Source organism: Synechococcus sp. R65.1 (assembly GCF_047461755.1).
Classification (GTDB): Bacteria; Cyanobacteriota; Cyanobacteriia; order Thermostichales; family Thermostichaceae; genus Thermostichus.
Genome location: NZ_JANSHU010000001.1, coordinates 197,575 through 282,441 on the forward strand (window position 1 = coordinate 197,575; position 84,867 = coordinate 282,441).

An 84,867-nucleotide genomic window follows, 5' to 3' on the forward strand; every position below is an offset into this window, starting at 1 on the left:
GGCAATTGGGGGCCGATCCCACCTGGGCGACCGTGCCCGGAAGCAGGGTGCGCAGCTGCAGGGGGCTGTGGCCAAGGCCGGCTACAGGTAGGATCCGCGCTGGATTCTCGTGTGGGGCTGCCAGCAGATGCTGCCACAGATGGGTCAGGGCACGGGGGGAGAGATGCAGTTCCTGTACCAAGCGCCGCCGCAGGTACTCCACCAGGGCTCTGGGGCCTCCCAGTTCCGCCAGCAGGGCTGCTGCCATGGCCCGGTCGATGTTGCTGTTGAGCATTTGCAGCAGGGATCCCAAGGGCGGCGAGGTATAGCTAACCAGGCAATGGAGCTCAGCAGGCAGTTCCTCTAGCGTTGATCCAGAGCCGCCGAGGGCTACAGGGTAGGGCTGTTGGGGATCCCGAAGGAGTTCGGTAAGCCGGCGGGCGCTAGCTAGAGCGTCGGGCTGGCCCAGCAAGCGGAAGGGGGGCACCACCTTTACCTCGCCGTCAATCTGGCGAATGCCAAGGCCGTGCAGGTGGCGCGCCAGCTCGACGACATTGGTCTCCCGGAAATAGGGATCCCCGCCCCCCACCACAACCAAGTCTCCCTTCAGGCGCTGGCCGGAGCGATAGCCGGTGGTGTAAAGCGATGCTCGTAGCCCCAGGTCTCTAGCGCCATCAGGCTGAGGGCCAACTGATCCAAGGCTCCTACCGGCAAGGGTTGATCCAAGAGGTGCTCGGCCAGCAGCTTGCCTTTGGCTGTCTAGAGGAGGATCCCTTGCTGCGAGAGAGCCCCTCCTTAGGCAGCCAACCCCTGCAAAAAGCCCGACAAGACCACAGTGTAGGGAGAACCTTGCTCCTGGGGCGACTGCTCACGGGGCCACCAGGGCGGAAGGCCAGGCGTGCCGCTAGGAGAAGGCAGGGGTGGTGGCGGAGTAGGGATGGGAGGGAAAAGATCCTGGGTGGAAGAGGGAGCCGCAGCCCTCCAGCAGATCCCCAAGGCCAAAGAGCAAGCTAGGGGGATCCCTGCCCAGAAGCAACGGGAGCGCAGCCCTGGCGGGATGGACAACATGCTGACCTCACAGGCAAGACTTGAGGCTACTCTACTGCCATGCCGGGGGTCCTGGCAAATTGCTTTGCCTTGCTGCTAGGCAGTTGGCCGTAAAGCCAGGAGAGTGGACTCCTGCCTACAAGAGAGGCCAAGATCGAGAGCACAGCAGTACTGCCCTTGGAGGAAGACATCCGGCCTGCCCTGCAGGTTGACCCTCAGCTTCTGCAAGTGCTCCCTTCATGCCCAGAGATCTGCGCCGCTTCATTGCCCTCCTAGAATCCCGTGGCCAGCTCCGCCGCGTGACCGCCGAGGTGGATCCCGAGCTGGAAATTGCCGAAATTGCCGATCGCCTCTTGGCCTGCGGTGGCCCGGCGCTGCTGTTTGAGCGGGTCAAGGGATCCTCCATGCCCCTGCTCATCAACGCCCTGGGCACAGTGGAGCGCATCTGCTGGGCGCTGGGGATGGAGCGGCCGCAAGAGTTGGAGGAGCTGGGAAAGAAGCTGGCCTTGCTCTACCAGCCGCGCCCGCCAAAAGACCTTGCCCAGGCGGTGGAGCTGGGACAGGCGCTGTTCCGCGTCTTCAAAGCTCGACCCAGCCGGGAGCTGCTCCCTCCTTGCCAGCAAGTGGTGCTGCGCGATGAGGCGGTGGATCTCACGCAACTGCCCCTGTTGCGGGTCTATCCCGGCGACGCTGGGCGGGTGCTGACCCTGGGTCTGATGGTTACCAAAGATCCGGAAAATGGCATTCCCAATGTGGGGGTGTACCGCCTGCAACTGCAAAGCCGCAATACCATGACGGTGCAGTGGCTGTCGGTGCGGGGGGCAACTCGGCATCTGCGCAAGGCGGCGGCCCTGGGCCGGAAGCTGGAAGTGGCAGTGGCCATCGGGGTAGATCCCGCCGTGATCCTGGCGGCGGCCACGCCCTTGCCGGTGGATCTCTCCGAGTGGCTGTTTGCCGGCCTCTACGCCGGAGAGGGATTGCCCCTAGCCCGCTGCAAAACGGTGGATCTGGAAGTGCCGGCCCACGCCGAGATTGTCTTGGAAGGCACCATAACCCCAGGGGAGGTGGCCCCCGACGGTCCCGCCGGGGATCACATCGGCTACTACGGCCCTCGCAACGAGCAGGCTCCTTTAATTCGCTTCCACTGCCTCACCCACCGTCGCGATCCGATTTACCTCACTACCTTTAGCGGCAAGCCCCCCAAGGAAAACGACGTGATGGCCCTGGCCCTAAACCGCATCTACACCCCCATCCTTAGGCAGCAGGTGCCGGAGATCGTGGACTTCTTTTTGCCGATGGAGGGCCTGGGCTACAAGGTGGCCATTTTGTCCATTGACAAGGCCTACCCCGGCCAAGCGCGGCGGGCGGCCCTAGCTTTTTGGAGCGCCTTGCCTCAATTTAGCTACACCAAGTTTGTGATCGTGGTGGACAAGGACATCAACGTGCGGGATCCGCGGCAGGTGCTTTGGTGTCTGTGCTCGCGGGTGGATCCGCAGCGGGATGTGTTCATCTTGCCGGACAATCCCTTCGACGCCTTGGACTTTGCCACCGAAAAGCGGGGCCTGGGGGGCAAAATGGGAATCGACGCCACGACCAAGATCCCGCCGGAAACAGACACCCCCTGGCGGCAACCCCTTGCCCCGGATCCGGAAGTGGCCCGCCTGGTGGATCGCCGCTGGGCGGAATACGGCCTGGCCGATCTCAACTTGCAGCCGGCGGATCCGCGCCTATTTGGCTACGAGTTCTAGAGGTGGCTAAGAGGCTGGCGGGTGCAACAAGCGCTGTTCTGGGTTGCTTACCCTTGCCTTCAGTGGGCTGTGGCGAGGGTGGGCCTAAGCCTACTGGGCACCAAGGGCGGCTAACAGCTCGTCTGCCAGCATCACCGCCGTATAGACTAGGGCCTGGCGCTGCTCAGGAGACAAGTTGCCAACGGGGGTCTGGGAGTTGCTCAGGATACCTTGCAGTAGCCTGCTAGCCACGTATTCTCGTTTGGAGACGCCAGGGCTAGAGATAGTGGGGTTATCCAGGGAAAACTTTTGGTGGTGCTCGAAGGGAAAGGCGTATTCAGAAGCTATCGGCATGGCTTCACTCCCAACCCAAACTTGAAGCTGCGCTCAGCCCATTTTCCTGGACTGGGAATCTTAGAAAGCAAGGTCTCAAAAAAGACACTACGGGCTATCGTATCAAGGAGATCCCTGCGTGGGGGAACAATCTTGATCTGCTCTCCCTGGGAAAGATTGCCATGCACTTAAGCGAGTCTTTTCGACGCACCAAGATTGTGGCTACCCTTGGCCCCGCCAGCTCTGATCCAGCCATTCTCAGGGAAATGATCCTGCAAGGGGCAACTACCCTTCGCCTGAACTTCTCCCATGGAGATCACGATCTCCACCGCCGCAGCATTCGCCTGATCCGCCAAACGGCGATGGATCTGGGGATCCAGGTTGCCATTTTGCAAGACCTGCAGGGGCCCAAGATCCGCCTGGGCAAGTTTGCCGAAGGCCCGATTACCCTTAAGAGCGGGGATCCGTTTGTCCTCACCAGCAAACCCATTTTGGGAACGCAGGAGCGCAGTTGGGTTACCTACGACAGGCTGGCCCAAGAGGTGCCGGAAGGAGCAACCATCCTTCTGGATGACGGTCGAGTGGAGATGCGCGTGGAGGCGGTGGATCCGGCAGCGGGCGAGCTCTTCTGCCGCACCATTGTCGGCGGCACCCTCTCCGACAACAAGGGAGTGAACTTCCCCGGCGTGCGCCTCAGCATCCGCGCCGTTACCGAAAAAGACAAAGAAGACCTCTACTTCGGCCTCAACCAAGGGGTCGACTGGGTGGCCCTCAGCTTTGTGCGGGATCCCTCGGATGTCCTGGAGCTGCGGGAACTGATGGCTGCCGCTGGCAAGCGAGTTCCCATCATCGTCAAGATTGAAAAACACGAGGCTATCCAGCAACTGCCCCAGATCCTGGCTCTTAGCGACGGGGTGATGGTGGCGCGGGGAGATCTGGGCGTGGAGCTGCCGGCAGAAGAGGTGCCGATCTTGCAGAAGCGGATCATCGCCATGGCCAACTGCCTGGGGATCCCGGTCATCACCGCTACCCAGATGCTGGACAGCATGGCCCATAGCCCTCGCCCCACCCGCGCTGAGATCTCGGATGTAGCCAATGCCATTTTGGACGGCACCGATGCCGTTATGCTCTCCAATGAGACGGCGGTGGGCAAGTATCCTGTCGAGGCGGTGGCCACCATGGCCCGCATTGCCCTGCGCATCGAACAGGACTACTTTAATCCCCTCTACGCGGATCGCCGCCACCACCTGCGCGCTCTTGCCCGGCAAGAGTTGAGCCAGACTAGGGGTAGCTGTGCCGAGGATAATTCGCTGCGTCCCAAAGCCCTGATAGCCGATTCCATTAGCCGCGCCGTGGGGGAAATTGCCGAGGAGCTGGACGCGGTAGCCGTGATGACCCTAACCAAAACCGGAGCCACAGCCCGCAATGTCTCGCGGTTTCGCCCGCGCACTCCCATCCTGGCCGTAACACCCCATGTGGAGGTGGCGCGGCAGCTGCAGTTGGTGTGGGGGGTACGCCCGCTGTTGGTTCTGGATTTGCCTACCAGCCGCCAGACCCTTCAAGCCGCCATTAACGTAGCCCAGGAAGAAGGCCTGCTCAAGGACGGGGATTTGGTGGTGCTCACTGCCGGCACCCTGCCGGGCATTTCCGGCTCCACTGACCTTATCAAGGTAGAAGTGGTGAAGGCGGTGGTAGCTAGAGGCAGAGGGTTTGGCAAAGGCACCGTCAGCGGCCCTGCCCGTATTCTCCGCTCCGGCCTTGAGGCCAGCAAGATTACCCCTGGCGATATCCTGGTTGCCCGCGCCACTGATGCTAGCTATGTAGAGGCGATCAAGCAGGCGGCTGGAGTCATTACTGAAGAGGACGGCGTCTCCTCCCACGCAGCCGTAATTGCTCTGCGACTGGGAGTACCTGTGGTGGTGGGGGTTAAAGATGCCACGCGCCTCATCCGCGACGGGGCTATTGTTACTTTGGACGCGGAGAGAGGCCTGGTTACTGCCGGCAGCGACGGTTTAGGTTTCTAGCGCCGTCGTCGGGAGCAGCGGCGCAACAGCCACCTGGCGGCGGCCCGATCGCCTTCATCCCAAGCTAACCGCTCCACGGCCACCATCACCATCGAGGTAATTGCTGCCTCACTGAGACGCCATTGGGAACGCAGCTGCTGGACAGCCAGTGTAGCGGCCTCGAGGTCGCGTTTGCGAATGGCGCGGAGCAGCTCTTCAGACATCGACGAAGGCCAACCCCTCTGATCCTTTTTGCTATCTTTCTACCGCAAGAGCCAGAAGCTTCCCTTCTCCTAATGCAAAGATTTGTCTTGTTTGTCCAGAATGCCTTAAAAAAACTTCTTGGACGCTCGCTTGGGTTAGCCCGCAGGGATGGCCACAGGAGAGGGCAGTAGCCGCTCCATTGCTGCCTGCAGATCCTGGGTCAGAGCTTGGATAGCTTGCCGGCGGTTGGCCTGGTAGGTGGGCCAGCGCTCTGAGACGGAGAGGGGATCCCCGATGCGGAAATGGGCTAGCCGCGGCCCCAACTGAGGAGGAGCAACCAAGGGATTCTGGCCTTTGATCCAAGCCAGGAGGTTCCACAGCCGCAGGGCGGTTTCGGCCAGTTCCTCCGGGCTGGGCTGCTCAGGCAGAGGGCGGACGGCAAATACCATTAGGGTCTCCACCAAGCGCATGTGCCAGAGGTGGAAAGTGGCTTCAGCGGCAAGGCGATTGGCTAGGCTTTTTTCTACTGCAGAGAGGGCAGCAACATCGGGAATATCTTCCCGGTAGATCCAAGACCAGCCTGCCTGCTCAAGGCGATGTCGCCGCTCGATGAGGTCTCCCTGAGGTTGCAAGCCAAAGCGCTGCTCAGCCACGCGCAAAGCCAGATCCAATAAGCTTTGCAGACGTGTCCGCAGATCCCCTCCTTCTCCCCGCTTGGCCCAAGTTGCCGCAGGCAAAGTGGGGGCATAGAAGCGCTCGTAGAAGTTCTCCAGGGTCTGAATGAGGTGTTCAGCCAAGCGGAGCAAGCGGGCCATGAGAGATTCTTTGCCGACATGGGCTGAGCGCCCGGTTGGCAGGTGGCAGTTGGCCTCCATGCGGCGGAGCAACCTGTCGAGGGCTGCCCGGGGATCCCTCAAGTACTGGTAGCAGAGGCCCACCGGTAGGATCAGCACTTCCTCTGGCCGCCCCGCCTTGAGCAGATCTTCCACTGCCCAAAAGCTCAACTGGGCCACTCCCGGTTCCAGGGGGTTGAGCAGCCCACTCATGCCGTTGATGGTTCCCTCGGGTGCCACGGCCAATGGATAGGGGCCCGAGACTAGCTGCTCGCGGGAACTCTTCAGCCCTGCCCGATCCAGACGGCCCCGCAGAATGGGGATCCCGCCCAGCCGGGGCAAGCCCCAACTGGCAATGGCCCCCAGCCACAGTGGCAGGCCGCGGTCGTAGACAAACAGGACGTGGGGCCGCTGCCGCAGCCGGATCCCCTGTTGCCGGGCCACCTGAGGCAAAAGGTGAGCAAACAGGTACAGCAGACAGGGAGGGTCATCGAGGGTGGGGTGGCGAAAGGCTACCAACAAGCGAATCTTGCCTGCTTCAAATTGCTGATAAAGCTGAGCCAAGCGCTCCCCTCCCTCCACCTCAACGCGCGGGATCCCTTTGGTCCAGCGCAACCAAAAAGGCAAGCCGGTTTGGACAAAACGAACCACCCAAGGCGTCAATCGTGGCGGCAGAAACTGGAGGGGAGGTTGAACCGTCTGCGGCATAGGGATCCTCAAATCTAGGGTTGGCACGCTTGGTGAACCTAGGCTTTGGATCCCCTCTTAAAGAGGGCGAAGAGGCAAAAAAGCCCCGCTGCAACAGTTGCTCAACTGGAGTCCCTCTCCTCAGAAGGTTTTCAACCTCCTGCTGCTTTTTTCCGGCGGCCCCGTGTCTTTTTGGGGGCAGCTTCTCCTGCGGCTGAGTCTTCCATGACCTGGCCGTTTAACACCTGCTTGAGGTGAATGTGCTTGTAGCCTAGGTGGATCTCAAACTCATCGCCAGGCTTGAGATTCATCTGCTTGGTGTAGGCAGACCCGATGATGATCTGCCCATTTTTGTGAACGCTGACGCGAAAAGAGGGCTCGCGACCGCGCTTTTCACGGCTACTTGGGCCGAGGCTGAGACCTTTTGCCGCTAGCACCGCATCGTAAAAAGCGTTTAAGTTGACGCGGAGCTTGTTGTTCTTGGTCACGGTTACGTAGCCACAGCGCTTTGCCGTTTCCCGGCGCGGAAGGTGCCCCAAAGCTTCTATCTTCTGCAAGAGAGCCTTGCCAGTTAGGGGTTGTGGTGGTATATCCAACATTTTCTAATACCCTACAGCCCTCTCTAGGATCATAACCTCCTGAAGTACTTCTGCAACCAAAAGCTTGCAGCTCCGCTCCAGGTCGTGTTTACTCTAGGGGAGAAAGGCTCTTCTCAATTGGGCGTTCAATGGGTGTTCTGGCTCTGGATAAAGCAGCAGAGAGAGGGGATTTGTTTTGCCCAAATGGCTTGGCAAGACGGCTAGAAGAAGGCCTCAGCTAGCGGCAAGTGCTCATCTTTTCCGGAAATTAGCCGGGCGCCAACTGCTGGGCTACTAGGGAGGGAAGCTGAGCCACAGGGATCCCCTCTAGGATCTCGGCGGCAAAGGCATAGGTGAGCAGTTGGCGGGCTTGGGCCAAGGGAATGCCGCGGCTTTGCAGGTAGAAGATCTCTTCCGCCTCCAGTTGGCCCACGGTGGCTCCGTGGGTGCATTTGACGTTGTCGGCGAAGATCTCCAGTTGGGGCCGGGTATCCACTCGCGCCTTGGGGCTTAAGAGGAGGTTGCGGTTGGTTTGGGCCGCGTCGGTCAGTTGGGCTTCTCGGCTGACCAGAATGCGCCCGCTGAAGACGGCACGGGCTGTCTCGTCGACAATGCACTTGTGCAGTTGGCGGCTGCTGCCCTGGGGGGCCTGATGCCGCAGGCGGGAGTGGGTGTCGCTGTGCTGGGATCCCTTCAACAGGGTCAGCCCCTGCAGGTGGGTGTGGGCCTGGGGCTCCACCTGGGCCAGCTCCAGGTTGTGGCGGGAAAACTGGGATCCCCACTGGAGGGCCTGCAGCCGGTAGTGGCTGTAGCGGCCCTGGCGCACGGCGGTTTGGTTGATGTGAAAGGCCTGGGATCCCTGCCGCTGGAGGAGGACGTGGTGCAGGCGGGATCCTTCTTCCAGGGCAATCTCGGTAACCGCGTTGCTGAAGGGGATCCCCGAGCCCCAGGAAAGGTGGTCTTCAATTAGGGTGAGGGAGCTGTAGGCTGGCAAAGTCAGCAGGCAGCGGGGCTGGGCCAAAACCGCCTCTCCTTCAGGGGCCACGGTTATCCAGAGTAGATGCAAGGGCGGCAAGATCTCCTGCTGGGGCAAGAGCTCAATCTGGATCCCGCCGCCTAGGTGGGCGGTGTTGAGGGCGCTGAAGACATCGACCTTGGCGATGGTTTGCAACCCTCCAGAGGCAGCCTGGCTGAGGGGAGCAAGGCGCAGCGCCGACGGCAGGCCGCTCAAGTCAGAAAGGTGGGGGGCAAAGTAGCCGTTGACCAAGACGGCATAGCTGTGGCGGCTTTCCAACCACAGCCAGGGCTCCAGAGTGGCCCGGTTCAAATTCTCCTCCCCAGGGCCGGCCAGGCGAAAGGCGTGGGCCACTAGCGGCGAGAGGTCGCTGTATTTCCAGTCCTCTTCGCGCGGAGTGGGGATCCCCAGTTCCGCCAGTTGGGCACGGGCCTGCTGTCGCAGGGTGGCGTGGGAGTCCTCCACCTCCGGGATTTGGCTAAGAATGTGCTCCAGAAAGGAGCGGCCAAAACTGGCAGCGTCGCTTTCTCCAACCGACGACTTGGGCACCGCAGCGCTCATCCCACCTCCTCCCTAAGCCAGTCGTAGCCCCGCTTTTCCAGCTCCAGCGCCAAGCTCTTGTCCCCGCTGAGGACAATGCGCCCCCCTTCCATCACATGCACATAGTCAGGGGTCACATACTCCAGCAGGCGCTGGTAGTGGGTAATGAGGAGTATGGCCTTCTCGGGGCCAGCTAGCTGGTTGATGCCCTGGGCAACAATGCGCAGCGCGTCGATGTCGAGGCCAGAGTCCGTCTCGTCCAAAATGGCCAGGGTCGGCTCCAGCACGGCCATCTGTAGAATCTCGTTGCGCTTTTTCTCGCCGCCAGAAAACCCCTCGTTGACGGGGCGCTCCAAAAAAGCCGGATCCATTTTGACTAGCTCCAGCTTTTGGCGCACGAAGTCGTCAAACTCGAGGGGATCCATTTCCGGCTGATCCCGGTATTTCTGCCGGGCGTTGTAGGCAGCCCGCAGAAAATCCAAGTTGCTTACCCCTGGAATCTCGATGGGGTATTGAAAGGCCAAAAAGATCCCAGCCCAGGCCCGCTCCTCCGGTTCCATGGCCAAGAGATCCTTGCCCAGATAGAGGATCTCACCCCCGGTTACCCGGTAGTCCGGGTGGCCGGCCAGGATCTTGGAGAAGGTGCTTTTCCCAGAGCCATTTGGCCCCATGATGGCGTGGATCTCGCCAGCCCGAACTTCCAGGTTTACCCCCTTGAGGATAGGGGTGCCGTCGATCGCAGCGGTGAGATCGCGGACAGATAAAATGACAGGGCTGTTTTCCCGGATCATCTCAGCGGTTGCTCTTGAATGAACTCCAGACGAGCGTTCACCCTGGGATCGCGCAGCTAGCTAAAGTAAGCCGACAATGGCCAATTCAGCTTGCTGGGGATCTAGCCAACAGATCCCTCTAGTTTCAGGCTCAGCAAGCGATCTGCCTCGACGGCAAACTCCATGGGCAGTTGGTTAAACACCTCCCGGCAGAAGCCGCTGATGATCATAGACACAGCATCCTCTGGAGAGATGCCGCGCGACTGAAAGTAAAACAACTGCTCTTCTCCAATCTTAGAGGTTGAGGCTTCGTGCTCCACTTTGGCGGTGTTGTTTTGCACTTCAATGTAGGGGAAGGTGTTGGCGCTGCACTGATCCCCAATTAGCAGCGAATCACACTGGGAAAAGTTGCGGGCGCCCTCTGCCTTCGGCCCAATTTTCACCAAGCCGCGGTAACTGTTTCTGGAGTGCCCCGCCGAGATCCCTTTGGAGATAATTCGGCTGCGGGTGTTGCGGCCTATGTGGATCATCTTGGTGCCGGTATCGGCCTGCTGGTAGTGGTTGGTCAGGGCAACTGAGTAAAACTCGCCCACCGAGTTTTCCCCCACCAACACACAGCTTGGATACTTCCAGGTGATGGCGGAGCCAGTCTCCACCTGCGTCCAGGAGATCTTGGAGTTGACCCCCTGGCAGAGGCCGCGCTTGGTAACAAAGTTGTAGATGCCGCCCCTGCCGTTTTCGTCGCCGGCATACCAGTTCTGCACCGTCGAGTACTTGATTTCGGCGTTGTCCAGGGCAATTAGTTCCACCACCGCCGCGTGCAGTTGGTTGGTGTCGAACATGGGGGCCGTGCAGCCCTCCAGGTAGCTGACGTAGGATCCCTCGTCGGCAATGATCAAGGTGCGCTCGAACTGGCCCGACTCGCTGTTGTTGATACGGAAATAGGTCGAGAGCTCCATGGGGCAGCGCACCCCCTTGGGCACGTAGACAAAGGAGCCGTCGCTAAATACCGCCGAGTTCAGCGCCGCGTAGTAGTTGTCGGCAATAGGCACCACCGTGCCCAAGTACTTACGCACCAGCTCGGGATACTCCCGTAGCGCCTCCGACATGGAGCAGAAGATGATCCCTTCCTTGGCCAGCTTTTCCCGGAAGGTGGTGGCCACCGAGACGCTGTCGAAAATGGCGTCCACCGCTACATTGGCCAGTCGCTTCTGTTCAGACAGCGGGATCCCCAATTTTTCAAAAGTCTCCAGCAGCACCGGATCCACTTCGTCCAGGCTCTTTTTCTTCTCCCGCACCTTGGGGGCCGAGTAGTAGACGATGTTTTGGTAGTCAATGGGGGGGTAGGTCACGTTTGGCCAAGTGGGCTCGCTCATCTTCAGCCACTGGCGGTAGGCTCGCAGCCGGAACTCCAGCATGAAGTCCGGCTCCCCCTTCTTGGCCCAGATTTGGCGAATGATGTCCTCGTTTAGGCCCTTGCCGATGGATTCCGAGGGGATGTCGGTAACAAAGCCGTACTTGTAGGGCTGGTTAACCAGGGCGCGGACGCTCTTAGACATGGGTGGCTCTCAAGTAGGGATTAGAAGCGCGCAAGAACAGATGGGCAACTAAAACAACATAGTTGTTGCTTAACTAATCCTCAAGTTACTTTAGCAATGATCCCGTTGTCAAAATAGGCAGGAGGACAACGGTGAACCGAGCACGTAGGATCGCCGGCCAGGCTACCCAGCCTACTTCCAGTAAGCAGGCTATTTTGATCTACCTGCGCAAGGCAGGACAGGCTACTGCCCAAACCCTAGCAGAGCACTTGGGCATTTCTCCCCAGGCCATTCGCCGCCACCTCAAGGATCTGGAGGCGGAGGGACTGATCCGCCATGTCGCTCAACCCAGCGGCCTGGGCCGTCCCCAGCACTTCTATCAGCTTAGCCCCCAGGGGGAAGCGCAGTTCCCTGCCCGCTACGACGAGTTTGCCCTGGGCCTACTCAACACGCTGGCCGAAACCTTGGGAGCCGAACAGATGGGATCCCTGCTCCAGCAGCAGTGGCAACGCAAAGCCCAGGAGTACCAAGCCCAGATGGGATCCGGATCCCTGGCCGAGCGGCTAGAGCGCCTGGTACAGTTGCGCCAGGCAGAAGGCTACATGGCCGAGTACTACCCCTATCCCAACCACCTGGCTGCCCCCAGGCCAGCAGAAGGCTCTGAGCAGTATGTCGAGCAGTACGTCCTGGTGGAGCACCATTGCGCCATTGCCCAGATTGCCCAGCGTTTTCCCAGCGTCTGCGGCCATGAGCTGGAGATGTTTGCCGCCGCTCTGCCCGATTGTCGGGTGGAGCGCCTCAGCTGGCAAGTTAACGGGGAGCACCAGTGCGGCTACTGGATTGCCAAGCCAGGCTCCTCCGCAGGGATCCCTTCCTAGGCCCAGCCCCGAGAAGGTGACGCCTTCAGAAGACAGGCAAGAGCAGCCATAGTCTTAAGGATCCGCCACCTCAAAGGCCCACAGCCCTCGCTCTGCTGGGATCCGATGCAGCTGACCCTTGGGAAAGCGTCGCCGCAGCGCTGCCCCTTGCTGCTCCCATACCCCCTCGTTCATCAACAGGGTAAACGGCGGCTCTAGGTCTTGGCTAAGCAACGTCTCGGGGGGAAAAACCTTCACCTCTTGTTCTTGCCTGGCAAAAAATTGAATCCAACTTTGCCAGTAGGCAGGCTCTCCCCAACTGAAATAGGGGTAGGCGGCGCTAGCAGCCAAATAGAAGCGGTGGTTGGGATCCCTCTGTCGAGCGGCCACGTAGCGCCCGGTGGCTCCCACGTCGTTGCCCTGCGTCGAGCCCTTGTGGACAAAGTCGCCCCAAATGGCCAAGTTCCAGCCTCCAATGAGGAGGATGGTGCCCGCCATCGCCGCTGCTGTTACGGTGGATCCCCAACGTTCCAGGGGAGCGGCCAGCGTCTGGATCCCTTCCAGGGTTAGGTAGGCTACAAAGGGCAGGATCACGAGCAGGCGGGTATAGTTGGGGGCTTTGGTGATAGCCAGGCTAAAGAGCAGGTAAAGAAACAGGAAACTGCCAATACAGAGCCAGTCGTGCGGCTGGCTGCGCCCCCTGAGGACGCGGTAGAGCCCAGATCCCAGCCCTAGCCAAATCAAGATCCCTGTCAAGGGATCCACAAAGGCATGGCCGTAGTTGGGATAGATATAGCCCCGGTCGTGCTGGCTGGGGTCGTTGAACATGCTCAGGCCATTGCGGATGTTGCGCCACACCCCCTCTGCCGGCGTAGCCGCGTTCACCCACATTTGCTGCAGCGCCCGCCCCTCGGGGAAAAAGAGAAATTGCTGGCGGGCATACTCGGCGCTTTCTGGGGGGGCAGTGGCGGTGGCTACCAGAATGGGCGCGGCCACCAGAAAAAATCCCAGCGCTGCCGGCACTGTCAGCTTGGCTAGGGTCCAAACGGGGTTGGCCTGCAGATCCTCCCGCCCCAAGAGCCAGTACAGAACGCCAAACAGGAGTCCCAACAGGATCACCACGCGCCCTGGCAAATAGCCGTAGAGGGAGAAAGCCGCTGCCCCTCCCCCCAAATACAAAAGCAGGGGATTTTTTTCCCGCACGCCCTTCAAGATCAGGGCCAGAGCTGCACACTCCACCAGCACAATCAGGTTTTCCCGCATGGCCATGCGGCTAATGCCTAACAAGGCGTGGTTGGATCCCAGAAGGGCCGCTCCTGCCAAGGCCAGCCGGGAGTTCCAGAACGACCGAAAAAACCCGTAGGCCACCAGAATAGTAATCACCCCAAAGGCGGCATGCACCGTGCGCACATTGACCAGGGTGACTCCTCCCATCAGCCGCGTCAGGCCGCCAAAGAGGCTAAACATAAAGCGGGGGAAATAGAAGTACTCTGGCATCAACCCAAAGAGATCGGGGTAGCGCACCCCGGAAGCCCGACGAGCCATGGAGGTGATGACAATCTCGTCGGTGTTGATTTGAAAAGGGATGTTGGCCAGGTCGTAGAGGTAGAGGGGAGCAAAAACCAACGCCAACAGCCCCAGGTGCAGCAGCTCCTGGCGCCAGCGCAGCCGCGTCGGATCCCAAGGGGGCTGAGCCGGGGGAAACTGGGCCACATACAGCCCCACCAGCAAAATGCTCAGCAGCCAGATCCCAATCTGCAGTACGTGGTAGCCAAACGCCCCGTACCAGAGGGTCAGGGCTATTCCCAGGCCGAGGCCAGATCCCAATAGAGCTGGGCGCCGGGAAGTGGCCAGGGTATCCCAGACTGCCATAGGACTGGTCTCAGCCCACTGGTCGATAAGTTAGTAACCCCGCGTTCTCTCCGTCTCCCGCTCCGGTTCTGGCTCCCTGAAGTTGGAGGGATCGTAGAGGAAGCGGTTGACCTCATCTTCGAGGCGGTAGATCTCAAAGGGCTCTAATTGCTTGCCAGTTCGCAAGGCCAGCAGGTAGCCGTCCACCAGCAGCCGTAGCTCGTCAATGCGCTGATAGCCGCGATGCCAACTGTCCACCAGCGCATCGGTTAGAGCTTGATAGTGCCGGATTAGCTTTGGGTCCTGCAACATGGCGATCTTTTGCCCACCTGGTCTCATCCTAGCGTTTGATTTTCGTTTGTTAAGCAGAGATTGCAAAGCCGCACTATTCCTCAAGAACGGGCAAGATTAGCCGCGAAGGCGTGTTGCCGCCGCTGTGAAGAGTCAGGGTGAGAATGCGGCCTTCCATTTGCCGCTCCTCCCGCTGGCCTGTACCTGGGTTAACGGGGTAGGCAGGGAAACAGGCTGCGCTTAGGCTAAGGCGCAGGGCGTGGCCACGGGGAATGCGGATACAGGTGGGCTGACAGGGGATCCCAATGGGGACATTGGGCTGGGGATCCCGCAGACGGCGGTAGCCCTGGGAAAAGTTATACACCTGGCCATCCGGCCTCACCACCGAGAGCACGGCGCAGAGATCAAAGCTGGGGCTGTCCGCCTCGACGTAGAGCTCTGCCGTGATGTCCCCCGCCAGGAGGAGGTCGGTTTCTAGAGGGGGAGTGGTGTAGGTAAGAACATCGGCGCGGCAGTCGACGGCGGAGCGCTCTTGGGGTCCGGCAGGGTAAACCAGGTGACCCCCCAGGGCCGGTACCGGTCGCCAGGGATCGTGAACAAAAGTATCCGACTGCTGCCTCGGCGGGGGCTCCGGGCGGAGGGATCCCTCGAGTTCGGAAAGGGCAGCTAGGCCAGTGCTGTGCAGGTAAAGAGCTTTTGGCTCAGGGTTGGGCCAGGCCTCAAGGGTGCGCCAGCGGTTGGAGCCCATCTCGAACAGGCGCACCGGCGGCTCTTGGAGGATCCCTGTGTCCTTGCCTTTGAGGAATTGGTCAAACCAGCGCACCTGCAGCCGATCGATGGGGCTGACGGCCTCAGGGCCAAAATCCAGCGCTCCCACCCTGCGCCCCCAAGGGAGGTGGGCCCACGGCCCGACAACCAGGTATTGGGGGTTTTGGCTGCGGGCACTCATCTCCTTGTAGAGGCGTAGGCTGCCACTCAGGTAGCTGTCAAACCAGCCGGCAATGTGCAGCATTGGCAGGTCCACCGCCTCCAGCCGAGGGGAGAGCTGGCGCCAGTAGTCGTCCGGCTCGCTGTGATCCAGCCAGTCGAAGTAATAAGACTGGGGCGCATATTGCTGCAGCATGCCCGGCTTGAGGGGGATAGGGTCGTGGAGGGGCAGGTTGCGCGACGCCTTGAAGAGGGCCTGATAGGCACTGGCATCTCCCCGCCGGCGTGCTCCCTCGGCTTCCAGTTGCAGGGCCCAACTGAGGTTGTTGTAGAAGGCAAAGGCTCCCCCGGGGTAGGCGGCATCCGCGTAAAGGTCGTAGGGCAGCATTGCCGGGCAGATGGTTTTCAAAGCGCTGGGACGGGCGGAGGCGGCATACAGCTGGGTCATGCCCTGGTAAGAAAAGCCGTACATACCCACCACGCCGTTGCTCCCTGGCAAAGCAGCCGCCCAGCTGACGGCGTCGAACCCATCTTCAACTTCGTGGCGGAAGGGGTAGAAGGAGCCTTTGGAAGTGCCTCGCCCACGCACATCCTGGATGACCACAATATAGCCATGGGCTGCGTACCAGCGCGGATGGGCGTACACCACTGTCGAAGCAATGGCCCGGCCATAGGGCTGCCGCATGAGCAAAACCGGATAGCTCCCTTCCCCCTCGGGGCGATAGATATCCGCATCCAGTTGGATCCCATCGCGGGTTAACATGGAAACCGTTTCCCGGGGACGTACAGGCAGCATGGTTTGGAGGGGCGCGGTGAGGCTTTCCTACAGGTTACTCAGTCCACCAAGGAAAACATCAGCTCGCCTTCAGTAACCAATTGCCCCCCCACCTGAGCCCGGCAGAACATCTTGCCGATGCGCTTTTGCCGGATGGTGAGCAGGTCAGCTGACAGCAGCAGTTGATCTCCAGGCAGGACGGGGCGGCGAAAGCGTACCCCATCGATGCCGGCAAAAAGAGCTAGGCGCCCGGCTGCATCCGGCAGCTTGGTCAGGACGATCCCTCCCACCTGAGCCATGGCCTCAACAATGAGGACACCGGGCATAATGGGGCGGTTGGGAAAATGTCCCTGGAAAAAAGGCTCATTGAAGGTGACGTTTTTGAGGCCCACTGCCCGTTGCCCTGGGAGATACTCCACCACGCGGTCCACCAGCAAAAAGGGATAGCGGTGGGGCAGAATCTCCAGGATTTGGTCTGTAGTGAAAACGGGGGGAGCAGCTGCCAACTGAGCCGCTGCTTCAGCCGAGAGAGGGGGAGGAGGACAGACGTCGGAGGACATGGCAAACCCCAAAAAGAGCTGGAAGACCAACCTCAAAGCCTAGAGGGGAAACAGCCTAGTCCCACGATAGCGGGCAGTGCATCCTGTCAAGACTGCAGGAGAGAGGCCAGCTTGCCGTGGCAGCCAGGATCCCTTTCTGGTGTTGCCTCCGCCTGAATCTGGAGGGATCCGCTCCTTAGCAACTGTTTGGCCAGACGGTGGTGCAGAGCATGCCCCGCCTTGTAGGCCACGATGTGCCCCTGGAGGCGGCAGCCCAACAGGCTGAGATCTCCTAGTAAATCTATCAGCTTATGGCGCACCGGCTCATCGGGGTAGCGCAGGGGTCCCAGCCACGCGGTTGCAGTACAGACAATGGCGTTTTCCAGGCTGCCCCCTTGGATTAGCCCCTGTTGGCGGGCTAGCTCCGCATCTTGCTGGCGGGAAAAAGTACGCGCCGCTGCGATGGAGCAGACAAAATCCGGCCTATCTTCCCTCCAGCTTAGCCACTGTTGGCCAATGGGAGAGTCGGCAAACTCGATGCCATAGGTAAAGCGGGCCTCGGGGTGGGGCAGGGCACTGACAAAAGCCTCCCCTGCCCAGACGGTAACCGGCTCTTGAACCACGCCCACCAGGGCGGGTTGCTCCTGGGCCAAGATCCCGGCCTGGACAATGGCCTCCACAAAGGGCAGGGCCGAGCCATCGAGGATCGGCAGCTCTGGCCCTTCTACCTCAATGCGGCAGTTGTCGATGCCCAGAACGTAAAGGGCAGCTAGGAGGTGTTCCACCGTCTGCACCTGAGCAGATCCCTGCTGCAGGCGGGTGCAGAGGGCAGCAGGAGCTAGGGATCCCACCTGGGCAGGGATAGGAGGGGAGCCCGGCTGATCCACCCGCACGAAGACCCGACCGCTGCCAGCGGGGGCCGGGTGGAGACTGCAGCGGACCGGCAGGCCGGTGTGCAGGCCGACGCCTTCTAGGGAAATAGAGCTGGCCAAGGTGCGCTGTTGACTTCTCATGGGGCTCCTGCCGCAAGACGCTCTTGGCCCTGGTCGAAAACCCGGTAGTACAGCTCCCGGTAGCCCACGCGCAGGCTGCTGCTGGCGTCTGCCAATCTGGCTTTGCGACTGCGAGTGCCGTAGGCGCTGAACACCTCGCAGCTATCTCCCTCGAAGAAGAAGGAGGAGACATCGGACACCTCTTCGCCTCCCAGCAACTGCCAACGCCCTCCCTGGAATCGCAGCCGGTAGCGGGCCCTGTCAAAGCTGCCAGAGGGACGGTCGATAGTGGCGTCGATCCTGCCCTCGTACTCCGGGGGCTCGGCTCCTGCTATGGGATGTACCTCGACGGAAATATCGCGGTAGCGGCAATTGGGACGGTTGCAAAGGCGAATTGAGCGCATCGCCTCGGCAATGGTTTCCAACCGCTGTCGCGCCTCCGCTAGAGAAACCCCCTGGGCCGGCTCTAAGGTGGAGGACAGTCTTTCCGGCGCAGCCAGCCCCGCCGATCCCCAGCAAAGCCCCAGCAGCACAAAACACAGCAGGCCTAGCCAGCAGCGGTAAGCAGATCCCATAGGGCTAGTTGTGGCAGGATCTAGTTCCTCTACTCTATCCGTAACCCCAGGCGATGCAGACACCCTCCCCCAGGGTTCAGGAGCAATTGGCCCAGGTGCGGATTGTCCTGGTGCGACCAGTGGGGCCGCGCAACCTGGGCGCCATTGCCCGCGTGATGAAAAACATGGGTCTGCGACAGTGGGTCTTGGTGGATCCCCGCTGCGATCCCCTTGATCCCGAAGCAGTTACCATGGCTGTGCATGGCGCCGACTTGCTCCGCCAAGCCCGGCAAGTGCCAACTCTGGCGGAGGCCCTCCAGGGATGTGTCCAGGTCTTCGGGACTGCAGGCCGCCGCGAGCCCTACCCCCCCGAGTGGCAAGTTCAATCTCCCCGCCAAGCCTTTCCTGAGCTACTGGCCGCCGGTCCTGTGGCTTTGGTGTTTGGCCCTGAAGATCAGGGCTTGAGCAACGAAGAGCTGGCCCTCTGCCATCGCCAAATCCAGATCCCCACCGATCCGGCCTACCCTTCCCTCAACCTGGCTCAGGCGGTGGGCATCTGCTGCTACGAGCTGCGCACCCTCCTTTGCCCAGATCCGCCGCTTCCGCCTAGCCCTGGCCTCTCCAAGCCAGCTCCCTTCGAATTGCTGGAGGGCTTTTTCGGCCAGCTGGAGGCGCTGCTATTGCAAATTGGCTACCTGTATCCCCACACGGCCCGCCGCAAGATGCTCAAGCTGCGCGCCCTCTTTCACCGCGCCGGCTTGACCGTGTCCGAGGTGGCCCTGCTGCGCGGGATCTTGCGACAACTGCAATGGAGCCAAACGGCCCGGCGTCGAAACCTCCCCCAAGACGATTAATGCGGGGGTTTGGATCCCATAGGGGCGGGCAGGCAGTACACTCTGGCGGCTCCTCCCGGTTGCAAAGCCGTACGCAGCCCCAACCCCAGACCATTCGCTAGCATCCTGAACCGCCAGGGTTGCAACTTGCAAAGACTGGCTGGTGAGGGGCAGAAGCTTTTGTTATCCTGGCGCTTAGGTTCTCCCGTCGGCAGGGGGAAGGCGGCAAACTTTTCCTGACACGGGAGGCGAGCAGGGTCTCTAGCTTGCCGTGTTAGGCGGGCGTGCTTCTAGTGGCAGGATCGGAGAGAGGATGGGATCCAATGTTTACGTGGCTCTGGACAAGGCACTTTTCTCGGTTGAACCAGAGGCTGCAAAGCTTGGAGGTGGCCCGTGAGGAAAACCTTCTGTCCCCTGATCTCAGCGCCCAAACCCTGCAGGTAGCCCCCGATTTTTGGGAGCGGCAGCACCAGGCTTTTGTCTACGTAGATAAGCAGATCCGCAAGCTCAGCCGTCGCAGCAAAATCTGGGGTGGCCTGGCGCTGCTGGCGATTTTGGCCGATGCTGCCCTGGTGGTTGCCGGCCTAACCCTGTTCCAGTCTTGGCAACAGCTGCAGGCCAACCAAAACCTTGCCCGCATCGTTGAGCAGGCGTCAGCTGCCGATCCGGTGCAGCAGGCTTTTGACAACCTGTTGGCTCAACTGCCGCACCTGAACGGGGTGGAGCGGTATCGTGCCCTGGAGGCCCTGCAGGCTCTCTCGGCTATTGCCCCGGTAGATCAGGGTTCTGGATACGAGCCTAGCTTGGCGGCAACTCCTCTGGAGGCCCAAGTGCAAACGATCTACCGTCTAGGGCAGATGCGGGCGGTTGAGGCGGTGCCGGCTTTGCTGACCAAGCTTGCGGACAGGGAGCCGGCAGTGCGGGAGGCGGCAGCTCGCGCCCTTGGTCAGATTGGGGATCCGCGCGCCCTTCGGCCTTTGCACGAGCTCCTGGCCCATGAGACGGATGAGCTGGTCCAGGAGGCAGCCATTGCCTCCATTGCCCAACTGCTGCGGTAAAAAGCAGGTCAAACTGGCATTGACCCGGGCGTGGGGATGAAAAGCCGCAGGTTTAGCAGAGTCAGCAAGCTGGTAGGGATCCTGTGTTGGGTATGGGCAGCGGCTGGGCCAGTTTGGGCGCAGGATCCCTTCCGCAGTGGGGCCAATGCCCGCCCCATCAAGCCAGAGGTGGCTAGTGCCTTTGAGGAGTTCTTCTGCGCAGGCCGCTACACGCAGAGCCGGGAGAAGCTAGAGAAGGCTAGACAAGCTTCTCCCAAAGAGCCGATGGTCTACGCCCTGCTAGCGGCGCTGGCCTACCAGGAGGGGGATCTGGATGCTTTTGCCCAGTTAGCCACCCAAACCCGCCAGGTGGCCGCCGAGCTGAAGAAGACGGATCCCTTGCGCGGCAACCTGTACGAGGGCGTGGGCTATGGGTTGGAAGCGGCCAACATGGTGGTGCGGGAAGGGGTAGTGCTCGGCTTGCCTAAGGCGTTGCCCACTCTCAACCAATTGTTTGCGTCCATTCGCGCCGCCCAGGCAGTAGACAGCAGCGACCCGGAGCTCAATCTTCTCAACGGCTATATCGACTTGCTGCTAACCTTTCGGGAGAAGGCTTTGAACCAATTTCGCCTAGCAGCGCCTGAGTATTTGTCCTACCGCGGCCAAGCGCTGGCCTACCGGGATATGCAGCGCCATGACGAAGCGCTGGCGGCAGTGGAGCGGGCAATTGCTGTTTCCTGCAACAACCCTGAACTTTACTACCTCAAGGCGCAAATCCTGGTTGCCAAGGGTCAAGACCGGGAGGCGGTTCCCCTTTTCGACCAGGCTTTGCAGGCCTCTAGCCAGTTGCCGAAAGCCTTGGTGGAGCAGATCCAGATGGAGCGGGATCGCGCCGCCCAGCGCAGTGGGCTGACTGTCCAGTTGCCTACGCCGACTCCCTCTCCCTAAACCGATGGGCCTGCGCATCAGTGGCAAACGGACGCTGCAAACCCCTGCTGGCCGGGGAACTCGGCCCACCCCTGGGCGGGTGAGGCAAGCCCTGTTCAACATCTTGCGAGGGCAGGTGAAGGGCTGTCGCTGGCTGGATCTCTGCTGTGGAGCCGGCACGGTAGGGGCAGAAGCCTTGTGCCATGGGGCAGCCTTCGTGGCCGGCATTGAGATCGCTGCGCCGGCCTGTCGCCTCATCCAGGCCAACTGGGCAAAGGTAGCTCAGCCGGGACAATCTTTCCAGGTGATTCAGGGGGATGCCCGCAAGCTGCTCAGCCGCGGCCTGGGTTTGGATCCTTTCGATTACGTCTATTTTGATCCCCCCCATGACGCCGGTCTGTACGCCCCGCTTCTGCCGCTGATCCCGCCCTTGCTCAAGCCAGGTGGAACCTTGATTGTCGAGCATCGCAGCGGCCAAAAGCTGCCAGAGCAGGTGGGATCCCTGCTGCGCGTCGACCAGCGGGCTTATGGGCAAACGGCGCTGGCTTTCTACCGCAATCTGGAAGAAAAGCCCTAGGGAAAAGGAGTGCTAACAAAGCCAATTTCCAGCAGCTGCTGGTAGGCCTGGGTGCCTAGCTCCCGGGTTGGGGTTTGGCTTTTGATGACCTGGATCAACCAGCCCACGGCCTCCTCAGGGCGCCCGGCAGCCCGATAGACCACGGCCAGGTCGTAGGCGGCCTGATCCCGAGCCTGGGCGGCAACGCGGGCCAGCTCCCGCTGCTCTTCGGAGATGCGGTTTTGGATCCCGGCAAAAGCTCGGGAGAGATCCTGGTGGTAGTTGGAGCGCTGGTTGTAGGCGTTAAACACCTGCTGCAGGAGCTCGATGGCTCGGTCGTAGTTTTGGGCCTGAATGGCAGCGTCGGCCTCAGCAGCCAACTGTTCAGCTCGCAACGCGCTGAGAGCGCTGCTGGGTTGTTCTAGGGCCCGAAACTGCTGGGGATTGGGAATAAGCTGCTGGCGGGCGGGCACTTCTTGAGCCGTAGCCCAAAGACCTGAACCGACACCCAGCACTAGGCCAAGCAACAAGCCAAAGGCCAGCTGTACCCAAGAACGGGGCAGGAAGGCAAGGCCACGAGCAGCAGTTCGACCACCAGCAGGAGGCCGTCGAAACATTGGCAAGTACCCCTCAAAACCTTGCTAACCCGTTCCACTCTACCTCACTCCGCGGGGCTTTGCTGCAGCTCAGGGATCCCCTCCCCTAGCGGTTGCTGAGGAGGCAACTGTTCAGACGGCGGGGAAGCCGGTTGAGCCTGGGAGGGAATTGTTTCTGGCAGCAGGGGCAAGTTCATAATCCGCTCGTACAGGCGCAGGTACTGCAAAGCCGAGCGGTGCCAACTGAAATCGCTGGCCATGCCTCGCTTTTGCAGCGCTTGCCAAGTCTCCTTGTGCTGAAACGCCTCCCAAGCCCGCGCTAGACAAGTGTAGAAGTCCAGAGCCTCGTAGCGGTCAAAGCAGTAGCCGGTGCCGATCCCTTTGCTGGGAATATGGTGGCTGACCGTATCCACCAGTCCCCCTGTACGGCGGACAATGGGCACACAGCCGTAGCGCATGGCAATCATCTGGCTAATGCCGCAGGGCTCAAAGCGGCTGGGCATTAAGAAAACATCTGCCCCCCCATAGATTAACTGGGCCAGTTGCGGCTGATAGCCCTGCTGATAGGACATTCGGCCTGGGTGCCGCTGGGCCATTTCCCGGAGCCGCTCTTCGTAGTGGGCTTCGCCGCTGCCCAGCAAGACAAATTGCGAGTCACTGTAGGCCAGAAAGCGCTCCACGGTTTGAATGACCAAGTCAATCCCCTTCTGTTCCACCAAACGGGTCACCATGCCCATGAGAAAGACGTCGGGGTTGACGGTCAAGCCCAGGCGGGTCTGCAGCACGGCCTTGTTCACTGCTCGACCGCTGAGGTCGTCGATGCTGAAGTTGGCGGCTAGATGGGGATCCGTGCGGGGATCGAACTTCTCGGTGTCGATTCCGTTCAAGATCCCCCACAGGCGTTCTCCTTTCCAAGCCAGCAGATCCTGGAGGCCCTCTCCATAGAGACTGGTGCGGATCTCCAGGGCGTAGGTGGGCGAAACGGTGGTTACCTGGTCGGCGTAGAGGATTCCGGCGGCCATAGTGTTGTGGGCGGAAAAATACCAGGGCAGCCAGGTCATGCGTTCCAGTTGCCAGCGCCACGGTCCCTGATAGGCCAGGTTGTGAATGGTAAAGACGGTGCCGATATCGGGAGCCTGGTGCATCCAGGCCGGGATCATGCCGGTGTGCCAATCGTGGCAGTGGATGATGTTGGGCCTCCAGGGGTAATAGGTCCAGGCAAATTCGGCCACAGCATTGGCAAAAAACGTAAAGCGCCAAAACTCGTCCTCGCCGTAGTAGATGCGGTGGGGGGCAAAGCAGTAGTGGCTGACCAGGTAAAGGGGGACATCGGTGCCGGGTAAAACGCTTTCGTAGATATCGGCCACCTGGCCCATAATCTGCTTTGACCAGATGGGATCTTTGGAGCGGGGGTATTGCCCCGGCTCTGGGCCAAATTGGTCCCACAAAAATCCGTACAGGGGCATGATGATGCGCACGTCCTGCCCCAGCTGGCGCAAAACGACGGGCAGGGATCCCACCACATCCCCCATCCCCCCCACCTTTGCCAAGGGCGCTGCTTCCGCCGCTGCAAACAAAATCCTGGCTTGTACCACACTGCCCTCCCTGCTGCAATACCAGACCCTCCCCTCCTATTTTTGGAGGTTTTGCTACGGGTTGCAGGGCGGCTGCTCTCGCAGGCGGGCGCAAATGGCCTGCCAAACCTGCTGGACCAACTGGGACAGGCTGGTTTCTGAGTGGATGGGCACCCGCACATCGGCCTGGGCGTAGAAGGGTTCTCGTTCCCGCATGAGCCTCTGCAGAGCAGCTTGGGGATCGGGAGCTTGCAGGAGGGGACGTTGGCCAGGATCCCGGCTCAGCCGCTGCCAAATGAGCTCAGGGGCCACATCCAGCCAGACGGTGAGGCCGTGGTGCAGGTAGCTCCAATTTTTGGGCCGCAGCACAATGCCGCCGCCGGTGGCAATAACCAGGCGAGTGTAGCCGCTCAGTTGCGCCAACACCTGGGTCTCCAGCTCCCGGAAGTGGGCTTCTCCCTGCTCGGCAAAGATCTGGGCAATCGAACAGCCGGCTACCTGCTCCACCAGAGCATCGGTATCAAAGAAGGGGCGGCGCAACTGGGCTGCCAGCTCAGCTCCCAGGGTGGACTTGCCGCTGCCCATCATGCCAATCAAATAGACAGTGACGCCGCGCAGGCGTTCGGCTTCTTGGGGAGGGATCATGGGGGCCAGGACTCCGTCCCGCTACGCGAACGGCTGGGATTAGACGTAGCCGTGCTCGGCTAGAAACTCCAGGGAGAGGCTGCTCTCCGGCGGGGCCAGGCCCAAGAATTTTTCCACATATTTGCCCAGGAGATCTGCCTCCACGTTTACCGGATCCCCTACTTGCAGCAGGGAAAGGTTGGTCTGGCGGTAGGTGTGCGGGATCACCGCCACCTTAAACCAACACCCCCCTTGGCGGATCTCGGCAATGGTCAGGCTGACACCGTTCACCGCCACACTGCCCTTGGGCACGATGTAGCGGCCGATGGTCGCCGGCACCTCGAAGCTCAGCTCCCAGGCGTTGCCGGTGGCTGCTTGTTCGCAGAGGTGCCCCACTCCGTCGATATGGCCGCTGACGAAATGCCCCCCTAACTTGTCCCCCACCCGCAGCGCCGGTTCCAGGTTGACTGGGCGCGGGCCAGGGGATCCGCAGCCCCACGTCGAGCGGCGCAGGGTTTCCGGCGAGACATCCGCCAAAAAGCCATCGGGCAGGATCTCCACCACTGTCAGGCAGAGGCCATCCACCGCCACGCTATCCCCACAGGCTAACTGCGGCTGCAGCTCCGGACAGGTAACCCGTACCTGCGAAGAGGAGATCAACTGAGCTGTACCCAAACTGCGCACTAGACCCGTAAACATGCTTCGGCTTCCTTGGCCTGCTTGCTAAGCCTTGGCCTGGTAAAGGGATCCCAGCCATAAGCTGGGCGAGTTGGTTTGGGCTCCTCGGAGAGAGCGGGAGTTGGGATCTTGGGCCTGGGCTAGGAGCCGCTCCACCTCGGCAGTGAGCTGGCTTTCGCTAAAAGGCTTGGTCAGGTAGCCGGTTGCGCCCGACCACTTGCCGCGGATGCGATCCAGCAAGCTGTCCCGCGAGGTAACCATCAGGATAGGGAGAGACTTGAACGCTTCCAGGCTGCGCACGATGCGGCAGAGCTCTATGCCGTCGTTCGCGTTAGCGGTGCGGAGCACATTCCCGGGCATGGCGATCGCGTTAGCGGTGCGGAGCACATTGTCCATCAATAGCAGGTGAGGCCGGTGCTGGAACAGGAGGGGGAGCACCTCGGCGGGGTTGCCCGTTGTAATCACGCGTTCGCGTTAGCGGTGCGGAGCACATTACTGGGATAGGTACTGCCGCAGGATCTCCTGCATCACGACGCTGTCGTCTACGGCCAAGAGGGTTATGGGAGTGCGGCGCTGGGGTTGCCGCAATTCGGGGGGCGTTTGCAGGCTCACCAGACCTTTTTTGGCCCAAGCGGCAAAGAGGCTAGCTACCTCCAGCCGATCGCGTGAGCGGTGCGGAGCACATTCCCAGTTGACCACTGGCACCGCCAGCAGGGTGGGGATGGCCACCTTGAGTTCCGCCCAGCGTTCGCGTGAGCGGTGCGGAGCACATTCGTGGCGGCGGGCCGCTTCTTGCAGCAGGGGCTCCAGCTCAAACCCACCAATAGGGGCCTCCTGGGCAACCCGTTCCTGCACCTCGAAGTAGCAAGTGCCCCCCCGTTCGCGTGAGCGGTGCGGAGCACACTCGAACAGGTAGCGATCAAAATCGGTAAGCAGGTTCAGCCAGAGGGCGTCTTCCAGCTCGCCTGGCTTTATCAAGCCCAGCTCGGTCATCATCTCCAGCAACTCCGCCAGGGAGTTGTCTGGGAGCAGCCGCTGCTGCAGCACACGGATAACCCGCTGGGGCCAGTCCAGGTTGAGGCGGGGGATAAAGCGCGATAGCCGTCGCAGCAGGATCGGGGCATTGAGGGGCTGATCGGCGGAAAAAAGCAGCCGGCCGTGGTAGTAGGTCAGCACCCAAGGCTCTGTGCCCTCGGCGGGATCCTCGCCCCTAAGGTGAAGGTGGAGATAGCCAGTGGTAAACCGCCGACCTTGCTGCCGGAGCAGAGGCGCCAGTTCCGCCGCTGCAAAGAGAAAATGGGACATGGGAAACCCTCCGGCCTAGCCTCTTCAGGCTACCTAAGCAGCGACTACATCAGCTACTCACCTCAGTTGAAGAGAGAGCCTTAGTTTGCGGCTGCTTTATCCCATTATCTCCCCTTCATCAAACCGTTAACCTGGCCACACCCTCCCCCTGCCGGGACAGCAGTTCCCCCTTTCGGGGCCCGGGCTAGGCTTGCCTTGGCTACAAGTCTAGAGCCTCCCGCTGGGCCTGGAGCAATTTCTGGATGCCGGCCTGGGCCAGGTCTAGCATTTGCAACAGTTGCGAGCGGTCAAAGCATCCGGCTTCGGCGGTACCCTGGATTTCAATTAGGGCTCCCTGCTCGTTCATGACCACGTTCAGGTCCACTTCGGCTTGGCTGTCCTCCTCGTAGCAGAGATCCAGCAGCACCTCGCCTTGCACAATTCCCACCGAAAGGGCTGCCACTTGCTGTTGCAAAGGGGATCCCTGCGCCGGATCCAGCAGTCCCTGCTTGTAGAGCCAGGTGATGGCATCGTGCAGGGCCACGTATCCACCGGTAATTGCGGCGGTGCGGGTGCTGCCATCGGCTTGCAACACATCGGCATCGATGGTGATGGTGCGGGATCCCAGCTTCCGGAGATCCAAAGCTGCGCGCAGACTGCGCCCAATTAGCCGCTGGATCTCAGCGGTGCGGCCGGAGACCTTGAGCGTCTCCCGCGGCTGGCGCTGTTGGGTGGCGGTGGGCAGCATGCGGTACTCTGCGGTCAGCCAGCCTTGGCCGGTGTTTTGTAAAAAAGGGGGGACTTCTTCGGCCACGGTGGCGGTGCAGAGAACATGGGTATCGCCAAGCTTAACCAACACCGAGCCGTGGGCGTAGCGGGTGAAGTGGCGCTGGAAGGAAACCGGGCGCAATTGGGTAGGGGTGCGGCCATCAGGGCGTTGCCAGCTCATGGGCGATTCAAATCCCTCGCATTGTCGTTCAGGTTCACCCACGGCAGCTTCTCCAAAAGGGCTGCCAGCGCCTTGGAAGACAGGCAGCGGGAGAGCTGCTGTTGTAGGCCAATAGGCAGGTTACAGTGTAAAGAAGTTCTTAGCCAACTTTTCCTACTGTTGCAGCAAGTTCTGGAACAAAAGGTGTCCTGCAGGGCAGGACCCAGCCAGCAAGAAGACACAGACGTCATGATCCTCCTCTTCCTGCAGCGTTTACGTCAGTCGGCGCTCGACCCCCTCCAGGAGATCCGCTGGACGCCGGAACTGTTTGGGATCCTGCTGGTGTATTTTGTGCAGGGGGCAGTGGGGCTGGCACGGCTAGCCACCAGCTTTTACTTGAAGGATAACCTGGGCCTCGGCCCAACACAGGCAGCGGCGTTGATGGGCCTGGCTGTAATCCCCTGGACTGTCAAGCCTCTTTATGGACTCCTATCGGATACGCTGCCGCTAGCAGGCTACCGGCGCCGCCCTTACCTCCTGCTGGCAGGGCTGTTGGGATGTGGGGCCTGGCTGGGGATGGCTCTGGGGGCGCCGACGGCTGAGCTGGCCCTGCTTTGGATGGTTTTGGCATCCCTGGCGGTAGCCGTGGGGGATGTCATTGTCGATTCGCTGGTGGTGGAGCGGGTGCAGGGCAGTGACTGGGCGGGAACGGGCACGCTGCAGTCTCTAACGTGGGGGGCCACAGCTCTGGGATCCCTGCTCACGGCCTATGCCGGGGGGGCGCTCTTGGCTCACTATCCTCCCCAGGTGGTGTTTGGGCTAACAGCCCTGCTGCCCATGCTGATTGCCCTGGCTGCTTGGGTCATTGAGGATCAGCCCGTGGCTAGCGCCTTGGGCTGGGATCCCCTGCAGCAACAGGTAGCTCGGGTGTGGCAAGCCCTGCGGCAGCCCAGCGTTTTCCTGCCGCTGCTGTTTGTGTTTGTCTGGCAGGCAACTCCCAGTGCCGACGTAGCGCTGTTTTACTTTGTTACCAACGATCTCGGCTTTGGTCCGGAGTTTTTGGGCCAGGTGCGGCTAGTGACTAGCGTTGCCAGCTTGGTAGGGGTGGGAATCTTTCAGGTGTATCTGCGGCACATCCCCCTGCGCCCCCTCTTTGGCTGGATGACGGTCATTTCCGCAGGGCTAGGCCTGACCAGCCTGATCTTGGTCTATCACCTCAACCGCGCTTGGGGCCTCGACGACCACTGGTTTAGCCTCGGGGATAGCCTGGTGCTGACAGTAGCGGGGCAAATTGCCTTTATGCCGGTGCTGGTTCTGGCCGCCCGCCTTTGCCCGCCAGGGATCGAGGCCACCTTTTTTGCCCTGCTCATGTCGGCCTTTAATTTGGCGGGGTTTCTCTCGCAGGAGCTGGGATCCCTGCTCATGCACGCTCTAGGGGTAACCGAAAGCAATTTCAGCCACCTGGGGCTGCTTTTGGTGATCACCAACCTCTCCACCCTCTTGCCCTTGCCCTTGTTGGGTTGGCTGCCCGCCGAGAGGATAACTCCCAGCCCAGCAGAGTTGGAGGCGGAAGCTCAGGCTTCGCTGCAGTCCTTCTTGCAGGGAGCAGAAGCAGCCGCTAGGAGAGAGGCAATCCCTTTGGGAGAGACGGACATAACCTACTCCTAAGGGGCCGGCGGCCAGTAGATAGCGTTGGCTTCCTCCTGCTTGAGCGCAGGCTATCAAGTGTATTGGCTAATGTCTTCCCCAGCTTCTGCCAGGAAGGAGAGGGCGCGGCAGCGCAAGGCCACCACCTGGTCGTAGAGGGGGTTAAGCTTGCACATGGGGGGAATGTGCAGCACCTTGCGGCCAAACAACACCACATCCCGCTCAAAGGGGCAGTGGGCAGGGATCATACGGCATAAGAAGCGGGCTACCCTCACGTCGCGGACTTGGATGCTGTCCAGCCACTTGCGCAAGGGAGCCAAAAGGTCGGTATAGCTGCTTTCAGGCTGGGCTTTTGCCGGCGATGGCGAGGTGGCCCTCTTGTCGACCAGCGTAGCCTTGAGCAGATGGAGCTGGGGAAGCTCCAGCCCAAAGGCAGTGGCCAATTGGTGCAACAAGCGATCTTCCGGCTCGGAATATACCCCATCGGCAACGGCTGTCATCACCGCCGTGCGCAGGAAATCTTCCCGCAACTCCGGCTGCAACTGGGCCGCCAGCTCTTCGGGGGAGAGGGGAGCGAGATCTTTCCCCTCTTCTTCGGGCCAGTCGGAGCGGATGAGATCTTCGATGAGTCGTTGCTCTTCGGGGCTGTATTCTCCATCAGCCCAGGCAATGCCAAGCAGCCCTCGTAGCCATAGTTCCGCCTGCTGGGGTGAGCACTCCCTAGCAGAAGTAGGCGTGGAATCGCTAGACATGACAGAGCTCCACAAGAAGCCACCGCCATTTTAAAGAGCTAGGCTGGAGGTTGAAGTCTGTGCAACCTCTTTTTGTTCATGACGGATCCTCTTCCACCCCTAGCTGCCCAGGTTGAACCCAGCCCAGGGAGCGCTGAAGAGCCCAACCCGGATCTCCTAACTGCTGCCTATGACTACTTCCTACCGCCTGAGCGGATCGCGCAGAGGCCGGTGGAGCCCCGGGATCAGGCGCGAATGCTGGTGGTGTACCCAGATAGGCACGAGCACCGCCGCTTCTGCGACCTCCCCGACTACCTGCAGAGCGGGGATCTGCTGGTTCTCAACGACACCAAGGTCATCCCGGCCCGGCTGTGGGGAGCCAAGATCTTGCCGGGAAAGGACGCTTTTGGGGCGCGGGTAGAGGTTTTGCTGCTCGAGCCAGAGCAGCCTGGGATCCCAGGCAACACCTCCCCTCAGCAGCAGATCTGGCGGGTCTTGGTCAGGCCGGGCAAACGGGTCAAGGTGGGGGATCAAATCCGGTTTTGGGATCCCCAGGGCCTGCCGGCTGAGCTGACGGCCACAGTGCTGGCGGTGGACGCAGAGACCGGCGGACGGGTGGTGCAGTTTACATGGGAAGGGGCGGATGCCTTTGAGCAGATCCTGGAGCGGGTGGGGCGGATCCCGCTTCCTCCCTATCTGGAAGCTGCCCGTGCCCTTGACCCGACAAGTGCAGGAGTCCGACCTGAAGACTATCAAACCGTCTGGGCCAGACACCCGGGCTCGGTGGCTGCCCCCACCGCAGGCCTGCATTTTACCCCTCAGCTTTTGGAGCGGTTGGCCCAGAAGGGGGTCCAAACTGCCTACATCACCTTGAACATTGGGCTGGGTACCTTCCGCCCGGTAGAGGCAGAGCGAGTAACCGACCACCGCTTGCACAGCGAGTGGCTCAAGGTGCCGGCAGAAACGGTGGACACTATTCGTGAAACCCAAGCCCAGGGAAGGCGGGTGATTGCGGTGGGAACAACGGTGGTGCGGGCCCTAGAGACGGCAGCCCTCTCCGGCGCCCTGCAACCCTGGCAGGGAAAAAGCGACCTCTTCATCTACCCCGGCTACTCCTGGCGGGTGGTGCAGGGGCTGATCACCAACTTTCATCTGCCCCGCTCCAGCCTGATGATGCTGGTGGCAGCCTTGATCGGGCGACAGCGCTTGCTGGATCTCTACCAGGAGGCCATCGAGCAGGGCTATCGGTTCTATTCCTTTGGGGACGGCATGCTGATCCTGCCCTAGGGGGATTCTTACCCTTTTGCCAAGGGCTTGGCAGGAAGGTCAGCAGGACGGTCTTGGCCAGTGGCAAACCAAGTTTGGAGGCGCTCCCATTCCATGTGGGGGTAGCCATCCACTGCCCAATTGGCCCGCCGCTGCAGCATGTGCAGAGGAAAGAAAGTGGCCAAAGCCAACACCGGGATCCCTTGCGAGCGAGCCGCTTGAATGCCGGCGTAGGTGGCTTCAAAACTCAGGCACTCCTGAGGGGAGAGCCCCATCCGCTCTAGGAGCAGACGGTGCAACTGAGGATCCCCTGCCTCGCCGGTTACGCGGTAGCGGAAGTCATGAGTCAGCCGCGCCAGAGCTGGACAGGGGAAGCGCTCCAGAAAAGCCTCCACCTCGATAGCGGCGTGACCACTCAAGAGGCCCACCTTGAGCCGTAGCTGCTCCAGCTTCTCCAAGGCCTCCGCCAAGCCGGGAACCAGAAGAGATCCCTTTTGCTCCTGCAACGCCTGCCGGTAGTAAAGGGCCTTACGCTGCAAAAGTCCTTCTTGCTGCCTGGGGCTGAGCACCCGTCCCTGGGCTTGCCAAAGGGCAAGGAGACTCTCCCGATCCGGTTGGCCCAGATGGTGTAGCCGATAGAGCTCTTTTTGCGCCGGGGATCCCAGATCCCAGGGGCGCAGGTTCTCCTCCAGCAACACTTGGTTGATGGCGTAGAGGTGCAGCTCCTCGTCGTCGGCCACCACGCCGCTCCAGCTTAGGATTACCCCTTGCAGCGCCATGCGAGGTCCTATTTCAGATTCTCCGGACAATTCTGAGAAGCTGGGATCCCTGGGCGGGTAGGAGGAGCCATAAAGCTGGGGGGAAGGGGTTCGGGGACGTGCCTTTGCAGGATCTCGTCGATGGTCTGCATTGCCTCCGCCTCCAGCGACCAGCCCCAAACTCCGGCTAGGTCATCCAGCTGCTGGCGCTTGCGCGCTCCCCATAGGATTGCACTCACCCCCGGCTGATCCAAGAGCCAGCGCACCGCCAACTGGGGCAGCGTTTTGCCGTAGCGCTCCCGCGCCAGCCGGCTCAGCTCTTCTGCCGCTTGCAGGTACTGGGAGTAGCGAGGCTCTGCAAACTTGGGATCGATGCCGCCGCGCAGATCTCCAGGCGGAAACTTGGTTTGCGGAGTCAGCCTTCCCCCCAACAGCCCCCGGCAGAGGGGACTGTAGATTAGCGTGGCAATGCTGTTGGCCTGGCAGTAGGGCAGGACATCTGCTTCGATCTGGCGCTCAAACAGGTTATAGGGCGGCTGGGCCGTGTGCAGGGGAGCCACCTGGCGGAAGCGCTCCATCTGCTCTGGAGAAAAGTTGCTCACCCCAATGGCGCGGATCTTTCCTTCCTGGAGTAGGCGGCCGAAAAAGGCAGCGGTCTCCTCCAGAGGCTCCAAGGGATCCGGCCAATGCACCTGGTAGATGTCGATCACATCCGTCTGCAGGCGGCGGAGGGAGTTTTCCAGATCCTGAGCCAGCCAACTGAGGCTGCAGTTGCGCACCACCTTGCCGTTAGTCCACTGCAGGCCGGCCTTGGTGGCAATGACTACGCGATCCCGACAGCCGGCATCCCGGATAGCCCGTCCCAATAGCTCCTCCGAAAGGCCGCGGCCATAGGCCGGAGCCGTGTCAAAGAGCGTAATGCCCAGGTCAATAGCCTTGCGGAGGGTGGCATACGCTTCCTGGGGATCCGCTGGCCCCCACCAATCCCCGGTCATGCTCCAGGTGCCCAGCCCCACGCGGCTAAGTTTTAGCCCCGTCTCGGCAAGCGTAACAAACTCCATGGCAACGTCTGCAAACAGGATCCCGTTTCAGGATGCTAACAGGCGCCGGGGGAGGACAAAGCCCCTTGCGCAGACAACCCACGCGCCTAGCTGCTGGTGGAAAAAGAGGGCGGGCTTTTGCCTCTGCTTTCCCGACTAGCGGCCTAGTAGAGTGAGGATTGAAAAATTCACACCCCAAAACTTTTGAGGAATGGCTCCATGAAGTCCATTTTCCCTCTCTGTCTGGCCGGCTCCCTGAGCGGCATTTTGTTCTGGGGATCCTTGCTGCCCGTTCGGGCGCAGGGGATCACCCCGCTTTTCCCAGAAACTTTCCGAACTCCCAGCCCGGTCGAGCCACTGCCCCCTAGCCAAGATATTCCCACCTTGCCCATCGTGCCGGATCCCCGGCCTGTGCCGCCCACACCTGCCCCGCGACGACCGCTGCCCAGGGGGAGCTTTGAGGAAATTAGTCGATACTTCCGCGATCTCAACCGAGCTAAGAACCTGGCTCGCCAAGCGGCCGAGATCGCCAACGGGGGCTTGCAGCGCTACCGTGCCGAGGCTTCCATGCACGGGGCGGCCATCGACGCGCCGTTTGAAGAGTTTGAAGACGCCTGGGTCTTCACCTTCCGCGGCGGCGAGCCCGGCTTTGTCCAACCCAGCATTGAAACCCAGGTGCGGGTGGATCGGCGCACCTTTCAGACCACCATCCTCTACAATGGCCCTATCCGCTCCCGGCGCTGAGGGAGCCCTGGGATCCCTGGCATAATCCAGAAAGGGCAAGGGTCGGGGCTATGGCCAAGTTTGTCTTCATCACCGGCGGGGTCGTCTCCAGCATTGGCAAAGGCATTGTAGCGGCTAGCCTGGGCCGTCTGCTCAAGTCCCGCAACTACACCGTGTCGATTTTGAAGCTGGATCCCTACATCAACGTGGATCCCGGCACGATGAGCCCCTACCAGCATGGGGAGGTGTTTGTTACCGACGATGGCGCCGAGACCGACTTGGACTTGGGCCACTATGAGCGCTTCACCGACACCAACATGTCCAAGCTCAACAACGTCACCACTGGCGCCATCTACCAAGCGGTGATCTCCAAAGAGCGGCGGGGCGACTACCAGGGCAGCACGGTGCAGGTAATCCCCCACGTAACCCAAGAGATCAAGGAGCGGATCCGGCGGGTGGCCCGCGAGACCAACCCCGACGTGGTGCTGGTAGAAGTGGGGGGCACGGTGGGGGATATCGAGTCTTTGCCCTTCTTGGAAGCCATCCGCCAGTTCCGCAAGGACGTGGGCCGCGCCAACGTGGCCTATGTGCATGTCACCCTGGTGCCTCTAATCAAGGCCTCGGGGGAGATGAAAACTAAGCCTACCCAGCACTCGGTCAAGGAGCTGCGCTCGATTGGCATTCAGCCGGACGTGCTGGTGTGCCGCTGTGAACAGCCTCTGCCGCGCGCCATCAAGGAGAAGATCTCCGAGTTCTGCGACGTGCCGGTGGAATGTGTCATCCAGGCCCAGGATGCCCCCAGCATCTACGACGTGCCCCTGATCCTGGAGCAGGAGGGCCTGGCCCAGCGAGTTTTGGAGATTCTCAACCTGGATCCACAGCAGCCGGATCTGCGCGAGTGGGAGCTCCTGGTACAGCGGCTGCACCACCCGCAAGAGCAGGTGGAGATCGCCATTGTCGGCAAATACGTGCGCCTGACAGACGCCTACCTCTCGGTAGCGGAAGCCCTGCGCCATGCCGGGCTGGCCCTCAATGCTGGCGTTACCTTGCGCTGGATCTCTTCTGAGGAAGTCGAGGAGCGGGGACCAGAAACTCTGCTAGCGGGGGTAGATGGCGTAGTGGTGCCAGGGGGGTTTGGCAACCGCGGCATCGAGGGCAAGGTGGTCACCATCCGCCACGTGCGGGAGCGGGGCATTCCCTTTCTGGGGCTGTGTTTGGGCATGCAGTGTGCGGTGATCGACTGGGGATGCCATATTGCCGGCCTGGAGCGGGCCAACAGCTATGAGTTCGATCCCGACACTCCTCATCCCGTCATCAGCTTGCTGCCGGAGCAGAAAGATGTGGAGCACTTGGGGGGAACCCTGCGCCTGGGCCTCTACCCCTGCCGCATTCTGCCCGACACCCTGGCAGCCAAGCTCTATGGTGAGACAATTGTCTATGAGCGCCACCGCCATCGCTACGAGTTCAACAACGCCTACCGCAGCCTGTTCCTCGAGTCTGGCTACGTGATTAGCGGTGTTTCGCCCGACAACCGTCTAGTGGAGATCATCGAGCTGCCCAGCCACCCCTTTTTCATCGCCACCCAATTCCATCCCGAGTTTCGCTCCCGCCCCAACCGCCCGCACCCCCTCTTTTTGGGCCTGATTGAGGCTGCTCTGCGCCGCCGTTCCCAGCTTCAACCGCTGCAGTTGCAAAGTACAAGTTGATCCAAGGGTTGTTGTCTCCAGCACGCTGTGCCCCGCCACCGGAAAAAGTCGGATCTGCCCAGCAAAATCTGCCTCACCTGCGGCCGGCCTTTTACTTGGCGTAAGAAGTGGGCCAAGTGTTGGCCAGAGGTGAAGTATTGTTCAGAGCGGTGCCGCAACCATCGCCCTAAAGGCTCCCACTCTGCTCCCCCTGGAGACACTCGGGATGGATAATGTAGTCGTTGAGGCTGGGACATGGGTCTCAAACCCGGTGGCATCGACATGCGGTTTCTCAAGTGGCTGTTGCACAATCCTCATGAGACGGAGGAGGATCCCTTCCTTAGAGGTATTACCCGCATAGAAAGCTTGATCTCGAAGCTGCTTTCAATCCTCCTGATTGGGCTAGTTATAGTAGCAGTTGTCGATTTGGCCCGCTTCTTGGTGGCTGATCTGCTACGGGAGCCAACCGGGTTTTTCTCCACCACTTTGATTGAGATCTTCGGCCTCTTTTTGAATATCTTGATTGCCCTGGAGATTTTGGAGAACATTACTGCTTACCTGCAAAAGCAGGTTGTGCAAGTGGAGCTGGTCATTGTTACCTCTTTGATTGCGGTGGCGCGCAAGATCATCATTTTTGATTTCGAGAAGCTGGGGGGGTTGGATTTGATTGGCCTGGGGGCAGCAACTCTGGCTCTGTCGGTAAGTTACTGGCTGGTGCGACGCGCTAAGCCCCCATCCAAGTCCGGTCAAGACTAAGCTTGGATCGACGAGGGCTCTCCCAGGGTTGGTTCTCCCACATTTTTGCTTCCAGCCCAATAGTTGGGCAAAAGACCTACAACAGCCCGCGCCAGGGCTGCTTGGCCAAATCCTACACGGCTATGAGGGGAGCCACTGCCGGCACGATAGTTCTGGAGCTTTTCCTGCAAGAAGCTTCCCTTACTGTCAGCTTCGTCTTTTTGGGCCAACGCTCACTTCTACGATGGCTTCATCTTCCAGCGCGGGATTCGGGGCTTCATGGCCCAAGGCGGGGATCCCACAGGCACAAAGCGGGGTAGGAGGCTACCGCTTTCCCAATGAGCCGTTGCAACGTCCCTACCCCCGGGCGATCTTGGCGATGGCCAATGCCGGCCCTAACGCCAAGGGCAGTCAGTGACTATTCCCTACCTCCCAACTCCACCATCTTTGGCCAACTGGCCCGCAGGATTGCCCGCTAAACCTGGTGGAGATTCGGAATCCCATTAGCTTGAGCTAATCTCGTGGAACAGTTTGATTGATCCTTAGCTGGGTTTTTGCAACTTGCCTTGAGGGGGATCCCGTATGGAGTTCGCTAGCCCCCGGCGAATGTCCCCCCGCATTTTGGTTCTGGATTTTGATGGCGTGCTCTGCGATGGGCGGGCAGAGTACTTTGCCTCCTCCTGTCGTGTCTGTGCCCAGGTGTGGAGCCTGGCTCCTGCGCAATTGCAGCCGTTGCAGCCAGTCTTTGACCAGTTGCGCCCGCTAATCGAGACGGGTTGGGAGATGCCCCTGTTGCTCTGGGGGCTGCAGCAAGGGATCCCGGAAGACGCTTTGCGCCAAGACTGGCCCGGCTGGCGGCAGCGGTTGTTGCAGCAGGCGGGGGTTTCCGAGCGGGCTTTGTCCCAAGCGCTGGATGAGGTGCGAGATCACTGGCTTGCAGAGGATCGGCAGGGGTGGCTGGAGCTGCACCGCTTCTATCCGGGGGTGACAGCCTGGATGCGCCAAGTACAGGCTGCCGGCGAGCCGCGCCTAGCCATTCTCAGTACCAAAGAGGGGCGCTTTATCCAGCAGCTTTTGCTCCGCGAAGGGATCCAACTGCCGCGCCACCGCATCCTGGGCAAGGAGGTGCGCGCTCCCAAGGCCGCCACTCTCCAGCGGCTGCTAACTGCAGCTCAGGTAGCGCCCGAGGAACTCTGGTTTGTCGAGGATCGCTTGCAGACGCTGCGCCAGGTGCAGAGCGTACCGGAGCTAGAGCCGGTGCTCCTGTTTTTGGCTGGCTGGGGCTACAACCTGCCGGAGGAGCGAGAAGAGGCCGCCCGGGATCCCCGCCTGCATCTCCTTAGCTTGGAACAGCTCTCCCAGCCTTTTGAGCAGTGGTTGATCCCGCCTCCTCCTTCCTCTGGTCTTGCCATCAGCCCAGCCGGCCCGCAAGACTTGAGTCGGGTTCAAGCTAGCCCTGACCGGAAACGCCCGGAAGCTGGCCTTGCCTCCCTGGTGCTGACCTTGGTGGAGCTGCTGCGCCAGTTGATGGAAGCTCAGGTGGTGCGGCAGATGGAGGCCAATCGCCTTTCGCCGGAGCAGATCGAGCGGGCCGGCAGCAGCCTGCAAGCCCTGCGGCAGCAAATTCGGCAACTCTGCGCCCTGCTGGAGATTGACCCGGCAGATCTCAATCTGGATTTAGGGGATCTGGGCACGCTTCTGCCCCGCCAGGGAGACTACTACCCCGGCCAGCCCGACGGCGAGGGATCCCTCTTGGAACTCTTGGATCGGCTGGTCAACACCGGGATCGTCGTCGACGGCGAGCTCGACCTGGGCTTGGCGGACTTGAGTCTTATCCACGCCCGCCTGCAATTGGTGCTTACCTCCAGCGCCAAGCTTTCTTAGACCCAGGGAGTGTCGATGGAGACGATTGGGAGAAGAGATGCCAGAAGCAAGATGGGAAGGCCGGAAATCGCGGTATGCTGGCTTTGGATCCCATTAATCTCTCTTCACAGTTTTCTCCTATGGATGTTTTCGCCCCAACCGGAAACCTGCATGCCGGCGCGATTTGGCCGGAGGTGGTGGTCACCCTCACGCTGTTGCTCGTCCTGGCAGTGGATCTGGTGGGCGGGTCGGCAGCGCGCAGAAGTTTGCCAACTCTTTCCCTCTTGGGGTTGATGGGAGCCCTGGTGCCCCTGGTGCTGCAGTGGCAGCAGCCCCAGTTGGAGAGCTTCTTGGGCAGCTTTGCGGCGGATCCCGTGAGCATTCTCTTCCGTGGCCTGGTGGTGGTGACAGCAGCCCTGACGGTGATGATGGCGGAGCGCTACCTCAGCCAGGCAGGCACGCCCACGGGCGAGTTCTATGTGCTGCTCCTCACGGCCACCTTGGGGGGAATGTTCCTTGCGGGAGCGATGGATTTAATCATGGTGTTTGTCTCGCTGGAAACGCTGAGCATTGCCAGCTACCTCATGGCTGGCTACACGAAGCGAGATCCGCGCTCCTCTGAGGCTGCCCTGAAGTACCTGCTGACCGGCGCTAGCAGCACGGCCATCTTCCTCTACGGCATGTCGCTGCTCTATGGCCTGTCGGGGGGGCAAACCCAACTGTCGGCCATCGCGCCCCACCTGGCCAATGCTGGCCTAGCAGGGATCCTGGCCTTGGTGTTCTGCCTTGGGGGCATTGGCTTTAAGCTGGCGGCGGTGCCCTTCCACCAGTGGACTCCCGACGTCTACGAGGGATCCCCAACGCCGGTGGTGGCCTTTTTGTCGGTGGGATCCAAAGCAGCAGGCTTTGCCCTGGCCATTCGCTTTCTGGCTACCGTCTTCCCAGCCATGACGGAAGAGTGGCGGGCGGTGCTCTCAGTGCTGGCTATCTTGACCATGGTGCTGGGCAATGTGGTGGCCATTGCCCAAACCCGCCTCAAGCGCCTGCTGGCCTATTCCTCTATTGGGCAGGCGGGCTTTGTTTTGATTGGTTTGGTGGCAGGCACGGAAGCGGGCTACGCCAGCTTGATTTTTTACCTGATGGTTTATCTAGCCATGAACCTGGGCGCCTTTCTGTGCGTCACCCTGTTTAGCCTCAAGACCGGCACTGACGAAATCAACGAGTACAGTGGCCTTTACCAGAAGGATCCTTTCCTCACCCTTTGCCTTAGCATTTGTCTTCTCTCTCTGGGCGGGCTGCCGCCACTGGCCGGCTTTTTCGGCAAGCTCTATCTCTTCTGGGCTGGCTGGCAGGCAGGAGAATACACCCTGGTGCTGGTGGGCCTGGTTACTAGCGTCATCTCCATCTACTACTACGTGCGAGTGGTGAAAACCATGGTGGTGAAAGAGCCGCAGGAGATGTCGCTTTCGGTGCAAAACTACGCCGAGACCGACTGGCAGGCAGAGGGCATGCCGGCTCTGCGAGTGGGCATGGTGTTGACCCTCGTGGCCACCATCTTTGCTGGCATCCTCTCCAATCCCCTGTTTACCCTCTCTGTTCAGGCAGTGGAGCGTAGCCCGTTTTTGGGGTTCCCGACAGCCCAGGCTTTTGCTCCCGAGGCAGCCAGCCCTGCAGCTTTGCCTAGCTACTCGGGCCGCAATTCCTAAAAATGCCCCCACCCCTCTCCCTGTAGGAGGGGGAATTAAGCGTTTCAGCCTTGCCCCGCCACCGTCTGCAACTGAGTCGAACCTCAAATACCCTCTAGGCTGACATTAAGAAAGCGGGCAATCTCGGCGGCTTGGTTTTCAATCTCGGCCAAAGAAGGCGGCTGCCCAACGCCGGTGAGGGGGATGTCACCGCGTCCTTTCACTCGCAAGTAGATAGCTCGGCGGGGGTTGAGGCCTTCTCGCAGCTCCACCCGCAGGCTTTGCACCTCGGCAAAGTCATACTCCAGACGAACTTCGCGGTTTTTGCCCGGAAAGCCCTGCCGCACCAGCGTTATCTTTTGGGTACGGCGGTTGAACTCGTTGTAGCCGCCCCCCAAGTTCCAGTACAGGCTCAGCCATTGGTACAACCCTGCCAGGAAGCCGAGCACGCCGTAGAAGAGCATGGCAATGCCCTGGGGAATGAACACCAGGCTGGCGGGGTCGGAAAAGGGAAGCAAATTGCGGTGGAAATAGCTGGAAAGACCAGCCAGGGTAAAGCCCAGACCCCCTGCCGTCAGAACCACTGCCCAAAAGTAAACGCTGGGCCGCCGCGACCCAACGACGGTGTAGCGCAGCAGGTCTTCAGAGCGAATTTCGGGAACAGTTGCAGACACCGCCGGAATCCCTTTTTCCAAAGCTGGCTTCTCCCATTCTATTGGGCGGCTCGACCTCTTGCTGGGATCCCGCTACTTCAGGGTTGAGACTCGCGGGGCGTAACGATTTTCCCTACCCCTGGGGTAACTGCCGGAGGTTCAGCAGGGGAGGGTTCGGAAGTGGGGGAAGAGGTCGGTTCCGGCTCGGCTGGCAGGGGAGAGGATTCGACGGCAGGAGTTGGACTTGGGAGAGCCGAGAGCTGGGCTACGGCCTCTTGAGCCGTCCGCTCTCCAAAGGCAGACAGGGCAATTGCCACTTCCCCACGGCTAACTGGCTGGAGGGGGTTAAAGGTGCGGATGGGGCCGAAGGTGCGCAACACGGTGGAGGCATTCTCTAGGCTGCGATCTGCCACTAGGGGAGCAACAGCCTCGTCGGGGATCTGCGCCGCATCGGTAAAGCCCCAGCGCCCCTCCAGCTCTGCCCGAGATCCCTTGATCTGGCCGGGCGGCAAATCCAAAGGCACCTTCATGCGAATTAACTCGGCTCGCGACAGCAGGCTATTGGGGCGAAACTCGCGATTGGCATCCCCAGTAGCGATGCCGGCAGCTCCCAGGGCCTGGATGTAGCGAAAGTTGGGATCCTCCTCCGGTACATCCAAAAAAAGAGGGCGCTCCGAGGGGGATCCTATGCGGATTTGGCGGCTGGGCTCGTCAGCGTGAATGGCGTTGTTGGCTAGCACCAGCCAGCGGGCAAACTCTCCTCGACGCACGCTGCGCTGCGGCTGAAATTCGCTGCCAGCAATATCGGCAAAGATCCCCAGCCGATCCAGGTAATAGACCGACTGGGCCACCAGGGATCCGGGCTCCAGATCCGTGAAGCGGCTGCTGAGTTGAGTCGGCAGAGGTGTCAAGGCAACAGGGGGAGGGGCAGAGGGTGAGGGGGACTCTGAGAGAGCCCTTGGCGTCGCCGGCTGCTCTGCAGAGGGAGGAACAGACAGATCCACCGGTCGCACCGCCCGTTCCAGTCGTTCTCCCCACTCCGTTCCCTGACAAGCTGACAGCAACCCCAGCAGCAGGACAAAACTGCCACCCCTGAGCCAGGTGCTAGCCAGAGGCAGCAATTGCCTAGACCGCTTGGGATGGCCCTCTACTGAGCCCATTTGCGGCTAAACTCCTCCAGCACATCCAGCAGGTTCAGCAGGCTTTGCATGGGCAGCAGATCCACCAGAGGCAGCTCTTTGCGCCCGCCCCCCACCTTTACCGGGATCCCTTGCAGGATCTCCGTGACGGCATCCTCATCCACCTTGCCTGCCATCACCTGAGGGGCCAGCCGCTCCGCCAGAACGGTATGCAGGTGGGCATCCCGCAGGTAGAGGTGCCACCGGGCTACATCGATGTAAACTTCCTTGCCAATGGCAGCGGCCAATTGCTCGATCTCGGGGTTGCTCGGCACTTGGGCCATGGATCAGCTTCGCTACTGGTTGCCCTGCGTTGATCATAGCCTGGCCCCACTTTAGGGAGAGCTGGCGGCAGAGCGGCGCGGTAGAGGCAGGGCGAAGTTCTCTTGCAACTGCCGCAGCAGCAACAGGTGCTCCAGAGCCAAGCGATCCCGTTCGAGGCGCAACTGGCTGAGTTGGGCCTGGGTCTGGCGAATGTCCTCTACGTTGGCGTCCCAGGTTTGCAAAAGGCGGTAGAGGCGGTCTTGTTGGCTGGCAATCTGCTGGTTCAAGCGGGCTAGGCGGCGGCTAAACTCCCTATCCATTTCTGCCGCCAGCTCGGGATCGGGAAGGAGGGGCAGCTGAGCCCAATCGATGCCCAGCTTAGTCGAGGGTGGTGGAGGCGCTTCTACCTCTTTGAGAAGGGGGAAGTTGGGGAAAGGGGAAAGCTCTATCTCACCAGAGGGCGGCTGGTTTTTTCGAGCAGGAGCCTGAGAGCTGGCCGGCGGCGGAGTGGGCTGGGAAGCGGACTTCAAGGCGCTGGGGTTTGCCTGGGCTGGCCAGGATCCCAGACTGCCCAGCCAAAGACAAACTGCTAGCCCCCAAGCTTGGCAAACCGCTGTTCTCACCCTGTGTTCCTCACTTCAAGCTAGCTCAAGCCAATTAGCTCACTCCCAGCTCAAGTCGGTTGGGGAGTTGGGCAGCGACTCGAATAAAATTGAGTAGGCGTCCTGCTTCTGTCCTGGCTCGAATAGATAGCGTTGGGCAACCCAAGCAGAGGCGGGCACAATTGCCACCCGCACTGGCGGATCCTCCAGAGACACCAACGGCTGAGGGTGCAGCCAGCGCCAGCCCGCCCAGCCCGCTCCCGCCAGGGCTACTGCAGCCGCTGCCACTTGTCGCCAAGGAAAGCCGCTGCACCGCCGCCAGCCCAGAGCAACCTCTGGCCTTCGATCCAGCTTCTCGAACACACGGCTAATCAGCAGCTCCGTCTGAACGGGATCCAGGGTTGGCGCTTTGAGGTTAGCCAAACCGGCCTGTAAGGCCGACAGTTGGCTGTACAGCTGCTGCGCCTGGGGATCGCTGGCTAGCCAGTCCTCCACTTGTCGCGCCTCCTGGGGGGACAGTTCTCCATCCAGGTAGGCGCTTAGCTGCTCAAAGCGCTCCTCCACTGGCGGCAGCTCCGCGGGGGGAGGGGAGGCGGCATCCTCGCGGTCAGGGTTGAGGTTGGGGCAAAACATAGTCATTCGCCATTGAGGTAGGGCTTCAGGATGGACTGCAAGCGGGCGCGGGCCCGGGCAATGCGGGATTTAACAGTACCCAGAGATACCCCCGTAATCTCCGCAATTTCCTCATAGGCCATCCCCTGAATTTCTCGCAGCAGGATGGCTTGGCGAAAGGCCTCAGGCAGGTCGTGGACGGCTTGGTGCAATCGCTCGTAAAACTCGCAGGTGGCGAGGTGGTCGTGGGGGCTTGGGCTACTGCTGGGCAGCTCCCATTCCATCTCACTCTCTTGCGTGGAAATCGAGGCATCCAAAGAGAGGGGTTGCTGCTGGCGCCTGCGCTTGCGCAGCTCGTCGTAAACCAGGTTGGTGGCAATCCGCCCCAGCCAACTGCGAAACTTTGCTGGCTCCTGCAGATGTTTGAGGTTGCGGTAGGCCCGGATCCAAACTTCCTGGGCCAAGTCCTGGCGATCCGGCCAGTTGGGCGCAAGATGGTAGAGAACCTTATCTACGTAGGCCTGATAGCGGCGTATGAGCTCGGCAAAGGCCTCGCGGTGGGGCCGGGATCCCTGCTGACACAGCAGTACCAGCTCCCGATCGGCAAGCTTTTCTGGCAGCACAGGCTCCTTCCTCAGTGAGGCTGACCAGCACTGGCCGCTGATGTTGCTGAGGGCAGCATCCATAAGCATCCCCAGAAAGAGATCCCCTCCCAACCGGAACCTCTACTTGAGAGACGAATTCAGGACAACCGGGTTCCCTTCCTATCTTTGGCGAGAGTACCCTTGCAGGATAGCTCTTGGGCTGGCAACTGGGCTACAGTGAGCTTGCGGTAGAGTAGACGCCCGATCTGGCATGACTTCCGACGCCGCTGCTGTTCTTTCTGAGCTCAAGGCAGTGCCGACGCTGGCGGAACTTTCGGCCACGTCTTTGCAGTGGCTGGGATCCCAGGTAAAGCTGCGGGACATCCCAGCAGGGCAGGCGCTCTTGATGCAGGATGCCTGGGGCAGCGTTGTTTATTTGATCCTATCTGGCTGGGTCAAGGTGCGGCGAGCTCTGCGGATCCACACCGCCGAAGGAACCTGGGACAGCGCCCAAACCCTAGCTCTACTCGGGCCCGGCGCCTGGGTAGGGGAAATGGCGGTGTTGGACGAAGCGCCCCGCTCGCGGGATGTGCTGGCCTTAACCTCGGTGCGGGCTGCCGGGATCCCAGCGGCAACTTTCAAGACGCTGATGCTGCAGGAGCCGCGCCTGTGCTACCAACTGGCTCGCAGCCTCTCCCGCCGTCTGCGCCTAGCGAATTTGCAGGCCGACCTGGAGCAACAGAGCCCTCCTGTGCGGGTGGTGCATGCGCTGGTGCAACTGGCGGAAGCCTTTGGCGAGAAGACTGAGCAGGGAGTGCGCATCATCTACCCGCCCCTCCAGGATTTGGCCGACCTCAGCCAGGTTAACCAGGAAACAGTGGCGGCAGTGCTGAACCGCTTGCAGCAGCAGGGGATCATTCAGCCCCTGCCAGACCAACAGTCTCTGCTCCTAATCCAGTACCCCAAACTCGTAAAAGCAGCCCGCCTGCTCTAGTTAGCTGGGGCTGCATCCAGGAAACTTGCTCCTTGCAAGCTGTGGTTTGCGAGAGCTTGCGCTAGCGGCAAGACCCGTGGCGCATTGGCTAGCTGGCAAGACCGCAGGCCCACTCTAGCCAAGCGGCATCCTCTTTCGAGAGACTGGCCTGGTGCAGGGCGTAAACCTGGCGGTGATACTCATCCAGCCAAGCCCGCTGTGCCGCGTCTAGGAGATCCCAATCGATCAAACGCCTGTCAAAAGGGATCCACGTCAGAGAGCGAAAGCCCATCCAGCCCTCTGGCTCGGGGAGGGCAACCACCTCGTAGAGGTTCTCCAGGCGAATCCCGCCCCAGCCTGGCTGGTAGTAACCTGGCTCGATGCTGGTGATCATGCCTACCTTGAAGGGGGTGCTGGCGCGGCGGTGGATCCCATTGGGCCCCTCGTGGACGTTCAAAAAGGCGCCGACGCCGTGGCCAGTGCCGTGGCCGTAGTCTAGCCCTGCCTGCCAGAGGCTGGAGCGGGCAATGCCATCCAAAGAGAGGCCGTAGGTATCGGGGGGGAAGATCTGGCGGGCGCAGTGAATGTGGGCTTTGAGCACCTCGGTGTAGCGCCGCTTGCACAAGGGATCCGCGGGTTGCGAGCCAATCCAGAGGGTGCGGGTAGCGTCGGTAGTGCCCCCCAGGTAGTGGGATCCCGAGTCCAACAAAAACAACTCGCCTGGCTGCAGCAGCTTCTGAGGATCCGGGGTGCCGTAGTGAACGATAGAGCTATTGGCCCCGGCCCCAGCGATGGTGTTAAAGCTCAGGCCCACCCAATCCCCTTCCTCGCGGTAGTGGGCCTCCAGGGTGGCTGCCACATCGGCTTCGCTGATGGGGATCCCTGCTTGGATCTGCCGGTCGATCCAGGCGAGCGTGCGGATCTTGGCCCGGCTGGCTTTGCGGTTGGCTAGCCGCATCTGCTCCAGCTCGGTGGGGTTTTTGACCGCCTTGAGGACATCCACGGGGTGATCCAGCTCGCGACAGGGGATCCCGTGCAGCAGCTCTTGCGTGCCCTGAGTGGTCTGCTTGGGATCCAATCCCACTGGCCCGTAGCGCTCGGCCCACTGGGGCAGGTGCTCCGGGTAAGCCTCGTAGGGCCAGAGCTCTACCTCCGCTTCGGCCAGCACTTGCCGAGCCGAGGGAGTAAGGCGCTCCAGATCTGTGAAGAGGGCAACCCTCTCCAGGGCAACCAGCGCGTAGGCGCGGAACACCGGGTTGTAGGGGATGTCAGAGCCACGCAGGTTCAATAGCCAGGCTACCTGGTCCAACTTGGTTAAGGGCAACAGGCCTACCCGCTTGCGTCGCATCTCCTGGCGCACCTGAGCCAGCTTGTCGCTGGGGGTGGCCCCGCAGAGCTGGGCAGGGACAGGATAGATGGGTTGCTCCAAAAGGGCTTGGCTAGATTCCTTGGCCAGCTTGTCCAGCGGGTTTTCGCAAACCGGCACCAGCAGCACTCCCCCGGCTTGGGCGTGGGCTTGTAACTGGCGGTAGGTGGCTACGGACACCGTAAAGGGATCCACCCCCAGGCGAAACCCAGATCCCAACTCCTCTACAATCTCCATCAGGCTGGGCTGATCCGGCAGACCGCCTTTGATCACCGTAAACAGGTTGGGATCCACTTCCCGCTCCGCCTGCTCGTGGTAGCGGGGATCCACCCACAGCCAAGCCCTGTCCCGGCTAATCAAAGCATCGCCCACCGAGCCAGTAAAACCCGTGATCCACTGCCGCCGCTTGCGATACTCCAGCAGGTACTCGTTGAGGTGCTCATCGGCGGAGGGCACCCAAAACCCATCCAAATTCTGTTCCTGTAAAAGCTGGCGCAGCTGCTGCAAACGGGCGGCAATCTCCAGGCGGGGCAAGGTTTGAGGCATGGCAGAGGCAACGGAAGAGTCCACGCTATCGGCCCTAGAGACCATGTTACAGACGTCCCCTTTCTCCTTGGGAAAGCTGAGCGAGAATTTCTAGCGCTCTTCGGGAAAGCCAGCCTCTCGCCAGGCGCGGATGCCGCCGTCCATCGAGAACACGCGGCGGTAGCCCATCTTCTGCAGGTTATCAGCTGCCAGGGCTGAACGAAACCCACCACCGCAATAGAGGACAATTTCTGCTTCTTTGTCTGGGATCACCTTCTCGATGTCCCGCTCAATAATGCCTTTGCTCAAGTGAATGGCGCCAGCAATGCGACCTGCCTGCCACTCCGATTCTTCCCGCACGTCGACTAGGTAGAAGGGATCCCCTTGCCGTTGTTTCTGCCTGACTTGCTCGACGGTCAGCTCTTGGATGCGGCTTTTGGCCTCGTTGACCAAAGCCAAGAAAGCAGGGGAGTGAGGGGACGCCATGGAACCTCGCCGATGCAACCCAATCTCCAGAATAAACCGGGCTTTAGGGGTGTGGATCTGCCGCTCGGCCAAGTTGGGCCGGATCCCTACCCGGACAGGCTAAACTAAGCGCAGACCTGCCCGCCGGAGGCCCACAGTTTGAGCTCTCGATCCGCCTTTTCCCAACTGCTCTGGCCCCTTGCCTTGAGTTTGAGCTGGGGGATCCCGCTTGCAGGCAAAGTGCTGGCCCAGACTCCCCCGCTGCGCCTAGAAAGCGGGCTGCAAAGGCAGGTTTCTGCCCCTGCGCCAGCGGCTCTGGTCGAGTGGCTGAACGAGCAAATAGCCGCGGCTAACCGACGGGACTTGCCGAAGGTGATGGCCGGCTACAGCCCCGACTTCCGCCACCGCGACGGGTTGGATCGGCAGGGGGTGGAAGAGGCCATTCGCAAGCTGTGGGACGCGCATCCTGAGCTGACCTACTCCGCCCAAATTGTCTCCTGGCGGCAGATAGGCCCTGAGATTGTAGCTGAGATTGCTAGCCAAGTGCAGGGATCCCAGGCTTCGGGGCGGGGGGAGTTTCAGGTAAAGGCTTCCGTCCTGGTGCGCAACCGCTACCGCCCGGATGCCGCCAATCCAGGACAACTGCTGCTGGTAGAGCAAGAAGTGCTGCGGGAGTCGAGCACGCTCACCTCCGGCTCAGCACCCCCCACCGTTACTTTCAAGCTGCCGGAGGTGGTCAAGCCGGGATCCACCTACTCGCTGCAGGCCATTGTGGCCGAGCCCCTCACCCAATCTTTGCTGTTGGGCGCTGTGGCGGAGCGGCCCGTTGCCGGAGCAAGCTACCTGGATGTCACTTCGTTTGCCCTCGAACCTCTGCAGGCGGGCGGGATCTTCCTGCAGGCGGATGCCCCCCCAGAAGCGGGTTCTGAGTGGATCTCGGTGATGCTGGTTAACCAAAGTGGCCTGGTTGTCGAGAGCCGGCGCCTTACCGTTCAACCCTAAAGAAAGGAACCCCAAGCAAGCCAGACTCCTGGCAGAAAGCCGAGGTGGCCGTCTGGATCCCTTTCCCTCAGGCCAGGGAGAGGAAGCCTAGAACACGACTGAGAACCAGGCAACGGCGTAGGATAGAAAAACGCCCTTTAGCCTGCTCAAGTTGCCGTGGACTACAAGAGTACCCTCAACCTGCCGCAGACTCAGTTTCCCATGCGGGCGGAGGCCGCTAAGAGAGAGCCCGCCATCCAGGCTTTTTGGCAGGAAGAACAGATCTACCAGCGTCTGTCGGAAACCAATCCGGGGGATCCCTTTGTCCTGCACGATGGGCCACCCTATGCCAATGGCGACATCCACATGGGCACCACCCTCAACAAGATCCTCAAGGACATCGTCAACAAGTACCACCTCCTGCGAGGACGCAAGGTGCGCTATGTACCTGGCTGGGACTGCCACGGCCTGCCCATCGAGCTGAAAGTGCTGCAAAGCCTCTCCCCCCAGGAGCGGCAGAGTCTCACCCCCCTGCAACTGCGGCAAAAGGCCAGAGAGTACGCCCTGCACTACGTCGACGTGCAGCGGGCCAGTTTTCAGCGGCTGGGGGTATGGGGAGATTGGGATCGGCCCTACCTGACCCTATCGCCGGAGTACGAGGCGGCCCAGATCGAGGTGTTCGGCCAGATGGTTCTCAAAGGCTACATCTACCGCGGCCTCAAGCCCGTCCACTGGAGCCCCAGCTCCCAGACGGCCCTGGCAGAAGCGGAGCTGGAATATCCCGACAACCACATCTCCCCCAGCATCTACGTGGCTTTTCCCCTGCAAAGCCTCAGCCCGGCGGCGCGGCCGGTTTTAGAGCCCTTCCTGCCAGGCCTGCGGGCGGCCATCTGGACGACTACCCCCTGGACGATCCCGGCCAACCTGGCTCTCTGCTTTAACCCCAAGCTTACCTATGCGGTGGTGGAGTCTCCCCGCTTTGGCCTGCTGCTCATTGCCGCCGCTCTGCGGCAGCGGCTGGAAAAAGTCCTGGAGACTCCCTTAGAGGTCAAGGCCACCCTGCCGGGATCCGCTTTGGAATACTGCCAGGGACGCCACCCCCTCTTTGACCGCCCTAGCCTCTGTGTTTTGGGAGACTATGTGACCACCGAGTCCGGCACCGGCATTGTCCACACGGCGCCGGGGCATGGGGAAGAAGACTTCAAGACTGGCCAAAAGTACGGCCTGCCCATCCTCAGCCCCGTGGACGAGCAGGGGAAGTTTACCGCAGAAGCCGGCCCCCAGTTTGCCGGGCTAGATGTCCTCTCCAAAGAACCGGAGACCAGCGGCAACCTGGCTGTGATTAAGGCTTTGCAGGCTGCCGGCGCCCTGCTCAAGGAGGAGCCCTACAGCCACAAATACCCCTACGACTGGCGCACCAAAGAACCCACCATCTTCCGGGCCACCGAGCAGTGGTTTGCGTCCGTAGCCGGCTTCCGGGAGCTGGCCCTGCAGGCCATCAAAACCGTGAAGTGGATCCCACCGGAAGGGGAAAACCGCATCACCGCCATGGTCAAGGAGCGCTCCGACTGGTGCATCTCCCGCCAGCGGGCCTGGGGGGTGCCCATCCCTGTTTTCTATGACGAGGAGACTGGCGAGGCTCTGCTGACTGCCGAAACCATTGACCACATCAAGGCCATCTTTGCCCAAGAGGGATCTGACGCTTGGTGGAAGCGCCCAGTAGAAGAATTGCTGCCGGAGCAGTACCGCCACAATGGCCGCACCTACCGCAAGGGCACGGACACCATGGATGTTTGGTTTGACTCCGGCTCTTCCTGGGCGGCGGTGGCCCAGGCGCGCGGGTTGGGCTACCCCGTGGATCTCTACCTGGAGGGTTCGGATCAGCACCGAGGTTGGTTCCAGTCCAGCTTGCTGACCTCAGTGGCCGTCAATGGCTGTGCCCCCTACAAGGCGGTGCTCACCCACGGCTTTGTGCTGGACGAAAAGGGCCAGAAGATGAGCAAGTCCTTGGGCAACGTCATCGATCCCCTGGTGCTCATCAATGGCGGCAGCGACCCTCAGACGGATCCCGCCTACGGGGCCGATGTGCTGCGACTGTGGGTTTCCAGCGTGGACTACTCCGGCGACGTGCCCCTGGGCAAGACTATCCTGGGGCAGATGGCAGATGTGTACCGCAAGATCCGCAACACAGCCCGCTTTCTGCTAGGCAACCTCTATGACTTTAACCCGGCCCAGGATGCCGTTCCCTTTGAAGCGTTGACCGAGTTGGATCGCTACCTCCTGCACCGCCTAAAGGAGGTGGGAGAGGAGATCACCGAAGCTTTTGACAGCTATCAGTTCTACCGCTTTTTCCAAGCGGTTCAGAACTTCTGCGTGGTGGATCTCTCCAACTTCTACTTGGACATTGGCAAGGATCGCCTCTACATCAGTCACGCCCGCAGCCTGCGGCGGCGGCAATGTCAGACGGTGCTGTCCCTGGTGCTGGAGAACTTGGCCAAGGCCATCGCCCCAGTGCTTTCCCACCTCGCAGAAGAGATCTGGAGTTACCTGCCCTACCCCAAGCCCACCCGTTCGGTGTTTGAAGGGGGCTGGATGCAACTGCCGGAGCAGTGGCGGGATCCCCAGCTAGCTGCCACTTGGGAAAAGCTGCGGGCAGTGCGGCAGGAGGTGAACAAGGCGCTGGAACAAGCGCGCACCGATAAGCTCATCGGCGCTTCCACCGAAGCCAAGCTCATCCTCAAGGTGGCGGATCCCCACCTGTACGCTCTTCTGGAAGAGCGGGCCGCCGAGCTGCGCTACCTGTTTATCACTTCCCAGGTGGAGCTCATCAAGGCAGAGACTGAGGCGGCGGAGCTGCAGGTTGTCGTTCAGCGGGCAGAGGGCAAAAAGTGCGTGCGCTGCTGGAGCTACTCTCCTCGGGTGGGGGAATTTGCCGAACATCCAGAGCTGTGTGAGCGCTGCGTAGCGGCCCTAGCTGGCGAGTTTTGACTACCTAACCAAAGACTGCGGCAGCCGCGAGTCCGACTCTCGCTCCAGGTCGCGGAAGAGAGGCGTACTGAGGTAGCGCTCGCCAAAGCTGGGCTGGATCATCACAATCAGCTTGCCGGCGTTTTCCGGTCGCCGCCCCACCTGGATAGCGGCAGCCAGGGCTGCCCCAGTGGAAATGCCGGAGAGGATCCCTTCTTCTCTGGCCAGGCGGCGGCTGTAGACCATGCTTTCTTCGTCGTCTACGGCAATCACCTCATCCAGGAGATCCCGCCGCAACACCTCCGGCACAAACCCTGCCCCGATGCCCTCGATGCGGTGAAAGCCGGGCCGTCCCCCGCTTAGAACCGCGCTTGCCTTGGGCTCGACGGCCACTAGCCGAATGGAAGGTTTCTTACTCTTGAGAAACTCGCCCGCCCCGGTAATGGTGCCGCCAGTGCCCACCCCCGCTACCAGGATGTCCACCTGGCCATCGGTGTCCTCCCAGATCTCGGGGCCGGTGGTGCGGGCGTGGATTTGGGGGTTGGCCGGATTGGTGAATTGGCCCAGCATGTAGGCATTGGGGGTGCGGCGCACGATCTCTTCCGCCTTCCAAATGGCCTCTCCCATGCCACCGGCGCTGCTGGCTAGATGCACCTCTGCCCCGTAGGCCTTCAACAGCAGCCGCCGCTCTAGGCTCATGCTCTCAGGCATGACAATGATGAGCCGGTAGCCCTTGGCCGCTGCCGCCATAGCTAAGCCAATGCCCGTGTTGCCGGAGGTGGGTTCCACCAAAATGGTCTTGCCGGGGGAAATTAAACCGGCTTGCTCAGCTGCCTCGATCATGCTGACGGCAATGCGGTCTTTTACCGAGGCTGCCGGGTTGAAGCTCTCCAGTTTAACCACAATCTCCGCCAGGCATCCCTCCGCCCGCGGGATCCGGTTGAGCCGCACCAACGGCGTGCGACCGATGAGTTGGGTGATGTTGTCGGCAATCCTCATGGGCAGGCAACCTCGAAAAGCGGGGCCTTTGTCCGATGCTAACCCTGCAGCGGGAGACATCCAGCGAAGTTTTGAAAAGACTCCAGCCAAGCCCTCTGGGAAAGCCATGATCTAGAGTGAGATCACACCGGAAGGACAGATCCCCTATGCACCTGAGTGAAATCACTCATCCCAACCAGCTCCGCAACCTAACCCTCAGCCAGTTGCGCAGCTTAGCCCGCCAGATCCGCGAAAAACACTTGCAAACGGCTGCCAACTCCCCAGTCGGCTGTCACCTAGGGCCAGGGTTGGGGGTGGTGGAGCTGACCTTGGCGCTCTACAAAACCCTTGACCTGGATCGCGACAAGGTTATTTGGGATGTGGGGCACCAAGCCTATGCCCACAAAATGCTCACCGGCAGGTATCACAACTTCCACACCATTCGCCAAAAGGGGGGGATCTCCGGCTACCTGAAGCGCAGCGAAAGCCGCTTCGACCACTTTGGGGCCGGCCACGCCTCCACCAGCATCTCGGCAGCCTTGGGTATGGCCATTGCCCGCGACCGGCGGGGGGAAAACTTCAAGGTGGTGGCCATCATCGGGGACGGCGCCCTGACCGGGGGCATGGCCTATGAGGCCATCAACCACGCCGGCCATTTGCCCAAGACCAACCTGATGGTGGTTCTCAACGACAACGGCATGTCGATTTCCCCCAATGTGGGGGCGATCCCGCGCTATTTAAACCGCCTGCGCCTCAGCCCGCCAGTGCAATTTTTGGCCGACAGCCTGGAGGAGCAACTAAAGAACCTGCCTCTAGTTGGCTCCAGTCTCAGCCCCGAAATTGAGCGCATGAAGGAGACGGTGAAGCTGGTTACTGCTGTGCAGAACAACAAGGCCGGCATCATCTTCGAGGAGCTGGGCTTTACCTACGTGGGGCCGGTGGACGGGCACAACCTGGCAGAGTTGTTGGATGCTTTTGAGTTGGCCCATGGCCTCTCTGGGCCCGTGCTGGTGCATGTGGCCACCGTCAAGGGCAAAGGCTACCCACCGGCAGAGGCTGAGCAGGTAAGCTATCACGCCCAATCCCGCTTCGACCTGGCCACCGGCAAACCCTATCCCCCCACCAAACCCACTCCCCCCAGCTACAGCAAGGTCTTCGGCCATACCCTTTGCAAACTGGCGGAGCGGGATCCCCGCATCATTGGCATCACGGCAGCTATGGACACCGGCACTGGCCTAGACAAGCTCAAGGAAAAACTGCCGGATCAGTTTGTGGATGTGGGGATCGCGGAGCAGCACGCGGTCACCTTGGCTGCTGGCATGGCCTGTGAGGGGATGCGGCCAGTGGTGGCCATTTACTCCACCTTCCTGCAGCGGGCCTACGACCAGATTATCCACGATGTCTGCCTCCAAAAGCTGCCAGTCTTTTTCTGCTTGGATCGGGCAGGCGTGGTTGGACCTGACGGCGCCACCCACCAGGGCATGTACGACATCGCCTATCTGCGCTGCATCCCCGAGATGGTGCTGATGGCCCCCAAAGACGAAGCGGAACTGCAGCGCATGGTGGTAACCGGGATCCAGTACACCCAAGGACCCATTGCCATGCGCTACCCGCGCGACTCTGGCGTTGGGGTGCCCTTGGCGGAAGATGGCTGGGAGCCCATTCCCATTGGCAAGGCGGAGGTGCTGCGCAGCGGCGGCGATGTGTTAGTCCTGGCCTATGGGTCGATGGTCTATCCCAGCTTGCAGGCCGCGGAGATCCTCAAAGAGCACGGCATCTCCACGACGGTAGTCAATGCCCGCTTTGCCAAGCCCCTGGATACAGAGCTAATCCTGCCCCTAGCCGAACAAAGCCGCCTGGTGGTGACGGTGGAAGAAGGCTGCCTCATGGGCGGGTTTGGCTCGGCAGTGGGGGAAGCCCTCCTGGATGCCGATATCCGGGTGCCTCTTTTGCGCCTGGGGGTGCCAGACATTTGGGTAGAACATGCTACCCGTGAAGAGTCTCTTGCAGACCTTGGCCTCAACAGTGTCGGTATTGCCGAGCGGATCCGAGCCAAGCTTGAGAAGCTGCAAAAGCCAGTGGCCGAGGGATCCCGGGCTACTCTCCTGCAAGACCCATCTGGCGGTTGAACCGGTCCACAGCAGCCTGCTGTAGGGCCTCCACCACTGCCCGCGTTCGCAGGAGAACTTGCACATCTCGCAGCAGGTTATCCCGCCACAGGTTCTCCCGCAGCACCTCTAGCCGGGCATAGCTGGGATCCAAGTGCACGGCTTTGGCCCCCAGTTCTTCCGCCCGCTGGGTTTGGCCGCGAACGTACAGGGCTGTAGCCAGGGCCAGGTAGGGCTCGGCCACCGCGTCGTTCATCTCGATGGTGCGTTCCCAGCGCTCGATGGCCGCCTCCAGATCCCCTTGCTCGTAGTCCACCAGGCCAAGGTTGTTCATAGCAGGCCAGTAGGCGGGATCCAACTCCAAGGTTTTCTCATATTCCCGCCGGGCGGGATCCCATTGGTCGAGCATGAGGTAGGCATTGCCCAGTTGAAAGCGGGCGTTGGGGTTATCCGGCTGCAAGGCAACAGCCCGTTCCAGGGCCTCGGCGGCGGCAAAGTAGCTGCCCTGCCGCAAGTAAGCCACTCCCAGGGAGTAGAGGACATCCCCATCCTGGGGAGCCAGAGCGCGGGCCCTTTGCAGCACCTGCACGGCCTGGGCAGAGTTCCCCAGCTCCAGATAGACGTTGCCCAAAGCGTAGAGCAGCTCGGAAGAGGTGGGCACCATGGCCACGGCCAGTTGCAGGCGGCGCAACGCCTCTTCGGTCTGGCCAAACTGGGCTAGCCGCAGCGCGTTGGTGGCTAGTTGCAGCCCCTGGGCCTGCATCAAGTCGCCATTGGGCAGGGGCACATGGAGCAAGACCTGAGCCCGCGCGGGATCCCCTCCCCCTACCCCCAAGACAAGGGCAAGGCCCACCGGCAAGGCTAGGCAAAACCGGAACGACAGCGACGGCATGATACCCACGCAAAACCAGGCCATGCCCATGTTAGCCGCAATCGCTGTTTGAAATGTCTGCTCTCGCCCCCTTGGCGCTTTATCAGCCCCAGTCGCTACCTGAGCCAGGTTTTGCTGCAGGAAACTAGAGACGTCGCCACCGCCGCCCAGACTGGGCCAGCAGGTCTTCGGCAGCCTTGGGCCCCCAGGTGCCGGCCTCATAGGTGTACAGCGGCGGCGCGGTATCATAGCCAGGTGGCGTCTCCCAGGCCGACAAAACGGGCGTTACCACCCGCCAGGCAGCTTCCACCTCGTCGGCGCGGGTAAACAGGGTGGGATCCCCCAGCAGGCAGTCCAACAGCAGGCGCTCGTAGGCATCTGGCGCGCTCGACCCAAAGGCTGTCCCGTAGCGAAAATCCATTTCCACCGAGCGGGTGCGGATCTCCGGCCCGGGCATCTTGGCCTCAAAACGCAAGGAGATGCCCTCGTTGGGCTGGAGGCGCAGCACCAGGATGTTGGGGCTCACCTCCCGCGTGGCCGAAGGAAAAAGGGATAGGGGCACCTGCTTAAAGTAGATGGCCACCTCGGAAACCTTCTTGGCTAGGCGCTTGCCCGTGCGCAGGTAAAAGGGCACCCCTTTCCACCGCCAGGTGTCGCATTCCAGCTTCAGGGCGGCATAGGTGGGGGTCTGCGAGTTGGGGTTGACATTGGGCTCTTGGCGATAGCCGGGCACTGGCCTGCCGCCAATCCAGCCGGGACCATACTGGGCCCGCACCGCTGCGGCTGCCACGTTGCGAGTGTCGGCCAGACGGGTGGCCTGCAGCACTTTGGTCTTTTCATTGCGCACCCCATCGCCGCGCAGCGAGACGGGCGGCTCCATGGCCGTCAGGCAATAGATCTGCATTAGGTGGTTCTGCACCATGTCCCGCAGGGCACCAGCAGCGTCGTAGTAGCCGGCCCGATCCTCCACCCCTACCGTTTCCGCCACCGTAATCTGCACATGGTCGATGTAGTTGCGGTTCCAGAGAGGCTCAAAGATGGCGTTGGCAAAGCGGAAGACCAGCAGGTTTTGCACCGTCTCTTTGCCCAGGTAGTGGTCGATGCGGTAGACCTGCTCTTCCTGACAGATGCGCTGCACAAGGCGGTTCAGCTCCTGGGCCGAGGTGAGGTCGTGGCCGAAGGGCTTTTCAATCACCACCCGCGTCCTGGTTGGATCCGCCAGCATCCCCGCTGCCCCCAACTGCTGGAGGGCCTGGGCATAGAAGTCCGGCGCCACCGCCAGGTAAAACACGCGGTTGCCACGGGTGCCCCGCTCTTCGTCCAATTCGCTGAGGAATTGCTTGAGGCGCAGGTAGCCCTCGGCATCGCCAATATCCAAGCGACAGTAAAACAGGCGGCTGGCAAAGTCTTGCCAGAGGGCTTCTGGCCCCAGATCTTGGGGGGCAAACTCCTTCAGGGCTGCCCGCATCTTGTCCCGATAGGCCTCGTGGCTCCAGTCGCGGCGAGCCACCCCCACCAAGGTAAACTCCGGCGGCAGCCGTCGCTGGACAAAGAGCCGGTAGTAGGCCGGGATCAGCTTGCGGGCCGCCAGATCCCCGGAAGCGCCAAACTGCACCAGAATGCAAGGATCCGGAATGCGCTCTTGGTTGAGGCCAACGCGCAAGGGGTTTTCCGCCAGGGCCACCATAGAGTCGGCTCAGCTTGGGTGGATAGGGAGAGAGGAGCTAGGGCTGCAGAGAACCTTCCAGACAGCGCAGCACCTCTTCCACGTTCTTGCGGCTGCCAATGATGAGGGGCACCCGTTGGTGGAGAGAGTGGGGCACGATGTCCAGGATGGCCTCGGTGCCAGTGGTAGCCACGCCTCCTGCTTGCTCGGCCAAAAACGCCAGCGGGTTGGCCTCATACATCAGCCGCAGCTTGCCCTCGGGTTTTTGCCGGGTGCCGGGGTAGAGGTATACCCCTCCCTGCAACAGGATGCGGTGAAAGTCAGCCACCAGAGCGCCGCTGTAGCGGGAGGTATAGCTGCCTTGGCGATGGGCGTAGCGGATGAAGTTTTGGATCCCCTCGCTCCACTGGCAGAAGTAGCCCTCGTTGAGGCTGTAGACGGAGCCACGTTCGGGAATGCGGATGTCGCTTTGGGAGAGGATGAACTCGCCCAAGCTGGGATCCAGCGTAAAGCTATGTACCCCCTTGCCGACGGAATAGACCAGTTGGGTGCTGGGGCCGTAGAGGATATAGCCAGCAGCCAGTTGCCGGCGGCCCGGCTGGAGGAGATCTTGGTGGTCAGCCTCAGGGCGATCCTCGAGGGGCTGAAGGACAGAGAAAATGGAGCCAACGCTGAGGTTGGCCTCGATATTGGAGGAGCCATCTAGGGGATCGACAAGCAGCGCCAGGCGGCTGAGGGAGCAGTTTTCCGGCAGGCGGGCCGGGGTTTTCATCTCTTCTGAGACCAGCCGACAGACTAGCCCTGTCTGCTCCAAAGCGCGGATGAAGGCCCGGTTGGCGTACTCGTCCATCCGCTGCTGTTCTTCCCCTTGGACATTGACGTTGCCGGTTACGCCCAGCGCTCCCTCGATGAGTCCTGCCTGGCTGAGGCGGCGGGCAATCATCTTGCCGGCCAGGGCAATGCGGTTCATTAGAGCACTGAAGTCCTGGGCCTCGGCGGTGAAGCTGCCAAACTGCTGCAAGACATGCCGGGAGAGGGTGAGCACATCCCGCGCCATCTCGCGTTCGGCGCTGCTGGGCATGACCGAGGGAGGAGAGCTGAGAACCATACGAGGCTTCCCCAAAGAAACGCCGAAACAAGGGATCCCTCGCCTCTAGCAAGGACTCTGTCCCGCTGACCCGATGGAGGCTGGGATCCCTTCTACTAGGTAGGCTGGCCGATTCTCGGCGCAGGTGCCGGGAACTTACAGAGTTGCTTCAGATTTGGCTGGCCTTGCCGGGCTTTTGCTTCGGCTGGGCTGGCAAAAACAGGGCTCTCCTCTAGTCCTTGATTCACTAGACAATCAGCCACTTTGTGGCATAACCAACCTCCTGCCTTGACGGAGATGGGCTGAGCTAGTAGGCTTGCGAGTACATCCTTTCTGGGAGGCACTTTGCCTAGGCTAAAGTTGGCTCCGTCTTTAGCCGGTGTGCCTTATGGGGGCAAGGAGCACCTACCTGCAGCAAGGCCTACGGCCCGCTATCGCGATCGCGGGGAAGTGACGCCTGTGGAGATCCCTCTGGCGGGGTGGTAGGGGTAAACTCTGCCACTAGCTACGGGTCGTGGAAGCAGGAAGAAAGCGTCAACCTGGAGCAAAAGTCCGCTTTTGTCCAGCGTTGTATAAGTCTTTCAGAGCGGTAGGATGGGTTCTACTTGTATCCCAGCGGGGGCTTGTCGTCCCGCTCTGTTCCATGATGGCCAACCCTCCTTCTCCACTGCGCAGCCAGGTTATCACCCAAGGGGTGCAGCGCTCCCCCAACCGCGCCATGCTCAGGGCAGTGGGCTTCCGCGATGAGGATTTCGGCAAGCCCATTGTCGGCATCGCCAATACCTACAGCACCATTACCCCCTGCAACATCGGGATCCAAGCCTTGGCCGAGCGGGCTGAAGCTGCCCTGAGGGAGGCCGGCTGCATGCCTCAGGTCTTCGGCACCATCACCATTAGCGACGGCATTTCCATGGGCACTGAGGGAATGAAGTACTCCCTGGTGTCGCGGGAGGTGATTGCCGATTCCATCGAGACGGTGGTCAACGGCCAGAGCATGGATGGCCTCTTGGCCATCGGCGGCTGCGACAAGAACATGCCGGGGGCGATGATCGCCATGGCCCGCCTTAACGTGCCCTCCATCTTCGTCTATGGCGGCACCATCAAGCCCGGCCACTACAATGGCCGCGACCTCACCATTGTCAGCGCCTTTGAAGCAGTAGGGGAGTACAGTGCTGGCCGCATCTCTGAGGAAGAGCTGCTGGCGGTAGAGCGCCACGCCTGCCCCGGTGCCGGATCCTGCGGCGGCATGTACACGGCCAACACCATGTCCAGCGCCTTTGAGGCTATGGGCATGAGCCTGCCCTATTCCTCCACCATGGCGGCAGAGGACGAAGAAAAAGCCGAAAGTGCCGCTCAATCGGCCAAAGTCTTGGCCGAGGCCATCAAAGCTAATATCCGGCCGCGGGACATCATCACCCGCCAGAGCATCGAGAACGCCATTTCGGTCATCATGGCCGTAGGGGGATCCACCAACGCCGTGCTCCACTTCCTGGCCATTGCCCACGCCGCAGAGGTGCCCCTGACGCTGGATGACTTTGAGACCATCCGCGCCCGCGTGCCTGTTCTCTGTGACCTCAAGCCCTCGGGCCGGTTTGTAACCACTGATCTGCACCGGGCCGGCGGGATCCCGCAAGTGATGAAGATCCTGCTCAACCACGGCTTGCTGCACGGCGACTGCCTCACCATCTCTGGACAAACAATTGCCGAAGTCCTGCGGGACGTGCCGGACGAGCCCAGCCCGGATCAAGAGGTGATTCGCCCCTGGCACAGCCCCCTTTACCCCCAAGGGCACATAGCCATCCTCAAAGGCAACCTTGCGCCCGAAGGGGCAGTGGCCAAGATCAGCGGCGTCAAGAATCCGAAGATCACGGGGCCAGCGCGGGTCTTCAACTCGGAAGAATCCTGTCTGGAGGCTATCCTCGCCGGCCAGATTCGACCAGGGGACGTAGTGGTGATCCGCTACGAGGGCCCTAAGGGCGGCCCTGGCATGCGGGAGATGCTCTCCCCCACTTCGGCCATCATCGGCGCTGGTCTAGGAGATAGCGTGGGGTTGATTACCGATGGCCGCTTCTCTGGCGGCACCTACGGCATGGTGGTGGGCCATGTGGCTCCTGAGGCCTACGTAGGCGGCCCCATTGCCCTTGTGGAAGAAGGGGATCTGATCACTATCGATGCCCCTGCTCGCCTCCTCCACCTGCATGTCAGCGAAGAGGAGCTGGCCAGCCGCCGCGCCCGCTGGGTTCCGCCCGAGCCCCGCTACAAACGAGGTACTCTAGCCAAGTATGCCAAGCTGGTCTCCAGCAGCAGCCTGGGGGCGGTGACCGATCTGAACTTGTGGGAGTGAACGGGAGGGGAGTTTGGGCTGCTGAGCCTTCCCCTGAGTACCGCCTCCCTCAAGAGCTCTCGCGGCTCAGCCTGCTGGAGTGAAGGGCCGCCAGCGGCTCCCATTGCTGGGCTTGCTGCTTAAGCCGCTTAATCAACTGCTTGCACACCACCTCGCACAGCTCAAAACAGACGGGATCTGCAATTTGGTAGTAGACACTCACGCCCTTGGGCTCGCGGCTGACGATCCCTGCCTGCGCCAGGATCTTGAGATGTTTGGAAACGTTGGCCTGGCCCATGCCAGTGGCCTCTAGGATTTGGGTGACGTTCTTGGGCCCCGAGCGCAACTGACACAGGATCTGCAGGCGGCTGGGCTCCGCCAAAACCTTGAAGTACTCCGCCACGCTGGTCAGCACTTCTGGCGTCAGGGTCAACTGGCGCTCGTCTTTGCCGCCTTTCGCGAGCTCGTCCCCATCCATAGACCGTCTTGAGGGCTGTGCTGGCTTGATTTTAACACTAAATGGTTATATAGTGTTTCCAGAGGCCCAAATTGCGTTCAGGTCTTTGCCAACAGACAGAAGGGTAACATGCTATTTCGCCAACTGTTCGACGCCGAGACGAGCACTTACACCTACTTAGTTGCAGACCCAAACGCCCGCGAGGCGGCGCTGGTGGATCCCGTATTGGAGCAGGTGGAGCGGGACTTGAAGTTAATTCGAGAGCTGGGTCTGACGTTGAAGTACTGTCTCGAGACCCACGTTCACGCCGACCACATCACCGGCACGGGCAAGCTGCGCGAGTTGACCGGCTGCCAAGGGGTGGTGCCAGTCCAGGCCAAAGCCCAATGTGCCGACCACTTCATTGGCCATGGGGAAACGCTGCAGGTGGGATCCATCACCATCGAGGCCATCGCCACCCTGGGCCACACCGACAGCCACATGAGCTATCGCGTCCATGGGGATCGCGTTCTCACCGGAGACTCCTTGCTCATTCGCGGCTGTGGGCGCACGGATTTCCAAAGTGGAGATCCCGGCCTGATGTACGACCACGTTACGCAGCACCTGTTTACCCTGCCAGACGAGACGCTGGTCTATCCCGGCCACGACTACCGTGGGCACACCGTCTCCACCATTGGCGAAGAGAAGCGCTGGAACCCCCGCTTTGTGGATCTACAGACGGGCAAGCTGCGTTCGCGGGAGAGCTTCATCGCCCTGATGAACAGCCTCAACCTGCCTCAGCCCAAAAAGATCCAGGAAGCAGTGCCGGCCAACGAGCAGTGCGGCCAAGTGGCAGCCGCGGTTTAGTGGGGCAAACCCTCTTGGGTGGGAGAGCCTGGCTGTAAAGCCTGCGGGGCTAGCTAGACTTCTCTGAGCCGGCTGGTCAGAAATGGGAGGGTTGAGAGTGGATCCAGAAAGTCTCTATGAGAAGGATTTCTATGCTTGGACTCAGCAACAAGCTCAATTTCTGCGGGAGCGGGCTTGGGAGAAGCTAGACCTGCCCCATTTGATTGAGGAGATGGAATCGTTGGGCAGGCAACAGCGGCAAGAGCTGCGCAACCGGCTGGGGGTTTTGGTGGGGCACCTCCTGAAATGGGAGTATCAGCCGCAGGCTAGATCGGTAAGCTGGCTGCTCACCCTACAGGTGCAGCGGCAGGAAGTTCTGGATCTGCTGGAGGAAAGCCCAAGCCTGAGGCCCTATTTGCCGGAGGCCATCGCCAAGTCTTACCTGAGGGCGCTCCAGCTAGCCCTGGAAGAGACCAAGCTGCCCAGAAAGACTTTTCCCAAGACGTGTCCTTACGCTCCCGAGCAAATCCTGGATAGCCAGTTTTACCCTGGCGAGCCCAGCAGGTTGCTTGAGGAAGAAGGTTAGTTACCCGAGGAGGAAACCAATGACTGTAGCCCGACAAAATCCTACGCCTTCCGCTCAGCAGGAACGGGATCCCCGTCTCAAGGAGATCGACGCCCTGACCTTAAAGCAGTGGCTGGATCAAGGGCGGGTACAGCTCATCGACGTGCGGGAGCCGGGAGAATATGCCGATGAGCGGATCCCGGGGGCGATCAACATGCCTCTTTCTACCTTTGACCCGGCCAGGGTGCCGGCCTCGACGCCGGAAAAACCGGTAGTGTTGCAGTGTCGCATGGGCAGTCGCTCCATCCGCGCTGCCTGTCAGTTGCTAGACCACGGCTGGCCGGAGGTGCTTAGTCTAAAAGGCGGGATTGAGGCTTGGAAGGCTGCCAAGCTGCCCACCACCCGCACCCGCAACGCGCCCATTTCGCTAATGCGGCAGGTGCAAATTGCGGCGGGATCCCTGGTGCTCACCGGAACCTTGCTGGGAGCCTTTGTCCATCCGGCCTGGCTGGTGTTGAGCGGCTTTGTGGGAGCTGGGCTGGTGTTTGCCGGGATCACCAACACCTGTGGTCTGGCGCTGCTTTTGGCCCGCATGCCCTGGAACCGAGGTCAGGCCCTATGAGCGGGATCCCTTCCCCCCAGAGAATCCTGGCGCGCTACCTGCCCTTTACCAGGGATTCCTTGTGGTGGCTTCGGTATCGGCCAGAGGATCTGCCAGGGGATCTCATGGCCGGACTGGTTACAGCCCTTCTCCTAGTGCCCCAGAGCATGGCCTATGCGCTGCTGGCCGGGCTGCCTCCCCAGACAGGTCTCTACGCCGCTATCCTGCCGGTCATCGCCTACGGCTTTCTAGGATCCAGCCGGGCTTTGTCGGTGGGGCCGGTGGCCATCATCTCCTTGCTGGTGGCATCGGGCTTGGAGCCGCTGGCTGAGCCGAGCAGCCCGGAGTATGGCCGGCTGGCGCTGGGCTTGGCTCTAGAAGCGGGCCTGATCCAGGTAGGGGTAGGGCTACTGCGGCTGGGGTTTTTGGCCAATTTCTTGAGCCGCTCGGTGGTAACGGCCTTTGGCAGCGCCGCAGCCCTAATCATCGCCTTCAGCCAGCTCCGCCATCTGTTGGGGGTGAAGATCGCCAACACCGAGTCCTTCTGGCTGCTGCTGCAACGGCTTTGGCAGAGCCTGGAGGGGGTAAACTGGGTCACTCTGGGGCTGGGGCTGTTGGCCATCACCCTCTTGGTGTACGCCCAGCAGAAGCTCCCCGCTCAACTGCGCCGCTGGGGGATCCCACCCCTCTGGGGCCTACTTCTCACCAAGGGCGCGCCGCTGGGAGCCGTCTTCGTGACCACGCTGCTGGTGTGGGGGTTGAACCTCTCGGAAAGAGCAGGAGTGGCGGTGGTGGGATCCATTCCGGCGGGTTTGCCCCCCCTGACCTTCCCTTGGCTGAGCTGGCCAGAGTGGCGAGCTTTGCTGCCCACAGCCTTGGCCATTAGCTTGGTGGGCTTTACAGAAAGCTATGCGGTAGGTCAGTCGCTGGCCAGCCAGCGGCGGCAGAAAGTGGATCCCAACCAGGATCTAGTGGCCCTGGGGGTGGCCAACCTGGCCGCAGCCACAAGTGGTGGCTACCCCGTAACCGGCGGGATCAGCCGCTCAGTAGTTAACTTTCAGGCCGGGGCCAACAGCGGCCTGGCTTCGGTGGTGACGGGATCCCTGATAGCCCTGGCGGTGAGCTGGCTGATGCCTCTGTTTACCTTCCTGCCCCAGACGACCCTAGCAGCTATTGTGCTGGTGGCAGTGCTGGGACTGGTGGATTTTCACCCCTTGCTGCAGAGCTGGCGCTACGACCGCGGCGATGCCTTGGTTTGGTTGGCTACCTTTGCCGGCGTGCTGGGGATCGGGGTGGAGCCGGGGATTGGGCTGGGAGTGCTGGTGTCTATCCTCCTCTTCCTCTGGCGGGCCAGCCGTCCCCACATCGCCATTGTCGGCCAGGTGCCTGGCACCGAGCACTACCGCAACGCGCTGCGGCATGAGGTGCTTACCGATCCGCGCATCCTGGCAGTGCGGGTGGATGAAAGCCTGTTTTTTGCCAACGCCGCCTACCTGCAGGAGTATCTGCTGCAAGAGGTGGCAGCGCGGCCAGCAGTGGAACAGGTGCTGCTGGTGGCCAGCGCCATTAACTTCATCGACGGCAGCGCTTTGGAGGTGCTGACTCAGTTGGTGGAACGTCTGCGCCAAATGGGGGTGGGCTTTGCCCTGGCCGAGGTGAAGGGGCCGGTGATGGATCGCCTCAAAATGGCGGGGTTTGTGGAGAAAGTGGGCGCCGAGCGCTTCTTCTTGTCCACCCACCAGGCGATGCAGGCTCTCAAATCCCAGGTGACCTCTATGCCGGCAGCCGCTGCCGGATGAGCACAATCGGCGTTTGCTCTGCCGCATTGCCCGCCGGGTTCTTGCGCAGAGCCTGCTCCACCAGCTCCCGCTCCACACCTGGGCTGGCCGCCAAGACGTTGACTTCGCCCAGGTCGTTGGCATCCACAATGGCCACCTCGTAGCCGGTCTGGGCGTGGAGCTCGGCCACCAGCTTGGCTGGATCCCGCGGTCCCAAGACAATGAACTGGTCATAGGGGGGCAAGGTGCCGGTGACATCGTCGATGAGATCCGCCTGCTCCCCCGCTAGGGCATAGAACACCCCTGGGATCCCCAGCAGCTTAGCCAGGGATCCCGCCACAAAGGCCCCCAGTACTCGCCAGGCCCCCGAACAGTCAATGAGCGTCTGCATCCCGTAGCAGCTTGAGAGACTGGTCTTGGAGGGGAAGAAGTAGCACAGGGTGCGGGCCAGCCAGCCGGGCTGCACCTGCAGGGGATGGCGAAAGTTGCCCTGCACAATGGCTACAGCACTCTCGGAAAGGGCCACGACATCGCCGGGTTGGAAGTGGGGGCCCACGTAGCGCCGCAACACCTCAGCCAGGTCATCGCTGGGGGTGAGCAGATGGGTGGGAATGGCAGCCCAACTCACCGGCCCCTGCTGCTGCCAGCACAGCTCCGCCAAGGGATCCACTTCCTGCAGCGGCAAGATGAGGTGGCTAGTCTTGAGGGTACGCCGCTGCCGCCCGTACTGGACGTAGTCCAGCTCCAGCCAGGCCGAGCGCAAATCTGCCAGTCCTTCCCCCCCTAGTTCAATCTCGACTTCTAGGCCAGTCTGGCTTTGGGGGGTGATGATGTAAGCCTGCCAGTAGTTGTCTTGGCGAGGAGGCAAGTCGGGGTGACGGGAGCGGAGGCGAATTTGGGTATGGATCCCCTCGACGGAGCTGGTGCTGAGCAGATGCAGTCGCGGCTCCACCTGGGCCAAGGTGACCTCAAAAAGGGGGTTGAGATTGCGGGCCACGAAGTCAGCCTGGATGAGCCAGCGGTCGGGGCTGAGGCGGTTGAGGCGCCAGCTCTGCGGCTCCACCACCAAGCAGTCGGCGGGGCGGGTTCTCAGCCAGTACAGCAACGTCCCCCCGCTCAAGAGCAGGCCGGCCGCCACCTGGATCCAGGCCGAGGGATCCCACAGCCAACGCCCGATCCCCCAGAAGCTCAAGAGCACCCCACCCAGTACCCCGGCCACCACACCTCGGCTCACTATCCGGATTGTTGCCATCAGGATCCCACTCCTTCGTTAAGCCCTGCTAAAGCCTCTCCCTTCCTTCAAGTTCGCTCCCTAGACTACAGGTACCGGCCAAGCCCTAGCCCTCCTACCGGGAAACCGAAAGCAAGCTGTAGCAGAATCTCTACCCACATTTCCATCTCAAACACTTAGACTGCAAATAGGTTGCATTCTTTGGTTGCCATGGCCCAGAAACAGTGGTTCAAAAGCTTTGACGACATGATCCAGGGATCCAAAACTCCCATTCTGGTGGATTTTTACGCCACCTGGTGTGGTCCCTGTCAGGTAATGGCGCAGGTGTTGGAGCAGGTGAAGCCCCAGGTGGGGGACGCCATTGCTTTCGTGAAGGTAGATATAGACAAGTACCCCAACATTGCCGCTCGCTGGGGGATCTACGCCGTGCCGACCCTCATCTTGTTCAAGGACGGGAGGCCGGTTGACCGCATCGAGGGACTGCTGCAGCCTCGCGCCTTGGTGGAGCGGTTGCGGGCGCAGGTCAATCTGTCGGTAGGCTAGGTCCCGGCCGACGGCTACTTCCTGGATAGGCAGCGGGGGCGGCACTAGGTCTTTGCCAGGGCTTGAGGGCTATTTGGGTGTGCCAGTTCTACACGTCCACCTGCCGGGAGAGGTGCCCTACCGCAAAGCCTGGGCTTGGCAACGGACCAGACTGACCCAGATGATCCGCAATCCCCAGCTACCGGATGGGCTACTGTTGCTGACCCACCCGCCGGTGTACACCCTGGGGGCAGGGGCTGATCCCAAGTTTCTCAAAAGCCTCCCTGGACAGATAGGATCTCCGGACACTCAGCCAGAGTCCCCTGCTACTGGAGGGCCGGAAATCCTGCGGGTGGAGCGGGGCGGCGAAGTGACCTACCACGGGCCAGGGCAGTGGGTGGGGTATGCAATCCTCAACCTCAAACGCCACTGTCTGGATATCCACTGGTACCTACGCCAACTGGAGCAGGTGGTCATCGAGACTGTGGCTTACTTTGGCTTGAGGGGGGAGCGGATCCCTGGCCTAACGGGGGTTTGGGTGGAAGGGCACAAAGTGGCCGCCATTGGCATCAAGGTCTCCCGCTGGATCACCTACCACGGCTTTGCCCTCAACGTTTGTCCAGATCTGGCTGCCTTCGAGGCCATCGTGCCCTGTGGGATCCCTGACCGACCTGTGGGATCCCTGGTGCAGTTTTGTCCGGAGGTGACGATGGCTGCTGTGGCCCCAATGCTGGTGAAGTCTTTTTGTGAAGTCTTCGGGCTGCAGGCCCAGGCAGTTTCCCTAGAGGAGTGGCTGGGGGGCAAGGAAGAAAGCTGAACTTAGCCGGTTGCTTACTCCACCCCTAATTGGCGCAGCAGTTGCTGAATGATGGTTTGAACGGCAAAGTTGCCGCTTTTGGAAAAGAGAGCCAACGCCTGGCGAAAGTCGGCCATAGCGGCCTCTCGCTTCCCCATTTGCAGGTGGGCTATGCCACGGCTGAAGTAGGCTTCCGGGATCCCCGGATCCAACTGGATGGCCCGCTCGGCATCGACCAGAGCTTCTTGGGGCTGGCGCAAGGAGTTGTAAACGTAGCTGCGGTTCACGTAGGCCGGCGCATAGGTGGGATCCAACTGCACTGCTCGATCCAGATCTGCCAAAGCCGCCACCGGATCCCCCCGCAACAACTTGAGGGATCCCTGCCAGTTGAACTCAGAAGCCGTTTTTGGGCCTGAAGTGCTCTCAGCAGGAGTTGGTCAAGAGAGAGCAGGGGCAGCAGCCAAGAATGCTGTTAGGAAACTGATCAGGGCCACCCTTCCCAATCGACGCTTCATTGGCTCTGCACTGCTAAGGATCCCAAGCCACTCCAGCATAAACTGTCGGCAAGAGGGGCAACTCTTGAACCTCAATTGGACTTAAAAGGAAAGCTTCTGGAATAGATGAGAAACGGGTAGGGCAAATCCTGGAATGACTTCTTCACCCTCGAGAAGATCTACCGATTTGAGGAGACGATCGGGCTCTTCAGAGCTGCGATACACCAGGATGTAGTGCTCAATGGGGTGGACGAGCCAAACCAGGCGGCTGCCATTTTCAAAGTACTCCACCAGCTTGTCATGAATTTCTTCGATTGTATTGCCGGAAGAGAGCACTTCAACAGCCAGATCGGGGGCACCCTCTAAAAATCCTGTGGGCAGTTCGGTCATGCCCTGCAAGCGTTCTTTGGCAAAAAAAGAAATGTCAGGGGAGCGCCAATTGCCACTCTTCATCTTAAAAGCAGTGCTGGAATCTAAAACGACTCCCAGCTTCTTGGACAAAACGTAGGGGGCTAAAGCCGCTAATAGGAGACTGCAGACATAACCATGGAGTGCCCCTGCACTTCCCATATCAATTGGCTTTCCATCAACAACTTCATAGCGATGCCCCTCTTTGGACAACGCCATGAAGGCTTCCGCTGTCCAAGATCTTCCTTCCTGGGTTAGCGCAGCTCCAAGGGTCATCTGCAAACTCCCTGTTGCTTCTAGGTCAATTTCCCGCTCTTAAACAGTCTGGCGGCAGCGTAGGTCAAAGCTGCGGGGATAACTCAAGCGGGGAGGCCAAACGCTAGAATAGCTTGGCTTATCCTATCGTACTGACGGAAAAGGCACCTTGATCGAGCGCTACACTCTGCCGGAAATGGGCCAAGTCTGGTCCACCGCCCACAAGCTCCAAACCTGGCTGCAGGTAGAACTGGCCGTTTGTGAAGCCCAGGCGGAGCTGGGGCGGATCCCTCAAGAGGCCCTGCAGGAGATCAAAGCCAAAGCCGCCTTTGACCCAGCACGGGTTTTGGAAATTGAGGCGGAAGTGAAGCACGACGTCATCGCCTTCTTGACCAATCTCAACGAGCACGTGGGTGAGGCGGGACGTTACATCCACCTAGGCCTGACCAGCTCGGATGTGTTGGATACAGCCCTGGCCCTGCAGCTAGTGGCCTCTGTGGAGCTCCTGCAAGCTCGCCTAGCGGATCTCATCGCTGCGCTGCGTGAGCAAGCTCGGCAACACCGCTACACCCTCATGATTGGCCGCACCCACGGCGTCCATGCTGAGCCCATCACCTTTGGCTTCAAGCTGGCCGGCTGGCTAGCCGAGTGCCTACGCCACCAGGAGCGCCTGGCGCGCCTGCGGGAAGTGGTGGCGGTGGGCAAGATCTCTGGGGCTGTGGGCACCTACGCCAATGTGCCCCCCCAGGTGGAGCAGTTGGCCTGCGCCCGCTTGGGCCTCAAGCCGGATACGGTCTCAACCCAGGTGATTTCTCGGGATCGCCACGCTGAGTATGTGCAGACTTTGGCCTTGATTGGGTCTTCCCTGGAGCGCTTTGCCACCGAGATCCGCCACCTGCAGCGGACGGAGGTGTTGGAGGCCGAAGAGTACTTTGCCCCCGGCCAAAAAGGGTCCTCCGCCATGCCTCACAAGCGCAACCCCATCAAAGCCGAACAATTGACAGGGATCGCCCGCCTGCTAAGGGGGTACGCCCTCTCGGCCCTGGAAAACATCCCCCTCTGGCATGAGCGGGACATCTCCCACAGCTCGGTGGAGCGGGTGATCCTGCCCGATGCTTCCATTCTCTGCCACTATTTGCTGGTCAACATGGCGGATCTGGTGCGCCACTTGCAGGTTTACCCTGCCAACATGGAGCGCAACCTCACCCTCTACGGCGGTGTTGTCTTCAGCCAGCAGGTGCTTTTGGCTTTAGTGGAAAAGGGCTTGAGCCGTGAGGAAGCCTACTGTCTTGTCCAAGAGAATGCTCACCGCGCCTGGAACCAGCCTGGCGGGGATTTCCGCGCCAATTTGCTGGCAGATCCCCGGGTGATGGCTCACCTGAGCGAGGCGGAGTTGCAGGCCTGCTTCGACCCGCAGCGGCACCTTACCCACCTAGACGAGATCTTTGCCCGCCTAGGCATTTGAGGATCCCCTATGGTTTGGCAGCGGCAGCACGTTTTGGGCCTGGCGGATTTTACTCCGGAAGAATACCAGATCGTTTTGCGAACCGCCGCCAGCTTTCAGGAAGTGTTGACCCGGCGGCTGCCCAAGGTGCCCACCCTGCAGGGAAAGGTGGTAGTGACGCTGTTTTTCGAGCCTTCCACCCGCACCCGCAGCAGCTTTGAGCTGGCGGCCAAGCGCCTGTCAGCCGATGTGCTCAACTTTTCCCCCGGCACTTCTTCCCTGGCCAAGGGGGAAACCATTCTGGATACAGTTCGCACCTTCTTGGCCATGGGCTCCGACGTGCTCATCGTCCGCCACGCCCAGGCCGGGGTGCCGCTGCAGTTGGCCGCCGAGATCGACCGGCGCGGATCCCATACGGGGGTGTTGAATGCGGGAGACGGCCTGCACGAACACCCCACTCAAGGGCTGCTGGATTTGTTTACCCTCTGTAGCCATCTGGATCCCCAGCGGCCTCGCCTCGAGCTGCTCCAGGGGGTGAAAGTGGCCATTGTCGGCGACATCCTCCACTCGCGGGTGGCTCGCTCCAACATCTACGCCCTGGTGGCTGCTGGCGCAGACGTCCACCTGGCCGGCCCACCTACCCTGCTGCCGAAAGACTTTGCTCAGTTTGTGCCCGGCCATACCCTGCCAGTGCACTGGCAGTTGGAGCCAGCCCTGGAAGGAGCCCGCTTTGTCATTGCCCTGCGCTTGCAGCAAGAGCGGATGAGCGAATTCCTCCTCCCCAGCTTGCAGGAATACCACCACCTTTTCGGCCTCACCCGGCAGCGGCTGCGCCTGTGCCACCCAGAAGTAAGGGTCTTACACCCCGGTCCGGTTAACCGCGGCGTCGAACTCAGTTCTGAGGTGATGGAGGACCCCGACCTCAACCTCATCGAGCGGCAGGTTGCCCACGGCGTGGCGGTGCGCATGGCGCTGCTGTACCTGATGGGGGGCGGGCGGATCCCAGCCTAGAGCCCAGCTCTACCGCTAGTCTGGCTTGCTGGCGGCTCCTTGTTGGTAATGATGGGATCAAGACCTTACCCCTAGAGAGGATCCCTATGGCCATTGTCGCCGCTGAAAAGCTGCAGGGCTTGCTCTCGGAGCTGGCCGACATTGAAACCATTACTGATCCGTCAGAAGTGGCCAAGTTGTCCCTGGACTTTTACCACTACAGCCCTGTGCTCAGCCGGCAGTTGAGCGACAAGCGAGGGGATGTGGTGGTGCGCCCAGCAAACGAACAAGAGGTCAAGCGAGTGGCAGCAGCCTGTGCCAAGTGGCGGCTTCCTCTCACCGTACGGGGCGCGGGCACTGGCAACTACGGCCAGTGCATTCCCCTAGCTGGCGGCGTGATCCTAGAGATGAGCAAGCTCAATCAGGTGATCTGGGCCAAGCCGGGGCTAGCGCGGGTGCAGGCAGGGATCAAGCTGGCTGCAATTGACAAACACACCCGCGAGATGGGTTGGGAGATCCGCATGGCTCCTTCCACCTACCGCACAGCCACCATCGGCGGCTTCATTGCCGGGGGCAGCGGCGGCATTGGCTCCGTTACCTACGGCCAACTGCTGGATCGAGGAAACATTCTAGGACTGCGGGTGGTGACGGTGGAGGAAGAGCCGCGGATCCTGGAGCTGCGGGGAGACGACGTGTTCAAAGTCAGCCACGCCTGGGGCCTCACCGGGATCATCACCGAGGTGGAGATCCCCCTGGCGCCGGCTTACCCGTGGGCAGAGCTGATTGTAGCCTTCCCTCCTGAGGGGGGGTTTATGCCCTGCGCCCGGTTTGGCCAGGCTCTAGCCGCTGCCGATGGCATCCTAAAAAAACTCATCAGCCTGCATGCTTGGCCGATCCCCAGCTATTTCGCGCTGCTACGGAGTTATTTGCCGGAGGGATCTGCTGTAGCCCTGTTGATGGTGGCCGAATGCAGCCTGGAGCCGCTGCTAGAGCTCATCCGGGAGCATGGCGGCCAGGTGGTCTACAACAAAACGGCCCAGGAGGCCGCCAAAGGGATCTCGCTGGGGGAATTTTCCTGGAACCACACCACTCTGCACTGCCGCAGCGTGGATCCCAATTTGACCTATCTGCAGTCGATTTTCCCGCCTGACCGGGAGCTGAAGCTGGTGCAGCATCTGTACGAGCACTTTGGCGACGAAGTGCTGATGCACTTGGAAATGATTCGCCTTGGGGGACAGGCCATCCCCGTGGGTCTCCAAATTGTCCGCTTTACCACCGAAGAGCGGCTCAACGAGATCATGCGCTACCACGAGGCCCAGGGAGTGTTCATCGCCAACCCCCACACCTTCATCCTCGAAGAGGGAGGCCGCAAGGTGATGGATCCGCGCCAGGTCCGTTTCAAAGAAGAGGTGGATCCCTATGGGCTGCTCAACCCGGGCAAGACGCGCACCTGGCAAGGCCGAGCCTCTGCTTAAAAGGGGGAAGGCAGATGCTGGGGCAATAGCAGCAGCAAGGGCGGGAGAAACAGCCAAGCCGCCACCGCCACAGAAGCCAGCGCTGCCACCAACACTGCCCCAGCAGCACAGTCTTTGGCAACTTCTGCCAGCAGGTGATAGCGACTGCCCAAGGTGAGATCCACCACTGCTTCTAGGGCAGTATTCACCAGCTCGAGAGCCATCACCAGACCACTGGTCAGGCTGATCAAGGCCATCTCCACGGCGCTCAACCGCAGGGCCAGGCCCAAGCCAAAGGCCAACACCGCTGCCAGGAGGTGGATGCGAAAGTTGCGCTGGGTGCGAACGGCGTACAGCAAGCCCCTGCCCGCATAGTAAAAACTCTTGCCCAGGTTGGTGGCCACGCACCAAGAAAGGGGGCGCCGCCAGGGATCCTCCCTTGGAGACTCAACCGGGGCCATAGAATCATCTGCCCAGCGCAGGGGCGAGGGAAAGCGACTAGGGCTGTCGGCCATGAGCCACCTCCAAATCTTCTTGGATGGCAGCAAGCAGGTTTTGCTGTTGCTGTAGCATGCGCTGTAGGGAAAGTTCATCGGGGTGATCCCACCCCAGAAGATGCAGCAGCCCGTGACTGGCCAGCCAGGCCAGCTCGTGGGACAGTGAGTGTCCTTGCGCCTTGGCCTGGGCGCAGGCGGTAGGCACAGAAATCACAATATCCCCCAGTAGACGCACTCCTGTTAGCTTCTGCACCTCCACAGGAGCAGCCATTTCCTCAGCGGCAAAGGCCAGCACATCGGTGGGGGCGTCGATGTGACGAAACTCGCGGTTGAGCTGGCGAATGCGTTCGTCGGAAGTAAGGCAGAGGCTGAGTTCGCAGGGATCCGTCACCCCCAGCTTACCCAACCAAACCTCAAACCAACGTCGCCAAGTGGCCTCCTCAATGGGGCTGGGGACCTGCAGCTCCAGGTACAGATCCAGAAACCCCTCCATGCAGCTCTCGCTCACACCATGCCCCCTATTCTACTGGCTTGCTCAAGTTAAGCTCGGCTTGGGAGCTGGGGCTGCCTTCCTCTGTTCGACAAGCTGCGCCAGCGCTTGCCGTAGCCGGTTTTCCAACCTCTGTTGGCTATCGTTAAACAACTCCGCCGGGAACAGATCCCCAGCAATGCCGACGGCCCAGGCCCCTGCCCGCAAGTACTCCGCAGCATTGGCTAGGGTAACCCCGCCGGTTGGGATCAAAGGCAGGGATCCCAGCACTGGCTGGAGGTGGCGCAAGTAGCGGGGTCCTCCCAGGCTTTCTGCTGGAAACACCTTCACTGCCGCTGCCCCTGCTTGCCAAGCTCTCCAGATCTCGCTGGGGGTGAGCGCACCGGCAACAATGGGCAGCCCCACCTCCTGGCCCCAGCAGATGAGGTTCTCGTCGGTGAAGGGGCAAACACAAAACTGGGCTCCTGCCTGCCAAGCTTGCTCTGCCATCTGCCGATTGAAGACACTGCCCACTCCTATCCAACACTGCGGGTGCTCCCGTCGCAGGTGGCTAACTAGCTGCAAATACTGGGGAACTTGCGTGGTGATTTCGATGTGGCGGATCCCGGCTCGGATGGCCAGAGTGGCCCCCGCCAGGGCTTGGGCGTGGCTGGCCAAGAGGCGAATCACGGCAATCAAGGGCTGCTGCCATAAGTCAAGTAGCCAGAGGTGCTGTGACCCATTCCTGAAACTGCGTTCAGAACTCTCGAAGGCCATCTTTTGCAGTTGCCCAGCTTAGGTCTACCACCATTTTCTGCACTGGAGCCCGGTTTTGCCTTACCAGCCAGTAGCCTGACAGGTCGCAAACGAACGCCCTTGGTATCTTGCCCTTGGTATCTTTAGGGGCGGTAGCTGCTGAGAGTGGGGGGAGCGATGAGTCTCAGGAGGAAGGCAAGCAGCCTAAAGGCATGGGCAATCCTGGGGTTGCTGGCCCTCCTGCTGTGGGAAGGATGGATGAGGGTTGCTCCATCGCAGGCGCAGAGTGTCCACCAACTGCAACAGCGGCAGCAGCACATCCAACAGCAAATCCAGCGCACCCAGCGCCGTCTTGGGGAGCTGCGCCAAGCCGAAGAAGAAGCCCGCCGCCGCATGGGATCCCTGCAGCGAAACCTTCAACAGACCGAAGTTAGCCTGCGGGACAACCAATACCGGCTGGAGCAAGCCCAGAAAGGGCTAGAGCAAGCGCAGCAAGAGCTGCAGGAGCTGGAAGAGCGCCTGAGACGGCAGCAACGGGGTACGGCTGCCCGCTTACGCTACATGCAGCGGCAGGGAGCTGAACAGTGGTGGGCTTTGCTGCTCACCAGCCGTGACCTCAACGAGTTTTTTGACCGCCGCCACCAATTGCAACTGTTGATCGAGGCGGATCGGCAGTTAATCCAAAAGCTGCAGGCGATGGCCAAGGAGGTGGAGCAACAGCGCATTGCCCTGGAGGCGCAGCGCAACGAGATCTCCCTAATCCTGCAGGAGCTGGCGGCCCAGAAAAACCAACTGCAGCAGCAGGCTGCCCTCCAAGAGCAGCTCATAAGCCGCTTGGCCAAAGAGCGTGCTGCCTACGAGGCAGCCCAACGGCGTCTGGAAGCCGACTCCCAACAGCTGACCCGTCTCATCCAATACCTGATCGCCCAACAGGCTCAGCAGCGAGGGGGCAGGGATCCTGTTCAGGGAACAGGCCGGCTGATCCCACCGGTGCACGGGCCGATCACCAGCGGCTTCGGCTGGCGGGTTCACCCCATCTATGGCATCCGCCGCTTCCACACCGGGATCGATTTTGGTGTGCCCACTGGCACCCCCGTGAGAGCGTCAGACCGAGGCACCGTCATCTACGCCGGCTGGTACGGCGGCTACGGCTACACGGTCATTGTCAACCACGGCGGCGGTATCACGACCCTCTACGCCCACAACAGCCGCATCACCGCAGGGGTAGGCCAAAAGGTTCAGCGCGGGCAAGTCATGGCTGCTTCCGGCTCCACTGGCCTTTCCACCGGCCCCCACGTTCACTTTGAGGTGCGAGTCAACGGCCAGCCGGTCGATCCCCGCCGCTATCTGTAGAGCAACGCTTCTGCCGGCAGGGGCTGCAGGGATCCCGCCTGCAAAAGCCAGCGCACATCGGCAATAGCAGACAGCTCCTCTGGGTCGTGGGAAACCACCAGCACCGTCCAAGTGGATTTCAGCCGGGCCAACAGCTCGATCACCTGCTGTCGCACCGACCAATCTAGCCCCGCTGTCGGCTCATCCAGCAGCAGCAACAGGGGGCCGCGAACAAGCTGCACCGCCAAGGCCAGGCGCCGCTGTTGCCCGCCACTGAGACGGTTGGGGGAGCTCTGGAGAGGGATCCCTTCTAGTCCCACTTGTTTGAGGGCGTTCTCAACTTCCTTTGGGGTCAGCTCCGGGTGGCCAAAGCGCATCTCTTCCAGCACCGTCAGGCCACAGAAGTGCCGCTCAGGAAACTGAAACACCAGCCCTGCCAGGCTGCGCAGCTGCTGAGGAGAGAGCTCTGTTCCTCCCCAGGCAATCCGCCCGCGTGTGGGCCGCGCCAAGCCGGCCAAAATTTCCAGCAGGGTGCTTTTGCCAGCCCCACTTTTGCCCACAATCAGCCCCAACTGGTTCAAGCCCAGCTCAAAGGAGAGGTCGCGAAGAATCGGCTGGGGAAGGGCTGCCGGATGGTAGAAAAGGTGCTGCACCTGCAACATGGGCACCTGAGCTGGAAGAGTTGAAGACTAAAGCCATTCTTCTAGGCGCCCAAGTTGATCCCGGAAGCCATAGGTGAGTTCGCGGTACCACTCCCGCAGCTCAAATTGATCCACAGCCCGGCGCAAAGCTTCTTGCGACCGCTCGATTGGGCGCAGGGCGGCAGGCGGGATCCCTTCTTGGGCAGCCCATTGTTCAAACAGAGCTAGCTCCGTTTGCAGGTAGAGAATAAGATTGGCCACATCCTGAGGATGGGGGTAGTGAGTGGCATCTGGCATAGAGGACTTAACCAGCGGAACTAGCTCCATTTTGGCCAAGAATCCACTCTGCTGCCGCCCAAACCCAGCAAGATTCGGGAGGAGGTTTTCTCCGCCCCTGCCTACTTCCGCGAGATAATACAAGGGAAAACGCTCACTGCTGTCACTCATGACCCAAAAGCTTTTGTTCGTGTGTCTGGGCAACATCTGCCGTTCTCCCGCTGCTGAGGGAATCACCAACTACTTGCTGCGCAGCAGCGGCTACGAAGAAGCCATCCTTTGTGACTCGGCAGGGACAGCCGCCTATCACATTGGCAGCCCACCGGATCGGCGCATGCGCCAGGTTGCCCAGCGCTACGGGCTAGAGCTGCAGGGCCGGGCCCGCCAAATCCATCCTCTGGATCTGCGGGAGTTCGACTTGATCCTGGCCATGGATCGGCAAAATTACCGAGATATCCTGAGCCTAGATCCCCAGAGGAAATACGCCGAGAAGGTGCGCCTAATCTGCAGCTACTGTCGTTCTCACACCGATGAAGAAGTTCCAGACCCGTACTATGGGGGCGAGGCTGGATTTCACTATGTCATCGAGCTACTTTGGGATGCCTGCAGCGGTCTCCTAGAGTCGCTAATCCCTGGGATCCAATGCCCGCCGTTGCCAACCCAGCCTTCCCAGCCTTCTGCATCCCCTCCTGCTGCATAGACAGGCCTGCTAGGTAAGCCCTAGAATAGTCGGTTAATGCCTAGAAGCTTCTCTACAACAACTAGCCCCTAGCAGAAAACTCTTTCCCAGCCGGAAGTGTACTTTTTGTAAGGGTGGAGCTATGACCTTTCCCACAGCAACTTTGGGTTACCCCCGAATTGGTAAAAATCGTGAGCTGAAGAAGGCGCTGGAGTCCTTTTGGAGTCAAAAATCTGACGCAACTAGTCTCCACCAAAGCCTGCAACAGGTGATGTTGGCCAACTGGCAAACCCAGAAAGATGCAGGTATTGACCATATCGGCATTGGGGACACTTCTCTCTATGACTTAGTTCTGGACTGGATTGTATTTTTGGGACTGATCCCCAAGCGGTTTCGCCACTTGTCGGGTCTCGATCAGTACTTTGCCATGGCCCGAGGGAACGAGAATATCCCGGCCCTGGAAATGACCAAGTGGTTTGATACCAACTACCATTACCTAGTGCCAGAGATCGATGAGGATACTCAACCTAAAGCGGATTTTTCTAGTTTCCTGGAAGTAGTTAACCAAGCACAAAGCCTTCTGGGACAAAGAGCTGTTCCCATCATTCTTAGCCCCGTAACCCTACTTTGCCTGAGTCGCCTCAAGGGAAGTTTGCAAGAGCATTTGCATCGTTTACTGCCCTTGTATGCTGAGTTGCTGAGGCAGCTCGCTGCCCGTGGCATTACTGAAGTGCAGTTCCACGAGCCAATCTTAGTTACAAGCCGAGCAGAAGCCCTAAGAGAAGCAATTACAACCACGTATACCCAATTGGCCACTGCGGAGGTTCCAATTCACCTTGTAACCTATTTTGACGACTTGGGGAATACCTATCCCTGGGTTGTGGAATTGCCAGTGGCAGGCATTGGTCTAGATTTTACGCGGGGGAACAATTTAGAACTTCTGCAGACATATGGCTTTCCCCGGAGCAAGCAATTGGGCGTGGGTCTGGTTGATGCGCGCAACGTCTGGAAAATTCGTCCCCAGCGGGTGCTTTCTATCCTAGAGAGCATCCAAAAGGTTACCACCAATTTGCGAATTCAGCCTTCTGCGTCCTTGCAATTTGTGCCCTATGATGCCCGACGGGAAACCCACCTGCCCACTCCTCTGCGTCAAGTGCTGAGTTTTGCAGAACAGAAGCTAGAGGAAGTTGTCCTCCTGGCCCAGGGAGGTTCAGCAGCCCAAGAGCAACTGGCTGTCATTGAAGCCCAGTGGCAGGAATTTGCCCAGTTTAGCCCCCCAAATCCAACTGTACGGGAGCGAGTTCGCCAGATAACCCCCCAAAGCCTGGAGCGTGCTCTACCCTACGACCAACGCCGCCCTCTGCAGCCTCAACTGCCCTTTTTGCCCACCACCACCATTGGCTCGTTTCCCCAAACTGAGGAAGTACGCCAACTGCGGGTCAAGCGCAAACGTGGCGAGATCACTCAGGCGGAGTACGAAGCAGCCATTGACGCGGAAATTGCCCGTTGCATCCGGTGGCAGGAGGAGGTGGGGCTAGACGTTTTGGTGCACGGGGAATTTGAGCGCACCGATATGGTGGAGTTTTTCGGGCAACAGCTAGAAGGCTTTGCCTTTACAGAACACGGCTGGGTGCAGAGCTACGGTAGCCGCTGCGTACGTCCACCCATTATCTATGGTGACGTGGCGCGCCGCCAGCCCATGACGGTGCGGGAGTTTCGTGTGGCCCAATCCCTGACTTCGAAAATTGTAAAAGGGATGTTAACAGGGCCCGTAACCCTATTGAACTGGTCTTTTGCACGGGACGATCTCCCAAGACGGGAGCAGGCAATGCAAATTGCTTTGGCATTGCGGGATGAGGTGGCTGACCTGGAGGCTGCAGGCGCCAAGATGGTGCAAATTGATGAGCCAGCCCTGCGGGAGGGTCTACCCCTAAAGCAAGAACGTTGGGACGAATACTTATCTTGGGCGGTAGACGCTTTTCGCTTGACTGCAGGCGTTGCTAAGCCGGAAACCCAAATTCACACTCACATGTGTTACTCAGAGTTTGGTGACATCATGCCCCACATTCAGCGCTTGGATGCAGATGTACTGTCCATTGAAAATAGCCGCAGCAACAACGAAACCCTGCGACAAATTGCGGAGGCAGGCTACCAACATCAAGTGGGGAATGGAGTTTACGACGTCCACAGCCCAGTAGTACCTACTGTAGATCAGATTGTTCAACAACTGAAGACCGCTATGGAGCTTCTGCCACTGCAGCAAATCTGGGTAAATCCTGACTGTGGACTGAAAACCCGCCGCTGGGAGGAGGTCATCCCTGCTTTGAAGAACATGGTGGCAGCAGCAAAAACGCTGCGGGAAGAAATCTCTTCCTCAGCCCAGTAAAACAACTTGCCGACATAGAGAGAAGGCGGTGGTGGCAAGCTAGAAAGTTCTGCTACAGGCCACTACACCGCCTCTACTTTAGTTGGCAAGTGCTAACGGTGGGTGTTCTCCCGGCGCTAGCTTGATAGGCTACCACTTAAGCAGGTTAAATCTCTCCATATCAATGGTGGCGCGATTGCGGTAGATCCCGAGCACAATGGCCAAGCCTACAGCGGCCTCAGCAGCCGCCACGGTGATGACAAACACCGAGAACACCTGGCCGCGAATCAGAGCTGAATCGACAAAGTTGGAGAAGGCCATAAAGTTGAGGTTCACCGCATTGAGCATCAGCTCAATGGACATCAGCACCCGAATGGCATTGCGGCTAACGATCAACCCATAGATGCCAATACAAAAGAGGATCGCTGCTACTACCAAGAAAAACTGCAGTTGCAACATCGCAAGAGACTCCGATGGGTAGAGAGGGGTATGAGACCAGCTCTAACGGGTGCTCACTAGCTCTGCTTGCCGTTCTGACTCCGATTCAAGCTGGGGCCGGGCCCGCTCCAGCAAGCTAAGATCCCCTTCTCCGGCTTGGGGAACGACAAACTCTCGACGCGCCAGCACAATGGCCCCGATCAACGCCATCAGCAGCAGAACGGAGGCCAGCTCAAACGGCAACAGATAATCGCTAAAGAAATGCCCCCCGATCACCATAGCGCTGCTTAGAGGCTGGATTGGCTGCAGAGGCCAAGGAGTGTTGAAGGCCATCACCGTAAGCAGGGCAAACAGACCCAAACACACTGCCGCTGTCACTCCATTGCGCAGCCAGCCCAGCTTCAGAGGGGCAAAGGTGTAGCGCCGGTTCACCAGCATAATGGCAAACAGGATCAGTACGTTGACGGCGCCGACGTAGATCAAAACTTGGGCGGCGGCCACAAAATCGGCATTCAAGAGAAGGTACAGCCCAGCTATGCTCAGGAAAACGCCCCCCAAGAGAAAGCCGGAATAGACGATGTTAGGGGCCCAAACCACTCCCAGGGCAAAGCCAATGGCCATTGCCGAGAGCACCCCAAAGCTAACCAGTTGTACGCCTTCTGCAAGGGTCATGGGATCTTCTCTATCGCTGCTCCCTTACCACTGTACTGCCCTGGCGGATTTAAGAGAAGCCCGACTCCTTTTTCAGATCGATAGAGAAATCTCTAGAGTTGAGTCTCACCAACTGCCGCCCGCTCCGCCACCTCCGCTGCTACCGCCCCCGAAGTCTGAATCTCCACCTGAATCTCCACCGAAGTCTGAATCTGTGTCTGTGTCGCTGAGCTCGGGGATGACCACCTCTCGCTCGCTGCGGTACCCGCAGATAGGACAGCTCAGGATTTCCAGCTTCAAGCCGCTAGAGGAATAGGTGGCTTCCCTGAGAACCTGGGTGGTGAGGTCAAGGGTGAGAGCTTGACACCGGAGGCAATAGAGGTGGCGATAAAATGCATTCTCGCGAACAACCACAGCTGCCCCCTGACAGCTAGGGCAAAACCAGCCGTAGTAGCTGGCTCTGCCCCGGCTTTTGGCCAAGCGATCTCCCGGGGAGAGGCACGTATCGAGAACTTGCGCCTGGATGGGGCGCATGGGTCGACCGCAGCTTTGGCAGACCACGGGCTGAAAGGGGATCCCCCGCTTCTGGCACAGGGTGCCGTCGGTCACCACAGCCGCCAGGAGGGGCAGCGTCAGCACCAGCCAGTTGCCACTGGCCGACATCAGGAAGAGGCCAAGGCAAAGGGAGCCGGAATAGAGAAACAGTCGAATGGGATCGCTCTGGAGCGAAGAGAGAGCAGCCGCCTCTTGAGTTCGACGGGTCAGGGGGATAGCTCGTCTTGTCCCTCGCTCGGCCTTTAGGTAGACCGGCAAGCGGGAGCGCTGCCACCCCACCCCTAGGATGATGATCCCCAATAGCAGCAGGATCCCTTCCAGGGAGCTTTGGGCAACAGCCAGGGATCCCGCTCCAACCGCTTGAGGAACGGTTGCAGGGGAAAGAGAGGTGGAAGCCTGCTGCCCCTGCAGGGCTGAGGCCAACTGCCGTACTCCCGCTAGGGTGCCGCCGTCGAAGTCTCCGGCGCGAAACCTGGGCAGGATTTGCTGGTCGATAATCTGCTGAACCTGGCTGTCGGGGAGGAGGGTGGTCAAGCCTCTGCCTGTCTCAATCTCTATCCGCCGATCTCCTACCGAGACGAGGAACAACACGCCGTTGTTGCGGCCAGCCTTGCCAATGCCCCAGTAGTTGAATAGTTGCGTAGTGAACGCTTTCGGTGTGGCATATCCCTGGGTATTGGGTACCGTAACCACCGCCATCTCGGCACCGGTGCGCTGCTCAAGCTGGGTGATAAGGCGGTTCAGCTCGTTTTCGGTGCTGCTGCTGAGGATGTTGGCGGTATCGGAAACCCACCCTCCATACTGACGGCGGGGGTTGGGCACTTGTTCAAGGGTAATGGCCCAAGCGGGCTGCGGCAGTAGGAAAATGCCTAGCAAAACTGCCGCCCAAACTTTTGGCATGGCCTACCTGGCTGAGCGCTGCCTTGGTTTTAGCACAGCTATTGGGGATGGAGAGGGTAGCAGTCTCTTGCTGCTTTGCCTTTGGTGTTTGTCGACACAAAAAATAGCGCTGGGACGAGTCTTGGCTTTCCTCTTTTCGCAGGGGAAAGAGGCTAGAGCTCTAAGCAAGGGAAAATCTTCTTCGGTCTAGCTGCAAAGCCTTCCGGATTTTTCTGCACAACTCTTTTTCAGCAAGAGTCAAGCTATTTCTTGCTCCCTCGATGGTTGATTAGAAACCAGAAACTAAGCCAGCAGTGAGGGCCAGGCTTCTTCTTGCCATTCCACCTCAAAGCACTCCTGGGCCATGCGGAGAAAATGCTCAATCAACTCAGGGATCCCTGGCGCCCTTGGGCAAAGGTCGTACACGCCAATCACCTGCGAGCCGGGCAGGTACTGTTCCCAGAGCGCTAGATTGGGCCGCAACAGGAGGGATCCCTGTTGCAAGATCCCCCAAGGCTGCCACAGTTGGGCGTTGCCCATGAGCTTTTTGCCTCGCCAGCTCAAGTCAGCGCGGGTACGGGAGGCAAAGCAACTGATTTTATTGCGGTAGCCTGGATTTGGGGTTGGGCGGTTCTGACCATCCGTCCGGCTGGGAGCAGAAACAGGCGGATCCACTTCAACGCCCAGCGCGGCCAGCCCCTGAACCCAAAAGCGGCAGCAGAAGTCGTACACGCAGGCTCGCTGCAAACGGGGTAGGCGAGCTTGGAGGTAAGAGAGGGGCAGCACCAAGCTGTAGGTGAGCTCTGCCCCCTCTTCAGCCGCCTGATGCAACACCGCCCTTCCCCCCGTGGGCCGGCGCACCACTGGGATCCCTGGCGGGGGCTCCCAAACCTGATGCCTGCCTAGAGAAAGGGTGAGCCGATCCCAGCCATAAAAGCGCAAGTAGGGCTTGGGGACGTGGCGCAGCCGCTGCAAAAGCCAAAAGTCCTGTTCCATTTGCCAGTTGCCAGCGGCCACGCGATAGGGCAGCCAAGAGCCCTGGGATCCCATCTCAAGCAGGCGGAAACTCTGCTCGGAGCGGCTCGTCGTACTCGTCGGCCAGGCTGGCCACAATGGTAATGGCGCGGGAAATTTCGCCCGCTGTGATCCCTTCTAGGGTGCGGTAATGGTTTAACACCACCTGGTTGTTCCAGATGCAAAAGCGCGCTTCCAGAGTGTCGCTCCAGTTCTTCTCCAGCAGCTTCCGCATGAGCTTAGCCGGCTCCGCCACCGGCAGAGAGAGAACGGGAGACCACACCAACAGGGTATCTTCGGGGGATTCGCCGCTCAGGTGGACGAACACTTCCACGGTGCCGTAGGTGAATTTCCAGGTGTGCCCCTGCTCGTGGTTTTCGTAGGCGGCATCTTCTTTGAGGCTGGAAACCACTGCCGAGACTATTTCAACGTAGCGAGGGGGCTCTTCCACTAGTCCTGGAAAAACCTCTGAGGAACGTTCGATGAGCGGCTCGCTGTAGGCCATGGCCTTTTTCCCTACTCCCTGTCAACCACCTTAACTATACTCCCTAGGAGTCTGAGCTCCTAGCCGGATCCGGCTTGCGCCAGAATGGAGCTGCTTTGGGTTAACTGCAAGCGCGATGGCAACTGCATCTAGCCCATCCCAGAAAGCTATTGGTATTGTGGGAGCCTTGCCAGAAGAAGTGGCCATGCTCACCCAGGCCATGGAAACCCATTCCGTCCATACCTACTTGGGGCGGCAGTTCCATCAGGGATCCCTAGCTGGGCAGCCGGTGGTGGTGGTTCAAGGGGGGGTGGGCAAAGTGCGGGCGGCAACTACGGCAGCTCTGCTGGTGGCCCATTTCCCCATCGGGGGAATCATCTTTACCGGCGTGGCCGGCGCCTTGGCCGATCATCTCCAGATGGGAGATGTGGTGCTGGCCCATGCCGCCATCGAGCACGATTTTGGCACTGGCCGCCCAGAGGGCTTTGTCTTGGGGATCGACTTCATCCCCGAGTTGCGCCATCCTCTAGCCGAGGCCGATAGGGCCCTCTACGACCTGATTGTGCCTCAGCTGGAGCGGATCCCTCTCCACCCTCTGCAGGGACGGCAACCGGCCATCCACCAAGGTCTAGTAGCCACCGGCGATGTATTTGTGGCCGACGCCAACCTACGGCGCCAAATTCGCGAGCGCACCGGGGCCCTGGTGGTGGAGATGGAAGGAGCGGCAGTGGTGCGGGTGGCGCAAGAAGCTGGGATCCCTTGTCTGCTGGTGCGATCGGTCAGCGATGTAGGAAGCGATACCGATTTTCTAACTTTTTTTCAGACAGCGGCTCTCAACTCGGCAGCGGTGGTTCACAGCGTTTTGCAAAGCTTGCCTCCTCCGCTCTGAAAGACTTATACAACTCCGGAAAAAAGCGGACTTTTGCTCCAGAACGACCCGTAGCTAGCAGCAGAGCCCACCTTCACTACCCCACTAGTCCACAGGCGTCACTTCCCGTCGAGCTGACGAGAGTTGCTCCTTGCTCTTGATCGAGCACACAGGCTGAAGACGGAGCTAACTTTCGCCTAGGCAGAGTGCCTACCCGAAGAAATGGATCTGCTCGCCTACTAGCCTAGCTAATCCACGTGGAGGCAGAAGGTGCGTTGGCGAGGATGCACAGCATGCCCCAAAGTGGCCTCCGGCCCGCTACGCGAACGGATGGAGTTCAAGTCGAGGACTAGAGGAAAGTCCTCATCAATCTAGCTGTAGGGAGGAAGCGCCGCCCGCCAACAGAGGTTACTAATCCTACTCCGGTACAAGCGAGACGGAGTCCTCAACACCCCTGACCTTAGCCCTAGGGTAGCTTGCCGTAATCCTTACCCGAAAAAAACCTTAGCCCCTGCTCTTAAACAGGGGCTCCCTCTAAGCTAAGTCGGAGCGAAAGGATTTGAACCTTCGACCCCCACTACCCCAAAGTGGTGCGCTACCAAGCTGCGCTACGCCCCGACGCACCTGTACCAGAGATCCTCTCTGGAGGTGCTCTACTAAGCTAGCACTAGAAACTGGATCTTGGCAAGAGTTCCCCCCCGGCTGCCAAATCCTGCAAGGGACATGCTAGCCTGGTTAGGCTGTCAAAATCCCACACGCCTGAACCACCGGGTGCCCTTAACTGGGATCTGTTCAGGCGGAGGCTAACCCGTAGGAGATAACTGAACCATGGGCATTGTCACTTTGCCTCAACTGTTGGAGGCTGGAGTTCACTTCGGTCACAAGGCCAGCAGCTGGAACCCCAAGATGCGGCCCTACATTTTTGCTGAGCGCAACGGCATCCACATCATTGACTTGGTGCAGACAGCCCGCTACCTCAATGAAGCCTATGAATACGTGCGGGAGGGTGCCGAGAAGGGCTGGCGCTTTCTATTTGTCGGCACCAAGCGGCAAGCTGCTGGGATCATTGCCCACGAAGCCACCCGCTGTGGCAGCTACTACGTCAATCAGCGCTGGCTGGGGGGCATGCTCACCAACTGGGCCACGATGAGAACCCGTATTGATCGCCTCAAAGAAATCGAAGAGATGCAAAACAGTGGCCTGCTCGACCGCTTGCCCAAACAAGAAGCAGGCCGCCTAAGGCGTGAGTTGGCCAAGCTGGAGAAGTACCTAGGCGGCATCAAGACCATGCGCCGGCTCCCCGACGCTGTGATTATCGTCGATCAGCGGCGCGAAGCCAACGCCGTCCGAGAATGCATCAAGCTTAAGATCCCCATCATCTCCCTCCTAGATACCAACTGTGACCCTGACCTCAGCGACGTCTTCATCCCCGCTAATGACGATGCCATTCGAGCGATCAAGCTGATTGTAGGCAAGCTGGCCGATGCCATCTACGAGGGGCGGCATGGGCAGCTCGACACCGTCGAAGAGGAAGAGTACGACTACGAGGGGGCTGTGGATCTAGAAGAAGACATTCTGGAAGACCTGGGAGACGAAGGGGAGGCCGACGAGGGCGAGTAGCCCCAAAGGGATCCCAGACCCCCCCTGGCATTCCCTTGCCTCCTTTCTGCCCCATACCCTTGGGGAGCTAGGTTTAGAATTATTTCCCAGGGGAGCGGCTGCGGAGCTTC

84 protein-coding genes, 1 tRNA gene and 1 pseudogene are annotated in these 84,867 nt (G+C 60.5%); 35 read left to right on the plus strand and 51 right to left on the minus strand.

What is annotated here, in order from left to right; translation table 11 throughout:
- Nucleotides 1-571, minus strand: a pseudogene (locus NW814_RS01045) (hypothetical protein); the annotation flags it as partial.
- Between the two features lie 694 nt (nucleotides 572-1,265).
- On the opposite strand from NW814_RS01045, the gene NW814_RS01050 reads away from it, so the two are divergent.
- Nucleotides 1,266-2,774 (plus strand): UbiD family decarboxylase, encoded by a 1,509-nt coding sequence (locus tag NW814_RS01050; RefSeq protein ID WP_414404848.1) that lies wholly within the window; start codon nucleotides 1,266-1,268, stop codon nucleotides 2,772-2,774.
- Nucleotides 2,775-2,864: 90 nt separating this feature from the next.
- On the opposite strand, the gene NW814_RS01055 is transcribed toward NW814_RS01050, so the two are convergent.
- The gene (locus NW814_RS01055) at nucleotides 2,865-3,107 is read right to left on the minus strand and encodes a hypothetical protein (RefSeq protein ID WP_414394164.1); all 243 of its coding nucleotides are present in this window, start codon (nucleotides 3,105-3,107) and stop codon (nucleotides 2,865-2,867) included.
- Between the two features lie 161 nt (nucleotides 3,108-3,268).
- Between NW814_RS01055 and pyk the strand changes: the two genes are divergently transcribed.
- Nucleotides 3,269-5,110 (plus strand): pyruvate kinase, encoded by a 1,842-nt coding sequence (gene pyk / locus NW814_RS01060; RefSeq protein WP_414404849.1) that lies wholly within the window; start codon nucleotides 3,269-3,271, stop codon nucleotides 5,108-5,110.
- Here pyk and NW814_RS01065 read toward each other — a convergent pair.
- The 6 genes from NW814_RS01065 to sufB all read right to left on the minus strand — a co-directional run bounded on the left by NW814_RS01065 (nucleotide 5,107) and on the right by sufB (nucleotide 11,275).
- Nucleotides 5,107-5,313 carry a hypothetical protein gene (locus NW814_RS01065; protein ID WP_414394160.1) on the minus strand — a complete coding sequence of 69 codons (207 nt, stop codon included), beginning with the start codon at nucleotides 5,311-5,313 and terminating at the stop codon, nucleotides 5,107-5,109. The two genes, pyk and NW814_RS01065, sit on opposite strands and share 4 nt — an antisense overlap.
- 135 nt (nucleotides 5,314-5,448) lie before the next feature.
- On the minus strand, nucleotides 5,449-6,834 hold the full coding sequence (locus NW814_RS01070) for a 1-acyl-sn-glycerol-3-phosphate acyltransferase (protein WP_414404850.1): 1,386 nt from the start codon (nucleotides 6,832-6,834) through the stop codon (nucleotides 5,449-5,451).
- A gap of 131 nt (nucleotides 6,835-6,965) precedes the next feature.
- Nucleotides 6,966-7,412, minus strand: a complete 447-nt coding sequence (locus NW814_RS01075) for an AbrB family transcriptional regulator (RefSeq protein WP_414404851.1) — start codon at nucleotides 7,410-7,412, stop codon at nucleotides 6,966-6,968.
- 247 nt (nucleotides 7,413-7,659) lie between these two features.
- Entirely contained in the window at nucleotides 7,660-8,967 is a 1,308-nt protein-coding gene (sufD, locus tag NW814_RS01080) for a Fe-S cluster assembly protein SufD (protein WP_414404852.1), read from the minus strand.
- Nucleotides 8,964-9,737 (minus strand): Fe-S cluster assembly ATPase SufC, encoded by a 774-nt coding sequence (gene sufC, locus NW814_RS01085; RefSeq protein WP_414404853.1) that lies wholly within the window; start codon nucleotides 9,735-9,737, stop codon nucleotides 8,964-8,966. The genes sufD and sufC overlap by 4 nt, the downstream gene beginning before the upstream one ends.
- A 101-nt stretch (nucleotides 9,738-9,838) precedes the next feature.
- On the minus strand, nucleotides 9,839-11,275 hold the full coding sequence (sufB, locus tag NW814_RS01090) for a Fe-S cluster assembly protein SufB (RefSeq protein ID WP_414404854.1): 1,437 nt from the start codon (nucleotides 11,273-11,275) through the stop codon (nucleotides 9,839-9,841).
- A 131-nt stretch (nucleotides 11,276-11,406) separates the two neighbouring features.
- Between sufB and sufR the strand changes: the two genes are divergently transcribed.
- The gene (sufR, locus tag NW814_RS01095) at nucleotides 11,407-12,132 is read left to right on the plus strand and encodes an iron-sulfur cluster biosynthesis transcriptional regulator SufR (RefSeq protein WP_414394150.1); all 726 of its coding nucleotides are present in this window, start codon (nucleotides 11,407-11,409) and stop codon (nucleotides 12,130-12,132) included.
- Nucleotides 12,133-12,186: 54 nt separating this feature from the next.
- On the opposite strand, the gene NW814_RS01100 is transcribed toward sufR, so the two are convergent.
- From NW814_RS01100 to NW814_RS01125, 6 genes are all read right to left on the minus strand, one after another.
- The gene (locus tag NW814_RS01100; protein WP_414404855.1) at nucleotides 12,187-13,983 is read right to left on the minus strand and encodes a hypothetical protein; all 1,797 of its coding nucleotides are present in this window, start codon (nucleotides 13,981-13,983) and stop codon (nucleotides 12,187-12,189) included.
- A 30-nt stretch (nucleotides 13,984-14,013) separates the two neighbouring features.
- The gene (locus tag NW814_RS01105) at nucleotides 14,014-14,274 is read right to left on the minus strand and encodes a DUF6761 family protein (RefSeq protein WP_414404856.1); all 261 of its coding nucleotides are present in this window, start codon (nucleotides 14,272-14,274) and stop codon (nucleotides 14,014-14,016) included.
- Between the two features lie 73 nt (nucleotides 14,275-14,347).
- Complete coding sequence (locus NW814_RS01110) at nucleotides 14,348-15,943, minus strand: CocE/NonD family hydrolase (RefSeq protein WP_414404857.1); 1,596 nt, start codon at nucleotides 15,941-15,943, stop codon at nucleotides 14,348-14,350.
- Nucleotides 15,944-16,014: 71 nt separating this feature from the next.
- The gene (gene fabZ, locus NW814_RS01115) at nucleotides 16,015-16,515 is read right to left on the minus strand and encodes a 3-hydroxyacyl-ACP dehydratase FabZ (RefSeq protein WP_414394140.1); all 501 of its coding nucleotides are present in this window, start codon (nucleotides 16,513-16,515) and stop codon (nucleotides 16,015-16,017) included.
- 86 nt (nucleotides 16,516-16,601) lie between these two features.
- Nucleotides 16,602-17,507, minus strand: a complete 906-nt coding sequence (lpxC, locus tag NW814_RS01120) for a UDP-3-O-acyl-N-acetylglucosamine deacetylase (protein ID WP_414394139.1) — start codon at nucleotides 17,505-17,507, stop codon at nucleotides 16,602-16,604.
- A complete protein-coding gene (locus tag NW814_RS01125) occupies nucleotides 17,504-18,061 on the minus strand; it encodes a hypothetical protein (protein WP_414404858.1) in 558 nt (185 codons plus the stop codon). The genes lpxC and NW814_RS01125 overlap by 4 nt, the downstream gene beginning before the upstream one ends.
- 53 nt (nucleotides 18,062-18,114) lie before the next feature.
- On the opposite strand from NW814_RS01125, the gene NW814_RS01130 reads away from it, so the two are divergent.
- The 4 genes from NW814_RS01130 to rsmD all read left to right on the plus strand — a co-directional run bounded on the left by NW814_RS01130 (nucleotide 18,115) and on the right by rsmD (nucleotide 21,414).
- Entirely contained in the window at nucleotides 18,115-18,894 is a 780-nt protein-coding gene (locus tag NW814_RS01130; RefSeq protein WP_414404859.1) for an RNA methyltransferase, read from the plus strand.
- A 338-nt stretch (nucleotides 18,895-19,232) separates the two neighbouring features.
- Entirely contained in the window at nucleotides 19,233-19,931 is a 699-nt protein-coding gene (locus NW814_RS01135; RefSeq protein ID WP_414394134.1) for a HEAT repeat domain-containing protein, read from the plus strand.
- A 36-nt stretch (nucleotides 19,932-19,967) separates the two neighbouring features.
- The gene (locus NW814_RS01140) at nucleotides 19,968-20,858 is read left to right on the plus strand and encodes a Sll0314/Alr1548 family TPR repeat-containing protein (protein WP_414404860.1); all 891 of its coding nucleotides are present in this window, start codon (nucleotides 19,968-19,970) and stop codon (nucleotides 20,856-20,858) included.
- A gap of 4 nt (nucleotides 20,859-20,862) precedes the next feature.
- A complete protein-coding gene (rsmD, locus tag NW814_RS01145; RefSeq protein ID WP_414404861.1) occupies nucleotides 20,863-21,414 on the plus strand; it encodes a 16S rRNA (guanine(966)-N(2))-methyltransferase RsmD in 552 nt (183 codons plus the stop codon).
- Here rsmD and NW814_RS01150 read toward each other — a convergent pair.
- From NW814_RS01150 to rph, 7 genes are all read right to left on the minus strand, one after another.
- Nucleotides 21,411-22,010, minus strand: coding sequence for a hypothetical protein (locus NW814_RS01150; RefSeq protein WP_414404862.1), 600 nt, complete (start codon nucleotides 22,008-22,010; stop codon nucleotides 21,411-21,413). The two genes, rsmD and NW814_RS01150, sit on opposite strands and share 4 nt — an antisense overlap.
- Nucleotides 22,011-22,054: 44 nt before the next feature.
- Nucleotides 22,055-23,584, minus strand: a complete 1,530-nt coding sequence (glgA, locus tag NW814_RS01155) for a glycogen synthase GlgA (protein ID WP_414404863.1) — start codon at nucleotides 23,582-23,584, stop codon at nucleotides 22,055-22,057.
- 54 nt (nucleotides 23,585-23,638) lie between these two features.
- Entirely contained in the window at nucleotides 23,639-24,208 is a 570-nt protein-coding gene (locus NW814_RS01160) for a shikimate kinase (protein WP_414404864.1), read from the minus strand.
- A 39-nt stretch (nucleotides 24,209-24,247) separates the two neighbouring features.
- Entirely contained in the window at nucleotides 24,248-24,886 is a 639-nt protein-coding gene (locus NW814_RS01165) for a riboflavin synthase (protein ID WP_414404865.1), read from the minus strand.
- Nucleotides 24,887-24,910: 24 nt separating this feature from the next.
- Nucleotides 24,911-25,330 carry a response regulator gene (locus NW814_RS01170; RefSeq protein WP_414404866.1) on the minus strand — a complete coding sequence of 140 codons (420 nt, stop codon included), beginning with the start codon at nucleotides 25,328-25,330 and terminating at the stop codon, nucleotides 24,911-24,913.
- Between the two features lie 27 nt (nucleotides 25,331-25,357).
- Nucleotides 25,358-26,170 carry a hypothetical protein gene (locus NW814_RS01175; RefSeq protein ID WP_414404867.1) on the minus strand — a complete coding sequence of 271 codons (813 nt, stop codon included), beginning with the start codon at nucleotides 26,168-26,170 and terminating at the stop codon, nucleotides 25,358-25,360.
- A gap of 199 nt (nucleotides 26,171-26,369) precedes the next feature.
- Nucleotides 26,370-27,098, minus strand: a complete 729-nt coding sequence (rph, locus tag NW814_RS01180; RefSeq protein ID WP_414404954.1) for a ribonuclease PH — start codon at nucleotides 27,096-27,098, stop codon at nucleotides 26,370-26,372.
- A 228-nt stretch (nucleotides 27,099-27,326) separates the two neighbouring features.
- Between rph and NW814_RS01185 the strand changes: the two genes are divergently transcribed.
- A complete protein-coding gene (locus NW814_RS01185; RefSeq protein WP_414404868.1) occupies nucleotides 27,327-28,745 on the plus strand; it encodes a folate/biopterin family MFS transporter in 1,419 nt (472 codons plus the stop codon).
- A gap of 53 nt (nucleotides 28,746-28,798) precedes the next feature.
- Here the strand turns inward: NW814_RS01185 and NW814_RS01190 are convergent, their stop codons facing one another.
- Entirely contained in the window at nucleotides 28,799-29,476 is a 678-nt protein-coding gene (locus tag NW814_RS01190; RefSeq protein WP_414404869.1) for a Mo-dependent nitrogenase C-terminal domain-containing protein, read from the minus strand.
- Nucleotides 29,477-29,554: 78 nt separating this feature from the next.
- Between NW814_RS01190 and queA the strand changes: the two genes are divergently transcribed.
- Nucleotides 29,555-30,742, plus strand: a complete 1,188-nt coding sequence (gene queA / locus NW814_RS01195; RefSeq protein ID WP_414404870.1) for a tRNA preQ1(34) S-adenosylmethionine ribosyltransferase-isomerase QueA — start codon at nucleotides 29,555-29,557, stop codon at nucleotides 30,740-30,742.
- Nucleotides 30,743-30,750: 8 nt separating this feature from the next.
- Here the strand turns inward: queA and NW814_RS01200 are convergent, their stop codons facing one another.
- Nucleotides 30,751-31,500, minus strand: a complete 750-nt coding sequence (locus tag NW814_RS01200; protein WP_414404871.1) for an HAD family hydrolase — start codon at nucleotides 31,498-31,500, stop codon at nucleotides 30,751-30,753.
- Between the two features lie 8 nt (nucleotides 31,501-31,508).
- On the minus strand, nucleotides 31,509-32,540 hold the full coding sequence (locus NW814_RS01205; RefSeq protein ID WP_414404872.1) for an aldo/keto reductase: 1,032 nt from the start codon (nucleotides 32,538-32,540) through the stop codon (nucleotides 31,509-31,511).
- Nucleotides 32,541-32,738: 198 nt separating this feature from the next.
- Between NW814_RS01205 and NW814_RS01210 the strand changes: the two genes are divergently transcribed.
- The 7 genes from NW814_RS01210 (at nucleotide 32,739) to NW814_RS01240 (ending at nucleotide 39,231) form a co-directional block, all read left to right on the plus strand.
- Nucleotides 32,739-33,263: a hypothetical protein gene (locus NW814_RS01210; protein ID WP_414404873.1), complete on the plus strand. Its 525-nt coding sequence runs from the start codon at nucleotides 32,739-32,741 to the stop codon at nucleotides 33,261-33,263.
- 50 nt (nucleotides 33,264-33,313) lie between these two features.
- Nucleotides 33,314-34,948: a CTP synthase gene (locus tag NW814_RS01215; protein ID WP_414404874.1), complete on the plus strand. Its 1,635-nt coding sequence runs from the start codon at nucleotides 33,314-33,316 to the stop codon at nucleotides 34,946-34,948.
- A 27-nt stretch (nucleotides 34,949-34,975) separates the two neighbouring features.
- Nucleotides 34,976-35,161 (plus strand): DUF2256 domain-containing protein, encoded by a 186-nt coding sequence (locus tag NW814_RS01220; protein WP_414404875.1) that lies wholly within the window; start codon nucleotides 34,976-34,978, stop codon nucleotides 35,159-35,161.
- Nucleotides 35,162-35,209: 48 nt separating this feature from the next.
- Entirely contained in the window at nucleotides 35,210-35,683 is a 474-nt protein-coding gene (locus NW814_RS01225) for a phosphate-starvation-inducible PsiE family protein (protein ID WP_414404955.1), read from the plus strand.
- A gap of 246 nt (nucleotides 35,684-35,929) precedes the next feature.
- Entirely contained in the window at nucleotides 35,930-36,004 is a 75-nt protein-coding gene (locus NW814_RS01230; protein WP_414404956.1) for a hypothetical protein, read from the plus strand.
- 240 nt (nucleotides 36,005-36,244) lie between these two features.
- A complete protein-coding gene (gene gvpJ / locus NW814_RS01235; protein ID WP_414404876.1) occupies nucleotides 36,245-37,546 on the plus strand; it encodes a gas vesicle protein GvpJ in 1,302 nt (433 codons plus the stop codon).
- A gap of 119 nt (nucleotides 37,547-37,665) precedes the next feature.
- Entirely contained in the window at nucleotides 37,666-39,231 is a 1,566-nt protein-coding gene (locus NW814_RS01240) for an NAD(P)H-quinone oxidoreductase subunit N (protein ID WP_414394098.1), read from the plus strand.
- 83 nt (nucleotides 39,232-39,314) lie between these two features.
- On the opposite strand, the gene NW814_RS01245 is transcribed toward NW814_RS01240, so the two are convergent.
- The 6 genes from NW814_RS01245 to NW814_RS01270 form a co-directional block, all read right to left on the minus strand.
- Entirely contained in the window at nucleotides 39,315-39,884 is a 570-nt protein-coding gene (locus NW814_RS01245; protein ID WP_414404877.1) for a photosystem I assembly protein Ycf4, read from the minus strand.
- A 77-nt stretch (nucleotides 39,885-39,961) separates the two neighbouring features.
- A complete protein-coding gene (locus NW814_RS01250; RefSeq protein ID WP_414404878.1) occupies nucleotides 39,962-41,023 on the minus strand; it encodes an S-layer homology domain-containing protein in 1,062 nt (353 codons plus the stop codon).
- Nucleotides 41,011-41,325, minus strand: coding sequence for a DUF3181 family protein (locus NW814_RS01255; protein WP_414394094.1), 315 nt, complete (start codon nucleotides 41,323-41,325; stop codon nucleotides 41,011-41,013). Before NW814_RS01255 ends, NW814_RS01250 begins: the two co-directional genes overlap by 13 nt.
- A gap of 51 nt (nucleotides 41,326-41,376) precedes the next feature.
- Nucleotides 41,377-41,835: a hypothetical protein gene (locus NW814_RS01260; RefSeq protein ID WP_414404879.1), complete on the minus strand. Its 459-nt coding sequence runs from the start codon at nucleotides 41,833-41,835 to the stop codon at nucleotides 41,377-41,379.
- 132 nt (nucleotides 41,836-41,967) lie between these two features.
- On the minus strand, nucleotides 41,968-42,546 hold the full coding sequence (locus NW814_RS01265) for an anti-sigma factor family protein (protein WP_414404880.1): 579 nt from the start codon (nucleotides 42,544-42,546) through the stop codon (nucleotides 41,968-41,970).
- On the minus strand, nucleotides 42,543-43,205 hold the full coding sequence (locus NW814_RS01270; protein WP_414394390.1) for a sigma-70 family RNA polymerase sigma factor: 663 nt from the start codon (nucleotides 43,203-43,205) through the stop codon (nucleotides 42,543-42,545). Before NW814_RS01270 ends, NW814_RS01265 begins: the two co-directional genes overlap by 4 nt.
- A gap of 169 nt (nucleotides 43,206-43,374) precedes the next feature.
- On the opposite strand from NW814_RS01270, the gene NW814_RS01275 reads away from it, so the two are divergent.
- Entirely contained in the window at nucleotides 43,375-44,097 is a 723-nt protein-coding gene (locus NW814_RS01275) for a Crp/Fnr family transcriptional regulator (protein ID WP_414404881.1), read from the plus strand.
- Between the two features lie 88 nt (nucleotides 44,098-44,185).
- On the opposite strand, the gene NW814_RS01280 is transcribed toward NW814_RS01275, so the two are convergent.
- Both NW814_RS01280 and NW814_RS01285 read right to left on the minus strand, forming a co-directional pair.
- Complete coding sequence (locus NW814_RS01280) at nucleotides 44,186-46,012, minus strand: aminopeptidase P family protein (RefSeq protein WP_414404882.1); 1,827 nt, start codon at nucleotides 46,010-46,012, stop codon at nucleotides 44,186-44,188.
- A gap of 66 nt (nucleotides 46,013-46,078) precedes the next feature.
- Nucleotides 46,079-46,453 (minus strand): rhodanese-like domain-containing protein, encoded by a 375-nt coding sequence (locus tag NW814_RS01285; protein ID WP_414404883.1) that lies wholly within the window; start codon nucleotides 46,451-46,453, stop codon nucleotides 46,079-46,081.
- Nucleotides 46,454-46,636: 183 nt separating this feature from the next.
- Between NW814_RS01285 and NW814_RS01290 the strand changes: the two genes are divergently transcribed.
- Nucleotides 46,637-47,434, plus strand: a complete 798-nt coding sequence (locus NW814_RS01290; RefSeq protein WP_414404884.1) for a hypothetical protein — start codon at nucleotides 46,637-46,639, stop codon at nucleotides 47,432-47,434.
- A 201-nt stretch (nucleotides 47,435-47,635) separates the two neighbouring features.
- Nucleotides 47,636-50,401 carry an isoleucine--tRNA ligase gene (ileS, locus tag NW814_RS01295; protein WP_414404957.1) on the plus strand — a complete coding sequence of 922 codons (2,766 nt, stop codon included), beginning with the start codon at nucleotides 47,636-47,638 and terminating at the stop codon, nucleotides 50,399-50,401.
- Here ileS and cysK read toward each other — a convergent pair whose 3' ends face one another.
- Nucleotides 50,402-51,379, minus strand: coding sequence for a cysteine synthase A (cysK, locus tag NW814_RS01300; RefSeq protein WP_414404885.1), 978 nt, complete (start codon nucleotides 51,377-51,379; stop codon nucleotides 50,402-50,404). It abuts the gene before it with no gap.
- A gap of 146 nt (nucleotides 51,380-51,525) precedes the next feature.
- Here cysK and dxs point away from each other — a divergent pair, with 146 nt between their 5' ends.
- Nucleotides 51,526-53,487, plus strand: coding sequence for a 1-deoxy-D-xylulose-5-phosphate synthase (gene dxs, locus NW814_RS01305; protein WP_414404886.1), 1,962 nt, complete (start codon nucleotides 51,526-51,528; stop codon nucleotides 53,485-53,487).
- On the opposite strand, the gene NW814_RS01310 is transcribed toward dxs, so the two are convergent.
- The 3 genes from NW814_RS01310 to fbp all read right to left on the minus strand — a co-directional run bounded on the left by NW814_RS01310 (nucleotide 53,456) and on the right by fbp (nucleotide 57,060).
- A complete protein-coding gene (locus tag NW814_RS01310) occupies nucleotides 53,456-54,382 on the minus strand; it encodes a tetratricopeptide repeat protein (RefSeq protein WP_414404887.1) in 927 nt (308 codons plus the stop codon). The two genes, dxs and NW814_RS01310, sit on opposite strands and share 32 nt — an antisense overlap.
- Nucleotides 54,383-54,482: 100 nt before the next feature.
- Entirely contained in the window at nucleotides 54,483-56,024 is a 1,542-nt protein-coding gene (gene zwf, locus NW814_RS01315; protein WP_414404888.1) for a glucose-6-phosphate dehydrogenase, read from the minus strand.
- Between the two features lie 37 nt (nucleotides 56,025-56,061).
- Nucleotides 56,062-57,060, minus strand: a complete 999-nt coding sequence (gene fbp / locus NW814_RS01320; protein ID WP_414404958.1) for a class 1 fructose-bisphosphatase — start codon at nucleotides 57,058-57,060, stop codon at nucleotides 56,062-56,064.
- Nucleotides 57,061-57,736: 676 nt separating this feature from the next.
- Between fbp and ilvD the strand changes: the two genes are divergently transcribed.
- Nucleotides 57,737-59,434, plus strand: coding sequence for a dihydroxy-acid dehydratase (gene ilvD / locus NW814_RS01325; protein WP_414404889.1), 1,698 nt, complete (start codon nucleotides 57,737-57,739; stop codon nucleotides 59,432-59,434).
- 49 nt (nucleotides 59,435-59,483) lie between these two features.
- Here ilvD and NW814_RS01330 read toward each other — a convergent pair whose 3' ends face one another.
- Nucleotides 59,484-59,891 carry an ArsR/SmtB family transcription factor gene (locus NW814_RS01330; protein WP_414404890.1) on the minus strand — a complete coding sequence of 136 codons (408 nt, stop codon included), beginning with the start codon at nucleotides 59,889-59,891 and terminating at the stop codon, nucleotides 59,484-59,486.
- 108 nt (nucleotides 59,892-59,999) lie between these two features.
- On the opposite strand from NW814_RS01330, the gene NW814_RS01335 reads away from it, so the two are divergent.
- From NW814_RS01335 to NW814_RS01350, 4 genes are all read left to right on the plus strand, one after another.
- Complete coding sequence (locus tag NW814_RS01335) at nucleotides 60,000-60,716, plus strand: MBL fold metallo-hydrolase (RefSeq protein ID WP_414404891.1); 717 nt, start codon at nucleotides 60,000-60,002, stop codon at nucleotides 60,714-60,716.
- A 97-nt stretch (nucleotides 60,717-60,813) separates the two neighbouring features.
- Nucleotides 60,814-61,281, plus strand: coding sequence for a DUF29 domain-containing protein (locus NW814_RS01340; protein WP_414404959.1), 468 nt, complete (start codon nucleotides 60,814-60,816; stop codon nucleotides 61,279-61,281).
- 19 nt (nucleotides 61,282-61,300) lie between these two features.
- The gene (locus NW814_RS01345; RefSeq protein WP_414394067.1) at nucleotides 61,301-61,882 is read left to right on the plus strand and encodes a rhodanese-like domain-containing protein; all 582 of its coding nucleotides are present in this window, start codon (nucleotides 61,301-61,303) and stop codon (nucleotides 61,880-61,882) included.
- Complete coding sequence (locus tag NW814_RS01350) at nucleotides 61,879-63,660, plus strand: SulP family inorganic anion transporter (RefSeq protein WP_414404892.1); 1,782 nt, start codon at nucleotides 61,879-61,881, stop codon at nucleotides 63,658-63,660. Before NW814_RS01345 ends, NW814_RS01350 begins: the two co-directional genes overlap by 4 nt.
- Here NW814_RS01350 and NW814_RS01355 read toward each other — a convergent pair.
- A complete protein-coding gene (locus NW814_RS01355) occupies nucleotides 63,635-64,891 on the minus strand; it encodes a hypothetical protein (RefSeq protein ID WP_414404893.1) in 1,257 nt (418 codons plus the stop codon). The two genes, NW814_RS01350 and NW814_RS01355, sit on opposite strands and share 26 nt — an antisense overlap.
- Before the next feature lie 189 nt (nucleotides 64,892-65,080).
- Between NW814_RS01355 and trxA the strand changes: the two genes are divergently transcribed.
- Together trxA and lipB are read left to right on the plus strand one after the other, a co-directional pair.
- A complete protein-coding gene (gene trxA, locus NW814_RS01360) occupies nucleotides 65,081-65,413 on the plus strand; it encodes a thioredoxin (protein WP_414394061.1) in 333 nt (110 codons plus the stop codon).
- Between the two features lie 79 nt (nucleotides 65,414-65,492).
- The gene (gene lipB, locus NW814_RS01365) at nucleotides 65,493-66,209 is read left to right on the plus strand and encodes a lipoyl(octanoyl) transferase LipB (RefSeq protein WP_414404894.1); all 717 of its coding nucleotides are present in this window, start codon (nucleotides 65,493-65,495) and stop codon (nucleotides 66,207-66,209) included.
- A 14-nt stretch (nucleotides 66,210-66,223) separates the two neighbouring features.
- Here the strand turns inward: lipB and NW814_RS01370 are convergent, their stop codons facing one another.
- A complete protein-coding gene (locus NW814_RS01370; RefSeq protein WP_414404895.1) occupies nucleotides 66,224-66,556 on the minus strand; it encodes a tetratricopeptide repeat protein in 333 nt (110 codons plus the stop codon).
- 228 nt (nucleotides 66,557-66,784) lie between these two features.
- Nucleotides 66,785-67,366, minus strand: coding sequence for a Uma2 family endonuclease (locus tag NW814_RS01375; protein WP_414404896.1), 582 nt, complete (start codon nucleotides 67,364-67,366; stop codon nucleotides 66,785-66,787).
- A gap of 148 nt (nucleotides 67,367-67,514) precedes the next feature.
- Between NW814_RS01375 and purB the strand changes: the two genes are divergently transcribed.
- The 3 genes from purB (at nucleotide 67,515) to NW814_RS01390 (ending at nucleotide 71,254) form a co-directional block, all read left to right on the plus strand.
- Complete coding sequence (gene purB / locus NW814_RS01380; protein WP_414404897.1) at nucleotides 67,515-68,810, plus strand: adenylosuccinate lyase; 1,296 nt, start codon at nucleotides 67,515-67,517, stop codon at nucleotides 68,808-68,810.
- A 9-nt stretch (nucleotides 68,811-68,819) separates the two neighbouring features.
- Nucleotides 68,820-69,800 carry an aspartate carbamoyltransferase catalytic subunit gene (locus NW814_RS01385; RefSeq protein ID WP_414404898.1) on the plus strand — a complete coding sequence of 327 codons (981 nt, stop codon included), beginning with the start codon at nucleotides 68,820-68,822 and terminating at the stop codon, nucleotides 69,798-69,800.
- Between the two features lie 86 nt (nucleotides 69,801-69,886).
- Nucleotides 69,887-71,254: an FAD-binding oxidoreductase gene (locus NW814_RS01390; protein ID WP_414404899.1), complete on the plus strand. Its 1,368-nt coding sequence runs from the start codon at nucleotides 69,887-69,889 to the stop codon at nucleotides 71,252-71,254.
- Here the strand turns inward: NW814_RS01390 and NW814_RS01395 are convergent.
- Genes NW814_RS01395 through eda form a run of 3 tightly spaced genes read right to left on the minus strand, consistent with a single transcriptional unit; the run spans nucleotide 71,251 to nucleotide 72,898 of the window.
- On the minus strand, nucleotides 71,251-71,694 hold the full coding sequence (locus tag NW814_RS01395) for a diacylglycerol kinase family protein (RefSeq protein WP_414394048.1): 444 nt from the start codon (nucleotides 71,692-71,694) through the stop codon (nucleotides 71,251-71,253). The two genes, NW814_RS01390 and NW814_RS01395, sit on opposite strands and share 4 nt — an antisense overlap.
- A gap of 37 nt (nucleotides 71,695-71,731) precedes the next feature.
- A complete protein-coding gene (gene ybeY, locus NW814_RS01400) occupies nucleotides 71,732-72,238 on the minus strand; it encodes an rRNA maturation RNase YbeY (protein ID WP_414394046.1) in 507 nt (168 codons plus the stop codon).
- A gap of 27 nt (nucleotides 72,239-72,265) precedes the next feature.
- The gene (gene eda, locus NW814_RS01405) at nucleotides 72,266-72,898 is read right to left on the minus strand and encodes a bifunctional 4-hydroxy-2-oxoglutarate aldolase/2-dehydro-3-deoxy-phosphogluconate aldolase (RefSeq protein WP_414404900.1); all 633 of its coding nucleotides are present in this window, start codon (nucleotides 72,896-72,898) and stop codon (nucleotides 72,266-72,268) included.
- A 315-nt stretch (nucleotides 72,899-73,213) separates the two neighbouring features.
- On the opposite strand from eda, the gene NW814_RS01410 reads away from it, so the two are divergent.
- Entirely contained in the window at nucleotides 73,214-74,308 is a 1,095-nt protein-coding gene (locus NW814_RS01410; RefSeq protein WP_414404901.1) for a murein hydrolase activator EnvC family protein, read from the plus strand.
- Here the strand turns inward: NW814_RS01410 and NW814_RS01415 are convergent.
- Together NW814_RS01415 and NW814_RS01420 are read right to left on the minus strand one after the other, a co-directional pair.
- Nucleotides 74,299-74,949, minus strand: coding sequence for an ABC transporter ATP-binding protein (locus NW814_RS01415; RefSeq protein WP_414404902.1), 651 nt, complete (start codon nucleotides 74,947-74,949; stop codon nucleotides 74,299-74,301). The two genes, NW814_RS01410 and NW814_RS01415, sit on opposite strands and share 10 nt — an antisense overlap.
- A gap of 27 nt (nucleotides 74,950-74,976) precedes the next feature.
- Entirely contained in the window at nucleotides 74,977-75,225 is a 249-nt protein-coding gene (locus NW814_RS01420; protein ID WP_414404903.1) for a hypothetical protein, read from the minus strand.
- A 148-nt stretch (nucleotides 75,226-75,373) separates the two neighbouring features.
- Between NW814_RS01420 and NW814_RS01425 the strand changes: the two genes are divergently transcribed.
- Both NW814_RS01425 and metE read left to right on the plus strand, forming a co-directional pair.
- On the plus strand, nucleotides 75,374-75,904 hold the full coding sequence (locus tag NW814_RS01425) for a low molecular weight protein-tyrosine-phosphatase (protein ID WP_414404904.1): 531 nt from the start codon (nucleotides 75,374-75,376) through the stop codon (nucleotides 75,902-75,904).
- Between the two features lie 121 nt (nucleotides 75,905-76,025).
- Entirely contained in the window at nucleotides 76,026-78,269 is a 2,244-nt protein-coding gene (gene metE, locus NW814_RS01430) for a 5-methyltetrahydropteroyltriglutamate--homocysteine S-methyltransferase (protein WP_414404905.1), read from the plus strand.
- 129 nt (nucleotides 78,270-78,398) lie between these two features.
- On the opposite strand, the gene nuoK is transcribed toward metE, so the two are convergent.
- The 5 genes from nuoK to NW814_RS01455 form a co-directional block, all read right to left on the minus strand.
- A complete protein-coding gene (gene nuoK, locus NW814_RS01435; protein WP_414394380.1) occupies nucleotides 78,399-78,704 on the minus strand; it encodes an NADH-quinone oxidoreductase subunit NuoK in 306 nt (101 codons plus the stop codon).
- Between the two features lie 45 nt (nucleotides 78,705-78,749).
- Complete coding sequence (locus tag NW814_RS01440; protein ID WP_414404906.1) at nucleotides 78,750-79,358, minus strand: NADH-quinone oxidoreductase subunit J; 609 nt, start codon at nucleotides 79,356-79,358, stop codon at nucleotides 78,750-78,752.
- A gap of 105 nt (nucleotides 79,359-79,463) precedes the next feature.
- Entirely contained in the window at nucleotides 79,464-80,792 is a 1,329-nt protein-coding gene (locus NW814_RS01445) for a TPM domain-containing protein (protein ID WP_414404907.1), read from the minus strand.
- A gap of 282 nt (nucleotides 80,793-81,074) precedes the next feature.
- Nucleotides 81,075-81,821: a lipoyl protein ligase domain-containing protein gene (locus NW814_RS01450; protein ID WP_414404908.1), complete on the minus strand. Its 747-nt coding sequence runs from the start codon at nucleotides 81,819-81,821 to the stop codon at nucleotides 81,075-81,077.
- 1 nt (nucleotide 81,822) lies between these two features.
- A complete protein-coding gene (locus tag NW814_RS01455; RefSeq protein WP_414404909.1) occupies nucleotides 81,823-82,290 on the minus strand; it encodes a YbjN domain-containing protein in 468 nt (155 codons plus the stop codon).
- A gap of 115 nt (nucleotides 82,291-82,405) precedes the next feature.
- Between NW814_RS01455 and NW814_RS01460 the strand changes: the two genes are divergently transcribed.
- Nucleotides 82,406-83,158, plus strand: a complete 753-nt coding sequence (locus NW814_RS01460) for a 5'-methylthioadenosine/adenosylhomocysteine nucleosidase (RefSeq protein ID WP_414404910.1) — start codon at nucleotides 82,406-82,408, stop codon at nucleotides 83,156-83,158.
- 523 nt (nucleotides 83,159-83,681) lie between these two features.
- Here the strand turns inward: NW814_RS01460 and NW814_RS01465 are convergent.
- Nucleotides 83,682-83,755: transfer RNA gene (locus NW814_RS01465), tRNA-Pro, on the minus strand.
- Nucleotides 83,756-83,965: 210 nt separating this feature from the next.
- On the opposite strand from NW814_RS01465, the gene rpsB reads away from it, so the two are divergent.
- Nucleotides 83,966-84,757 (plus strand): 30S ribosomal protein S2, encoded by a 792-nt coding sequence (gene rpsB / locus NW814_RS01470; protein ID WP_414404911.1) that lies wholly within the window; start codon nucleotides 83,966-83,968, stop codon nucleotides 84,755-84,757.
- Nucleotides 84,758-84,867: the final 110 nt, after the last annotated feature.

Coding starts and splice junctions, on each gene's coding strand:
- NW814_RS01050 (WP_414404848.1), top strand. CDS start 1,266: ATGCCCAGAGATCTGCGCCGCTTCATTGCCCTCCTAGAATCCCGTGGC.
- NW814_RS01055 (WP_414394164.1), bottom strand. CDS start 3,107: ATGCCGATAGCTTCTGAATACGCCTTTCCCTTCGAGCACCACCAAAAG.
- pyk (WP_414404849.1), top strand. CDS start 3,269: ATGCACTTAAGCGAGTCTTTTCGACGCACCAAGATTGTGGCTACCCTT.
- NW814_RS01065 (WP_414394160.1), bottom strand. CDS start 5,313: ATGTCTGAAGAGCTGCTCCGCGCCATTCGCAAACGCGACCTCGAGGCC.
- NW814_RS01070 (WP_414404850.1), bottom strand. CDS start 6,834: ATGCCGCAGACGGTTCAACCTCCCCTCCAGTTTCTGCCGCCACGATTG.
- NW814_RS01075 (WP_414404851.1), bottom strand. CDS start 7,412: ATGTTGGATATACCACCACAACCCCTAACTGGCAAGGCTCTCTTGCAG.
- sufD (WP_414404852.1), bottom strand. CDS start 8,967: ATGAGCGCTGCGGTGCCCAAGTCGTCGGTTGGAGAAAGCGACGCTGCC.
- sufC (WP_414404853.1), bottom strand. CDS start 9,737: ATGATCCGGGAAAACAGCCCTGTCATTTTATCTGTCCGCGATCTCACC.
- sufB (WP_414404854.1), bottom strand. CDS start 11,275: ATGTCTAAGAGCGTCCGCGCCCTGGTTAACCAGCCCTACAAGTACGGC.
- NW814_RS01100 (WP_414404855.1), bottom strand. CDS start 13,983: ATGGCAGTCTGGGATACCCTGGCCACTTCCCGGCGCCCAGCTCTATTG.
- NW814_RS01105 (WP_414404856.1), bottom strand. CDS start 14,274: ATGTTGCAGGACCCAAAGCTAATCCGGCACTATCAAGCTCTAACCGAT.
- NW814_RS01110 (WP_414404857.1), bottom strand. CDS start 15,943: ATGTTAACCCGCGATGGGATCCAACTGGATGCGGATATCTATCGCCCC.
- fabZ (WP_414394140.1), bottom strand. CDS start 16,515: ATGTCCTCCGACGTCTGTCCTCCTCCCCCTCTCTCGGCTGAAGCAGCG.
- lpxC (WP_414394139.1), bottom strand. CDS start 17,507: ATGAGAAGTCAACAGCGCACCTTGGCCAGCTCTATTTCCCTAGAAGGC.
- NW814_RS01125 (WP_414404858.1), bottom strand. CDS start 18,061: ATGGGATCTGCTTACCGCTGCTGGCTAGGCCTGCTGTGTTTTGTGCTG.
- NW814_RS01130 (WP_414404859.1), top strand. CDS start 18,115: ATGCAGACACCCTCCCCCAGGGTTCAGGAGCAATTGGCCCAGGTGCGG.
- NW814_RS01140 (WP_414404860.1), top strand. CDS start 19,968: ATGAAAAGCCGCAGGTTTAGCAGAGTCAGCAAGCTGGTAGGGATCCTG.
- rsmD (WP_414404861.1), top strand. CDS start 20,863: ATGGGCCTGCGCATCAGTGGCAAACGGACGCTGCAAACCCCTGCTGGC.
- NW814_RS01150 (WP_414404862.1), bottom strand. CDS start 22,010: ATGTTTCGACGGCCTCCTGCTGGTGGTCGAACTGCTGCTCGTGGCCTT.
- NW814_RS01160 (WP_414404864.1), bottom strand. CDS start 24,208: ATGATCCCTCCCCAAGAAGCCGAACGCCTGCGCGGCGTCACTGTCTAT.
- NW814_RS01165 (WP_414404865.1), bottom strand. CDS start 24,886: ATGTTTACGGGTCTAGTGCGCAGTTTGGGTACAGCTCAGTTGATCTCC.
- NW814_RS01175 (WP_414404867.1), bottom strand. CDS start 26,170: ATGTCCCATTTTCTCTTTGCAGCGGCGGAACTGGCGCCTCTGCTCCGG.
- rph (WP_414404954.1), bottom strand. CDS start 27,098: ATGAGCTGGCAACGCCCTGATGGCCGCACCCCTACCCAATTGCGCCCG.
- NW814_RS01185 (WP_414404868.1), top strand. CDS start 27,327: ATGATCCTCCTCTTCCTGCAGCGTTTACGTCAGTCGGCGCTCGACCCC.
- NW814_RS01190 (WP_414404869.1), bottom strand. CDS start 29,476: ATGTCTAGCGATTCCACGCCTACTTCTGCTAGGGAGTGCTCACCCCAG.
- queA (WP_414404870.1), top strand. CDS start 29,555: ATGACGGATCCTCTTCCACCCCTAGCTGCCCAGGTTGAACCCAGCCCA.
- NW814_RS01200 (WP_414404871.1), bottom strand. CDS start 31,500: ATGGCGCTGCAAGGGGTAATCCTAAGCTGGAGCGGCGTGGTGGCCGAC.
- NW814_RS01205 (WP_414404872.1), bottom strand. CDS start 32,540: ATGGAGTTTGTTACGCTTGCCGAGACGGGGCTAAAACTTAGCCGCGTG.
- NW814_RS01210 (WP_414404873.1), top strand. CDS start 32,739: ATGAAGTCCATTTTCCCTCTCTGTCTGGCCGGCTCCCTGAGCGGCATT.
- NW814_RS01215 (WP_414404874.1), top strand. CDS start 33,314: ATGGCCAAGTTTGTCTTCATCACCGGCGGGGTCGTCTCCAGCATTGGC.
- NW814_RS01225 (WP_414404955.1), top strand. CDS start 35,210: ATGCGGTTTCTCAAGTGGCTGTTGCACAATCCTCATGAGACGGAGGAG.
- gvpJ (WP_414404876.1), top strand. CDS start 36,245: ATGGAGTTCGCTAGCCCCCGGCGAATGTCCCCCCGCATTTTGGTTCTG.
- NW814_RS01240 (WP_414394098.1), top strand. CDS start 37,666: ATGGATGTTTTCGCCCCAACCGGAAACCTGCATGCCGGCGCGATTTGG.
- NW814_RS01250 (WP_414404878.1), bottom strand. CDS start 41,023: ATGGGCTCAGTAGAGGGCCATCCCAAGCGGTCTAGGCAATTGCTGCCT.
- NW814_RS01255 (WP_414394094.1), bottom strand. CDS start 41,325: ATGGCCCAAGTGCCGAGCAACCCCGAGATCGAGCAATTGGCCGCTGCC.
- NW814_RS01265 (WP_414404880.1), bottom strand. CDS start 42,546: ATGACTATGTTTTGCCCCAACCTCAACCCTGACCGCGAGGATGCCGCC.
- NW814_RS01270 (WP_414394390.1), bottom strand. CDS start 43,205: ATGGATGCTGCCCTCAGCAACATCAGCGGCCAGTGCTGGTCAGCCTCA.
- NW814_RS01275 (WP_414404881.1), top strand. CDS start 43,375: ATGACTTCCGACGCCGCTGCTGTTCTTTCTGAGCTCAAGGCAGTGCCG.
- NW814_RS01285 (WP_414404883.1), bottom strand. CDS start 46,453: ATGGCGTCCCCTCACTCCCCTGCTTTCTTGGCTTTGGTCAACGAGGCC.
- ileS (WP_414404957.1), top strand. CDS start 47,636: ATGCGGGCGGAGGCCGCTAAGAGAGAGCCCGCCATCCAGGCTTTTTGG.
- cysK (WP_414404885.1), bottom strand. CDS start 51,379: ATGAGGATTGCCGACAACATCACCCAACTCATCGGTCGCACGCCGTTG.
- dxs (WP_414404886.1), top strand. CDS start 51,526: ATGCACCTGAGTGAAATCACTCATCCCAACCAGCTCCGCAACCTAACC.
- NW814_RS01310 (WP_414404887.1), bottom strand. CDS start 54,382: ATGGCCTGGTTTTGCGTGGGTATCATGCCGTCGCTGTCGTTCCGGTTT.
- zwf (WP_414404888.1), bottom strand. CDS start 56,024: ATGGTGGCCCTGGCGGAAAACCCCTTGCGCGTTGGCCTCAACCAAGAG.
- fbp (WP_414404958.1), bottom strand. CDS start 57,060: ATGGCGCGGGATGTGCTCACCCTCTCCCGGCATGTCTTGCAGCAGTTT.
- ilvD (WP_414404889.1), top strand. CDS start 57,737: ATGGCCAACCCTCCTTCTCCACTGCGCAGCCAGGTTATCACCCAAGGG.
- NW814_RS01330 (WP_414404890.1), bottom strand. CDS start 59,891: ATGGATGGGGACGAGCTCGCGAAAGGCGGCAAAGACGAGCGCCAGTTG.
- NW814_RS01335 (WP_414404891.1), top strand. CDS start 60,000: ATGCTATTTCGCCAACTGTTCGACGCCGAGACGAGCACTTACACCTAC.
- NW814_RS01345 (WP_414394067.1), top strand. CDS start 61,301: ATGACTGTAGCCCGACAAAATCCTACGCCTTCCGCTCAGCAGGAACGG.
- NW814_RS01350 (WP_414404892.1), top strand. CDS start 61,879: ATGAGCGGGATCCCTTCCCCCCAGAGAATCCTGGCGCGCTACCTGCCC.
- NW814_RS01355 (WP_414404893.1), bottom strand. CDS start 64,891: ATGGCAACAATCCGGATAGTGAGCCGAGGTGTGGTGGCCGGGGTACTG.
- trxA (WP_414394061.1), top strand. CDS start 65,081: ATGGCCCAGAAACAGTGGTTCAAAAGCTTTGACGACATGATCCAGGGA.
- NW814_RS01375 (WP_414404896.1), bottom strand. CDS start 67,366: ATGACCCTTGGAGCTGCGCTAACCCAGGAAGGAAGATCTTGGACAGCG.
- NW814_RS01385 (WP_414404898.1), top strand. CDS start 68,820: ATGGTTTGGCAGCGGCAGCACGTTTTGGGCCTGGCGGATTTTACTCCG.
- NW814_RS01390 (WP_414404899.1), top strand. CDS start 69,887: ATGGCCATTGTCGCCGCTGAAAAGCTGCAGGGCTTGCTCTCGGAGCTG.
- NW814_RS01395 (WP_414394048.1), bottom strand. CDS start 71,694: ATGGCCCCGGTTGAGTCTCCAAGGGAGGATCCCTGGCGGCGCCCCCTT.
- NW814_RS01410 (WP_414404901.1), top strand. CDS start 73,214: ATGAGGGTTGCTCCATCGCAGGCGCAGAGTGTCCACCAACTGCAACAG.
- NW814_RS01415 (WP_414404902.1), bottom strand. CDS start 74,949: ATGTTGCAGGTGCAGCACCTTTTCTACCATCCGGCAGCCCTTCCCCAG.
- NW814_RS01420 (WP_414404903.1), bottom strand. CDS start 75,225: ATGCCAGATGCCACTCACTACCCCCATCCTCAGGATGTGGCCAATCTT.
- NW814_RS01425 (WP_414404904.1), top strand. CDS start 75,374: ATGACCCAAAAGCTTTTGTTCGTGTGTCTGGGCAACATCTGCCGTTCT.
- metE (WP_414404905.1), top strand. CDS start 76,026: ATGACCTTTCCCACAGCAACTTTGGGTTACCCCCGAATTGGTAAAAAT.
- NW814_RS01440 (WP_414404906.1), bottom strand. CDS start 79,358: ATGACCCTTGCAGAAGGCGTACAACTGGTTAGCTTTGGGGTGCTCTCG.
- NW814_RS01445 (WP_414404907.1), bottom strand. CDS start 80,792: ATGCCAAAAGTTTGGGCGGCAGTTTTGCTAGGCATTTTCCTACTGCCG.
- NW814_RS01450 (WP_414404908.1), bottom strand. CDS start 81,821: ATGGGATCCCAGGGCTCTTGGCTGCCCTATCGCGTGGCCGCTGGCAAC.
- NW814_RS01455 (WP_414404909.1), bottom strand. CDS start 82,290: ATGGCCTACAGCGAGCCGCTCATCGAACGTTCCTCAGAGGTTTTTCCA.
- NW814_RS01460 (WP_414404910.1), top strand. CDS start 82,406: ATGGCAACTGCATCTAGCCCATCCCAGAAAGCTATTGGTATTGTGGGA.
- rpsB (WP_414404911.1), top strand. CDS start 83,966: ATGGGCATTGTCACTTTGCCTCAACTGTTGGAGGCTGGAGTTCACTTC.